Genomic DNA, 115,343 nt, shown 5'->3' with positions numbered 1-115,343 from the left:
GCTTCAGATGGAAGTCTGAAGTTCGGCATTGGAAACAAACCTCTATCCGCTCTGTATTCATTGAGGTGCTCCGTTCTCCATTTACAGAAGTACTTTGCCGCTTCCCAATCGACTCCCACTACTGGGTAGTTGTCAAATGCAGGGTGTGACCAATAATACACCATCAACGGATCTCCCATGTGGTGTGTAAAATCACGTACCCATACCGTAGAATCGGGAACCAAATCAGCTGTCACAAAGCCCTCTGGCAATTCTGATTCTGATCCTTCTACGATCTCATCCACAAACTGTCTGTATTCGTTGTTGGTGATCTCAGTGTCGTCCATGTAGAATGGACCGATCGTCACTTGTTTGTTGAAGTTGATCTGCGTAGCAGCCACATCTTGATCCGCTTGTCCCATATGGAACGTCCCTGGAGGGATCGAAACCATACCAAACGGCCTGACCATTTCCCAACCTTCACGGCCCATAGAGCCTACCAGTTCTCCTCGATCATCATAACCGTCACCTCCGCCTCCAAACATGTTGGCCAGACTACACCCTTGGCCTGTAATCAACACACTCAGTAAAAGCAGACATGACACAATTTTACTTGTACCTATTTTATTCATAACACGAAAATATTATATCCACACTTTTAACATAACAAGTATACACAAAATATATTGCATAGTTCAAACCATAAATATAATGTTTCCAAAAATGGAAACACGATTTACAGCCTTTAAAATTATACTTTTATTTAGAAAATAAAAATCAATACTTGCGATCACAATGTTAAGCCGAAAAAAGCTCTTTTAAAACCTAAACCTTGGGGTTCTGATGATTTTTTTTGTTCGAGAATTGAGAGTTGGCAAATTGTATCGCACAAAAAGCTCGTGCGAAGTGGCCTGCTTGTACTCTTGGTTAAGCACCGTATAATCAAACGCATAGCCTACACTTAGGCTTTTGTCTTGAAGAAAAGAGCAACCTAGCATAAAAGTAACCGCCTCGAAATCACGATAGGACAAACCTACCCAAAGCTTCTCTTGATAGACCGCACGAGCACTCACATCATAACTATGCCCGTCTATGTTGGTTTTCACAAGCAACGCTGGCACTAACATCACGTCTTGAGAAAAACGGTAATTCAAACTAGCGTACAAGCTATAAACCATTCGCTGCGGATCCTCTGCAGCCAAGCCATCTACTCCATAATCAAACGCAGGGGTAATCAAATGATCTACGCCCAATGCAACGACATAATCATTGGTGGAATAAGCTATCCCCCCGGCTAAGTCAGGCTTGAACTGAGACTCCGTCCCGAGTTGGTTGAAATTTGTCGGGTCATCGGGATCTACCGCGACCAACGCTGTAAAGTCCAATCTCCGATTAACCAAAGTCGGTCTCAGCCCAAAACTCACCCGTCCTCTCGGCATATCATAGTGATAGGCTAGAGACAGCTGCACATAGACGTCCTGGCGTGGGCCCAACTCATCATAGATGAAGGTCCCTCCTATTCCTAATGCTGTATCTTTGATACGCAGGAGGGATGAATAATTGAGAAACTGTGTCGTAGGAGCTCCTCCTTCATTCTCAAAAGAGGTCTCATAACCTGTCCATTGGTTTCGACTGATGAGCGAAACACTAGAGACCCCATCCATAGTCGTCAAAGCTGGACTAGCATAGTAAGGGTTGAACATGAAATGGCTGAAAACCGGATCTTGCTGTCCAGATGCGGAATGGACGCAGAAACATATTGACAGAAGCAATAAAATCCGATTTGGCATGACAAAAAGTTAAAACAAAGAATGAAAAGTAATTATAAGAAAAAACAGCTACAATTTCTTCTTTGTTTTAGCTTTTGCGAATGAATGTCTTAGGCCTTCTTCACCGCCTTGATATAGAGCTCTATTGCTCCTGTCATAGAAGGTGCATTCGGCAAAGGCGCTTCAATATCCAAAATCAAATCTGCGTCATGCACGGCCTTTGCAGTCGTGGGACCAAATGCCGCGATACGTGTATCCTCTTGTTTGAAGTCAGGGAAATTGACCAATAGTGAATTAATTCCAGAAGGACTAAAGAAAGCAATGATATCATACTTGACATCATCTAGATCTGATAGATCACTAGCAACAGTTTTGTAGATGATCGCTTCAGAATACGTATAACCTCCTTCTTCGAGAAAACTTGGAATGTCGTCTTTTCTAATATTGGAGCATGGGAAGATAAACTTCTCATTCTTGTGCTTTTTCAAAATCTCAATCAAGTCACCTGCTGTACGCTCTCCAGTAAAAATCTTTCTCTTACGAATCACGATATACTTTTGGAGATAGTTGGCCGTCTGCTCAGAAATACAGAAGTACTTCATGTCAGAAGGAATCTCAACTTTGCTCTCTGTGGCCAACCTAAAGAAATGATCTACGGCATTTCTACTCGTGAAAATCACCGCCGTATGGCCTAGGATGTCAATTTTTTGTTTTCTAAACTCCTTGATGTCGACTGGGTCGATCTGGATAAAGGGCCTAAAATCAATTTTCAAGTTGTACTTTTCTGCCAGCGCGACATAAGGGGACTTGTCGTCCGAAGGCTTAGGTTGCGACACCAGTATACTTTCTACTTTCTTTAATCTAGCCTTGTTTTCTGTCAATAATTCTTCACTCATTCCTATGACCTTTTGTGAACTATTTATTTACCTAAAAGAGTTTTTACGAAAATAATCAGTGGGATAATTTCTGAGCTGCAAAGGTAGGAAATTAAATGTAGTTTTCGAAAACTATAGTGGTTATTTAAAACCAAATACATCAATACCAGCCTCGTAACCAACAGGCTCAACACCCCCCACTGAAACACCTCAAACAGATACAGCGAAACTGAGTACGAAGAAACAAACAAAAGAATACTCCCTAAAAAACTAAAAAAAGCAATCAAGAGAGACAGTCGGAAATAAGCAAAGAAGTGAACCTCACTGTACTTTTGAAAATTGAACACCCGGGTCAAAACTTCGATCAATGGAGCCTTGAGCAAAATCGCTACAAATGCTCCCCCAGACGCATATACCCCGGCCATGACCGCTGACGCACTGGACAGTTCTATCCCCCATACGGTCGAAGTGGCATATGCCGGAAATTTCAACAAAACATTGATCATCGTACCTCCCACAAACAGCGCATAAAGCAACATAAATCCAATGTTGACCAAAGAGAATGGCGACTGAGAAGCGATCAGTTCAAACCTCTGCCGTACCGCAAATGCTCGACCAATAGAAAAGTACTCTCGAAAAGATCGATACAAAGACGTCCTAAAAATGACCATCATCGCAAAAATCAAAAGCGAACTTAGGATCATCACGTCTCCGTTTTTTCTCGTACCACGTGTCCAATAGTGCATCAAGCCCTCCCCTTCAAAAAGCAAGTGCTCCGCCCTACGCACCACTTGTGTCTGAACCTGTGCCGCTTGCCACTGCTGGCTAAACAGTCCTACACGTATACGAGGCGAACGGTAGGCCTCCTTCAAACTATCTATGGACCAAAACAAAGAATCAGAATCAGCAGTCACATGAACCAATTGCCCCTGTATGAATAGAGAGTATCCCTCAGGGCAAACCAACAATAGTTCGCTACCTTGGTAGTCATTCAAATCCAAGACTACTGCTACAGCATGACTCTCCGAAGTACTCAAATAGGGTATCCATTGCTCCAACTTTTCGTCGTAGCTCTTCCAAGAATACTTCAGGTCTTCTACAACGTGCAGGGTCTTTTGCGCCCAAGCCGCTTGCCCTATTAGCAGCAGTAATCCCACAAAAAAGAAGGAAACTAAATTACGCATGGTTATGCTTCTTGCGTCTGCGAACCAAAAACTCCAGCACCACGCTGAAAATCACAGCAAAAACTCCTAAGCATACGAGCAATACGGAGTTGCCAAGGAAAGAATAATACCTCAACATAAGTATCACTACGAGGTTGAGAATGCCCAAAAACACCACAGTCTGCGTGTGAGAAAGCCCCAAGTCACCCAAGTAATGGTGGATATGGTTGCGATCAGGCATGAAAGGAGAAACACCGTTGTACACACGAATTAGAAACACCCGGACCGTATCGAATATCGGCACAAAAAGTATCCCAATGGTCAATGCCGGTGCAGCTTGTACAGTATTCATCTCGATAAAATGAATCGCCAGTATCGATATAATAAACCCACTGACCAATGCCCCCGTGTCACCCATAAAAACCTTGGCCTCTCCCAGATTGTACCGTAGAAACCCCACCATACCTCCTGCCAAAGCAAACGCGACAAAGGCATATCCCCTGACTCCATACAGGAAGAAATACACGCCAAAAGTTAAGCAAATAATTACAACGATTGTTCCTGCCAAACCATTGACACCATCGATAAGATTGACTGCATTGGTCACGCAGAGGATGACCAAAAAAGTAAAGGCGTAACTGATCCCTACATCCAAATCATACACCCCGAAAAGGCCTTGAAAACTCGTGATACGGATATCGGCATAAAACAGCACGATGCCTGCGGCCAGTACTTGTACAAAAAATTTCTTGAATACCGACACCCCATTGATGTCATCCTTGACCCCTACAAAAAATATGATCAAACTCCCTGCGAGCAATTGTTGCACACCCATCGTCATCTCTCCAAAAATAGCTACTCCAGTCATGAAGCCCGCAAAAACACCTAACCCTCCCAATCGCGGCGTGTTGATATCATGGTGCTTTCTAAAATCAGGTTCATCCAAGATCCGTTTGCTATGTGCTACGCTGATGATGGTCGGGATCGAAAACATGGACAATAGAAGTGCCCAAAAGAAAATAAGTAGTGATTCAATCATATACTGGATTTGGCTGTCAAAGTAAGTGAATTAAAACATGGTTTTCAAAATAAAGCGGTATATCCAAAATGGATTTTGGAGGAATCAAATGAAAAGCTTTGGTTTTGACGCTTACCCAAGCCATACAATATCAAAAAATCACCCCCTGCCGTATTGAACTGCATCCCTACACCGACCCCTGAGGGACGATCCGAATAGGACCCGTTGACGATATCATAGCCCAAAAAACCCTGATCATAAAATGCAACGAGATACGACTGGTCCTCCAAATAAAAACGCCATTCCAAATTCGTATAAGCATAGTGAGACGCATAAAAGTCATTCTCATTGAAACCACGAATGGATCGCAAACCTCCAAGGCGGTAGAGGTCGTTGAGGTAGAGCCAGTCACTCTCCAACCAGCCTGCACTCAGCCCTGCATACAACACGGAGCGCTTCCTTACTTTTTGATACAGTGCCAGCTTGCTCGTCAGACTGTACTGTGTAGCCTCTGCCTGTGAGACGCTGTCCTGATCGATGCGTTTGTAGCCTACCTGGCTCGTGACAGACAGTGCCACCCCTTGCTTCGGTCTGCGACGATTATCCAGTTTCCAAAATTGCCCCGCCAATCCGTAGTAATCAATTCTGAAATCACCGCTCTGTCCACTCTCATCATTCAGTTCATTGCCCAGTTCGTTTTCATAACTCACACGAAGCTTGCTATGCCCTGTCGGGTAGTAATCAAAGGCAACTTGCAAACTTCGATTCGAAAACAAAGTATCCTGCTTGATTTGGTCATAAGCCAAATACAAGTCCAATGGAGAACCAAACAGCGCTGGGCTCAGATAATTGGCCGTCAAGAACTGCGAGTTTTGTGTATACTTTTCCCAATGAAACTCGAATTGCTTGGCAGACTGAAACAGGTTTTTTATACTCAAGTTGATTTCTCCCGTCACCTCTATCTTGTTGGTCTCATCATTGGCAGGCACAAAACCAATGATGCCATCAAAATGATTCACTTTCTCTGGCTTGAGCTCCAATTCTATTTTGGAGCGGCGCAACTGAAACGTGCTGCGAACATCAACCAGCGTCACGGCGGGCAAATTCTCGATACGTGCCGCGATGCTCTGCACCTGCTGCTCGCTGTAGTAGCGGTCGTATGCCAAGCCTAGGTACCTACTCAAAAAGCGTGCTTTGAGCACTCCTCCTGGAGTCACAGTCAACGAATCAAACCGAATCAACATCCCTGGATCCACCCGCAACCTCACATACAACTCATCTCCATCTAGCCCTGCAGAATCCACCGCCACAGAAGCAAAGGGATATCCGTTGTTTTCGTAGTGCTCCAATACAGCCTCCATACGATCCTGCACCTGATCTATACTGCGCTCATGGCGAAAAAACCGCTTCTGTTCTTCGATAGCCACTTCGGTACCTTGCTCCACAAAATCAAAACAAATCTTGTCATACACTCCTCCAGTGTAATAATACAACGCGACCGTGTCCTTACCATAGCTGAGACTATCCAACCCCGACAACCAAAACCCCTCTCCTCTCAATCGATCCACAATCTCCCGAGACAGCGGTACTACCTCAGCAGAATCAACCGACAGCTCATGCACAGCAAAACGCTCCGGCAATCCATGCGTTTCCACGGTGTAGCGCTGGGCCAACCCCAACTTTGGGACGAAAAGCAACACCAAGGCGATTCTATAATAGATTTGTCTATACTTTAGCATTCTGGTTCCAAACTGCACGTCTTTGAGTGGCATTTATATTCATATCCCGTATTGCAAACAAGCCTGCTACTATTGCGACTTCCACTTCTCTACGCGACTGCAAAATACGCAGCAAATGGTAGATGCCTTGGTCTCAGAGCTAAAACTGCGCAAAGATTATCTCACCGACCCCCTCATCCACACTTTGTATTTTGGGGGAGGAACCCCCTCGATACTTGACACTTCTCAGCTCAAGACCATCGTCGATGCGGTGCGGACACACTTTGTCCTCGACCCAGAAGCTGAACTGACCCTAGAGGCCAACCCGGACGATCTCACGCCCGACAAACTGCGGGCACTCCAAGGGATCGGCATCAACCGACTAAGCATAGGCATCCAGTCATTTGATGATCAAATACTCCGCTCCTTCAACCGGTCTCACGACCGAAACCAAGCCCTAGAGGCTGTCCGTCACGCACAGGAGATCGGCTTGACCAACTTGAGTATTGACCTGATTTTCGGCGTGCCTGATCAAAGCTTGGCCATGCTGTCCCATGATCTAGATACCGCCCTATCGTTGGGCACTCCTCATGTCTCCATCTATGGCCTCACGATCGAAGAAGACACGGTATTTGGACGGTGGCACAAACAAAACAAACTGACCCCCATCGACGAAGAATTGGCCAGACAGCACCTCATCCACATCATGGATCGTCTCCAATCGGCAGGCTACCAACAATACGAAATCTCCAATTTTGCGAAGGCCAATCATCAATCCAAGCACAACTCCTCGTATTGGTTTGGCACGCACTATCTAGGCATAGGGCCTGCTGCACATTCGTACAATGGCCACAGCCGACAGTACAACATCGCCCACAACATCAAATACATCCAAGGCGTAGAGGAGCAGTCTCTGAACTATGAGCTCGAGCAACTCAGTCCGACAGACAAAATCACCGAAACCATCCTGACCCAACTCCGAACCGCTCAGGGAGTAAACCTCGCTCAACTCAGAGCCGAGCACGACTATGATGTGACTCAAGTCAAAAACAAGCTCCTCACCCAATTGGTAGAGGAAAAACTCGTCCTCCTCCAAAACGACCGACTCCTACTCACCCACCAGGGCAAATTGCTGTGTGATTCGATCACAGAAGGGTTGATTCCCTAGTGATTTCTGATTTGACTTCTCGTAATTCGATAAATTCAGATTTAAATCATTAAAATTGTGTCAGCCTAAACCTGTACAGCGCTATGAATCAAGACGAGAAAAAAGCATTCATGCTCTTAAAATCCCTCATCTTCCACTACCATGGATTGGATGAGGACGAAGAGAAGCTTCTCCATGAGGCAGCAGATGAGCTGTCAGCGCATGATGAGCTGCTATGGGCCAATGCCTTCATTGCCGAGGATTTCATGTCTGCCTTCGAACGCTCACGAGAGCTGCTGGGCAAGACCATCGGCAAACTTCCCTCCGAACAAAAAGTTTCGTATTTGTTTTCTGTCTGGGAAGACAACAACAAAAAAGGCTACCTCACGGAAATGGAAGCCACCGCTATGCTCAACCTCGCCAATGACTGGGGCATCCGCGCAGAACTCATGGACAAGGTGCGAGAGGCATAGGTCTCCCTACCCATTCACTTGGCCTAGACACACTGACATTTAGAAAAGTTGGATCACAGATCCTATGATAGTGCTTCGACTTTACAAAAGTCGAACAGCAGGGACTACAAGTGATCGTCAAATCAAACACGTGTGATCGGCGGTCCAAACACGTGTGTTTGAAGCTCGAAACACGTGTATTTAATCGATCAAACACACGTGTTTAAAAAGGGAGTACTAAAAACTGCCTCCAGGCTTTGCAAACGGCACTTTCAACAGAGGCTCTGTGCGGCATACAGCAAGCCCTCAGGTGCTCACATTTTGTCCTTGACCTACCAACTGAAGCATCAAAAAAGGCAGACATTTTGTCTGCGTGTAGTACGCCCCAGGTGCCAGCATATAGCTCATGTCTTAGCAATCCCACAGTTGGATATACTCTATCTCCAATAGTCCTTTCCTGCTGTATAATCTATTGTACTGCTGTTTAGATATTCCTGTCACTAACGAAAGAAGTCTCGACACGTGGTGCCGAGACTTCTTTACAAAACTCATACATAGGTGCTCTTGCTATTGCTTGATCACACGATGTGTCGAGAATGACTTTCCTTCGTAGACTTTGAGCAAATACACTCCTACTGGCATGTGACTAAAGTCGATCGTTGCCTGCGTACCGTTGATTGTCTGCTCTAGCAGACGTACTCCCGTCAAACTATACACTTCCACACGATCAGCTTGGAGTGATTCAACCATCAAGTTGCTAGATACAGGATTTGGATACATCTCGAAACTTATCGCAGGATCTTCGGTTTTCAACACCAATTCTCCACGACTAATCATGAAAAACTGACTCATAGAAGCGCCTCCTAGATCTGTAGCCGTGGCGGTAAACTCTAAGTTAGCAATCCCACTAAAATCCATATCTTCCAGTGCTGTCACTTGTCCTTGGTCATCCACACTCAGTTCAAACCATGCATTGGTAATCACTATCGTGTGTGCATCATCTATATCCTCATCTTCTACCTCAATCTGTCCTATGACCGTATTGGCCTTGATAATTGACGCAGTAGGCTCTACACTTGACGTAAACGTGATACTGGTTGGCGCCTCATTGACATCTAATATATCCAATGAAACAGCCGTTTCGAGTATGTTGCCGTCTTCGTCTGTCAATCGCACAAAAGCGAATGCTACATTCTGTGTTTCGTAACTGAAAGGCGTCACCAAGTATAAATCATTGCCCTCGATCCTAAACGCGGAATTGTTGCTGCCAAACTGATCACTCTCTATGAACTCGTAGCTGTACTGGTCTCCTACATCAGGGTCCGTCACCACAAAGCTCCCTATCCAATCGCCTGCCTCTAAGTCTTCGTCAAAACTATCCGTGTCAAAAGACAAGGCGGTAGGCGCTTCGTTGACATTGAGCACATCAATGTAGATATATTCAGTATTAAAGCTTCCGTCCTGGTCCGTCACGCGAACTGATATGCCATAACTATCCTGCGTTTCATAATCTGGAGCGACAATCTTCAATTCATTCCCTTCTATCACAAATGGGCTATCCACCGTTCGTATTTCGAAAGTGTGCGTATCTCCTAGATCATCATCCAAAGCAGTCAAAGTACCTACACTTACCGTTTCGCCCGTCAGTGACTCATACACCTCCGTACTAGAAAGTATGATTCCTGATGGGATATCATTGGCATCTTCGACACTCAACACAAACGCCTTTTCTATGGAGAGCCCATCAGCATCCGTTGCTTTCAAATACACATTGGCCGTGGTCTCTGTCTCAAAGTCAAAATAACTCTGAGTATACAAGTAACCATTGGCGATAGTGAAGCGGCTATTGCTCGCATCGTTGACTCCATCACCAGCCACCAATTCAAAAGTATGTGCACGTCCATCCATAGGGTCTTCTGCATACAAACTTCCTACTCGCTGAGAGTAATCATTTTCCACAAGGGTCGTATTGGATAGCAGAATATCTATAGGCTCGATTTTCAATCCTTGGACAGCCACTACTTCATTGCTATACACGACATCAAAAACTCCTGAATATCCTAAACCAACATAAGCTTGATCTCCTACGCTAAAGGCGATGGGTCTATTTCTCACTCCTCCCATTTCCAATAGATCACCGAGGTTCTCTACTTCGTTGGTCACTGGGTCATAGGACACCAAATTCGATTTGCTACCGTAGGCGATGTACCCTTTGCCAAAGCTTGTAAATGTAGCCGCATAATTGGCGCTGAGGTTGAGGCCATCCGCAAAGATCTTCTCTGTCCATAGTTCCGTCGTAGGGTCAAATTCTTGGATATCGCTCAACTGGAAGCTAAAGCTATCGAAGTACGACCCTCCTCCTACGTATGCCTTGTCATCGATGACAAAAGCAAAGGCTCCTCGGCGTTTGTCAGCTCCCCAATCGGTCAACTGTGTCCAGCTATCTGTCGAGGGCGTATACTTCCAAAAATCCGACTGTTCGTCGGTCTCACTCATGCCTGTACCTATGTATCCACTGCTACCAATAGAGAAGGCTACCGCATCGGTCCGAGCTCCACCATCAAAATCACCCAGCTGTGTCCAAGTATCAGTGGTAGGGTCATAGACATAGAAATCAGCCAAGTAGGTCCCCGACTCGTCACGGCCTGTACCTACATACACCTTGTCATCAATCACGAACGATACCGCTGCACTACGAGCTGCTCCAGGGAAATCCGCCAATGGCACAGTGATTTCTCCCAATTGGTCTGTCTTCCAAAAATCCTGGAAATAAGAGTCCTCGTTGTACCCTAGCCCAAAGTAAGCCACGTCTCCTGCCGATGCAGCCACTGCACCTGCCCTACCTTCGCTCAGCGGGGACTCATAAACCTTGACATTGTCAATGGCCATTCCTTCATTGGAATAGTAGTTATAGACATAAAAACGAACTTGGAAAGTCGAAGAATACTCTTGTCCATTGGACTGCAAAAAGTCAGAGAGTGTAAGTCCACTCACATCTACCCATTCTTCACTTCCTAGACGATAGTCGTACCAATCATATATTTCGATCCAATCCTCAGACTCACTTCCTCTCACATAGACACTACTCCCTGAATACAGATAAGAATCAAGATCTGAGAACCTAAAGTCCAACAACAAGTCATCAGTAGTCACCGAACGGTCGCTCAAGTCCAATGTCAAAATAGCGTCTTTTCCATTTCCCTGATACTGTGTCTGATTGACCCATAGTGATTGAGAACTGTTTTCTCCATATACCCCTATGGACAAGCGGGTATTAGGCGAAGAGCTAAGGAAACTCCAGCCCTCTAAGCCTGCAAGACTACCCCACTGCGCGCCCACATAATCCACAGGCTCCACTTCTTCGAAATCCGCAACATAGGGCAATCCTTGCGTATATACCGATTGCCTTAGCGTTTCGTTGCGTACGGTATCATTGAGAAAGTTGGTATCCTCATCCACCGCACTAAACACCGTCAATACATAGGAGCCCTCCGTAGAAAAATCAAACCCAGCAGTGAAGGTATACTCTCCTGTCTCCCCCGTAGCGACCGCTGCGGTCGCTGTCTCCGTCACAACTTGTCGTCCCTCAGGACCATCCAGCCAAGCCGTCAATGGAACACTAGTCTCCGTCTCTACTCCTACATTGATATACTCAATAGTTATGGTTTCGCTATCGGTCAACGAAGCAGAATACGAAGGAATAGTCACGGCCACAGTACGAACATCATGAGTAGGCCGGAGATAGACCTTGACATCATCCAAACGGAAATTATCACTCGCGTAATCTTCCCTTTCACCGAAGCGAATTTGGAAGGTCGATGTGAAATCCTGTCCATGTGCTTGCAAACTATCACTTATCGCCAAGTTTAAAACCTCAGACCATACATTGTTTGAAGGATGATATGTATACCAGTTGTACATCGCGATCCACTCGCTGCTGGCATCTCCTCTGACAAACACTCTGTTGTTCTCATAGTTGGCCGGAGAATAGACCGAGTAACTAAAATCCAACAATATCTCATCTGTAGCTACTGAGTAGCTGCTCAAATCCATGGTGAGAAAAGCATCGTTCGTCACAAAATCCCCCTCGAGACTACGGGACAGCTCCAGTGCTTGCCCTTCGCTGTTGGTAAACGATCCAATTTCCAAAAGACCTCCTTCTATATCCGAGACATAACTCCATCCTTCAAGCCCCTCCAGCATGCCTTGCTGATCATAGTAAGAGACAGGTGTCACATCCTCAAAATCCATCGAATATGGCAAGCCACTGCTATAAGTGGATTGCTGAATCGTAGCAGCACGAACCGTATCGTTGATAGCCAATAGGTCACCCGTCAATGTACCAAATGCCGTACCTTCATAGCGTCCTGCTTCCGAAAAGTCAAACCCTGTGACAAAACTGTAGGTCAAAGTGTCTCCCGTCACCAACGAGACGGTAGCTGTCGCGCTCACCTCCTGTCGACCAGACGGTCCATCCACCCATGCGGTCAAAGGAATACTCGTTTCCGTATTCGTTCCAAAGTTTACAAATTTGACACTCACTGTCTCTTGATCTGTCAACACAGGAGACGCTTGAGGCAAAATCATCTCCACCGCTACCAACTCATGGGCAGGTCGCTCATAGACACGTATATCGTCTATGAATAAGGATCGTGAATTATAAGTGTCCCTCTCTCCAAAACGGAGCTGAAAAGTAGAAGAAAAATCTTGCCCATGAACCTCTAAAGAATCGGTAATCAGCAAGGTACTCACATCTATCCATTCATAATTGCTAGCACTATTTTCAAACCAATTATAAAACTCAATCCATTCATCCGATTCTGATCCACGTATGTAAACTCTATTTGCAAAATAGTTGTCCGAATAAAGTTTAGAGAATCTAAAATCAAGAAAAATATCATCGGAAGCCACCGCATATGCACTCATATCCATCGTGATGTCCGCAAAATTAGATGTCACCAATGAGGTTTCTCGAAACAGTTTCAAAGATTGGGTCGCGTTGCCTCCATACTGACCAATAGACAACCTGCCTGCCTCAGTTTGTGGTTCATAGCTCCAGCCATCCAAACCAACAAGCTCTCCTTGCTTACCCATGTAAACCGTGTCTTGTATTGCCTCAAAATCCACAACATAAGGCAATCCTCCTGTATACTGAGAACGCTTCATTGTTTCGCTTCTCAAAGTATCATTGGATGGAATCAAATCTGTGGTCAAACCACTGAACACTGTCACTTCATATACCCCCAGAGCATCCAGGTCTATGGCAGTATTGAACGTATAACTCAAAGTGTCATTCGTTGCCCAAGACCCTGTAGCCGTCTCGCTCACAGTCTGACGACCATCCGGACCATCTATCCAAGCCACCAACGGAATACTTGTTTCGGTGGTCGATCCTTGATTGATGATGTGCGCCGTGATACTCTCTGTCTTCGTCAACAAAGCGGAAGCCTCTGGTATATCTAACTGCACCGTGCGCAAATCGTGTGCTTCACGCAAGTAGACTCTCAAATCATCCAAACGGAAGGCGTCTGTATTGAAATATCCTCTCTCTCCAAACCGAAGTTGGAAGCTCGCCGAGAAGTCCTGACCATGAGCTACCAAACTATCTGATATCGCCTGTCCACTGACATTCACCCACTCGTTATCTGCTCCCCCATTGGCGTACCAGTCATAGAGTACAACCCACTCACTTGACTCATCCCCTCGAACAAATATCTGATTCTCGTCATAGTCCGAAGCATTTCGCTGAGAATACCTAAAATCCATCAAGACATCATCTGTCGTAGCGGATAACGTACTCAAATCCATCGTCAAGACCGCATTGTTGGAGGCAATAGGATAACTGGAACTTCTAGAGAGTCCCAGTACTCGACCATCGTTGTTAATCGTTGGCCCCAATACCACGCGACCATTGGCCCCATCGTTGGTATAACTCCATCCTTCCAAACCATAGAGTTCTCCTTGATTGACAAAATAAGCAGTGTCTACCAAACTCTCAAAGTCCACCGCATAAGGCAGTTGTCCCCTATACACCGATGGCTTCATCATTGTACTTCGAAGCGTATCATTCTCTTGCATCGGATCTCCCGTCAATACACTAAATACAGCCACTTCATAGTTGCCCCCTACGGAAAAATCTAATGCCGTTGCAAACGCATAAGTCACGGTATCTCCAGTCGCCCAAGATCCAGTAGCTGATTCGCTCACCTCTTGTCGGCCATTCGGCCCGTCTACCCAAACCGTCAAGGGAATACTCGTTTCGGTGGTCGCTCCTCGATTGACATACTCGACAGTCACTGTCTCACTAGCGGTCAACTGAGAAGAGCTCGCGGGCAACGCTATCGATACAGCATCCACTTCATGGGCAGGGCGCTCGTAGACCCTCAAATCATCCAAACGAAAAGCATCACTCGCATAATACTCTCTCTCTCCAAATCTAATTTGAAAACTAGAAGAAAAATCTTGACCATTGGACACCAAACTGTCGGCTATAGCGAGACCTTCTACATTCACCCAAACCGAAGTGTTCGCTCTATTTGCATACCAATCATATAATAACACCCAGTCATCTGACTCACTCCCTCGAATGTACACTCTATTCTCATCATAGTTCGATGGGTTATATTGTGAAAACTGAAAATCAAGGAGAATATCATCCACAGAGGCACTGTGCCCACTCAAATCCATCGTCAACACGGCATAGTTTGTAGTATAATCCCCATTAACAGAACGAGCTAGCTCCATAGCTCTGGTGCTATTATTCGTAAATGTCCCCAGCTTCAATTGACCATTGGGCGCACTGGTTTCAAAACTCCAACCTTGCAAACCAACCAACTCGCCTTGGTCTCTAGTATATACAGCATCGGATACGTCTTCAAAATCCGCCACATAGGGCAGCCCTCCACTGTATACCGATTTTTTGGTCGTTTTACTGCGTAGCGTATCGTTGCTTTGAATCAAATCACCTGTCAACGTACTGAATACCGTCACCTCATAGTTACCCACTGCCGAAAAATCTAATGCCGTTGCAAACGCATAGGTCAAAGTCTCTTCAGTCGCCCAAGATCCAACAGCTGATTCGCTCACCTCTTGCCGGCCATTGGGCCCGTCTACCCAAACCGTCAAGGGAATACTCGTTTCGGTGGTTGCTCCTCGATTGACATACTCGACAGTCACTGTCTCGCTACTGGTCAACTGAGAAGATGATGCTGGTATCGTCAAACTGACAGAAGACACCTCATGTGCCGAACGCTCGTAGACTCTGACATCATCCAAACGAAAAGCATCACTCGCATAGTCCTCCTTTTCTCCAAAACGAATTTGAAAAGAAGACGAAAACTCTTGACCATTGGCTACCAAAGCACCTGTGATGGACAGTACTTCTGCCTGTATCCATTCGTTTTCTGCCCCTTGATTAGCATACCAGTTGTACAGCTCAATCCACTCGCTAGACTCATCCCCACGTACATGTATTCTATTTTCAGCATAGTTTGAAGAACTGTACTTTGAAAATCGAAAATCTAATAATACATCATCCGTTGCTACGGCTTTGTCACTCATGTCCAAGGTCAACACCGCAGAATTACTTACAAACTCTCCGTCAATATGTCTAGAAAGCTCCAAAGCACGGTCAGTATTGTTTGCAAATACACCAATACCCAAACTTCCATTTTCATGAGTCGAGTTAAAACTCCATCCTGGCAATCCATCAATCTCTCCTTGATCACTTGTATATGTGACGGTCAATAAATCATTGAAATCTGTAGAATACGGCAGCCCTCCACTGTATACCGATTTTTTGGTCGTTTTACTGCGTAGCGTATCGTTGCTTTGAATCAAATCACCTGTCAACGTACTGAATACCGTCACCTCATAGTTGCCCACTGCCGAAAAATCTAATGCCGTTGCAAACGCATAGGTCATAGTCTCTTCAGTCGCCCAAGATCCAACAGCTGATTCGCTCACCTCTTGCCGGCCATTCGGCCCGTCTACCCAAACCGTCAAGGGAATACTCGTTTCGGTGGTTGCTCCCAAATTGATATAGTTGACCGTGACACTCTCGCTACTGGTCAACTGAGAAGATGATGCTGGTATCGTCAAACTGACAGAAGACACCTCATGTGCCGAACGCTCGTAGACTCTGACATCATCCAAACGAAATGCATCACTCGCATAGTCCTCCCTTTCTCCAAAACGAATTTGAACAGAAGACGAAAACTCTTGACCATTGGCTACCAAAGCACCTGTGATGGACAGTGCTTCTGCCTGTATCCATTCGTTATCTGCCCCTTGATTAGCATACCAGTTGTACAGCTCAATCCATTCGCTAGACTCATCCCCACGTACATGTATTCTATTTTCAGCATAGTTTGAAGAACTGTACTTTGAAAATCGAAAATCTAATAATACATCATCCGTTGCTACGGCTTTGTCACTCATGTCCAAGGTCAACACCGCAGAATTACTTACAAACTCTCCGTCAATATGTCTAGAAAGCTCCAAAGCACGGTCAGTATTGTTTGCAAATACACCAATACCCAAACTTCCATTTTCATGAGTCGAGTTAAAACTCCATCCTGGCAATCCATCAATCTCTCCTTGATCACTTGTATATGTGACGGTCAATAAATCATTGAAATCTGTAGAATACGGCAGCCCACTCGTATAGACGGCCCTTTTGATTACGCGAATGCTCGCGGTATCATTGTCAAGGCGAAGATCTCCCTCTAGGGTGGAAAAAACAGTGATGTCATAATTCCCCACTTCTGAAAATCCCATCTCAGAAGTAAAAGTATGAGCCAATATCCCTTCATTTACCAACGAAGTGCTCACCGTTTCACTGAATTCCTCACGACCACTTGGGCCATCAACCCATACTGTCAATGGGATACTGGTTTCAGTTGTACTACCTCGGTTTCTAAGATTGACCGTGATACTCTCATCTTGCAACACGGCAGACGGGTCAATTGCGTCAATCGAGTAGACTTCCAATTCGTGCTCTTCGGGTCCTACCACTTCGAAATAATCCAACTCTCCACCTACTCTAGTGACGCTCACATCCGAGTCCAGTACAAATCGAAATCTCACGTCAGCCTCACCAGCCAATGCTGAAATTGCATAGGTGACAGCCGTCACGTTCACCCCACTGCCTGTCCAGGAGCTAGAAGAAACGTATTCTAAATCTTCCTCTACTATTCTAGTATACGTGGTCCCCCCGTCAATACTGCTTTCCAACCAGCTTCTATCCCAACCACTCTCAAGGTCAAACGTCAACCCAAATTTTAATATCATATTGGTCATCACCCCAGACAAGTCTAAACTTGGAGATTCCAAATAAGATAACTCATCGTTGTTGTAATTGCCAGACAAGTTTGTCGCCCAGCCTGTCTTCCCTGAAGCCATAACCCCCCACTCCCAACTACTGGCAGTTCCTGAGGCGACCCATCCTCCATCGTCGGTATTGAAATCCTCCGAATAAGGAAAAGTCTGGCTATATGCCGACCATGAAGTAGAAAGGAAGAAAAGAAAACAGAATAAGTACCTCACTCCGCTAGTGACGGTACCCTCGGTGGTTAGTGTAAAACTACGTGACATAAACTCGAATTTATATGCTTAGATAAAATTGATATTCTTGAATAAAAAGGATGGGTCGTGACAAACGATCTCCCCATGACTATTCCTGGGGTTCGATGAGATACGTACGACCAAGAGACTACTTGGCGTTTTCTTTGAGACAAACCTCTCGCCATACCCCCGAATACAAGCATAGAGAAGGCATGCAGATAATCGGTGTGTCTTTCTATGACTGTGGATAGTACCACGGTCATACCGTAATTGCGGATTTGACCCAACGCGCAAAACAATGATGGACTTGATGAAATTTGACTGAATACCTCAGCACTTGGCCCTATGACTCGGGAACACGCCAAAAGTATTCTTGACTGAAAGTCAACGCCTAGTACGAGGCAAAACGTACATACAATTACAAATACATCCTTTAATAGGATCTTCATAGCCATTGAGAGGTTGGTTATACAAGCATCACATGTACAGGTGGACACTCATATCTTGCTCCCCTTGGTAGGAGAGTCGTAAATAGAACGGCAAATAAATACATTCCAAAATAAATATCACATACCTGGAACTCCTTTTATTTCGAAATAACAAAAAGGTAATCTACTGAATACGAAAGGACTCCGTCTACAAACTCATCCTCTCTTTAAACTTCGAGGCTTGTCGGCGGCTCACTTCTACTTTGTCTCCGCCACGAAGCTCGACCATGAGCCCTCCGTTGAACCAGGGTTCGATCTTCTCTACCCAACTAAGGTTGATGATGTGTTTGCGGCTGGCCCGAAAGAAAGCCTTGTCGTCCAATTTCTCATCGAGAGCATTGAGAGATTTGTGAATCATGGGACGCACAGTATCGAAATACACTTTGATGTAGTTGCCATCCGACTCGAAGTAGCGGATTGTCTCCAATTTGACAAACCAGCACTTCTCTCCGTCCTTGACGAACACCTGATCAGCATAGGACAGTTGCCCTCCTGTTGGAGCCAATGCTCGAGCTTCTTTGTGTTTTTGATCGAGGAGCTTTTGCACCACACGTGCGAGTCGTTCGGGATCGATGGGTTTGAGCAGGTAGTCAAAAGCGTTGACTTCAAATGCCTTGATGGCGTACTGATCATATGCCGTCGTAAAAACAACCAACGGTGCCCGATCTAGCTCAGCCAACAGATCAAACCCAGTCTTTTCAGGCATCTGAATATCCAAGAAGATCAACTCAGGGTTTTCCCGGTCGATCACTTCAAGTGCTTCGTCCACATTGGCCGCTTCTCCTACGATCTCTATCTCACTGTGTGCTTGCAAGAGAGAGTTCAGTTCCTTCCTCGCCAATCTCTCATCATCTATCACGACTGCTTTCATGGTCAATATTCTTTTGGTATTATAATTTCTGTCAATACAACCTGTTTGTCTTCATTCTCAATCCGAAACTGTGCCCGGTCTCCATAGATCAATTTCAGTCTTTCTCTCGAGTTTTGCAAACCGCGCCCATGGCCCTCTGCGGGGGATTCATCGATACGGTAGACACCGTCGTTGCGAATTTGCAAAATTAATCGCTCTCCCTCATAGTAGGATTTCAATCCTATCTTTCCTCCATTTTTCAGCTTGGACACCCCATGTTTGACCCCATTTTCCACCAAGGTCTGCACAAGCATCGGGGGGATTTTATTCGCGAGCGTTTCATCAGCCATCTCGAGGACAATCTCCAACCGCTCCTCAAAACGGATGCTCTCTAATCCGAGATAGGCCCGTACGGTTTCCATCTCGTCTTCCAGTGTGACCAGCTTGAGCTTCTCAGCAGTGAGTGTGTTTCGAAAAATGCTCGACAATTGGGTGATCGCCATTTTGGACTTGATTGGATCTTCGTCTACCAAGGCCTTGATGCTATTGAGCGCATTGAATATAAAATGTGGGTTGAGCTGAGAACGCAAGTGCTGCAACTCTGCCTCTCTAATCACCGCTTCATATTGCAAAGACTTGTTGTACTGTTCGAAATATTGATAGGTAAAGTAAATCAAGGCCCACAAAAAATACATAGCCGCTGGACCCAGCACACCAAAAAGGACATTGACTGTACGCATCTCGACCGACCATACCACTGTACCCATCAGGTAGGAGACAAACAAAAGCAACAAATGATTGACAAGCCCTAGGAGCAAGTTGCTCAGCAAGACAATAGGGACCAGCTTGACAATCGAATACTGCATCCAGCCTCGACGCTTGATCACCGTACGAAGAAGGTGCGACGACAAGATGTAGAAGAAGATTTGCCAAAATTCTATCAGAAACTCAGCCAGCGTAAAGCGCCCACGCTGAATGAAGTATATGGCGTAATTGAATAAACCATAAAACGACCAACCCAGAATTTGGCACAACCAATATATCGTCCGCTTAGTCATGCCGCCAAGGTAAGTCAATTCGGAGAAATGCTGTAGAGATTGTTTTTACTTTTTGACCAACGGTCACACCATACCTCTCCTCGCTCTTCCTTTCAATGAATATGAATTTTTTGTCCTAAGACTCCTTCTGTAAACAAATGTATCCGAAAGGTGTCTTCCACACTCATTTTTTGCCCAGCTTGAGAGGCAAAATACAATACGCTCCCTGAAATGCCCAAACCCAATACACTCCACAGCGCCCATGGGTTGACATCAAGCATCAGTTGTACACAACCATAAATCAATGCAAAAAGGAACAACATACCTATTGCCGAATAGGCAAAAGCAAAGATCGTCCAGACGGAAGGTTTGGGACCGTAGTGCCCACGAATTGTAGTCTGACCGTATTCCTCTTCGAAAGTCAGCCCCAAGTGTGGAGACCAAAAATGCTGCTCCGCTGCAGGCATCATCACGCTGATGGTATGATGAGCAAATACGACTTGACAAGGGCTAGTGACTGCTTGCTTGGCTTCCTCAAAACGCGTACGAATCTCGGCGATACTCAAATCACTCTTGACATGAAACCTCGGACGTATACGGATACTGGTCATCGTGTGTATTTGCCTTGACAAGATGAAGATAAAGCATTTTTGACTACAGCCAAAAACTAAAGGCCGAGCGCATCCGGCTTGGACTTGAGACCATAGATATCCCCAACCCAACTGTACACCCAACCAAATGTCGCACAAGAAATGTGAATAAAAGAGATATGTGCATTGTTGCCCAATACGGACATGTTGAAGATCTCAAAAACAAAAACCAGAGACCACAAAAACCACTTTTTACTGCTATGATAGGAGAGCCCCCCGATGATTGCGAAGATACCAACCGATCCTCCCATCCAGGTTCTCGAAAATCCACTCGTCACAAACTCTGCCTCTGGGAAATAATACAAAAGTATGTTGAAAAGTGACCCCGTATACAACCCAATAAAAAGGTAGGAGGCAAAATAAATTTTGATGGTATTCCAAGTCCCATGCTGTGCCTCATAAGACTGTACGGGAAAGAAAAAACCAAAAATCATCACAAACAAGATGTGCTGAATATCGTTGTGAAACCATGCTGTGGTAAAACAGGTCATCATAAAATGTCCAAACCGCTCTGTGAAATGCCCCATCCACATCGTCATCTCACACATGAACTGTATCTCCCATGGCCCATCACAATGTCTCCGTGCCGCGAAACCAAAGACTCCAAGTAGTATCCAGACTATGATCAAATAAACAATGCTGAATTTGCGAGACCACAACCACTCCTTCATAGAAGTCATCTTGTTGCCGTACTTATCCGTCCACGGCCACTGATAGGGCACCCAATGCTTGTTGTATTTTTCTTCCCTCTTTTCTTGTACTTCCACTACACGTTATTTGTCCCAAAGCGCTGACTTCAGGGTTGATTGATAAAACGACGAAACGGTCACATGCCAATTCATCTAATTATTTTCAGACTACCGTCAACCAACGCCTTCCGAGAATCCACAAGCTTTGATTGACTGATGCGCTGCAAAACAAGTCAATTTGTTAAGAATCAGATAGCTCGATCTTCAAAAACTTAGAGGTATAACAATTATTTAACGCGACAACTTCCTCAGGTGTACCGCTTGCTACAATCTGTCCTCCACCGACTCCTCCTTCTGGGCCCAAGTCAATCAGATGATCGGATACTTTGATCACATCGAGGTTGTGCTCGATGATCATCACCGTATTCCCTTTGTCTACTAGGATATTCAAAACGTCGAGTAGCAGTTTGATGTCCTGAAAATGAAGCCCTGTCGTCGGTTCATCCAACACATAAAAAGTCTTCCCAGTATCCTTTTTGGACAATTCGGTCGCAAGTTTCACACGCTGGGCCTCTCCTCCCGAGAGCGTGGTGGCATGCTGCCCCAACGTCAAATAGCCGAGACCTACATCCTTGAGTGTCTTGATTTTTCGCACGACTTTGGGTTGAAACTCGAAAAAATCCACTGCCTGCTCTACGGTCATATCCAGCACATCGGCGATCGACTTGCCTTTGAATCGCACTTCCAAAGTCTCCCGATTGTAGCGCTTGCCTTTGCAGGTCTCACAGGGAACATGTACATCTGGCAGAAAATCCATCTCTACCACTTTCATCCCAGCTCCTTCGCAAGTTTCGCATCGTCCTCCTTTGACATTGAACGAAAACCGACCCGGCTTGTACCCACGTATCTTCGCTTCAGGCAACTGTGTATACAAGCTGCGGATGTCCGAAAAAACGCCCGTATAGGTCGCTGGATTAGAACGAGGTGTCCGCCCGATAGGCGACTGATCTACCTCGATGATTTTGTCAATGTGCTCGATTCCTTCGATGGATTCATAGGGTAGCGGTTCTTTCTTGGATCGATAAAACTTGTGATTGAGAATCGGTACGAAAGTCTCATGAATCAACGACGATTTACCGCTCCCCGACACCCCTGTCACGGCGATCATTTTGCCTAGAGGCAATTCAACGGTTACGTTTTTGAGGTTGTGACCGGTCGCACCTGTCAGGCGAATGGCTTGTCCGTTACCTTCTCGTCGCTGTGCAGGCACTTCGATCTTCAACTGGCCATTGAGGTAGCCTGCAGTCATCGTATTGTTTTTGACAAACTCCTCCGGTGTACCTTGTGCCACGATCTGCCCACCATGCCTCCCTGCACCTGGTCCGATATCGATGATGTAATCGGCATCTAGCATCATGTCTTTGTCATGCTCCACGACGATCACGGTGTTGCCCAGATCTCGCAAGTCTTGTAGTGCCTTGATGAGTTTGACATTGTCCCGCTGATGCAGTCCGATACTCGGTTCGTCGAGGATGTACAATACCCCTACGAGCTGCGTCCCAATTTGAGTCGCCAAACGAATACGTTGAGCTTCTCCTCCAGACAAGGTTCGCAGCGGTCGATTCAGTTCTAGGTAACTGAGCCCTACATCAAGCAAAAAGCCCAAACGCTTGCGAATCTCCTTGAGTATCTCTGCAGCGATGATATTTTGACGATCCGTCAAGCGATCCTCTATCCCTACAAACCATTCTTGGAGGCTTTCGATATTCATGGAAGCGAGCTCCGAGATGTTCCTTTCGTCAATTTTAAAATGCAGCGATTCCTTCTTGAGCCGTGCCCCCTTGCACGACGGACATTCACTCGTAGAGGTGAAATCCTTGATCCATTTCTGGATTTTGTCCGTACCACTCTCCTTTTGCTTTTCGAGAAAATGTATGATCCCTTCAAACTTGGTATTCCAGTCTGTCCCTGGGTATTTTTTGGAACTCACGGCTACAGGTTCGTCCGCGCCATACAGCAACACCTCGATCGCCTCTCGCTTCATGTCCTTGATCGGGGTGGTGAGCTTGTATTTGTACTCTTTGAGAATGGCTTCTATTTTCTTGAAAATCCAGATGTCGCGAAAATCCCCCAAAGGAGCCAACCCTCCTCGACTGATGCTCAACGTGGGATCGGGGATGATGTTGACCTCTTCGATCTTGTCGATGTGCCCCAAGCCGTTGCATTCTGGACAGGCTCCATACGGCGAATTGAACGAAAACATATTCGGAGCAGGGTCATCATAGGCCAACCCTGATTTGGCATCCATCAGATGTTTAGAAAAATGGTGATCTTGCATCTGTTCGTCGAGGACCATCATGATCCCCTTGCCGTGATGGATGGCTGACTTGATGGAGGCCTGGATGCGTGGACGATCCTTGTCACGGACCATGAGACGATCTATGACGATCTCGATATCGTGGGTCTTGTAGCGATCAACCTGCATCTTGGGAGTCAGGTCGATGATTTCCCCGTCTATCCGTACTTTGGCAAACCCCATCTTGGCAATCTGCACAAACAGTTCTCGGTAGTGCCCTTTACGCCCTTTGACAACTGGTGCCAAAAGCATGATTTTTTGCCCGTCAAAGTTCGACAGTACATGATGGAGAATTTGCTCTTCGGTTTGCTTCTCCATCTTCTCCCCCGTAAGGTAAGAATAGGCAATCCCCGCTCGAGCGTAGAGCAATCGCATGAAATCATAGACCTCTGTCACCGTACCCACGGTAGATCGTGGATTCTTAGAAGTGGTCTTTTGCTCTATAGATATCACTGGGGATAGCCCGTTGATTTTGTCTACATCAGGACGCTCCATATCCCCAAGAAAACTCCTCGCATAGGCCGAAAAGCTCTCCATGTACCGCCGCTGTCCCTCAGCGTAGATCGTGTCGAAAGCCAAAGACGACTTCCCACTTCCGCTGATTCCTGTGATCACCACCAGTTGATCCCTTTTGAACCGTACGTCTATGTTTTTGAGGTTGTGCTCTCGCGCACCATAGACCTCCAGATACTCCGTATGCTCTATCGCCTCTATGCCTTCTTTCTTTGTGCTTTCGTTTACCTGCATGTTTACTCGCTTAGTACCTTGACGGTAAATTCTTGTCCTTGTTTGATGGTCAGTTTGTAATCTCGAATCCAAGGGTTCAACTTTTTAAGTTGGTAGTAGGTCATGTCTTGCCCTTGGGCAAAATCATTCCAATCTGCCACGGATGTAGTCAGTACCGTATCTTTCGACTTAGGGAGACGATATCCATCCTTTACGTTGAAGCGAAACACCTCTGGATTTTCCAATAAATTCTTGAGCGCAATGATGCGAAACACATAACGCGCTGGCTCCTCACTCACAATCATGTCGTAGTAGCTTTCCGCTTTCTGCTTGCTCAAAACCTGAGAAGTAGCCCGCATACCCATGTTGTATGATGCAGCCACAATCGTCCAATCTCCGAATCGCTCGTATGATTTTTTCAGATATTTAGTCGCCGCAACAGTTGATTTGACCGGGTCATAGCGTTCGTCTACTTCGCTACTGACAATCAACCCAAAGTCCTTAGCCGTCCCCGATAGAAACTGCCAAAACCCCACTGCATTGGACGGAGAGACGACATTTTTCAACCCACTCTCTGCCACCGCAAGGTATTTGAAGTCGGTGGGCACCTCGTGTACCGCGAGGATAGAATCCAACACAGGCAACCACTTTTCTGCACGCTTCATCAGGATGATAGCATTGGAGTGCCAGAAGGCATTGACCTGTACCTCTCGATCCAACCGCTCGGCCACATCCTCACGATCCATTGGTACAACCTCTCCTGCAAACGTGATGGCCTCTGGCAAATCATAGCCTGTGATGGTTCCATTGCCGTTGTTGAATGAAGCCTCCACTTCAGTCGGTGCTACTACAGCAGCTTCTGTCTCGACTACAGCGCGAGCTGGTTTCAATAGATATATAAGCCCTCCTCCTATCACCAATCCCAGCAACAAATACCTGATTTCTTTGGGCATAGGTTAAAACAAAAAATTGGGTGATAAGTTGTACTTATTGTAAAACTCATCGATCACATCTACGGCTTGCGTAGCATCATCTACTAGGTGAAACAAATCCAAATCCTCTGCGCTGATGTTGCCAAACTTTTCCAACATCACAGATTTGATCCAATCGATCAACCCAGACCAAAACTCCGTCCCTACTAGCACGATCGGAAACTTACCGATCTTCTCAGTCTGGATCAATGTCAATGCCTCAAAAAGCTCGTCCAATGTCCCAAAACCTCCAGGCATCACGATGAAACCCTGCGAGTAGCGTACAAACATGACCTTGCGGACAAAGAAGTAGTCGAAATTGATAAATTTATCCTGGTCGATATATATGTTGCCATTCTGCTCAAAAGGAAGGTCAATATTGAGACCTACAGATTTGCCAGATTCACTCTTGGCTCCTTTGTTTCCAGCCTCCATGATCCCTGGGCCTCCACCTGTGATCACACCATAGCCATGCCGGACGAGCTTCGCTCCGATTTCTTCGGCGATCTTGTAGTACTTGTTTTCAGGTGAGGTACGTGCAGATCCAAACACCGAGACACAGGGCCCGATACGCGCAAGTTTCTCAAAGCCCTCGACCATCTCAGACATCACCTTGAAGATGACCCAAGAGTCAATACTTTTTATTTCATTCCAATCTTTCTTTTTGAAGGCTCTACGGATTTTTTTTTCCGTGTCTTCACTTATGGGTTCTTCTGTCATATGAATAGACTTTTTAGGTTATTACTTTCGGTAATGGCGCGCAAATTTACACATTAAAGCGATCAAGGTAGTGGCTCAGCCTAGAATATCCATGACCGCCGCTTGGGCTCGGTCATATTTGAATTGGAATCCACTCCCTATGACCTTTTGATTGTCTATGCGATGTCCTGACAATACGATTTCGGCCATTTCCCCGAGTAGGAGCTTCAATACAAAAGCGGGAACATTGGGCAACCAAAGAGGTCGACGGATCGCTTGAGCAATAAGCTGAGTCAGCTCGGCATTGGTCACGGGGTTGGGTCCGACGGCATTGTATGCCCCATGAGTCTGATCATCCAGCATGAAGTGCTCAATCATCGCCGACAGATCCTCTATATGAATCCAATTGCAAACCTGCTGACCGCTACCGAGTGGCGCACCGACAAGCCACCAAACAGGCTGTGCCATCTTTTCTAGTGCTCCTCCACGCTCTGCCAGGACCATTCCGATTCGTGGCTTGACCACTCGTACTCCGAGCTTCACTATTTTATCGGCTTCTTTTTCCCAATCGACTGTGACCTTCGCCAAAAAATCAGAACCCGAAGCATCCCCCTCTTTGGACCAGTGCTCAAAGGACTCATAGCCATAATACCCAATCGCAGAAGCAGAAATAAAGACCTTGGGCCTATTAGCCAACTGCGCCAATTGATCATGAAGGAAACGCGTCGAATCGATACGACTGTTGTAAATCACCTCCTTGCGTTTGGCCGTCCACTTGCTGTCAGCTACTCCTGCACCAGCCAAATGAATGACTGCCTCAACCCCCTCCAAAGCGCCCGCTTCGAGATAGCCATTTTGAATATCCCACTCGTAAACTACTGCCGTTAGACTCTTGAATTTTTTTCGACTCAACAGCCTGACTTCATGCCCTTTAGACACCAGCAAAGCCGTTAGATGAGATGCAACCAAACCATTGCCACCCGTAATGAGTATTATCATAGGAAAATCTGTTTTATCGACTTAATACAATATTAAATCTCTAACGAGATACATTATTAAAGTTATTCACTATTTTAGGAATTAGTCCAAATCAAAATCTAGTTAATGAATTTTTCTTTAGAGTCATATCAGCAGCTAGTCATCCTTAGTTTAGGATTTGCAGTGATTTGTATCGCCGCTACGCGCATTGCCCCGATCTTTCAGAAGATCAACCTACCGGTCATCACTGGCTTTTTAGCTACTGGAGTATTGGCTGGTCCCTACATATTGAACTTGGTCCCCAAAGAGTCAGCACATCAGCTCAACTTCATCAACGAAATCGCTTTAGCTTTCATTGCTTTCGCGGCTGGATCCGAACTGTATCTCCGCGAACTCCGCTCCCGCATTCGCAGCATCAAATGGAACACCTTCAGCCAATTGGCATTCACCTTTGTATTTGGCGGTCTTTCGGTCTTCTTTTTGTCCGACCTCATTCCATTCGTCAAAGACGTGGATTTCAACACCAAACTAAGCATCTCTCTACTGTGCGGAGCGATCTTCGTGGCTAGGTCTCCCACAAGCGCCATTGCAATCATCAACGAATTGCGCGCCAAAGGCCCTTTGACTCAAACCGTCCTAGGGGTCACTGTCCTGACTGACTTCTTCGTCATCATACTGTTCGCCGTGTGTATGTCATTTGCCGTGAGTCTCTCGGGTGGAGATCGATTCAACTATCTCAGTATCATTCTACTGCTCATCGAGATTGCAGCATCTTTGGGGATTGGTCTGCTGCTCGGCAAGCTGCTCAATATCATCATTTCTATTCGGATCAGACGCTATGCCAAATCAGTCATCGTGGTGGCTCTCGGCTATTCGGTCTACATCCTCAAAGCCTACCTTGCCGAATGGTCAGAGCCATTTTTGGCACATGGCTTCACGATTGAGCCTCTGATCATTTGCATCATTGCGAGTTTTTATGTGGCCAACTATACCAAGAACCGCCCCGAATTCCTCTCGCTACTGGACAAGACTTTCCCTCTCATCTATGCGGCATTTTTCACACTCACAGGTGCTTCTCTCTCACTCTATGCCCTGCTAGACGCCTCGCTCGTTGCCTTACTCTTCTTCTTTGTACGCGTCCTATCAATCATCGCCGGCAACTACTTCGGAGGGATCATGTCAGAGGACCCTTGGCCTCAAATCCACGTGGGTTGGATGCCCTACATCACTCAGGCGGGAGTCGCCCTAGGCTTGACTGCAGTCGTCTCCTCAGCCTTTCCTTCGTTTGGGCCAGATTTTGCCGCATTCGTCATAGCCATCGTCGTGATCAATGAGATCGTAGGACCTCCGCTCTTCAAATACGCCATCACCAAAGCGGGTGAAAACCGAAACAAAGGCTCCTTCAAATTTGACGGAGTGCGAGATGCCATCATTTTTGGATTCGAATCCCAAAGTGTGTCTCTAGCCCTACAACTCATCAACAACGGGTGGAAAGTACAAATCGCTACACGCAAAAAACCAGGCAGTATCGAAGAACCTGATGGCATCACCATGCGCTACATCAATCAACTCGACCTGGAGACACTCAAACTCATGCATGCCGACAAAACAGAAGCCATCGTCTGCCTGATGTCGGATCGACGTAACCTGGAAGCCTGCGAACTCGCCTACAAACATTTTGGCACACCAGATATGATTGTCCGCTTAGGAGAGCGCTCTTACTATGACAAGTTCCTCGCGTTGGGTGCACGAGTAGTCGACCCTTCTACGGCCATTGTCAGCCTATTGGATCATTTCGTCCGCTCTCCTCAGGCTACTTCTCTCTTGCTCGGGATGCAGCCAGGACAGGACACCCGAGACATGGAGTTGCTCGATCCAAGCCTGCATGGGATTACGCTACGCGACTTGAGATTGCCGTCTGATGTACTGATCCTATCGATTCATCGTGGAGGGCAGATGATCATCTCTCATGGTTTTACTCGGTTGCGAGTCGGTGATGTGGTGACCTTCGTCGGGTCTACCGAAAGCCTGAATGCCATGCAGCTCAAATTTGATCACTACTAACCCATGTGAGGGAATAGAGTGAAAAAGAATCAGCTAAAGTCTTCATCTCTTGAAATCAGAAAAGCCAAGAATCAAACGGAATGCACTTAATCCTTGGCTTTGTAATGTTGCTACTCAGAAGAATGTGCTTACTCCTCGTAAGCCCAATCAATACCTGTTTTCATGTCTTTGAGCACGATGCCTTGGGTTTTGAGACTACTACGTAAAGCATCCACTTTGTCGTAGTTCTTTTCCTCTTTGGCTACCGCATACTCTTGGATCAAAATATCCATCAACCCCTCTATGTCTACATTGGACTCCTCTTTGAGACCGAGGACTTCGAGGACAAACGTCTCATAGGTCATCTTCATCCTTTCGTAGGTTTCCTCGCCGATTTCCTCTATGGTCAGGTTTTGTGTCTGTAGATTGTTGATTTTCTTGAGCAGGTTGAACAAGTGCCCAATCGTCAGTGCCGTATTGAAGTCATCATTCATCGCACGATAGCAATTGTCACAAATCTGGTTGATCTGCTGAATCGCCTTTTCGTTTGGTTCCGCCTCTACACCTGTGCCCTTTAGTTTTCTCAAAGTCTTGAGCCCATTGATCAATTTTCGATACCCCTTGTGAGCCGCGAGCAAGGCATCATTGGAGAAGTCCAATGTACTCGCATAGTGCGACTGCAACATGAAGAAGCGCACCGTCATAGGGCTGTAAGGTCGCTCCAAGAGCTCATGGTCACCACTAAACAGCTCGTGAGGAAGGAAGGAATTGTTGAGGGACTTGCTCATCTTCTGTCCATTGACTGTCAGCATGTTGGTATGCAGCCAATATTTCACAGGGTCTTGCTCATGTGCGCCGATGGACTGTGCCATTTCGCACTCGTGATGTGGAAATTTCAAATCCATTCCTCCTCCATGAATATCAAAGGATTTTCCGAGGTATTTGGTCCCCATCACGGTACACTCTAGGTGCCACCCAGGGAAGCCTTCACCCCATGGCGAATTCCAGCGCATGATGTGATCCGTTCCTTCGGCGGACTTCCATAGCGCAAAATCTACGGAATTCCTTTTCTCATCCTGCCCATCGAGGGCACGAGTATTGGAGAGTAGCTCCTCGATCTTTCTACCAGATAGTTTGCCATAGTCATGGTCTACTTGATAGGCATTGACATCAAAGTAGACCGAGCCATTGACCTCATAAGCGAGGCCTTTTTCTAGCAGTACCTGGATCAACTCGATTTGCTCCAAGATATGACCTGTCGCGCTCGGCTCGATACTCGGAGCGAGTGCATTGAACTGCTCCATGACCAAATGAAAATCCTGTGTGTAGCGCTGTACGACCTCCATCGGCTCGATATTTTCCAGTTTGGCCTTTTTTCCAATCTTGTCCTCCCCTGAGTCTGCGTCATTGACCAAGTGCCCCACATCGGTGATGTTGCGCACATAGCGCACCTTGTAGCCCAAGTGCATCAAATAGCGATAGATCACATCAAAACTGACGAAGGTACGAACATTGCCCAAGTGTACATCGCTGTACACGGTCGGCCCACACACATACATCCCTACAAAAGGGGCATGCAACGGTTCGAATAATTCTTTTTTTCCAGAAAGGGAATTGTTGATTCTTAGGTCCTTGAGCATTGAAAAGGTTTTACGAAAAAATTGAATGTGCAAAATTGCTTATACGAAAGCAATGAAAAAAGTTATCGGTCATCAAATTCTTACATTCACTGCTTTCTGCCACAAGCGAGCGGATCACTGCTTCTGCCACATGATCAAATGTCTTGAGCCAACATCTATTTTTCAATTGGCCTTGAATTCGAATTAACTCTCCTCTATATGTAGCAATTCGACTGCTTTCTATTTATAATTGGATTTCGAAATGCATCAAGCCTTCATGAAGAAACTAGTTGTCCTAATGGTATTTGCCTCTCTATCGCTGAGCGTATGTGCTCAGACCGATGGCAACTATGAGTACAGCAAAGAATTCATCTGGGGGATCAACAAAAACACCAACGGCGGTCTCATCGGAGGGTTCATCATGCGCTGGTCCAGTGCACGAGGAGAAAAGAAATTTCGAAGCATCGGTTTTGAAGCGATGAATGTCAAAAACCCCAGAGAAACACGCATCTCCAACGGACAAAGCCAATTCATCTACGGCAAGTCCCACTATCTCTATGCCATCCGAGCCCAGTATGGATTTGATCACTTACTGTTCAAAAAAGCACCTCATCAAGGGGTGCAAATCAACTTCAACTATTCGATAGGACCTACCCTCGGTGTGATCGCCCCCTACTACCTCGAAAGCACGGACGGCAACAGCTACCCTTTTAGCTACCAAAAATTCCCGACCTGGAACACTGTCGCTCGAACAGGATATCTCTTTGAGGGACTGAGTGAGTCTTCATTGACCTTTGGGATCAATGCCCGCGCAGGGCTCAAGTTTGAAATGGGCGCCTTCAAAAGCAACGTGACTGGATTTGAAATCGGCGCATTGGTGGAGGGCTTTACCCAAAAAATAGAACTCATGCCCAATGAAAAGGACCAGGCGTTGTTCCTTTCAGCCTACTTGACGATTTTCTACGGAAGAAGAAAGTAAAGTCCAATCCAGACAAGCATGTATTATGAAAATATACGTTTAGTGTGTTTCTTTGCACAAAGGAACCATTATGATTGAATTACCGGTAGTCGAAGTAGAGAAGGCAAAAAAAAGACAGAAACCTGATTGGTTGAGGGTCAAATTGCCTGTAGGTCAAGCGTACGCCAATGTGCGCAAGATTGTAGACGAAAACAAACTCCACACCATTTGCGAAAGCGGTAATTGTCCCAACATGGGCGAGTGCTGGGGAGAAGGTACTGCGACCTTTATGATCCTTGGCAATGTTTGTACCCGTAGCTGTACCTTCTGTGCAGTCGCTACTGGCCGACCCCCAGAGTACGACGAAAAAGAACCCCTCCGTGTCGCAGAAGCCATCCATACGATGGGTGTCAAACATGCCGTATTGACCTCCGTCAACCGGGACGAACTCAAAGACCGTGGGGCCGAAATCTGGTACCAAACCGTCGTAGAAACCAAAAGACTCTCCCCCAACACCACCATCGAGACTCTCATCCCTGACACCAAAGGCAAATGGGATGCTCTCTACCGAATGATCGATGGAGGACAAGAGGTCGTCTCTCACAACATGGAAACTGTCGAAAGACTCTACCGAAGAGTGAGACCACAAGCGAAATACCAACGCAGTTTGGATCAAATCAAATTGACCAACGAGTACGGCAAGCGTACCAAAAGTGGCATCATGCTCGGACTCGGTGAAACCGAAGACGAAGTATACAAAGCCATGGATGACTTGGTCGCTCACGGACTACATATCTTGACTCTAGGTCAATACCTACAGCCTACCAAGATGCATATCGAAGTGGCCGAGTTTATACACCCCGATCAGTTTGACAAATACAGAGAAGAAGGATTGAAACGTGGGTTGAAATATGTGGAATCTGGACCACTCGTCCGATCATCCTACCATGCCGAACGTCACGTCAACGTGCCTATCTGATCACTCGAATGTTTTCTTTGGCGATGAACGAAAGCCTCTCCAGATGACCTGTTTCGTACAGTTCATCTAGGTTTTCGACGGCCACTGTACTGTCTGAGGTCTGGTAGTTGATATAATCTTGAAAAAGGATACCGAGGATTTTTTGTCGATGAACAGCTTGCCTAAAGCGCGTCCCTGTCCCGTTTTCTCCCTGATAAGAATACCCCAAAAAATCCACTGTATGCTTGTCCTCATGCACCCAAAACACGAAAGTGTCATGGTGATGATCCACCCCTCTCTTTTCGTATAGCACCTTGACTTTGTAGTACATCTGCCCATTCACAATGTTCTTGCCCACATACTCTTTGCTTAGACTTGGAGCATTGATCCCATAGGGGAGTTGAAAAAACGACACGACTGATTCGATCTCATGCTCAACCTCTCGTTCCTCTTCTTGAGTCACCGTGACAATCTCCCCATTGAGCTCTCGCCTAAACACACTGTCCCTGCTCACGTGATCTGTCACCATACCTAGGGAGTCGTCTACATACGTTCGAGCATACTCGTTGAGCCCCTTGCGGTGATCGATCGTGAAATGTTTTTTTCGAAAATCAAACTCCACCAGGTACTTGTCAAACCCAGAAGCTCCATGTGCTTTGATCGCAGCATCCAAAATCTCCTGCGGAGATTGGTGATCGATACAAGATGTACAAAGGAGCAAGGCTAAAATAACGGTCAATGATTTCATGTGTGGCATACGATTGTCTGGTCAAACGAACGAATGCAAAATAAGTTTATCCGATGACCTCTCCACATACCTGCGCGAAAATTACAGCATCAATTTGTGAGCCAACTCTCGGTAAGATGCTCCCACTGGGATCATCTCTTCGCCTACTTTCACTCGATTGCCTTCGAGGTGCTGTACATGATGTTTGTTGACAATGAATGACTTATGTACCCGAATGAATCCTTGCTTTTGCAACAAGCTCTCGATGGACTTGAGAGATTCGAGTGCGATGATCTTCCGCTTGCCTTCGAGGTGGTAGGTCACGTACTCCCTCAACCCCTCGATATATAGAATAGAACCGATCTTTACCTTGTGCAGCTTATGGTCTGCTTTGATGACCATATACTCCTCCGTGATCGATGCTGGAGTATACACTGTCCCTGCTTGACGCAACCGGATGAGGTCTATGGCCTTGTTGATCGCTGACAAAAACCGATCCAGTGGGAAGGGCTTCAAAAGGTAATCCACCACATCCAACTCGTACCCCACCAGCGCATACTCTTGATAGGCCGTCGTAAAAATCGTCACAGGCTTTTTGCTCAAGCTCTTGAGCAAATCCACTCCTGTCAAATCCGGCATCTGTATGTCCAACAACAACACATCCACATCGGTCTCATTCATTTTGGACATGGCTTCCATGGAATTTTTGCACGTGCCGACCAACTCTAGGTGCGGCACTTTCTCGACATAGCTCGCCAACAAAGCACGAGCAGGCTGCTCGTCATCGACGATGAGACATTTATACTTTTGATCAGACATTGAGTTCCAATTTGATTTCGAATATCCCCTTGGAGTCATTGACATACAAGTCATAGTGCACACCATAGACCAACTGCAAACGGCGCTCGACATTCTTCATCCCGATACCGGGGGTCTTATCCTTGGCACCTTCTCGATCCGACAGGCTATTCTTACAATGAAATGTAATTTTGCTGCCCCGGGTTGCTAGGTTCACCTCGATAAATGCCTCTTTGGACTCTGCCAAGTTGCCATGCTTGAAGCTGTTTTCAACAAATGGCAGCAGCAGCATCGGAGCTATCATCAACTGCCCATCGACCCCCTCTGCTTTGAAACTTACCTGATTGATATGGCCCTCTTCCTTGAGGCACTGTAATCTGATGTAATGCTCGATATAGGCCACCTCCTTGTCCAGCGGCACCATCGCATGATCAGAATCGTAAATCGTATAGCGGAGGATCTCCGAGAGCTGCTGGATCGCTTGTGGAGCCAAATCCGACTTGACCGATGCGAGATAGTAGAGGTTGTTGAGAGTATTGAACAAAAAATGCGGATTGATCTGCGACTTGAGCAGTTTGGACTCAGCCTCTAAAGATTCATTGCGCAACTTGAGCATCTCTTCATCTTTCTTTTTCTTGCTCCGCACGTTGAAATAAATCGCGGAGATAAACAACGCCAAAAAAGAGGATATCGTCAACCCAATCACCCTCGGGTGCAGTACAGGTTTGTTTTTTCGGTCAAAACGCTGCAACGGTGGCGGTTTCCTATCCATCTCTCGGCCCATAGGGGTGTCAAACCTCTTCTCACTGAATTTGTCAAAAGACGGATGAGGGCCAAAATCCCCCATCACGCTGGTCCTCTGGACTCCATACATGAGCAGTGCCAGAACGAACACCAACTGCATCACATACAATACCACACGCTTCTGCTCCAGAAACTTGGGCATCAAGTAGTCTGCATTCAAGTAAAAAATAAAAGCATGAACCGCCGCTATCAATGACGCACGCTCTACCGCTACAGTCAACTCTTCAAAGGAGTAAATGGTCAACACGAGGATGTTGACATAAGCAACCCACACTAAAATGTGCAGAAATATGGAGCGGTCTATTTTCATGTTTACTTCTATCAACTACAATTTTAACCCCTTAGATACGACTTTCGTCCGTTTTTCAACCAACAAAACATCACCCTCTACATACACTTCTTTTTTTTCAACCTACCCCGTCGCAGCACACTGATTGAACGAGTCCGCACACTGATTGAAATATCACTGCGGTTGGTTGAATATCTTTTCTAAAACAAAAGATATTCATTTCTATTGAGCATGGATAGAGTCAGCAGCAGTTTTTGAGGATGTCCTGTACAAAACACCAAGTATACGGGGGCACTTGTATGGCGCCTCAAAACGCTTCGTGATAAAACTCTAATTGGTTAGTCAGTTTAAGTACGTCTCTTGGAGGAGATTACTTAAAATCTAATTGGGTGAGTTCAGACGGATCTCACCCAATTTTCATTTCTGGCTTAGCATTCCCATCATTCTCCCCTAATATTGTGCTCAGATCACAGTGCACATGAAAGAAGAAACACCCCTCGTCAGCATCATCATGGCGGTCAAAGACACCGCTCCCTACCTCCACGCCTGCATCGACTCGATCATCGCCCAGACCTACCCCCACTGGGAACTCATAGCCGTCAACGACCACAGCACAGACGATACCCCCGCGATACTACAAGCCTACGCAGCACAAGACAGCCGCATCCGTGTATTCGATAGCGACAGACCCAAGCTGATCCCCACCCTCCAAGTCGCATACGCTCAGGCCAAAGGCTCGCTGATCAACCGCATGGACTCGGACGACAAGATGCCCGACTACAAACTGGACGTACTCGTCCAAGAATGGAACAAATACGGCAAGGGGCACGTCATCGGCGGGGGCACGGAGCACTTCGTAGACGAGGGAGAAGTCGGAGATGGTTTTCGTCGCTACGAAATCTGGCTCAACGATATCGCCCGTCGCTCTGCGCACTACGAAGAGATCTACAAAGAATGTGTGATCCCCTCCCACTCCTGGATCATCCACCGCGACGACTTTGATCACGTGGGGGCATTTGACCCGATCGTCTACCCAGAGGACTATGACCTGTGTTTTCGCTTCTACCGTGCCAAACTCAAAGTCATCGGGATCGATGTGGTACTCCACCACTGGCGAGACCGCTCCAACCGCATCTCACGGACATGGGACGAGTACAAAGACAACCGCTACTTCGACCTCAAGACCCGCTACTTCTACGAACTAGACAGAGACACGTCACGTCCACTCGTGCTCTGGGGGGCAGGACGCAACGGCAAGGACATGGCCAAGATATTGATCCAAAATCAGGACACTTTTCACTGGGTGTGTGACAATGAACGCAAGATCGGCAAGGACGTCTACGAGGTGCGCATGGAGCACTACGACGTGATCCCCTCCCTCGACAATCCCCAAATTATGATCGTCGTATCTTCGCCTGACGGCAAAAAAGAAATCAAGGAGACATTGAACGCTTGGGGCAAAAAACCAGTGAAGGACTATTGGTTTTTTGCTTGACCGGTCTGGTCACGTAGACAAAGCATAGTTGCTCTATCAGCAAGACTCGATCGAGAATCCCAGCTCAGCAAAAACCCTCCTTACAAGGCTTGAAGGCGGTTTTCATCCCTCCTTTTTCGATCACGTGTGTTTGCTCGATCAAACACACGTGTTCCGAGCCCCAAACACACGTGATTGGAAGGTCGAACACACGTGATTGGAAGACCGAACACACGTGTTTGTTTTGAGGGCTATTTGATGTCGCTTTATGAGGTGCTTTGAGATCGTAAATCTAGAGAGGAAATTCACTTCCTATCCCCTTCAGCAATCCAATCTACTAATCACACAATCTCTAGAATCAAGGCTAGCCTATCATGACATCTCGACGGTAGGAGAGGTACCATGATAGATGTCGAGAATGGCAGATCGAACAAAGTGCCCTCGTCATTTCGACAGAGCATGATTGTCCCATGGGCAAGCACGCGACGAGAAATCTCGCTCGGCTAGCACTGCACTTTCCAATCCACTCTGCCACCAGAGCATGAGACTCCTCGTCGTAGCGCAGGACTCACGTCCCATCTACTCTCTCGGAGTGACGGTGGTATTTTCGGACTGTGATGAAAAGATTATTCTAACGCATCGAACAAATCCTTCCACTCAGGGTTCATTTCGTTGACTAAAGCATCCTTCTTTTCTCTGCGGTATTTCTTGATTTGTTTTTCGCGAGCGATGGCCTCCTCTATGCTATGAAAGCCCTCGAAATAGACCAGTTTAAAGGCATTGTACCGAGCGGTAAAGCTCTTGGGATAAAGCTTGCCTTTGTGCTTCTGTACCCGAGCAATCAGATTTGATGTCACACCTATGTACAGTACAGTGTGGCGCGAATTGGTCATAAAATAAACTGCCCCTCCATGAATCATCCATGAAAGATATCGAGAATGGCAGATCGAACAAAGTACCCTCGTCATTTCGACAGAGCATGATTGTCCCATGGGCAAGCACGCGACGATAAATCTCGCTCGGATAGCACTGCACTTTCCAATCCACTCTGCCAACAGAGCATGAGACTCCTCGTCGTAGCGCAGGACTCACGCCCTCTCTACTCTGTCAGAGTGACGGTGATTTTTGGGGGCTTACTAGGATATTGAGGAAGGGAATTACTTATCCCGAAACTCCTAGCCCCTTCAACAATCCAATCTACTAATCATACAATCTCTAGAATCAAGGCTAGCCTATCATGTCATCTCGACGGCAGGAGAGATTTATGTGCGTTACCCCCAAATTACTTATGCATTAACATGCGTTAAAAGCATATTATACAGGAGCCAAATTTCTAGAAGAAACCCTATATTTGTCCTCCCGTATTCGAATGATTGATTAAGATGCTTCCCCTTCCACAGTTGCATTCAATCATTGTTTTTATTAGAAAATTTTACTGGATTTGAAGACTAGCCAATGTCCCTCAGTAAGGGACGTAAAGTATCTACTATTGCCCATACATTGGTGGATGGTTGATCTATTGTGCTAAACAAATTTATACTCAACATAACTATGAGAATTTCATTCTTTTCTTTCTTCAGGCATACAATCAGCCTGATTTGTTTTATCTGCTTGACATCAAGCGCTCTGTTTGCTCAGTGTCCCACTAAAAACGATTTGGCCAATGGGGGTGTTTTTAGTGGGGACTGCACGGTAAACGTCGGTGATGAAATAGAGATTACCGGTGCGGTAATTTGGACGAGCGGAAGGCTGACCATCAATGGAGGTGACGGAGATGTGATTATTGAGAATAATGGCAGCATCACCATCCAAGACGGGGCAACACTGGATCTGGATGACGGAGATCTTTATATAGAAGATGGAGGCACGCTCACCGTAGAGTCCGGCGGTGCGGTAGAGGTTCTTGACAATGGTCGCGACATTTTTGTGTCTGGTGATTTAGAATTGGAAGCTGGCTCTTCTATGGAGGTAGCCGACTTTGCCTACATAGAAGATACTGGCGATGTATCGATATCTGGGGACTTTGTGACAGGTGATGATATAGAAATAGACGGAGGGAGAGTCGTAGTAAAGAATGGCGGCAGCCTAGAATCTGGAGACAACATCGATGTATATGGCGATGGTGTACTCAGGATTGACGAGGGAGGCAGTGCCGATGCAAATAGAGATTTGAGCAATAATGATGGAAACGATAACGAGGACAATGATGACGGGGCACAGGCCACCATCATTGTCAATGGTACACTGACAGTAGCTGACGATGTAGTCATAGAGGATACTGACCCCTCAAGCATTTTGACAGGTTCGGGGACCATCACCGTGGAGAATGATTTTACAGATGAGGAAAATGGGGAATTCTCAAATTGTGACGGAAGTGGGGGGGCCTGCGAAGCAGAAGAGCCAGCCTATACCTGTGGCGAAGGCACAGCATGTACGCCGAGTGGATGCCCTACAGCGGCTGAATTGGAGGCCGGTGGCGTATTTTGCGGCAATTGTACGATAGACGATGATATTTCTATAGAAAACGATGTCTGCTGGGTCAGTGGCAATCTAGTGATAGAAGACGGAGATCTCAATATAGTCGATGAAGCCACGTTGACCGTCGTAGGAGGCTCTATCGCCATAGAGGACGGAGATGTGGAAGTGCAGGAGGGCACGCTACTGGTACTGTCAGGGGCGATCTTCGAAGTAGACGAAGAATTGGTAGTAGATGCAGATGGCAAGGTAGACATCAGCGGGACTGTAACTACCGGCAGCAACGGTGGCACAGGGGTAGAAATAGATGAAGGAACAGTCGTCGTGAGGGATGGCGGCACGCTTACATCTGGGCAAGACATAGACATGTCAGATGGAGCCGTATTGGTCGTACAAGAGGGCGGCACTGTCAACATCATCAACGGAGGAGACCTAGAAAATGACGGGCCTGCCACGGTGATAGTAGACGGTACCCTCAATGTAGATGATGATGTCGACTTTGAGAGTTCTGATCCTGGCAGCACCATCACTGGTACAGGTACCATCAACGTAGATGGCGATTTTGATGACGGAGATGGAGGGACATTTTCAGGTTGTGCTGGAGGGGACACTTGCGAGGCGGTAGCAGACGATAGTTGTGACGAGTCCACCGTATGCACCGAAAATAGCTGTCCTATCAACGAAAACGACCTGAGTAATGGAGGCACCTTTTGTGGAGATTGCTATCTCGACATAGGCAATACAGTCAGAATAGAAGCAGATGTCTGCTGGGTGAGTGGCACCCTTACGCTGGATGGAGATGGACAAGATGGAGAGTTTGATCTAGAGACGGGAGTGACGTTTACAGTAGTGGGCGGCACAGTCATAGTAGAAGATGGCGGTGCAGATGTGATGACGGGATCTACCCTTACTATCCTGGATGGAGGCACATTTGTCATAGATGATGAGCTCAGAATAGATGAGGCTGGTACTGTCATAGTAAATGGAGTGCTCGAAGTGGGCAACAACATTGATATCGGAGAGACTTCCTCTGGTTCTCTGATCGTAGACGGTGGACAAATAGACACGGAATCTATTGACAATGACACCCCAGGAAACCTGGATGATTTGCCTGACAATGTGGTCATCGAAAATGGAGGAGCTATCAATACGACCGAGGGGTCACTTCCAGTAGATTGGGTTTCTTTTACCGCATCACTTGATAATGATGAAAAAGATGTGCTACTCAAGTGGCGTACGGGCTCTGAGATTTCAAACGATGGTTTCTATGTTGAAAAGAGCATAGACGGACAAAATTTTGAGGAGATCGGATTTGTAAAAGGCAATGGAAATATCAATATCGCCAGCAGCTATCAATTTGTCGACTCTGATTTTGGGAATTCTGCCTACTATAGGTTGAAACAAGTAGACTTTGATGGGAAGTATGATTTTAGTCCGACTGTCCACGTGACCAAATCCAAAACAACAACCCTTCTAAAGCGCCTAAATTTTTATCCCAACCCATCCAGTCAGGAAATTGCAATCGATGGTTTGCCAGAAGGGCTGTATAGTGTTTTGCTTGTTGATATCACAGGCAGCCTTTTGCTTCAGCTATCAGGTGTATCACCCCAGCAAGCCCTGATGCAAATCAATGACGTTTTGAGCAATCACCACTCGGGTACGTTTGTGGTAAAATTCGTGAACCCTGGCTATTCTAGTTTTGGTACGATTATAAGACATTAAGAAATCTCTCTCCCTGTATCATGTGTCCCTGTGGACATTTGATACAGGGACTTACCTTTTGAGGTGACGATAGTTTACCCTTGCCCCATCAGGTACCACCCCCAAAAGAACAGATTGAGAAAAAGCGCCGAGATCAGGTTCAGATGCATCGTGCGTTGGTAGTTGGCCTGGGAGGGGTCTTTTCTGACCTTGAGGTACCAGCTGAAAAAATAAGCCATGACAGGGAGTAGACTCACCTGAAAGGCTACCGCGATCCTCCAATCGAAGTAGAGATAGAAGTAGGCCAGAAAGCCCATATTCGAAAAGAAGAAAAACACGCCAGTGAAGTGGAAGGTACCTCGCCTGCCTAACATGAGGCTAATCGTACGGTCTCCACGCTTCGCATCCTCCTCGTGCTGATAGACCTGCGTCATGGGGTAGCTGCCCATCAGTAGCAGTGAACTCAGTACCGCAGGCACTTGCCACTCCCAGCGTCCCAATGCTACCAAATCCACCTGACAAAGCCCCACCACGACCATCATAAATGTGAAGTATCCCTGAAAAATACCTGTTGCCAACCAGCCAACGATCGGCATAGCTTTGAGACGAATAGACGGATGACTGTAGGCTTTGGACACCAGCCCATACATCAGGAGCATCACCACAAACCTCCACGACAACAAAGCCCCAAGTATCATCGCCAGCCCATCCATAGCTACCGCCCACCAATACAACTCCAGACTGGTTTTGGGAGGGGTCTTGAGTCCACCAATACTCCCTTCGTCCTTGTCAAAATAAGAATTGTAACCATTGCTAGCAGGATAAAGCAACAGGTGCAACACCACAAAAACAAGTACCACCGGCTGCCATGCATTCACTCCCGTCACTGCCAACGCAAAAGCGAAAACCGGCATCAAAAAGAATGAAAAGGGGAAACGAAGATGTAAAAATGTAGATTTGGTCATTTTTGGAAATTACACACTTATATGTCAAGTGAAAATAGTGAAAGGCATAAATAATAATTATTTTCCATCCCCTAACTGTATTGGCAATGCAGTTCACAGTTTTTCACAAACCCCAACAAATGAGCGCATACATCACCTCCATAGGCACAGCCAACCCAGACAACAAATACAAACAAGAAGACATTGCCAACTTCATGTGTGCCAATCTACCCCTCAGTGAGGATGAGCAACGCAAACTCCGAATGCTCTACCGTGCCACAGGGATCTCCGAACGCTATTCTGTCCTCGATGACTACAAGCATCACAACGGAAATTTCAAGTTTTTTGAAAACACGCCAGACCTCCAACCCTTCCCGAGCACGAGTACCCGCATGAAGCTCTACCGTCAACAAGCCGTCCCGCTCTCCATCTCAGCCATCACCAATTGCCTCAACGGGCACAAGCTCTCTTCCTTCACACACTTGATCACTGTCAGCTGCACAGGGATGTATGCCCCTGGGCTCGATGTAGACCTCATCAAAACACTCAACCTCAGCCCAAACATCAACCGCACCAGCATCAACTTCATGGGTTGCTATGCCGCCATGAATGCCCTCGGTCTAGCCAAACTCATCTGTGGTAGCCAAGAAGCCAAAGTCCTCATCGTCTGTGTAGAACTCTGTACCATCCATCTCCAGTCCAACCACAACGAAGACAATCTACTGGCTCATAGCTTGTTTTCGGATGGTGCAGCAGCAGTCGTCGTACAATCCGAGCCTCAAAAGCATGCACTACAGATCGTCTCCAACTCTAGCCAGCTCGCCATCAGCGGCAAAAACGACATGGCTTGGCATATTGGAGATTTTGGATTCGAAATGGCACTCACCTCCTATGTACCCGATATCATCAAAAGCGGCATCCACGAGCTCACTACTCAGCTCCTCGCACAAACCAACCTCGACCTCTCACAGATCGACACCTACGCCATCCACCCTGGTGGCAAAAAAATACTAGAAGCCATCGAGCATGAGCTCGGACTGAGCAAAACAGACAATAGACACGCCTACGATGTGCTCAGGTACTATGGCAACATGTCTTCACCGACCATTCTATTTGTCCTGCAGCGCGTACTCCAAGAACAGCAAACCGGTCAAAACATACTCTCTTTCGCCTTTGGCCCTGGACTCACCATGGAAAGCATCTTATTCAAGTCGCATTGATATGTTCAGATTTCTCAAGCAGCGATCACAACAAGAAGAATTGATGGACGATTTTGCCTGTCAAGGAGAGGTCGTACACCAAACGCTACGCGAGCTCCACAGTATCAACACCTACCTCGGAGGCACGGCACTTTCTCTTCGCGGTATCCATACACTCACACAGCTCAAACCCAAGCTAGCCTATAGTCTCGTCGATCTAGGCTGTGGTGGAGGAGATACGCTCAAAGTCATCGAAGGATGGTCCCACAAAAAAAAGCTCCCCATGACCTTGACAGGTATAGATGCCAACCCACACATCATCACCTACGCCAAACAAAATACGGTGAACCATTCAGACATCCATTTCGAGGCATTGGATGTCTTTGGCGAAGAGTTCCAGTCACAGAGTTATGATATCGCACATTGCAGCTTGTTTTTGCACCACTTCCGTGAAAAGGAACTTGTCAACCTCCTGCGCCGACTCTACGAGCAAGTCTCCACTGGCATAGTCATCAACGACCTTCACCGTCACCCTATCTCCTACTACTTCACCAAATGGCTACTCACCGCATGGTCTCGCTCCGAAATGGTACGCTACGACAGTGTGCTCTCAGTCGCCCGATCGTTCACTCGCCGAGAGCTCAAAAACTGCCTTCAGCAAGCCGAGATCAGCAATTACACATTAAAATGGAAATGGGCATTTCGATGGGAAGTGATCATTTGGAAGGAGTAATAGCTTACTTTACAAACTCATCGTGAGTCGTCACAGTATTCTCAATCGCAGAACTACCCTTTGTTTCTTGCTAGGACAAAGTGTTTAGCAAAACAGCTTGGTTTGAAATAGCTTGGGCGACTCCCTTTAGTTCCACTAGCGGTCGATGAGCCTTCGGCAAAGCTTTTAAAACACGCTTAGTTTCTACATCAGAATATGAAGGAAACGCATCTATAGAGCACTTCATAGGTGAAGATTTCTCGATTTTCTTTACATAGCTACCTTCCTCAGGCAAAAGGGTTTGCGTTTTTACCTAAGGGTTACTCCCTGATCCAGTCTACTTTTTTGTCGATAGGTTTGCGCTTGCTGGTTGGCCATTTGTCTTTGGCGGGCATGCCGATGTATAAGAACCCTAAAAGCAGATCCTTTTTTCCTAGGCCAAAGAAAGGCTTGGCCTCTTCGAGGAATGTCACACCGCCTGTCGACCAATAGCAACCTATCCCATGTGCAGTCGCAGTGAGATGCATATTTTGTACCGCGGCAGCTACCGCACAAATTTCCTCCACCTTACGGATGGACTTGTTGCGTTTCATACCGATCGCGATGACATGCGAACACTCCAAAGGTTTGTTTCGGAGCTTCTTGATTTTGTCCTTGTCTACTTTCTTTCCCTCGGCTTTTTCGACCGCTGCTACCTGTAGATCCCCTAGTGTTTTCAACCCCTCGTCACAAAACACCTTGAATCGCCAAGGCTCTGTCTTTTTATAGGTCGGTGCCCAATTCGCATTTTCGAGCATCTCGGCGATGACCTCATCAGACACACGCTCACCCGAGTACTGCTTGGGGAATATGGACCTCCTGTTTTGAAGCAATTTGCTTACCTCCACTGCATCGAATTTCATAAGACTCCTTTTTAATGTTGAACCAGTTCGGCCGTCAGTTCTTCGTGTACGCTATCCACGGGAATAGCCATACGATCCAGCCTAGCCACATAGACCTGCGAGAGCGAGTCAAACTCCGCTCTGTGCAGAGAATCGATTGGCTCAGATGGCGGCAAATCCACTTTGAGAGCGTCTACCTGTACGCCGTTCTTCCAAAAACGATAGCACAAATGTGGGCCAGTCGCTAGACCCGTAGACCCTACAAAACCGATGGTTTCCCCACGCTTGACTTTCTTGCCAGGTCTCATTCCTGTGGCGATTTTAGACATATGGAGGTACTGCGTCGAGATATTGCCATTGTGCTTGATCTTGACGTAGTTTCCGTTGTTGGACTTGTATCTCGCTTCGGTCACTGTCCCGTCTGCCGCCGCAAAGATCGGCGTACCGCGTGGAGCAGCATAGTCCGTACCGAGATGTGCTTTGAAGCGCTTCTGCACCGGATGATACCTACGCCCCGAGTAGCGCGAACTAATCCGCGTGAAAGTCAAAGGAGCCTTGAGAAACTCTCGACGTAGACTTTCCCCTTTCGGGTCAAAATAATCCTGCCCATCACCTTGATCAAAATAAATACCATAGTAGGGCTCATTGATGTGATTGAAATACGCAGCTTTGATTTTGCCAGATCCGATGTATTCGTCATCCACATAGCGCTCATCATAGATGATTTTGTAGTGATCTCCTTTTTGCACCCCAAAGAAATCCACTTGCCAACCAAACACTTCTGCCAAGTTGTTGACCAAGTCCACGTCCCCTCCTTGATTGAGCATATCGATATAGAGAGAGGTCTGAATATCCCCTGCGAGTTCTTTCTCAACATAGCGAATCTCACGCGAACTCTGATAGATCCCTACGGAATCTCTCAGTTCAAATACAACAAAATCTATTGCATTGGGCTTGTAGATAAAATGTGTCGCTTGCTTGATACTGTCTCCGGAGTACAATACGGTATAGGGCTTGCGCACCCCGAACTTCCGTACATCAAATACTGATTTGGAGTTTTTGGCTGCTTCATTGATCTTCTCATAGGGCACGTTGTATGCCGTGAGGATATCTGCCAGCGTCTCATTGCGCTGGATCTGCCCCTCAAAGACATGCAAAGAATCAATCACAATCCCATAATAGTAGTTGGGCACATAGACGGGAGCCGCTACCGTCACGGTATCCTCCACGATCACTTGCTCCACCTGATCTTGGTCTTGCTCTAGTATAAAAAAATGTACTCCTATCAATGCTACCGCCAGTACGCCGACCGACAGTATTCTTTTTCGTCCCTTCTTTTTCGCCATCTAATGTTGTGCTGCTACTTGGTCACTTGCCCAAAGGCCAGCTTCCCTCGATCTAAAAACTCTACAAAACTAGCAACATTTAAGTCATAGGCTTTGGCAGGAATCAATAATTCACCATTTGTATCCAAGATAACATAATATGGCTGAGCGTTGTTATTGAATCTACTGATCTGAAAATCAGCATTTTTCTTACCTATCGTCTTCTTCATCTTGCCATCGTAGCTCGACTTGACCCATTCGGACTCAGGCAGATCTGTCTTGTCATCGACATACAACGCCAACATTACAAAATCCTCATTGAGACGCTGGAGCACTTGTGGGTCGGACCACACACGGGCTTCCATTTCACGACAGTTGACACAGCCATGCCCAGTAAAATCAATAAATACTGGCTTGTTTTGCTGTTTGGCGCATGCCAATGCTTGGTCGTAATCAAAGTAACCTTGTATCCCGTGTGGGAAATGCAAATCATCTGCATACTTGGGCACTTCACAAATCGTACTTTCGACGGGCCCACTCGCGACCGCACTCAAGTTGAAATCCTGCGAACTCTGTGGTGGCAAATACCCCGCCAAGGCCTTGAGTGGAGCACCAAACATCCCCGGAATCAGATAGACAACAAAGGAAAAGGTAGCGATAGCCAATACTAAACCACCGATAGACGTCTTATCTGACGGTGAGTCGTGGGGAAAACGAATCTTGCCTAATAAATAAAACCCGAGTATCGCGAAAATCACAATCCAGATGGCCAAGTAGACTTCTCTATCTAGAATATGCCAGTGATACGCCTGGTCGGCAATACTGAGAAATTTGAAGGCAAACGCCAGCTCTAGCAAACCAAGAACGACCTTGACACTATTCAACCAACCTCCAGACTTAGGCAGGTTGTTGAGCAAACTCGGAAACAAAGCAAAAACAGTGAATGGCAAAGCGAAAGCAAGAGAAAAAGCGAACATTCCCAAGATAGGTTTGAGAATCTGCCCCCCCGCTGACTCGACCAATATCGTACCGACGAGTGGTCCAGTACAAGAAAAAGACACCACTACTAGGGTAAAGGCCATGAAGAAAATGCCGATCAAACCGCCTTTGTCAGATTGCTTGTCGATGTTGTTCACAAATTTGTTGGGCAAGGTAATCTCAAATAGTCCCAAAAAGGAAAGAGCAAACAAAACAAAGACTGCAAAAAAGATCACATTGGGAATCCAGTTGGTGGCAAGTTCATTGGCCGTCTCGGCTCCCATAAATGGCGCAATCACCGAACCGATGACAGTATAGATCAAGATGATCGATAGTCCATAAAACACGCCCTTCCACTTGGCACCAGAGCCCCCTGTAAAAAAAGACACTGTCATCGGGATCATCGGAAACACACACGGCGTAAAAATAGCAGCCAATCCAGCCAAAAATGCGGCAATCATAAAACCCCAGAGACTATAAGGATCATTGCTACTGCGCTGCGAAAGCAAGCCCTCCTTAACCTCTGAGTCTGGAGATTTTGATTCAGTAGTTGTAGCTACCTCGACTATGGTTTTCGACCCGAGCAGAGGGGCAAAATCAAAATCATCTTCAAAGGGAATGCATTTTCCGTCCACATCCGTACAGACCTGATACGAATAACTACCCGTCACTACTGGATTCTCCTCCACCACTTTGATGGTCTGTTTAAACTGTGCCGTTTTCTTAAAATAAGTATACTCCCCTTCCCAAAGGGAGTCGTATTTCTTTTGGGGATTTACTGGAACGAGCTCTCCGACCAGCTCATAACTCATGTCTGGCTCAAACTCGAAAGTTGTCACCATCGGGCCCAAATCAGGATCAAAATCGGAGGAATAGAGATACCATTGATCGTCGATTTTCACCTCGAAAATCAAATCCACTTCTTGGCCTATGGCAGGCTCAGAAACAGAAATGTCCAAAGACCACTTGGCAGGCTTGAGTATCTGCGCGAGTCCTTGGACACTTTGTAATAATAATATTGTAAATGTAAATGCGATTAATTTCTTCATAATTAGTGATTGCTAACTCAGCCTACTAATCGCAAATTAGGAGAAAAAGTTTCCCCAATGGAAATTATATTCCGAAAGCTGCTTTCACTTGGTCTACATAATCCAGCTTCTCCCAAGTGAAAGTTTCTACTTCTTGCTCAATCGCTCCTGCTGGGCTATTGAACGCGACTGTTTTCACCTCTGGGGTTCTACCCATATGACCATAGGCTGCCGTCTCCGAATAGATCGGGTTCATCAGCTTAAGACGCTTGATCAGAGCTGCAGGCTTCATGTCAAATATCTCTGAAATCTTCGCTGCGATCTGGCCATCATTGAGGTCTACTTTCGCACTACCATAGGTATTGACAAAAATACCCATCGGCTCAGCCACACCGATCGCATACGATACCTGTACCAGTATCTCATCCGCTACACCAGCAGCTACGAGGTTTTTGGCAATGTGACGAGTCGCGTAGGCCGCTGATCGATCCACTTTCGAGGGATCCTTTCCTGAGAAAGCTCCTCCACCATGTGCACCTTTTCCTCCGTAGGTATCGACGATGATTTTTCGTCCTGTCAATCCTGTGTCACCATGAGGTCCACCGATCACAAATTTTCCTGTCGGGTTGATGTGGTATTTGATATCATCGTTGAACAACGCTGCGATCTCAGGCTTCAACCTCGCAATCACACGTGGTATCAAGATTCCAACGATATCCTTTTTGATTTTGTCCAACATCTCAGCCTCTCCCGCAAAATCATCGTGCTGTGTAGACACTACGATCGCATCGATTCGCACGGGCTTATTGTCATCACTGTATTCGATGGTCACTTGAGATTTAGCATCTGGTCTGAGGTAACCTATTTCTTTGTTTTCTCTTCTTAGCAAGGCCAACTCTTGCAACAGCATGTGCGAAAGATCCAAGGCCAACGGCATGTAGTTTTCCGTTTCACTCGTCGCATACCCAAACATCATACCTTGATCTCCTGCTCCTTGCTCCTCTTCGCTTGCTCGCTCTACTCCTTGATTGATATCTGGAGACTGCTCATGAATCGCAGAAATCACCCCACAACTATTGCCGTCAAACTGGTACTCGCCCTTAGTGTATCCGATTTTGTTGATGACGTCTCTGGCCACTTGCTGTACATCGACGTACGAGTTGGTCTTCACTTCGCCACTCAACACCGTCAAGCCAGTAGTTACTAAAGTTTCACATGCTACTTTTGACTGATTGTCAAAAGCCAAAAAATGATCTAAAAGAGAGTCCGAAATCTGATCGGCTACTTTATCTGGGTGTCCTTCAGACACTGACTCAGATGTAAATAAATATGGCATACTAAAATAATTTTCTTGATTAGGTTCGCAAATTAAGTCAATTGATGAGAATAAAAGTCAGGAGTAAATCGAAAAAATAGTTGGAACCTTATGAAGGTCAATCTTTTCTCTTTTCCACTCCTTGATTTTGAGGGTTCGAATATATTGTTCTGGCCCTGTGATTCCTTTGGCGACACATAGTAGTGTCTCTCCACTACATGCCTGTAGCAGTTCTCCAAACAGTTTCTGATTCCGGTACGGTGTATCCATGAATATCTGTGTCTGCCGCTGCTGTATGGCCGCACGCTCCATTTCCTGAATTTTCATTCTCAAATCCTTCTTGTCTATGGGGATATATCCGTGAAACACAAAAGACTGGCCACTAAACCCAGACGCCATCAAAGCCAACAAAATAGAAGACGGACCCGTCAGCGGTACTACTTCGATACCCATCAGGTGCGCCACTGCCACAGCCTCTGCTCCAGGGTCTGCCACTCCCGGACAGCCGGATTCGGACATCACCCCCACATCCTTGCCCTGAGCTACAGCTTCTAGATACTTCTGAATGATCGGTCGTTTGGTCTTTTTATCAAGCACCTCAAACTGCAATTCCTCGATTACCAACCCCAATTTTAATTTACTAATGTACCTACGTGCAGTCCGTACATTTTCTACTAAAAAATAGTCCAACCTCTGAATTACCTCTTTGATCTGTGGGGAAAGCACCTTATCCTCAGTATCATCAGCGATGACTGTCGGAATCAAATATAATTTCCCTCTCATCCTATAAAGTTCATCACCTTGTTGTAAAAATCGTCTGGTTGCTCGGCATGTAGCCAGTGACCCGCGTTCGCCACGGTCTCCAACTCCGCATGAGGAAAAATCTCCTCAATTTCACTCCAATCCTCGTCCAAAATATAATTCGAATTGCCTCCTCGCACAAACAAAGTCTCTGTCTCGATTGGCAAATGGTGACTTAGCGCCTCACCTACCTTCTCAATCTGCTCACTGAGTACAGGTAGGTTCATTTTCCAAGAAAACCCTTCTCCCGACCGCTGTATATTCTTCATCAGAAACGTTCGTGTACCCAAATCGGGGACATACTGCTGGAGCACCTCTTCGGCCTGCTGTCTGGATTCTAAGGCAGAAATCGGCACGGCAGATAGTCCTTCCAGTATCTTCTGATGGTGAGGTGGATATGATTTGGGACCAATGTCCGCCACGATCAACTTGTCCACCTTGTCGGGATAAAATGCCGTGTACTGCATCACGGTCTTGCCTCCCATCGAATGCCCAAGTAGAATCGGATTCTCGATCTCAAGCTCCTCGATAAAATACTCTAAGTCCTCCACCATTTTCTCATAGCCCCATTCCTCCGAATGAAACGATTTACCATGGTTACGCTGATCAATCAGATATACCTGAAAATTCTCCGCAAACCGCTTTCCCAAAGTCAACCAATTGTCCAAAGAACCCAAAAACCCATGTATAATGATCAAGGGCTGTCCCTCTCCAAGCACCTTATAATTCAACAAATCCATTATTTCAACTGTTTTAGGTACATCTGAATTGTATTTTCCAAGCCCAAATATAAGGCATCACACACGAGTGCATGCCCAATCGACACTTCGTCCAAGTATGGCAACTGTTCTTTCAAAAACCGAAGATTATCCAAATCTAGGTCATGGCCTGCATTGACCCCTAAGCCCAGTTGATTGGCCAATTGCCCCGCCTGTGCATAAGCCGCTACTGCGGCTACTTTGTCTTGATGATAGCCAGACGCATAAGGCTCCGTGTACAGTTCCACTCGGTCTGTCCCTACCTTGGCCGCTCCTTCGATTATCTGTTCCGATGGATCTACAAAGATCGATACCCTGACCCCATAAGATTTGATTTGTGCGACGACTTCCTTCAAAAAAGACTCCCGAGCCACCGTGTCCCAGCCTGCATTGGAGGTAATAGCCTCCGGGGGATCGGGCACTAGAGTCGCCTGCGCTGGACGTACCTCCTCAATGAATCGCAAATAGCGAGCATCAGGGTACCCTTCGATATTGAATTCAGTCGTACAGACTTGACTGATCTGATAGACATCATCTGTAGAGATATGTCTCTCATCCGGCCTAGGGTGTACCGTGATCCCTTGTGCACCGAAGCGCTCACAGTCCTTGACAACTTGCACCAAATTGGGGTTATTCGCCCCACGTGCATTTCTAATTGTCGCAATTTTATTTACGTTAACACTGAGTTTTGTCATAAGAATCTAATGAGCTAAAGTATATTGAGCCGCGAATTGGCTTAGAACTGTTTCTAATTAATTTTGCCACAAAATTACACATTTTAAGAGATTAAAAACCATAAATCATGAGCCTCAAGGATCAAATCAATGCCGACATCAAAGCAGCCATGTTGGCCAAAGAAAAGGAAAAACTAACCGCCCTCAGAGCGATCAAATCAATGATCCTTTTGGCAGAAACCGAAAAAGGTGCTCAAGAAGAAATAAACGAAGATGCTGAGATGAAGCTTTTGATGAAAGCTGCCAAACAAAGAAAGGACTCTATAGATCTATTTAGAGAGCAAGGAAGAGATGATCTAGCAGACAAGGAGCAAGGCGAGCTGGATGTCATCAGCCAATACCTCCCTCAGCAATTGTCAGAAGACGAGCTTAAGATTGAACTACAAAAAGTCATCGAGCAAGTCGGAGCTGCAGGCCCTCAAGACATGGGCAAAGTGATGGGAGCAGCGTCCAAAGCACTCGCTGGTCGAGCAGACGGCAAAACGATTTCTACAGTTGTCAAGTCACTATTGAGTTAATACATTGAACGTCATCGATATAGTCATACTGGTCTTTTTATTGGTCGGCGCAGTGACCGGTTTTCGCAAAGGCCTACTGATGGAGATCATATCCATTGCGGCATTTTTCGTAGCGATATTCTTAGGTATCAAATTACTCGACTGGGGCATTATGGTCCTTGCTGACCATATTCATGGCTATGACAACTTATTGCCGATTATTTCATTCACCATCATCTTTGTGGTGATCATGATTGGCCTGCACCTGATTGGCAAAACAGTCAAAAAACTGCTAGATCTAACGCTATTGGGTAGCCTAGACGATATCGCTGGCAGCCTATTGGGGATTGTCAAATGGGCCTTGTTCATCAGTATAGTTTTCTGGATCTACCATTCTTTTGGCGGAACCCTAGATTCAGACCTGACAAAAACCAGTTTTTTGTTTGAACCAATATCATCCTTCGCTCCAGGATTATTTAGTTTATTTTCGGGGCTGTTTCCGTATTTTTTGGAGTTCTTTGAGCACTCCGAAGAATTCATAAATCAACAAGATGTTAATGTGTGATTCATCGGAAATTAATATATTATAGATATAATTATAGAAATTTTGTATTTGCGATATGCTTGAGGTATCAAATTTAAAAGAAGAAGGAGAGTTTCGGTTTATTGAAGAGGGAGAAGGCAAGGTTATGCTACTACTCCATGGATTGTTTGGTGCATTGAGCAACTGGGAATCGGTCGTAGACAAGTTTTCCAAAGACTATAAAATCATCATTCCGATGCTCCCAATCTATGAATTGCCCGTGAGAGAGGCGGGGTTAGGAAAACTCATCGAATACCTTGAAGGTTTCATCGCCTACAAAGGTCTAGACAATTTTGATCTGATGGGCAACTCACTTGGAGGACATATGGCACTCATGTATGTCCTCAAGCACCCTGACAAAGTAGATCGATTGATTTTGACGGGAAGCTCTGGGTTATTCGAGAACGCCATGGGAAGCTCCTTCCCCAAACGAGGCAATTACGATTTCATCAAGCAAAAGGTTGAATACACCTTTTATGACCCGAAAACTGCCACTAAAGAATATGTGGATGAAATCTTCAACACCATGCAAAGCATGCCTATGTGCCTTAGGATCGTAGGGATTGCAAAATCCGCACAAAGAAATAATTTGGCCCATGAACTGCACAAAATCAAAAATGATACGTTATTGATTTGGGGATTGAACGATACGATCACTCCTCCACGTGTCGGACATGAGTTCAATAGGCTGCTCACAAACTCTACATTACGGTTCATTGACAAGTGTTGTCATGCACCAATGATGGAGCGACCAGATGCTTACAACGACATCCTTGAAGACTTTTTGAATCAACGAAAGAGCGCATGATAGCACGAGATTTGATAAACTACACCATACCACCTCTAAAGCCTACAGATAAAATAAAGAAGGCCAGAAACTGGATGAATGAATTTCACATTCATGAGTTGCCAGTCGTGGATCAGGGTGAGTTTATTGGAATCTTCAATGAAGACTTACTCTTCGATCATGTAGAAGGAGCACAGCGTATCGAAGAATTCCATATGCTCAGTGCCCACCTTTATGTAGACCAAAATGAGCACTACTATGAAGTACTCAAAAAGGCTTACGAATCCAGTTCCAACTTAGTGGCCGTACTCAATGAAGAAAAGAAATACATCGGGTGCATTACAGTTCAAGATGTAGTCGAAGCATTCTCCAAAATGTCTGCCATCAATAGCCCTGGTACTATTCTCGTCATCTCCATGAACATGATCGATTACTCCATGTCAGAGATTGGTAGAATCGTAGAATCTGAAGGTGGGAAAATCCTCAGTAGCTTCATCGAAAACACGGACGAAAGCGGAGCGATTCGCCTGACACTCAAACTAAACCTACAAAACGGGTCTCACATCATCTCTGCCCTCCAGCGATTTGGCTATCAAATCAGTTCTATCTACGGCAAAGGAGAAGAAGATAAATTCGAAAAAGAACGGCTCGACACCTTATTGAGATACCTCAAAGTCTAAGGCCAAACCCCATCTAACTCATGCGCATCGCCCTACACGGTAGAATAAACAGAGAGGACTCTCTCGCATACCTCGATCAAATCATCGAAGAAATCGAAGCAAATCACTCCGAGGTAGTCATCACACCAGAGCTATTGCACTCAGCCCACAAGCACTTTACTTGCAAAAAACCCGAGGTTATAGAATCGAAAGCAGATTTGTCGAGTGTCGATTACTTTTTCAGTTTAGGAGGTGACGGGACCCTCCTCGAGACGGTCTCGAAAGTCGGCAGTCTCGAAACCCCTATCCTTGGCATCAACTTGGGCAAACTTGGGTTTCTTGCAACTATCAACAAGAAAGATATCAAACCTGCTTTAGGGCGTTTTTTTGCCAAAGAATTTTCATTTGACGAACGGATGTTGATCCACCTCGATAGCAACCATTCTATATTCAACGGGCAGAATTTTGCACTCAACGAAGTAGCTATACTCAAGCGAGACACTTCGTCGATGATCATCGTCCATTGCTATATCGATGGCGAATTCGTCAATACCTACTGGGCAGATGGACTGATGGTATCCACTCCCACTGGCTCCACGGGCTACTCCCTGAGTGCAGGCGGACCATTGGTTCTGCCTCAATCAGATAGTTTTATCATCACACCTGTAAGTCCACACAATCTCAACGTCCGCCCTTTGATCGTATCAGGGTCGAGCATTATTTCCTTCGAAATCGAAGGAAAAGGAAGATCATTCCTGACTTCACTCGACTCTAGATCATACAAAGTGGACAACTCCATTAGTCTCTCCGTACGGAAAGAATCCTTCTGTGCCAAGCTCATCAAACTGAAAGGGTATAACTTTTTCGACACCTTGAGACAGAAACTTAATTGGGGTCTAGATATTAGGAATTAGAATAAATATGAAATATATATGTGTTTAATTTACAGCGCATTTATATAGTTTTGTGGTTACGGGTCGTTTGAATAAATAATGAGAAATAGCATAACACTTACAATTTTGTTTGCTCTGGTTGCTCTATGTGCAACAGATAGTATCGCACAGAGGCGAAACCAATACGGATACAAGAGGTCTACAAGCAAAAAATACTCAAAATACAAAGGAGGAAAAGTCGGATACTCAGGTGTCGGCAATCCAAAGTACTATACCATTGGTGCAAGCATCAATATGAACAACTACTTTGGAGACATTTCTAAATCGAGCTCTAAGCTCAGCTCCAATTACAAGTTCATCCCTGACGGGTTTGGCATCACTGCCTCCAAGGTTCTTTATCCTGGCATATATGCTAGAGCAGGCTTCAACTATGGCAACATCAAAGCCTCAGACTATTCTACAGGCAACAGCAATCCTGGAAACAGTGATGAAGAAAGAAGTGACTATGGCCGTTGGCAAAGAAACTATCACTTCAAAAACACTATCACAGAACTTTCGGCAGGCTTTGAGGTGGACTTGATTCCAAGCAATGGTGGGGCACGAAACCGATTTCCTATCAACCCCTATTTGTTTGTTGGGGCGGCAGTATTTCATCACGCACCCAAAGCAAAAGCGCCAGGTGCCACCTACGATTCTGATGGAGATGGCGTAGCAGACGCAGCAGTAGATCAAGCAGGCAATGTACTGGACGTCAAACCAGGTGAATGGATAGATCTACAAAAACTAGGAACAGAAGGACAGTACTCTGACTCTCTCGATTTGAAACCCTACAGCAAATTTCAATTTGCAATCCCACTTGGGCTTGGAGTCAAAGTCAAACTGGCAAGAAGTTGGGATTTACAGTTTGAAGTTGGGTTTAGATACTTATTTACAGATTATCTAGATGACATAGGTGGTGATTATGCTGATCTCGATGATTTTGGAGACGATTATTTGGCTAGAGCCATGTCCGAAAGAGGAGCAGAAACCAAAGCCATGATGGAAGGCAAAGACCGAAATATCTCAGGCATCACAGGTCAACAAAACGTACAGCTCAATACTGCAGACCTAAGTGGATGGACTGGTGGCAACTCATATACCCACGGCTACAACTATGTGGCTGGACAGGATCGTGCCAGCTCCAAATACAAAGACTTTTTGGTGACCACCCAAATTAGATTGGTGTACATTCTAGACAAAAAAGGTGCTTCGAGAGGTAAATTCAGATAATAAACCTGAACTCATTTTAGCTTCGCTATATGAAACATAAAATATTGCCGATTCTGTCGGCATTTCTTTTTTTAGGCCATTTGGCAACTGCACAACGCTCCGAAATCGGATTAGGAGTCGGAGCGATGAGCTATGCTGGTGACCTATACCGAGGCTACAACATCCTACAGCAAAATGCAGGAGTAGAGGCACACTACCGAATCAACTATGACAAAGACGTCAGTTTTCGATTCTCTCTACTATATGGTCAAATCAGCGGCAATGACGACCGCCCGTTTGATGCACTAGGAGAAGCTAGGCAAGCTAGCTTTAGTAGACAGATCCTGGAAGGAAGCGCAGTGATGGAGTTTCATTTCTTAGACTACAAAAACCCTAAATCAATGATCAAATGGTCTCCATATCTCTTTGGCGGAGTTGGGGTGATCAAACTATTCAACATCAATGGAGAAGACATCAGTGGGATACAACCTGTCATCCCCTTCGGTGCAGGTGTCAAGCATCTCCTCGGTAGAAAATTCAGCATTGGTCTTGAGTTCGGTGCACGAAAAACCTTCACAGACCTTCTGGACGGCATCTCTGACAATGAACCCTATGAAAAACTCACCTTTCAATTTGGGAACCCCGAAGACAAAGATTGGTATTATTTTGTTGGACTCTCCTTTTCATATGTCATCTTCAAGACTCAATGCACCTACAAGTACACGCCTAATAAAACACTATACCGCTAAGGAAAACTGATCGTAGTGTTCGTTTTCCGCAAAAAAAAGAACAACTTTGCGGGTTATAAATAGAGATTAGGCCACAAGATTTGGCATGAAAGAGAAGATCAATTCAACGAATATACCTCAGCACGTAGCAGTAATCATGGACGGCAATGGTCGATGGGCCAAGCAACGTGGCGCAGCACGCCTCTTTGGTCACAAAAATGCGATCAAAGCTGTTCGAGAGACTGTAGAAGGATGTGCAGAAATAGGCGTAGGACGACTCACTTTATATGCCTTTTCAACCGAAAACTGGAACCGACCAAAAATCGAAGTAGATGGACTCATGAACCTTCTGGTATCGACCATCAAAAAGGAAATCCCTACTTTGATGAAAAACAATATCCGATTGCAACCTCTAGGAGACATTTCGCATTTACCGAAAGAAGCTCAAGAAAATCTCCAGTACGGCATAGAGCAAACTGGCAAGAATGAGGGCATGGTTCTCTCACTCGCCTTGAACTATAGTGGGCGATGGGAAATCGGAGAGAGTGTAAAACAATTGGTCAAAGATTTAGAAGAGAAGAAATTAGCCTACGATGATGTCAATAATGCATTCATCGGCGATTATATCAGTAAACATACTGTACCTGACGTGGAACTAATGATCAGAACAAGCGGAGAGCATAGGATAAGCAACTTTTTGCTTTGGCAAATGGCCTACGCTGAACTGTACTTTACTGACAAACTTTGGCCTGACTTTAGAAAAAACGATCTTTTTGAAGCCGTCATTGATTTTCAAAACAGGGAGAGGAGATACGGTAAAATCAGTGAGCAACTAACGAATTAATAAACGGCAGGAGAGTCGGCGATATACAATGAGATTAAGTTTATTATTAGTATTTCTTATCACATACACCTGTGCTTTGGGGCAGATTAGATATGGGAGCCAAGGCAGATTAAACAATTCTTCTAGCAATACCCCTCGCATCAACTACTCCAACCCTCAGGAGTACACCATCGCCGAAATCAAGGTAGAAGGGGCTGAGTACCTCGACCACATTGCCCTTACATCGATCTCCGGCCTCAAAGTAGGTGACAAAGTCAAAATACCTGGTGACGACATCACTCAAGCGATCAAAAAACTCTGGAAGCAAGGACTCATCGGCAATGTCGAAATCTATGCCAGCAAAATTGAAGGCAGCAACATCTACCTCACCATCGAATTGACCGAAAGGCCCAGACTCAGTCGATTCAACTTTCATGGCGTAACCAAAAGCCAAGAGTCAGATCTGAAAGAAAAAATCAACCTCATCAGAGGCCGTGTGATGACCGATGCAATCATCAAAAACAGTGAACTATCCGTCAAGAAATACTTCTACGAAAAAGGCTATCTCAACACGGAAGTAGACATTCGCTACAGCCAAGACACCATCATCAACAACAGTGTTCAGCTCGATCTATACATCACCAAAAACCGTAAGGTAAAAATCAGAAACGTTAATTTTGTAGGCAATGAGACCTTCACAGACATGAAGCTCAAAAGTAAAATGAAAGGCACAGGTGAACGTCCAAGATTCAAAATTGTTGGAGCAACGGTCGCAGTAGCTCTCAATGCACTCAAGCCTAAGAGCAAGAAAAAAGTCATCAAAAGTCCTCAGGACAGCGCCATACAAAACATTTCACGTCCCGCCATGGAAATCATCATGGAAAATGTGAAACTCAATGTCTTCAAATCTTCAAAATACGTGAAAGAAAAGTACGAAGAAGACAAAGAAGCATTGATCGCCTTTTACAACTCCAAAGGGTTTAGAGACGCCTACATCGAAGAGGACTCTATCGTCACAATCGACGAAAACTCCGTAGACATAGACATTAGAATCAACCCTGGCCAGAGGTACTATTTCAGAGAGATTACCTGGACAGGGAATTTCATCCACGACGATCAGACCTTGAACCAAATACTCGGAGTAGAACGAGGAGACATATACAACATGGAGTCTCTTGACAAACGGCTCAACTACAACCCGAACGGGCCTGACATTAGCTCTCTGTATATGGACAATGGCTACCTGTTTTTCAGTGTCAACCCTGTAGAAATCAAAATAGAAGGCGATTCCATCGATGTGGAAATGCGCATATACGAAGGAGCGCAAGCTACTATTCGCAAAGTTTATGTCACTGGAAACGACCGTACCAATGATCACGTCATCATGCGTGAACTACGAACACTCCCAGGCCAGAAGTTTAGCCGCGCTGAACTGATCAGAACGCAACGTGAATTGTCGCAGCTCGGATACTTTAACCCTGAAACTGTCACTCCAAACCCAATACCAAACCCTGCTGATGAGACAGTCGATATCGAATGGTCACTCGAAGAGCGACCAAGTGATCAGATAGAACTATCAGGTGGATGGGGAGGCTCTTTTGGGTTCGTTGGTACACTTGGCTTGACTTTCAACAACTTTTCGTTGAGAAACTTGACGCACTTAGACAAATGGAGACCCCTACCCGTCGGTGATGGTCAAAAACTATCACTAAGACTACAAGCAAATGGTCGCCAATTCCAAAGTTATTCTGTGAGTTTCTCAGAACCATGGCTAGGAGGCAAGAAACCCATGTCGTTTGGCGTGAGCTACAACTACTCTGTACAGAGAAGTTTGGCACTCAATAGAAAAGACATCATAGGTTCTATGCAGGTGACAGGAGTCACGGTCAGCCTAGGTCAAAGACTAAAATGGCCTGATGATTACTTCACACTCAGCAATGCTGTATCTTTTACCAACTATAACCTATACCGATTTGGAGGTAGTCTAGGGTTTGACAACAGTACAGGGGTAGCAAATAGCTTTACATTCAAAACAACCATCTCTCGAAATAGCATTGACAACCCTATGTATCCTCGTACCGGTTCGTCCATTACGTTGAGTTTGGCCCTCACGCCTCCATACTCCCTGTTCAATGACTTAGATTATGAAACAGCATCCAACAACGACCGCTACAAGTGGGTAGAGTACCACAAATGGATGTTTGATGCCAAGTACTACCTACAGATTGCTGGAGATTTGGTACTTGAAGCAAGAGCTCACCTCGGGTACTTGGGCGCTTATCAAAGCGATGTAGGAGTAGGGCCATTTGAACGATTCCAACTTGGAGGAGATGGGTTGACAGGATCTAACTTCCTACTAGGCAATGATGTCATCGGACTCAGAGGGTACGACAACAACTCCATCACGCCGACAGAAGTCGTCAATGGCAACCAAATCACTGGTGGTACTCTATTCAACAAATATGTGTTTGAGCTCCGCTACCCTGTATCACTAAACCCATCCGCTACCATCTATGTACTTGGGTTTGCCGAAGCTGGAAACAACTGGCTCAACTTCAATGAATACAACCCCAACAACCTATACAAATCGGCTGGAGCAGGTGTAAGAATATTTATGCCGGCCTTTGGGCTACTTGGTATCGATTGGGGGTATGGATTTGATCCAGATCCAGGTGCACCAAACGCAGGACCGAGTGGTGGACAAATTCACTTCTCAATCGGTCAAACGTTGAGATAGAATAAAAACCAAGAATGGACAAATCATTAGCAAACAATGGACTAATTTTAGCACCTATTATGCGCGAAATGAAGAACGTAGTTAGTTTCGGTTCGATTCTTGTTATCATTCTACTGCTTCAGGCAAATAGTCTGAGTGCTCAGAAATTTGGATATGTAGATACTAACTATATCTTGGGTCAAATGCCTGAGTACAAAGAGGCCAACAGCGAGATTGACAAATTGTCAAAATCGTGGGAAGCTGAGATACAAGAGATGTACAAGGAAATTCAAACCTTGGAAGTTGAACTGAAAGCGGAAGAAGTCCTGCTGACCAAAGAAATGAAAGACGATCGATACAAAGAAATTGATCGAAAATGGAATGAAGTAAAAGAGTATCAAAATAAGATTTTTGGTTTTGAAGGACTATTTTTCTTGAAGAAAAAAGAACTCATCAAGCCCGTACAAGATCAACTCTTTGATGCGGTAGACAAAGTAGCAAAACAACAACGCCTGCAGATTGTCTTTGACAAATCAGGTGACTTGGTAATGATATACACAGACCCCGTGCACGACTATACAGACTATGTATTGGAAGAGCTCGGACTGGGAGATAAAAACGATGTAATAAGTAATAACTAATTAGGATAGAAATATGAAAATCAAATCATTAATCGTAGTATTGGTAATGGTGGCTGGTGCTCTTAGCGTACAAGCTCAGGGAACGTTTAAGTTTGGGTATACGAATGTAGAGTACATATTGAGCCAAATGCCAGAAGCAAAGCAAGTGGATTCGGAATACAAAACATACGAAGCTCAGTTGCAAAATCAGTTGCAATCAAAAGGCCAGGAATTCCAAACCAAATTGCAAGAGTATCAGCAAGGAGCTGCTACAATGACTGATATCATGAGAGCAGACAAAGAGTCTGAACTACAAAATCTACAAGCTCGATTGGAAAACTTTCAAAAAGACGCTCAGGTTTCTCTACAGAAAAAACAAAGTGACCTATACGCGCCATTGTTTGAAAAAATAGGCAACGCAATCAAAGCGGTCAGAACTGAAGGCGGATATGACGCAATCTTCAGTACGGGCGTACCAGGTGTAGACATCTTGCTCGATGCAGACGAAAAATTCGACGTCTCTAATCTTGTATTCAAGAAATTGGGTATCACTCCTCCAGCAGGAAACTAAGAAAATACTCTAGGAGAGTTCAAGCCTTGTTCATTGATTTGAGCAAGGCTTTTTTTATAAAATAATACCAAGGAGCAACCCGACAATAATCAACACAGGGGTAGGGATTTTGGTAAATAGCAGGATCAAGAATGTAGAAACCATGATACCTACATTAAGATAGCTCTCCGAGACAGGCAAAGAAGCATCATACAGTGGTAATGACAGCAACAAAGCTGCTGCTAAAATCATCCCCGCACTGACAGCATTGATTCCGTTGAGTGAGGCCTTGACAATTCTAAACTTCTTGAGCTCATCCCAAAAACGAATCACAAAGAAAATCAAAAAAGCCCCTGGTAAAAAGACTCCAACCGCCGAAAGAAATCCCCCCAAATACTGTCCAAACGTACCGTATTCACGCATAGATACAGACCCCACAAACCCAGCAAAAGAAAAAACTGGCCCGGGAACAGCTTGCACCAATGCATAACCAGACAAAAACTCCTCTGAAGTCAAATACTCCTTGAATTCAACAAATTCAGTATAAAGGAAAGGGACCAACACTTGCCCTCCACCAAAGATCAAACTCCCTATTCGGTAAAAATTCTCGAACAAATCTATCCCTCGCCAATGCGTAACAGCCCCAATACTTGCCGCAGCGATCAGCACTCCTCCCCAAAGAAAAAAGTTAGCCCACTGAATCTTAATTCTATTTTTCTCTTCTCTTTCATGTCTCTTGTAATCAAAAGCGGTAATCGCCCCTCCTATCAAAATCAACACAGGGAACACATAGGGAGTACGAAACAAGAAACTGGCAATCGCCGACATCACCATAAGCACCACTGCAAGTCTAGTTTGGATTACTTTTCGGATGATGATATAGGCCGAAAATGAAACTATCCCTACCGCCATTGGCTGGATGTATCGTGTAAAGTCCAATGAGATGTTATATTCTTCCAACGAAGTAATCATAACTCCTGCAGTAGACATCACCAAAAAGGCTGGAATAATCCATACTAAAAGAGTCAAATAGGCGAGATTGGGACCTCCAACCTTGAAGCCTATGGCTGTCAAAGTCTGTGTAGATGTAGGTCCTGGCAAAAACTGACACAACGCGTGCAATTCCAAGAACTCCTTTTCACTTAAGTATCCTCGCTTATTGACGAGCATATCTAGCATCATGGCAAAGTGTGCTTGGGGGCCTCCAAAAGCTGTCACAGCCAATATGATGACATCTCGGAGAAAGATGTAATACCTGACCTTCTTGAATGTCATTTTTTCAAACCAATCTCAGCCAAACGCTGGTGTAAAAACTCTCCAGCGGTCATGTCATCGTAGTGTTTGGGGTTCTGCTCATTGACACAACTCTCCAAACAAGTCAAATCCATCTCCGCACGAGGATGCATAAAAAAAGGAATAGAATACCGTGACGTCTTCATAAGTTCACGAGGTGGGTTGACCACTCGATGAATCGTAGACTTCAACTTATCATTGGTCAATCTCGCCAACATATCTCCTACGTTCACGACGATCTGATCTGGCAATGCAGTGATCGGAATCCAAGCACCATCTCGCCTCTTGACCTGCAAACCATCTGCACTCGCTCCCATCAATAGTGTAATGAGGTTGATATCTCCATGCTCTGCCGCACGAACCGCATCCGCTGGAATATCGTCCGGATTCTCTATTGGAAAATAATGTATCGGTCTCAAGATACTGTTGCCATTGTGGACTCGACTCTCAAAATACTTCTCTTCCAATCCAAGGTACAAGGCAATCGCTTGCAACATCTTTTTACCTGTCGCCTCCAAGGTCTTATACGCCTCCGAAGCAACCGCTTCAAACCCATCTATTTCACTTGGCCAGATATTGTCTGGGTATAGTTCCTTGATTGGATCTTCATCTTCGACGATCTGCCCTACATGATAAAATTCTTTCAAATCGCCTGTCTTACGGCCTTTGGCATGCTCTTTTCCTTTACCTACATACCCTCGCTGACCAAACAGCTCTGGGATTTCGTATTTCTCTTTGACGGATACAGGAAGACTATAAAACTCTTCGATCGTTGAGTAAAGATTCTTTACCAAGGCGTCCGAAAGTCCATGGTTTTTGATTGCCACAAATCCAATGTGATTGTAGGCATGTCCCAACTCTTCCACAAATTTTTGCTTACTCTCCGGATTGCCGGACACAAAATCTGCCAAATCCAAGGATGGCACTTCATCATATAGGTATTCGCTCATATCAATTGGGTTGTATTTGTACCAACAGCCTATTCCGAAGAGTCTCCTCTCCAAACGAACTATTGAGGGGTCAAATTAATATATCTCCGTCAAAGTAGAAAGACTACCGAAACAATTGACTCAGGATAGCCAAGGATTTCAATTCATTGAATCCTTCGATATGGTGTGTATAATAGTTGATCATATAGCTCAAGCAATCCTTGCGCAATTTATTTTCTATGGTTTTGTGCTCGTCAAGATTGCAGGCGTTCATTGTCAAAATAGTCTCGTAAATCAAATCAAAATTTGTATTGACCTTTTGCAAAATATTGTCCTGCTGCAATTCCTTTTTTTGATGAATACCAAAACCAATAAAATGGGTCAAATGCACCAACAAATAAACATGAAGACTCTCATAACCTTCCTTTCTCTGATCCAGCTCCAAGACGAAGTGACACAAAAACTCAAAAACGACACCTCTCTCATCTTCTTCCTTGAGAACCTTGGACAGAAGCTCCGTAACGAACAATGCCATCGCTGACTTTTTCACCTCAAAAGGGATGCTGGTGAACGTAGCAGCACATTTATACTCCGAAATTCGCTGCAATTGATCTGACTTATTCTCCTTGTGGTAGACGACCATGTCCAAGAGAGTCAAAGGTTGCAACAGGGCCAAGCCCTTTTTGGAACGCTGGCTTCTAACACCGTTGATGATGTAAGATTGCAGACCAAACTCCGAGGTATATACACGTGCAATGATCGAACTCTCCTTGTACTTGATATAATTGAGAACAATCCCTTTGGTCTTGTGCAACATTATTTGATCACAGCTACTTTTCCTACAAAAGTTTCTTCACCTTGTGCTGCTGTACTAAACACCAAGTACACCCCTGAATCCACGCGTCTCCCTGTATAATCCCGTATGTCCCAAGATGCAGCCCCTCCATAACCTTGAATCTCCCTCACCAATCGACCTGACACTGTAGTGATTTTGAGCAATGCATCAGAAGCCAAACCGCGAAAACCTACCATCCCTACAAAGTCCGGTAGTACGGGATTGGGATATATATCGACAGACTCATGGCTATATCCTGCCACAGTAGCATCCGAGCGAAAAGACACCATGCCCCGCTCCGTCGCAAAAAACACCTCTCCGGTCTCATCATGGATGGCTATATCCAAAACCACATTAGATGGTAAAGGGCTATTTTCTTGTGTATAGTTTACCACGACATCATTGGTATTGGCATCCATCAGCCAAGCTCCATTGGCAGTACCTACCCATTTGCGATTGCCTCCATCTATCGCTATGCTGTATACCACTTTGTCTTCAAACAATGCCGCTCCATCCAAAGTAGGCAGTACAACCTCTACCTGCGAACTCATCGTGACATCGTAAATGTATGGGAAATAGGCCAGCCCATTGTCTGTTGCTACCCACATTTCCTGACTTGCCGTTAGCGCCAAGTCATGGATGACATTGCTCGGTAAAGACGAATTGCTTCGAGAAAAATATCTGCTACCCACCGTCTCAGTATCTACCACCAGCAATCCACTCTCCAGTGGCATCCACAGTTGATCATACGCATCCACCATTAAGTCCGTCGGATAATCTGTTGCTACTATACCAAAATTGTACGAGTCAAAACTGCCATCCACAGCTCTCTTCAGCAAAGGGTATGCGCTCTGGTTCGCTATCCAGAGGTTATCCTCAGCATCCCATGCCAATCCCGTCACCAAGACATTGCCTGCAGCATCGGCAGACAGGGGGCTATTGGTCTCGTCGTAGCGCACCCCAGTGGACCAGTCCAACAAGCCTCCTCCGAAAGAAGCAACATACGTTTCCTCTCCTTGACTCGTGACATCTGTGATATTCGTCATGTCCATGATCTCACCTGGCTCCACATCACCCCAATACCCATCAAGAAATTCACTGTATCCTTCAGCGTTGTTGTACGGTGAATGGCTCACGTCCAAATTCGGGAAGGCCAGCACTGCGTCCTCGCTATAAGTCAGCGCATAGGTATCGTTGGTACAAGGCCCACTTGGCACAAAACGCTTGGTTATATCTCCAGAATACTCACTCAACCCGAGCAACCCATCTGCAGTCCATACTGCTCCAGATTTTGCCAACAGCCCATCCCGAGGTTGATCCTTTGCATCCATCACCCCAACCCATTCTTGCTGAGCATTGACTCGGTATATGCCTTGATCGCTCACTACCACCAGCCCCTCCTCAAAACCCCGAATTTTCGAGAATGTCAAGCCAGATACTGCCTGAGGTACTACTCCCCAATGGTCCCCCAATACATAAAGCGTATTTTCCGTCGCAGCGTAAACATGATCGTTGTACAGAGTAATCGACAATACATCCTTTCCATGTACCGCTTCGTCCTCATTTCTGTCCCAATTGTTGAAATCCTGCAAATTATCTCCATTTGTGAGGCTACCCGTCAATATCCCCTCTGGAGTAGCGAGGTACATCTGTCCGTCAAAAACTACAGACCCATACACAGCCAATACCCCTCCCATCTGTCCAAGGTTACGATACGAACTACGAATCAACCCTGACTCAGGCTCCAACACCAAAAGGCCCAAACTTGTAGCCAAGTTTATCTCCCCTTCGTAAAAAGAAATATCATTGATTCGCTTCTCTTCTACCAAGTCGCTTTCCAAAAGCAGACGATTGTTTGTAATCCCAGAATCATCAATCCAATCGACATTGCCATTGTCATAACCCAGCACGAGGCGTTCTGTTGCCGAGTCAAACCGCATCGCAGTGACACTCACATCACTGAGACCATCCACTTTGCTCAATTTATTGAGGCTACCGTCTTCTAAGTCATAGTATATCAACCCATTGAGGTATGAAGCGAAAATCTTGTCCCCAACCTGCTCTACCAAACGGGCCTCGGTATAGCTATAATGTGTGCGCCAGGTTCCCATCTGGATGAGTGACTGAGCCGACACGTCCAAGCCCCACAGCAAACCAACTATCAAAATGGCTCTTCTCATGTTTGATTACTCTTTTTCATAGGGTCAAAATCCTCATAAAAGCACTTGCGACACCTCGCCTCATAGGCATCTTGCTCTCCAAGCATGACCTTTTGTTTGGCATCTGACAGGCGAAACGAAAAGGAGGCCACCCCCCCACACTTCATACATACAGCACGTACTTTCGTCACATACTCCGCGACTCCCATCAATCTCGGTATGGGACCGAAGGGCTCTCCTTCGAAATCCATGTCCAAACCTGCGATGACGACACGCTTGCCTGCATTGGCAAGTTTGCGTACTACAGCCACCAAATCCATATCGAAAAACTGTGCCTCGTCAATACCAATCACGTCGCTGTTGCCTGCGAGGAGCAGGATATCATGTGCAAACTGCACCGGAGTAGAACGTATGGAGTTTTCATTGTGAGAGACTACATCCGTAGCATGATAGCGCGTATCGACTGCCGGTTTGAAAATCTCTACTTTTTGCTTTGCGATCAACGCTCGGTTGAGCCGTCGGATGAGCTCCTCCGTCTTGCCCGAAAACATCGATCCACAGATCACTTCTACCCAGCCTAGGGGTTTACTTTTATGATCAATGCCTGGTTCTATAAACATATCGCTCAATCCGAATAGTGAAGATGCATAAACTTATTTTGATCGGCAACTCTCAATTCCACATCTCCGTGTACAGTACATTGACAGGCCAATCGTTCATTTTCTTCCAATCGATTCGAATGTAGGAATTTGATCTCAGCAGCGGATCGCTCGGACAGATACTCTCCTCCTGCCACTACAATCGCCTTACAAGTCGTGCATCGCCCCTTTCCCCCACATGCAAACATCCAATCCACTTGGTTTTTGTGTATGATTTCCAAAAGGTTTTGACGCGCATCACTTGTGAAAATTTCCTTGTTGTGGAGGTTTTGTATAACGATTTTCGGCATATTCTATAACTTTACAAAAGAAGCAATTATTATGCACGGTAGCAAATTAAATCAACAAGCCAAACAGAAGTACATCACCACGTATAGCCAGATTATTCTCGATGAGTTTTTTGACAAAAACGAAGGGATATCGGGTCAACAAATCATATCGTTGACTCCAATCAAACAGGTGAATTTTTTCGTCCTAAAAGTACTCTTTGAAGAATGGCAAGAAGAAACCAAGAAGTTCAAAAGCCCATATTTTGACTACAAGAATGAGGAAGTCAATACCGCCCTCAAAACCTTGGTCAATACCCTTTCTAAAAACATCTTTATCCAAAAGGAGGATTTCAAATCCCTCTTGGAACGAGCTGTCAGTGAAACGCTAGAGTTTCTCTATACTCCTGATCAATACCTCCTCCAAGAAACCCAAAAAGCCACGAGCAGTGAGCTCATCAAAGAGCTAAAGACCACTGGGAAATACATCAAACTGCACAAAGGTCTCTTTGACTCTATCTTGATCAACCTAGAAAACGGTATGTCTACGGATAAACCTGTCGTAGAGAGTGTGATCAAAAACGCAACGGAAAGTTACAACGAAGACACGGCAGAAAAAGAAGAAATTGAAAACCTCTTCAACTTGACCTCCCTGCTCGACATAGTAGAAAAAGAAAGCCCGGCAATCGTAGAAACTGCCCAAACCGAAGAGCCAGAAATAAACTTCTTTGACACTCTCGAAGCATTGCCTGAAGAAAAAACTGAGGATACACTCTCTGTACCCGAACCCATGACTCCTCCGTCATCGAGTGCATTCGCGGAAGAAGATGACGAGCCACAAAAACCTGTAGAAGAATCGTTTGAGCAAGAATTTGAACCCGAATCACCCCCCACTCCAACTCCTCTCTCTTCAGAGCCAGAACCTAAGAACCCAAAGAAGGAGACTACTGTATCCAATCTCAATCAAAAGTTTGCAGGGGAAGACATCCTAACCCTCAACCAACGCTATGAAGCGTCTGAAAAAGAAACAATTGCGTCCTCTCACGAGTCAAAACCCACCTCAGAATTAGCAAGTTCGATCAGCATCAATCAACGATACCTTTTCGTCAAAGACCTCTTCGAGGGGAATGAAAAGGATTTTGAGAAAGCACTCTATCAAATGGAAGCGAGCAAATCGTTTGATGCTTCCGTAGAACTCCTCGTGCAAAGCTATGCCAAAAAGTACGCTTGGGACATGAACTCGGAAGAGGTCAAAGAATTGCTCAAAGTCATTTTCAAGAGGTTTAGATGATCAGCGCGTCAGTACTTGCATGCGCTTGGAATCCAAAGCCAATAAGATAAATAGCAAGGTCGTGAATGACCATAGGGACGAGCCTCCATAGCTGAAAAAAGGCAATGGAATACCAATCACTGGAAAAAGACCAATTGTCATGGCAATGTTGACCGAAAAGTGAAAGAATATCACAGACAATACTCCATACCCGTAGATTCTTGCAAATCGTGTTTTTTGGCGCTCGGCAATGATGGATATACGTATTAGCAAAAACACAAACAGCCCAATCATCACCAAACTCCCCAGCCACCCATGCTCTTCCCCCAAAGTACAGAATATAAAATCCGTGCTTTGCTCTGGGACAAAATCAAACTTGGTTTGGGTCCCTTCTAGAAATCCTTTGCCAAAAAATCCCCCCGAACCAATCGCTATTTTAGACTGGGTCACATTCCATCCTGCACCCAATGGGTCAGCATCAGGGTTGATCAACGAAATCACTCGACTCCTTTGATGCGGCTTCAAGACGTTTTTCATAAGAAAATCCACACTAGTCACTGTCGAAAAAATAGCAAAAGCAACCAGTACAACCACCAATATACGTCTAGGGTGCTTGACAGATGCTCCGATGACTACCAAACAAACCACTCCCGAAAATATAAAAATGGCCGTCTTGCTCACCAACAGTGTCAAAACAAACAAAACCACCAACCCGATCCCTACGATAAAATAAATCGGCGAAATCCCCTCTCGAAAAAGCACAATAGCAAATGCGGCAAAAACCATGGCAGACCCAGTATCCCCTTGCAAAACAATCAATGCCATGGGAACAAACATAATGGCTACAGCAATCAACTGCGTCTTTACGTTTTCCATCTTGGTATGGATATCCCCCAGGTACTTAGCCAATGCCAATGCGGTCGCAAACTTGGTGAATTCGGAAGGTTGAAAACGAAAACTACCCAACTGAAACCACGAAGTAGATCCAGCAACCTCTCTCCCAAACAGCAAGACCGCTATCAGCAAGAAAATCATCGCACCATAAATGATATAAGCAAACGAATCAAAAAATTTGTAATCCAAACTCATCACACCGATGATCAGTACGATAGAAGTGGCAATCCAAATCAACTGCTTACCAGGGTTGTAAGCAAGTGAAAACATATCGGAGGCCAATTCTTCATCATACACTGCTGCATAGATATTGATCCAGCCCATGAAGATCATAGCAAAATACGTCAGGACCACTGTCCAATCGATTCGATCTAATATACTATCTCCTCTCACCCTGCAAAATCTCCTTTCAGTACGTAATCTTCTAACCATTGACGCGTCACCTCACCTCTGAGGTAAGACTCTATCAGCAAACTCGAAATGGACGCTGCTGCACGCCCTCCCCAGCCTGCATTTTCTACATAAACTGAGATGGCAATTTTCGGTTGTTCGCGAGGCGCAAATGCCATAAATGTCGAGTGATCTTCACCATGCGGATTTTGAACCGTACCTGTCTTACCACAAATTTCGATGTCTCGAATAATCGCTCGGCCTGCTGTACCACTTAGCGCGTCTTGCATTCCTTGGATTACCACCGGAAAATGCTCCGCACTGATTCCCGTATCAATTTTTTTCTTGTATTTAGGGTCCAAGTAGCCAGTACTCCCCACTTCTTTGACAATATGCGGTATATAGTAATGTCCCTTATTGGCCATGATGGCTGCCAAATTGGCCATCTGTATCGGGTTGAGCAAAGTCTCCCCTTGACCGATACTGAGTGAACTGAGATTGGATACCTTCCATCTCCCTGTTCCATAGATTCTGTTGTATAGTTTGGGGTCTGGCACTTGCCCAGACTTCTCACTAGGCAGGTCGATCCCTAGAGGTTGACCGAGACCAAAACGATGCATTCTTTCACTCCAATTTTGGAGGCCAATAGGAGCTTGTTCAAACTGGCTCAACTCAGGGTTTTGATTGATGATCCGCCGAAATAGCTTCAAGAAATAGTTGTTGGACGAAAACATGATCGCTTTCCTTACATCGTAATACCCAGGAGGAGCATGATCTCCTATCAAGCTATTGTCACAATACACTTGTTCTTTGGCGGTAATGACTCCCTCCTCCAGTCCAATCAGTGCTTGGACAATTTTAAAAATAGACCCAGGAGGATACATCGCCATTAGAGGTCTATTAAACAAGGGCTTCAAACTATCCTGAGTCAGTGCTCTGTAGTTCACACTAAACTCTCGACCACTCAGCACACTCGGCTGATAAGAAGGTGCTGAGACAAAGGCCAATATTTCACCTGTAGAGGGTTCGATCGCCACTACACTGCCAATTTTTCCCTCCATCAAACGTTCGGCATATCGCTGCAATTCCAAATCAATCGACAACACCAGATCCTCCCCTGGAACAGAAAGCGTATCCAACTTTCCATCCTTGAAGGAACCCTGATCTACCCCTCTAACGTTGACCATTTTGTACCGTACTCCACGCTTGCCTCGCAAAGTCTTCTCATAGGATGATTCCAGACCAGTAATCCCAAGATAGTCGCCCGATCGATAATAATTTGTCGTATCTGCATTGAGCTGACGCTGATTGATTTCTCCGATGTAGCCCAATACATTCCCCAAGTTTTCGTAATCATAGCCCCGTATAGTCCTCGCCTTGGGATAAAATCCTCTGACATCCACCAACTGATCCTCGATGGAGGCAAACCACTCGTTGGAAATCTGCTTGACAAACTGGGAAGGCTGTATATAAGAATAGCGTTTCGCTTTATTGAGCTGAGCCTCTAGCTCCTCTCGGGTCAAATCAAAAAGTTGGCAAAAAGCCAAGGTATCTGGAATCCTCACTTCTTTTGGGATGACCATCAAATCAAAAATCGGTTCATTGTGAACGATCAACTTTTTGTTTCTATCATAGACCAACCCTCGGTAGGGATAATCCACCTCCTTGTGAATGATGTTATTTTCCGCAGCTGCTTTATAGTTTTCGTCTATAATTTGAATAAAAAACAACTTGACAAGAAATACCAATCCCATCAATATTACGATCAATCTGATGATATGTCTACGCTCATCATTCATGCCTATTTTACCTTTTTGTAAAACAAGAACTGTATGATCAACACCATCGCAAGTGTAAACAGTGAACTATAAAATGCTGTACTGAGCGTATGCCAAAACAAGGTGAACCCAGCCGCTTCCACAAAAAACACCACTAGGCTATGGAGCAATATCAACGGGTAAGCATACATCAAAAACCACCTCAAACCAAGTAGCCTCAAGTTGATCTTAGCACCGACATCATAGCCCCCACTAGGAGTCATCACGTAGGCCCAGTGCATCTTGGCATATACAAATGCCACACATGCTGCAGCGTGCATACCCATGGTGTTGTAAAACATGTCCACGACCATACCCACAACAAAAGCCAACACCAACTGCAAAATAGCTGCTGTCTCAATAGGAATCAATAGCAAAATCATCACATAGGCGAAACAAAAAGCGGTATCAAACAGCACCATGTTTTGAAACAAGACAACCTGCCCTAACAAAAGCAGCACCACTCCCAATATCCCCTCGAAAATTTTAAATCTGCCCATCTTCTTGATTGGTAACGAAGGTTAGTGAATCTATTTCTAATTTGTCAGGCAAGCTCATAAGGTACACATGCTTGAGCCTATAAAAGTCCGTCGACAATTTGAGCTGAGCTTCATAAAAAGTGCCTGCATCATCCAAGTGCACTTCACTGACGACCCCCACCAATTCTCCTTCAGGGAAAATCGAATTGTAGCCAGACGTCTTGATCGAATCCCCGATAGATAAGTGTATGTGTCTAGGGAAATACTCAATATCTGCATACAAAGGGTCCTCTCCCCGCCACATCACTGTACAAAGCCCTCCTGACTTGGCATGCTTGGACGACACAAGTGATCGACTGTGCAAAAGGGAAACGATCGTGGCATAGTGATCCGATACATATTTGACTTGCCCCACAACTCCATCCGGTCCCAGTACGCCCATTTTTTCTGTGACACCATCTGTCCTACCCTTGTTGATGGTAAGGTAGTTGTTTCTCAAAAAAACCGAATTGTCAATCACTCGTGCAGACAATCCTGTCGCAACCATACTGGTATCCACCACAGTCATAATGACTGAGTCTGGCACATCCATATCCAGCACCAATTGTCTGAGACGTGCATTCTCTTGTGCAAGCAAGTCGTTTTTTTCTGCCAACGAAAAATAATCCTTGACCTCACTTGACCTGTTCAATACAGCCCCAGCGACCTGATTGGATGTGGTGAAATACTTGGCATTGTGGTAGCTGTTGCTCCTGACAATCACCCAAAAGCAGATTCCTTCCAAGAAAATGAACACCAAAAGTGTCCTGTACTTGAACAGAAACTGAAGCAGACGATTCATGTACTATTGCATTAAAACTGCCTTGAATGCTTCGATGTTCTTCAAAGCCTCACCTGTACCGCGTACCACGGCCTTGAGCGGGTCCTCTGCGATATGAATGGGGAGTTTGGTCTTCAATCCGAGGCGTTTGTCCAGACCTCTGAGCAAGGCTCCTCCACCTGTGAGGTAGATGCCATTGTCATAGATATCTGCGGACAATTCTGGTGGAGCTATCTCCAACGCCTTGAGTACAGCTTCTTCGATTTTGGAAACGGACTTGTCGATAGCAAACGCTACTTCTGAATAGGATAATTTGATGACTTTTGGAATTCCTGTCATCAAATCTCTACCTCGAATATCAAAATCTTCTGGTCCCTCGTCGAGCTCTGTCAATGCAGAGCCAACATTGATTTTTACTTTTTCCGCTGTGCGTTCTCCGATGAGGAGATTGTGTTGACGTCTCATGTAGTCCAAGATGTCTTTATTGAAAGCATCTCCTGCTACACGGATAGATTGATCACAAACGATCCCCGACAAAGCAATCACTGCAATCTCAGTCGTCCCTCCTCCAATATCAACGATCATACTGCCAATAGGCCTCTCAATATCGATACCAATACCTATCGCCGCAGCGATTGGCTCATGGATCATATACACCTCTTTGGCTCCAGCATGCTCGCAAGAGTCTCTGACGGCTCTTTTCTCTACTTCGGTGATACCCGATGGGATACATACAATCATCCGATGTGAGACAGGAAAGAGTCTTCTCTTTTCCTTATCTATCATCTTGATCATCCCGCGTATCATGGATTCAGCAGCTTGAAAATCCGCAATTACTCCGTCCTTGAGTGGACGAATGGTGCGTATACTTTCGTGGGTCTTTTCGTGCATCTGCATCGCCTCTCTACCTATGGCGAGCACTTTGTTTTTGGCTTTGTCAATCGCAATGATAGACGGTTCATCTACGACTACTTTGTCCTTGCATATAATCAAAGTGTTAGCGGTACCAAGGTCAATGGCAATGTCGCTAGAAAACATATCAAAAAGTCCCATACTGTTGTTTACTCAATTTTTCTAGTTGAATGGAAGTTCACAAATTACGCACAAATAAACTTCCAATCAACATTATTCTAATACGAATATTTTTTTAGCGGATATTAATGCTTAAAGTGCCTTGTACCTGTCATCACCATCGCCATGTCGTGCTCATCACAGTAATCAATCGAGAGTTGGTCTTTGATCGATCCTCCTGGCTGAATCACCGCAGTGATTCCTGCTTTGTCTGCAAATTCGACACAGTCAGGAAAAGGGAAGAATGCATCTGAAGCCATCACTGCCCCCTTTAGATCCATCCCAAAACTTTCTGCCTTTTCTACAGCTTGATTGAGTGCATCAACCCGTGAAGTCTGACCTGTGCCACTAGAAAGCATCATGTCCTTGTTGGCAAATACGACCGTATTGGACTTGGTATGTTTACACACTTTCGATGCAAACAACATCGCTTCTATTTCCTCGAACGTTGGAGCCTTTTTGGTCACGGTCTTGAGATCCTCTGCGACATCAGTTTTGAGGTCAGCGTCTTGCATGATCACCCCATTGAGCAATGTTTTGAATTGCTTCTTGACGATAGTCACCGGCTTGATTTTCAAGATGACTCTGTTCTTTTTGGACTGCAGTAGCGCCAAAGCTTCCGTATCGTATGCTGGCGCGATCAACACTTCGCAAAAGAGTTTGTTGATTTCTTCAGCAGCCTCTAGGTCTATTTTTTCGTTGGTCACGAGCACACCACCAAACGCAGAGACATTGTCCGAAGACAAAGCTCTCAAATACGCTTCTTTGACACTGCCTCCTTTGGCCACTCCGCACGCATTGGTATGCTTGATGATAGCGAATGCGGTCTCGCCTTCAAATTCTCGGATCAGACTTACCGCAGCATCTACATCCACTAGATTATTGTACGACAACTCCTTTCCATTGAGTTTGTCAAACAGTGCGTCAAGATCACCAAAGAAAGCACCCTCTTGATGAGGATTCTCTCCGTATCTCAATGGTGTCGCACTACGGATACTTTGCTTGAACACATTCTCTTGACCACCTTGGTTGAAGTAATTGAAAATCGCACTATCATAATGCGAAGAGATGTCAAATGCTTTGGTAGCAAATCTCTTGCGCTGCTCGAGTGTAGTCTCGCCCTTTTGCTCCGAGAGCATCTCTACAGTCTCGCCGTATTGCTCCATAGATGAGACGATCAACACGTCGTTGAAGTTTTTGGCCGCTCCACGAATCAAAGAGATGCCTCCAATGTCTATTTTTTCGATGATGTCTGCTTCGGGTGCTCCACTAGCTACGGTCGCTTCGAACGGGTACAGATCTACGACTACCAAATCAATATCAGGAATACTATGTTGGGCTTTTTCCTGTTGGTCACTTTCATTGTCTCTGCGATTGAGGATGCCGCCAAAGATCTTGGGATGCAGGGTCTTTACTCTACCTGAGAAAATGGATGGGTAATCCGTAATCTCCTCAACTGGTGTCACTGGGATACCTAAATCCTCGATGAATTTTTGTGTGCCCCCAGTGGAATAAAGTTGAACATCATTGTCTGCCAGTACTTTTACTAGCTGATCCAAGTTGTCTTTGTGAAAGACTGAAATAAGTGCTGATTTAATTTTCTTAGAACCCATATTCTCCTCTTAAAAATAAGCTGCAAAGCTACTTATTTAATTGAGAGAAAACAGGATTAGAAAGTAAAGATTGGTTCGCTCAATACCCCAAAACAAAACCCTCTATGGTTTGAGGAAAATACTGGTATTCTAAGCGATGAATCTTTTGAGCGAGGCTTTCTGGGCTTTCGCCTGCTTCCAGCGCAACTTTTTCTTGTCGAAGTACCCGACCATTGTCATAGACCTCATCCACAAGGTGGATCGTGATTCCACTCTCGGCCTCTTGATTTGCAACTACCGCTTGATGGACTTTGTCTCCGTACATCCCTTTACCTCCGTAGCTAGGCAAAAGTGCTGGGTGAATGTTGATGATTTTTTCGCGATACGCGTCAATCAAATAGCTAGGTACAAGCCATAGAAAGCCTGCCAGTACGATAAAATCCACCTCTCTCGCTCGAAGCAACTCCAATACGCCCTCACTCTGGTAAAATGCCTCTCGGCTGAAAACATGTGTGGGAATGTCAAACTTTTTGGCACGTTCCAGCACATAAGCCTGGGGCTTATTGGACAAAATCATATCCACCTCGACCTGATCACTATCGGCAAAATGCGTGGCAATCTGTTCTGCATTGGTGCCACTGCCTGATGCGAAAATGGCTATCTTCACTTTACTCATCTCAAATATTTAGGATTACCATACTGAATATGCCTGCAACAATAAGCCACTTACAATAATTACTCAAACGGCTGTAAGCAATTTTTGTATCTGCCCGTACCAAAAGAAGCAGAAAGTGCAAATAAGGCAAGGCCAGTATAAGGAAATACCCCGTCATTTTCAGACTATCTAAACGATACAAGAAATAGTTGAGTGCTACAAAAAAACCAACCATCAACACATATAATACATATTTGGTGCGGCGCACACCTATGGCTATAGGCAAAGTCACCCCGCCAAAACTGGCATCTCCATCCTTGTCCTCTATGTCTTTGATGATCTCACGTATCAGTGTGATACCAAAAGCAAAAAAAGCATAGACAACCAATAGCAAGTCGTAATGCCCATAATACACCCCTAGAATCAACAGTGTCGACCCTGTCAGCAATGCCACGACGAGATTGCCTACAAACGGCAACCTCTTCAATTGATTGGAATACCACCAGAGCAAAAACGCACAGATCAGATTGACCACCCCAACTTGCCACGACACCATGAGTCCAAGTCCTATCCCTAGAGCATTGAGAGTTTGGTGTGCCAGCATGACCGGTCGACGTTTGATATTTCTACCCACGATGACTTTCGAAGGTTTGTTGATCAAGTCGATCTTGATGTCATAATAATCGTTGATATAATATCCGCTTGCCGCTATGACTACTGTAGAAAGCACCAAAGCAAAGAGCTTGCCATCTAGGGCAATCGAGACATACTCCGAAGGATGTCCCACAATGAACAGGGCCGACAAATATTGGGTGCTAGCAATGATGACGAGGTTGTTGACCCTGCTAAGTTTGAGCGCATCGACAAACAACCTAAGATAAGCTCTCAGCTGCATAGTCATTCGTTACATTTTGCCCCAATCTTCTCTCAAATCACTCAGCGTGATTGATCTCTGCTCGACGATGGTAGTATCCGTACCTACCTCTATCGAATTGGACTTCCACCCAGCATGCTCCCTAGAGAAGACGACTGATTTGAGGTCAACCCCATCCTTGATCAATGAATAAGCTACTAACAACACGTCTGCATTGGTCACCGAATCACCCACATAAATAGCATTGGTCCCATGTGAACTCCTCAGTGGAGATGGTCGCTCGTGAATGTAAAATCCAAACTTGGCCAAATCGTATACGCTATTGCCGTCCTTGTTTTTGACGTAATACCGAATGATCGTTTTCTTACTTGGCGTGTCGTAGTGAGGTGCTCGTGCGACGATTTTGGCAAGAAACAGAGAGTCCTCTTTCACCGAACGGCGTATACCAATCTCTGGTACTTCCTCCATCTCCCTGTCAAACGTCACATCAGGGTCTTCGATTTCTTCACCAATGATCACAATCCGGCGCGGTTCTTCTCCTACCCCTGACTCACTCTCTATGATGACTTTGTCCAAACCGCCAGAGCCACCACTCCCCAAATGACTAGACAATAGATGCATCACTACAATAACCAAGGCAACCATAGCGACTGCCACTAGGGGGTTCAATGGACTCTGAGATTCTTCTGACATCTGTTTCAATGGTTACGGTTGTTTACTGATTATTTAAAACCCTTTACCGCAAATCATGCTTGGATTCTAAGCGCTTTTGTACTCCATAAAATTAACGGTTCGCCTAAGATTGTGCAAAAGCAACTACGATTGCTAGAATTTTTTATATTTTTGGGCACGCCAAACTTTTTTGAGCGAGGCTAAATTAAAAAGAACTGGTTGATTACAATTATAGAACTTAACAAAATCCAAATGAAACAACTCTTACTCTTACTTATAATTTGCGCAAGCACCTTGACTACCTACGGACAAGAGATGTCAAGTTTTACAGATGAAAGAGACGGCAAGGTCTACAAATCTGTCACGGTACAGATAGAATTGGAAGGCGGGATATTCATCGAAAGGGAGTGGATGGCTGAGAACCTCAACTTTGAGATGGAAAATTCGGTATGCTACAAAGACTACCCTGCCTACTGCGGAAAATACGGTAGGCTCTACAACTGGGTAGATGCCAAGACAGCCTGCCCTAATGGATGGCACCTCTCTACCCAACTCGAATGGCAAGAGCTCATGATCGGTTTTGGTGGGTACAAAAAAGCTGGAAAAGAACTCAAAGAAGGAGGCAGTAGCAACCTCAACATCATGATGGCCGGTTTCTCCAACGTCGCAGGGCAATTTAGCGACATAGGAAAAACAGCGCACCTATGGGATGCAGAATTAGGAGACAAAAGAACTGCTGGACTGATCTCTCTTTACGGAGATTACGACGAAGTCTCTCATGACGTGATCAGCGCTCAAAACATGAACAGCTGCCGCTGCGTCAAAGATTACTAAAAAAACTCTGGCGCCAAGTAGTTAGGATATATTTTCATGTGGTGCTTTTTGACTTTCTCAAAGAGCACCCTTCTAAATTCCATCACGTTCTGCTTTTCTACAGCAGAGATAAACAGATTCGTCGTACTCTTAGATGTCGTATCAATCCCGGAAGTAAAGTCAAATGCTTCTTCTCCTTCTGGCGCAGACAAACGATCAATCTTGTTGTACACGACGATCATCTCTTTGTCTGCCACTCCTAGTTCTGCCAAGGTGTCGTTGACCACAGTCATCTGTTCCTCAAAAGAAGGGTGAGAAATATCCACCACGTGCAACAAAATATCGGCTTCTCTCACTTCGTCTAGAGTAGACTTGAAGGACTCGATCAAATTGTGGGGCAACTTGCGAATAAACCCAACCGTATCGGACAACAAAAAAGGGACCGTATTGAGTACGACCTTGCGCACAGTAGAATCTACCGTAGCAAAAAGCTCATCCTTGGCATAAATATCCTCCTTGGAAAGGAGTTTCATAATCGTAGATTTGCCCACGTTGGTATATCCTACCAATGCCACTCTCACAACATTGCTTCTAGACTTTCTTCTGGTGGCCCCTTGCAAATCGATCTTGGCCAGTTTCTTTTTGAGTACGGCGATTTGATCACGAATCATACGTCTATCCGTCTCGATCTCCTTTTCTCCAGCGCCACCACGCGTCCCAGTCCCACCACGCTGACGCTCCAGGTGAGTCCACATTCTCGTCAATCGCGGCATCAAGTACTGGTAGCGTGCCAATTCCACCTGGGTCTTGGCCTGTGCGGTTTGTGCTCGCTTGAGAAATATGTCTAAGATCAGTAAACTGCGGTCATAAATCTTGACATTGAGATCACGCTCTAAGTTGCGCAACTGAGAAGGAGACAAGTCATCATCAAAAATCACTGTATCGATCTCCTTATCTATGACATAGGCCTGAATCTCTTCTAGCTTTCCCTTGCCTACAAAGGTGCGAATGTCTGGTTTTTCTAGCCTCTGCACAAAAGACTTGTACGTTTCAATCCCAAGCGTGCTCGCCAAAAACTCCAGTTCATCCAGATACTCTTGTGTCTTTTCGTCCGATTGCTTTTGCTCGGAGAGTGCCACTAGAACTGCCTTTTCTGTTTCCTTAGCCGTTAGATAATAATCCCCCATATTCTGATTTTTTGGCAAAATTCATCAATTATCTCGATTTAGTATAGTTTTACATCAAATCCTTCTACAAAAGGCCGTATGAGAATAGCCATTGCAATCAATACTTCGTGGAACATCTACAATTTCAGAGCAGGCCTCATCCGCGCCCTTCTTGACCAAAAGCATGAAGTCATCGCTATAGCTCCCCGGGACGAGTACTCTCAAAAACTCATCGACATGGGCTGCTCCTTCTACCCCGTAGAAATCAGTGGCACAGGCACGAACCCTTTTGCTGACTTCAAGCTATTCCTTACACTCAAACGTCTCTACAGTGATATTCGACCCGACATCATCTATCAATACACCGTCAAACCCAACATCTACGGCTCCTTCGCAGCACGTACACTAGGCATCCCTGTTATCAACAATGTCAGTGGTCTTGGCACCGTTTTTTTGAACAAGGGAATAGCCCCTAAAATTGCCAAGAAACTATACAAATGGTCCTTCAGGAAAGTCAACCTAATATTCTTTCAGAATGGTGACGACCAACGAGACTTCCTCAACCAAGTCCCACTGCCTGAGGTCCGCTCTGAGGTCATCCCTGGATCTGGGATCAACTTAGAGCACTTTCGTGCAAAGCATACCCTATCCACTCCCCCTTGTCGATTTCTGATGATCTCACGCTTGATTCTAGACAAAGGCATTCTCGAATACCTAGATGCGGCACGAGCCATCCGAAAACAATATCCACAGACGGAGTTTCAACTGCTCGGTCAACTTGATGAAAACCACGCTCGTGGTCTCAAGAAAGAGCTCCTCGATACCTACATCAACGACGGGTCCATCCAATATCTTGGTACAGATGACGCGGTACAAACCCACATCGATCTGGCCACATGCGTCGTCCTGCCCTCCTACCGAGAAGGAACTCCAAAAACACTCCTCGAAGCAGCAGCCATGAGCCGACCAATTATCACTACCGATGCCCCAGGATGCCGAGAAGTGGTCCTAGATGGTCAAAATGGGTACCTCTGCCAGGTCAAAAGCAGTACGGATCTCCAGCATAAAATCAGAAAAATCATCGACATGAACCCAACAGACCTACAGAAGATGGGGACTTGTGGCAGACTAATGGTGGAAAAGAAATTTGACGAACAAATCATCATTCAAAAGTATATCTCTGAGACACACAAGATTCTCGATTAGAAAGTATTGGAAACAGCCTTTCTGATTTATCTTACCCCTTATTTGTTGGATCAAGTTGCATTTTTTAAACTTGCCATAAATCGTACGAAGTGTATAAATATTTGGATCAAAGGTTACTTATTCTTCTACTTGCCTTCTTTTGCTCATGTCGAGCATACAAGCAAGACATCATGTTCAAGCTAAATAAAGAGTTTTCGAAAAGCGACCTCTCTACGGCTGTCATGCAAGCAGAGAAAAACTACGCCATCCAGATCGACGACTACCTCAGTATCGAGGTATATACCAATCAAGGGGAGCGCATCATTGATCCCAATCACGAATTGCAACAGGGCATGAATACAACCCAGCGCCGCGCCGAAGAAAATTTCACCTACCTCGTCAAAGAAGACGGCACGGTCAAATTTCCAATTATTGGACAAATCAAACTCGATAGCCTGACACTGGATCAAGCCGAATCACTACTAGAAGAGAAATACGACGCATACTACAAAGGAGCCTTCGTCAAGCTCACCTATAGCAACAAACGCGTCATTGTACTTGGAGCAATGGGTGGTCAACTCATTCCACTGCTCAACGAAAACATGAGCTTGGTCGAAATCCTCGCCATTGCTGGAGGACTCGACATGGGAGCCAAAGCGCAAAACATCAAAATCATTCGTGGCAACCTAGGCAACCCTGAGGTCTTTCAGATCAACTTGAGTACAGTCAGTGGCATGAGGGATTCGATGATCACCATGGAACCTGGTGACATTGTCTACGTCGAACCTTGGAGACGCCCTTGGCTAGAAAGTATCAAAGATATCGCCCCTGTATTGAGCCTTTTGAGCAGCACACTTGCCCTCGTGCTTGTCCTACAAAATCTATAAACATTGAACCTAGAAACAAATCATATTCGCCCAATACATGGAGGTCAAAACCACAACCAATCTGAAGGTGACCCCTTGAGCAATATTGATTTTGATAAACTCAACCAAGTCTTCATCAAAAATTTGCCTTGGATCATCCTGATCTTAATTCTATTCAATGCAGGCACGTTTCTGTACCTCAGATACACCAAACCAATCTATAGCTCTGAGTCCATCCTCAAACTAGACATCAAAAGCGATGCAGGTATACTTGGGATTCAGAACCCTATGGAACAAGATATCAAGGGACTCTCTGGAGAGATCGAAATTCTCAAATCTCGTCTTTTTGCAAGCCAAGTCGTCGATGCTGTAGGAATGAACGTCTCCTACTTTCATCCTGGAAGGAGTCATCTCTATGACGAACGCTACGGCAATTCACCGTTTATCGTGGATGTACAAGTCTCAGACCCATCAATCCTCAATCGTCGAATTGATGTGGAAATCCTAAGTGACGACCACTTTGTCATGGATTTTGAACTCCACGGCACCAGCCATCGCACAAGGTATCCTTTCGGAAAAAAAATAAACACGGCATTTGGAGAACTCATAGTCTCCAAAACGATCTTCTTCAAAGAACAACAAAACCTGATTGATTTCTACTTTGTGATCAATAGCCGTGAAGCACTCATCGATTATTTCCAACAAAATATCATTGTAGAGCCTATCAACTTCAACGCCAACACCATCAAGATAGCACTCGCCGACCCCAATAAATACAAAGCAAGAAGTTTGGTGCAGGCGATCGACACCATCTATCTCAATTATACCAAAGCGGCCAAAAATCAAGCCGTCGAACAAAAGATATCATTTCTCGAAACGCAGATGTATAAGTCTCAAATCGAACTAGAGCAATTCGAGGATTACTTCGAGAAGTTCACCATCAAAAACCGAACAACTGACCTCTCTCAAGACCTCAATTACACCATCCGTCTCCTCAATCAACTCGACTCACAACGCTTCAACATCCGCACGCAAATCGCCGCAGTTGAACTAGCCAACAAACAGCTGGGCGAAGGAACCCCCATCACTACGCTCGGTCTCCCCAAGCCCTTTCTAGAAATGCTCGCAGAGTACAACGAACTAAAAAACGAAAGACTCCTCAAGCTTGACACCTACAATGAAAACACCCAAATCATCAAGCAACTCAACAGCCGTATCGATCTATCGCAAAAAGCCGTCCATGACCGGCTCGTTTCCTACCAAGAAAACTTGGTCACGAGCCAAGAAGAGTTGAGCAAAAAAAGAAAGATATTGGAAAGTAATTTTGCCGAATTACCATCCATGGGCACCTCATACAACAAAAACAGAAGACTCTACTCTCTACAAGAAGAGTTCTATTTTTCTCTCATCCAAAGCAAAATAGAACTAGAGATCGCAAGAGCAGGTACAGTCACCAATTTTGTCGTATTGTCTCCAGCCTCTATGCCTGACGCCCCTATAAAACCACAAAAAATCCTCATCTACGGAGCAGGGTTTATGGCTGGACTCATCATCAGTTTCTTCTTTGTAGCAATCTCCTACCTGCTCGATGACAAAATCTCCAACTCCAAAGAGCTCGAACGACTACTCATGGCGCCCCTCCTCGGGGTAATCCCAAAATACAAAGCAGAAAAACTACAGACTACTCGCTTGGTCGTATCCACCAACCCCAAATCCTCCATGAGTGAGGCACTGCGCTCCGTCCGCACCAATATGGAATTCATGGCTTCTGGAAATGGCCGAAAACTTATTTCCATCACCTCTACTGTCAGTGGCGAAGGCAAGACTTTCATAGCAGTCAATCTAGGGGCAATCTTTGCCTACTCCGGGCTCAAAGTAGTCGTCATAGACCTAGACATGCGCAAGCCCAAAGTCCATCTCGCCTTTGGCACAGAACAAACCAACAAAGGCGTCAGTACCATACTCATTGACAAAAACACAATCGACGAATGTGTCAACAATTCAGAAGTAAAAAACCTATCCTACATCAGTGCAGGTCCCACACCTCCTAACCCATCAGAATTGATCATGGGCGAAAAATTCAACCACTTTCTCGAAGAGCTCAAGGAGAAATTTGATATCGTCCTACTCGACACACCTCCCGTAGGTCTCGTCACTGATGGAATCTTAGTCATGAAGAAAACCGATCTCCCCATCTATGTCGTACGGGCAGAATACTCCAAAAAGTCCTACCTCAAATCGGTACACAACCTCATCACCAACAACCGATTCGATAACCTATCTGTCATCTTCAACTCCGTCAACCAACAAGGGCGCTACGGATACGGAGGCTATGGCTCAGGCTACTACGAAGACGAGGTCCCTGCCAAGAGATCCTGGCTCGACAAACTATTAGGCAAAAAGGCATAATGTTCGGGCTGTTTCAACAAAAAAGAACGTTCAGCCCTCTCACGGTTGATCTCCACTCGCACCTCATCCCTGGCATAGATGATGGAGTCAAGACGTGGGAAGAGTCTCTCGAAATCATCCGTGGCCTAAGTGCTCTTGGCATCAAAAAACTAATCACCACGCCTCATATCCTCTCGGACTATTACCCCAACACCCCCACCATCATACGAGAAGGTGTCGCCACCCTACGTCAAAAAATCACCGAAGAAAACCTCGACATGGAGGTACAGGCAGGCGCCGAATACTATGTCGACGACTCATTCGTAGAACAGCTCGATACGAACCAAGAGCTACTCACCTTTGCAGGAAACCACATCTTGTTGGAGACGGCTTTCATGAACAAACCCATGCAGCTTGAAGACGTGTTTTTCAAACTCAAGGCCAAAGGCCTACAACCTATATTTGCGCATCCTGAGCGATACAGCTACATTCAGCAAGACCCTGCACTCATACTCAAGTTTCGTGACATGGGAGTGCTACAACAGGTCAATGCTTCCTCCTTTACGGGTCATTATTCATATGAGGCCAAACAAACCGCTCAATACCTCATCGCTCAACAATGGGTCGATTTTGTCGGGTCAGACATACACAACCTGCGACATCTTGAAGTATACAAAAAGGCACTTCAAACTAAATCTTTTCAAAAAGCGGGGCAACTTTCGCTACGCAATAACTCATTATAACCCAAAGCATAGATAAATACTTTTGAAAACCCATAATTTCAAAATTCACCTATCTTTGCCAGTCGAAAATTAAAACGGCTTTAATACAAGCAAATGAAGAAAAAAGTGACCCTCGCCTTCGCGGCATTCGCATTACTCCTAAATCTAAGTTTTGAATCCTCCGCTCAATTGAGTGAAGAAGTAGTCAAAAAAACACCGGAATTGCCCGGCGAAATCGTACTGGATTTTGGATTCAACATGCTCACTGGCAAGCCTGACTACTGGAACCAAGTGCACTGGTGGAGGTCCAAGTCTGTTGCTCTTTATTTCATCAAGCCATTTGACCTCAGCAAGAAAGTTGAGTTTCGACCTGGTATAGGAGTTAGTCTCGAAAAAATTGGTTCTAAAAACGGCAACTTTTTGGGAGAGATGTACGAAGACGTCGACGATGATTGGGATTACAAAAAAGGGCAGTATGCTATCAACTATATAGAGATCCCTCTTGAGATGAGGTTCAACTTCATGGGCAATGACAAAAAAAGCAGCCCATACATTGGCCTAGGAGGGATGTTTGCCTACATTTTTGACTCTCACACCAAAGTCAAATACTCCGAGTCAGGAGACACCCGAAAAATCAAAGAAAAAGGTGATCTAGGTATGACAGATCTAAGAATTGGTCTTCAAGCTCGTATCGGTATGGGTAGTGTCAATGTGTTCTACAAGTACTACATGACTCCTATGTTTACCGACAAAGGACCTGTAGACACCCAAGACATCATGTATTCGACGGTTGGTATCTCAATCTCAGGTCTCTAAGCAAACCAATACAAAGCAGAAAAGCATATCAGCAACCCAATGACAAAACCTGCCAATACTTCGGCAGGTCGATGAGCATTGACTTGCAAGCGAGCGGTCATCACCAGTCCGGCAAGCACTACCACCGCCAATAGAGGGTAGATCAGTTCGCTCCCTGGCACTCTGTAACACAGCGCCAGCAGGTATCCGCACATCCCACTCATCCCTGCGGCATGAATACTGATCTTGAACCAAGACGTAACCACTGTCAAAACTAAAATCAAGACAGTCGTCGAAATAAATATCGTCGCAACCAAGTCATTGACCCCTACCTTGTAAATAAAGAGGTAAGTCGTCATCCCAAAAAACAAAGCGATAAAGGTGAATGGTACCAATCGCTCCTCTCGCTTGTCCATACGCAGGCTACTGATCGAGCCAGACACTCGCAATATCGATATACTAATCATCGGAATGATGAATGTCGTAATGAACAAAAACGGCAAAGACATCGCAGACAGAGGCTGTATCAATTGTGGAGAAAACAGAAACAGTATACAAAAGGTCATCGTCGGCACGAGCAACGGATGAAAAACTTGAGAAATCACTTGTCCAAAACTAACCTTCACTACAACTCCTTTCGTAATCTCGCCACGGGCAAGTTCAATTGTTCTCTATACTTTGCCACAGTTCTCCTCGCGATATTGTAGCCTTCTGCCTTGAGCAGCTTCTCCAACTTATCATCAGAGAGAGGTTTCGACTTGTCTTCGTCTTCAATGAATTTCCTCAGCTTTTCTTTGACCTCCCTGCTACTCACATCCTCTCCTGAATCCGTCGATATCCCTTCTGAGAAGAAGTACTTCAAAGGAAAAATCCCAAACTCCGTCTGAATGGCCTTGCTATTGGCTACTCTCGAAATCGTCGAAATATCCATCCCTATGATCTCAGCAATATCCTTCAGAATCATCGGTTTCAATTTGGTCTCATCACCATCCAAGAAGTAATCGTACTGGTACTTGATGATCGCATTCATAGTATTGAGCAAAGTCTGCTGACGTTGCTTCACTGCGTCAATAAACCACTTAGCAGCATCCAATTTTTGCTTGACGAAAGACACGGTCTCCTTCAGTTTCTTGTCCTTTTTATCACTCTTGTGGTAAGACTGAAACATGTCCGAGTACGAAGGACTCACTCTTAATTCAGGAGCATTCTTGGAGTTGAGTGTCAGTTCCAGTTTGCCATCGTCATTCGTCAAAATAAAGTCCGGCAGGAGATACTGAACCCTGACCAACCCATCTGTGGTTCCTCCGGGCTTCGGGTTGAGCTTGGTGATCGTGTGGATTGCCTCTTTGAGCTGCTCCTCATCAACTCCTAGCTTCTTTTCGATCTTGTCATAGTGCTTTTTGGTAAACTCCTCAAAGCATTGTGAAACAATTTTCTGTGCCAAGTCTACCTCGGCTCCATGGTTTTCTTTCTTATCCAGCTGGATGCACAAGCATTCTTTGAGTGAGCGAGCCGCGATCCCTGGAGGATCAAAAGACTGGATTTTGTACAGTACCGCCTCGACCTCATCTAGACTAGTTTCTATGTTTTGTGAGAATGCGAGATCATTCATGATAGCCTCTAGGTCTCTCCGAATGTAGCCATCCGCCTCTATACTACCAATAAGTTGGCGCCCGATGATTTCCTGTGTCTCGTCGAGCTTGAGAAAGCCCAACTGATCGATGAGCTGCTCTTGAAGGGAACTCCCAGAAGAGATCGGCATGTCGCGTTCTTCCTCGTTGTAGTTGCCATCCCCTTGCATTTTGTATCCCGCATAATCATCTTCATTGAGATAATCATCGACGTTCAGCTCGTCATTGGAAGTATCCTCTTTGCTCACCTCCTCACTTGTGCTTTCCTCAGACGACTCCTCTCTGCCCTCTTCGAGTGCGGGGTTCACCTCTAGCTCCTCCTTTATTCGCGCTTCCAACTCTGCTGTAGGCACCTGTAGCAATTTGATGAACTGTATCTGCTGCGGCGAAAGCTTCTGACCGAGGGATTGAATTAATCCGAGTTTCTGCATGAATATTTTGATAAATTAAACTTCACCAAATTTATTCTTTTTCAGAATAAAAGATGTGATGCCGCCAGAATTTGAACAAATGATTTTACGCACCAAGAACACTGCGCTACAAATCCATGTTAAAGAATCCAAAATCTACTTCACTAGCATGTCCTTGAGCTGCTGATCCAAAAGACGTATCCCCTCGTCGAACCCTACTGGGTCATAGCCCAACACGTCCTTGGCCTTGTCCAATATAAAACCCGTCTTAGGGGGACGCTTCGCTGGCTGTGAAAACATACTGCCATCGACTTTGGTAATGAGAGACTTATCCAGATCGAAGTAGTCACAGGTCTTCATAGCCATCTCATAAGGAGTCAATAGATCCTTGCCCGAAATATTAAAAACACCCTTGGCTCGATGTTTGGCTGCCAAATAACACCCCATCGCCAAATCTTCTGCCAAAGTCGGTGTCCGCCACTGATCATCTACTATTTTGAGCTCCTTGCCTTGGGTAAGGCTATCTCTGACCCACAAGATGATGTTGGATCGGCTCATGCCTGGAGTGACTCCATAGACTAGTACCGTACGCAAGATTGCCCAATCTCCTTTACTAGCTTTCACAATTTTTTCGGCTGCCAACTTGCTCTCTCCGTAGTAACTGACAGGGTTGGGTTCGTCACTTTCCACATAAGGGCCTCCCTCGCCATCGAAGATAAAATCCGTCGACAAATGCACTAAAAATGCACCCGTCACCTGCGCTGCATCTACAAGGTGCTGTACAGCATCCACATTGAGGCGATCACAAGCTTCGCGCTCAGTCTCGCATTGATCGACATTGGTCATCGCTGCTGTATGAATGATCACATCTGGAGTATGCCTAGACACTACCTCCATCACTTGGTCACGAACACGGATATCCATCTGATCGTATACAAACTCCTGCTCCATATACCCCAGTCTACTCTGAGTATGAGAAGTCGCAATGACCGTCTCTCCTTGGTCCAATAGCAATTGGACAAGTTTCTGACCGAGCAATCCATTCGCCCCAGTAATTAAAATTTTCATAGTAGATTTCTTTAGGTTGTGGTTTTGTAGGTTATTCGATTGTAAACTTAGAGAATTATTTTTCTATCTTCATTTTTGCAAAGCATTGATCTATTCGAAAAACCATATCCTCTGACAAACACTCTCTCTTCATGATGATAAACCAAACACCCCTCTCCCTCAAACCAAGCAAAACCCCTCTCCAATCCAGGTCACTTATGCTTTTGATCCTGACCCTCTTGATATCCACGATGGTCGAGGCTCAGTCATATGAACAAGAAGTGCTTGCTTTTCAGCAAAAACTCAATAGCGAATACAAAGATCCGAGCGAGTCCCCGCTCTCTAAAAAGGAGATCAGGAAATTTGACGGGCATGAATTCTTTCCTATTGACAAGGAGTTTCGAGTAGAAGCGAAATTCGTCCAAAACACCACTCCCCTCAGTATTGAAATGAAAACCTCGTCTAGTCGTCTCTCCGCGTACGACAAATATGGTACAGTGACTTTTGAACTGGAAGGGCAAGCTATCGAACTCACACTGTACCAAAGTCATCGCCTGCGGGTCATGGAAAAGTACAAAGACTACCTCTTTTTGCCGTTTACAGACCTGACCAATGGTGACGACTCCTATGGAGGCGGTCGCTACATTGACTTGAGTATACCTACAGGAGAACACATCATCATCGATTTCAACATGGCCTACAACCCCTACTGTGCTTATGCAGCAGGTTATTCGTGCCCCATTCCTCCAGCCGAAAACGACATCCCACTTCGAATCACGGCGGGAATCAAAACCCCCAAACACTAAACCAGTCGCCACCCATGCGCAAAGCAAAGCTCAGCGAGCCACAAATCACACAATACCTAGCAAGGATTCGTTCGCCACGAAACCAATCTCTATCTATCAACTATCTCAGACAGCTGCATCTCAATCACCTGCTCAACATTCCCTTCGAAAACCTCGATATCGGAATGCGCCAAGAGATCCTCTTGGACCCAAAACGATTATTCGACAAGATCGTCCTCCGGCGGAGGGGAGGCTTCTGTTATGAACTCAACGGCTTGTTTTACCAACTACTACAATCACTGGGCTTTGACGTACAGATGATAGCCGCTCGTGTCTACGACAAGACAGGCAGCCTTGGCCCAGCCCTAGATCACATGGCCCTGCTCGTCCATCTCAACCACAACGCCTATCTCTGTGACGTAGGTTTTGGTGACTCCTTTAGCTCCCCCAAAATCATGTATCCTGGAGAGATCCAAATGGACCTCAATCGCTACTTTAGAATAGACAAAGACGCAGATGGGCACTATACCCTATCCATGTCCGAGGATTCCGTCCTATTCGAAACGAAATACCTTTTTTCAAAAAAAGAATATCAATTGGTTGAATTCATTGACATGTGCCAGTACCATCAAAGCAGTCCCAAATCACATTTCACAAAAGGAAATGTCATCACACAAGCCCTCCCTACAGGACGCGTCACTCTCAGTGACACCAAGTTGGTGAGGCATCATCTCGGTGAACGCAGCGAGCAAAACATCCTCAACTCTGATGAGTTCTGCGTATTGCTCAATCAACATTTTGGGATAGTATGGGAGCGCAACCTTTCCTAAATCAATACAAGCTCTAGCTCCCCATTCTCCTCTAGCGTAGCGCCTGATACAACACTTCGACCGGATGAAGAGCGAGCTTTCCCGTCCCGTCTTTGATCTGATGACGACAGCTCGTACCCGGCGCAGCGATAATCGTCTCATCCTCTGCCTCCCGTACTGCGGGGAAAAGCACCAATTCTCCGATTTTCATCGAAGTGTCAAAGTGATCCGTCTCGTACCCAAACGATCCCGCCATACCACAGCATCCTGACTGAATCATCTCCACTTCGTAGTTTTCCGGAATAGACAAAGTCTCCTTGAGCGTCATGACAGACGATAGTGCCTTTTGGTGACAGTGCCCATGTACTTTGAGCTTCTTTTTCTCCATAGAAAAGAGCCCCTTGTCGATGTTTCCTCGCCTAAACTCTCGGGTGATAAACTCCTCGATCGTAAGACATGCATCTGCAATGTCTTGTGCTTTCCCTTTGAGCTCCACATCACACAAGTCAGGGTACTCGTCTCTTAGGGTCAGAATAGTCGAGGGTTCGATCCCCACCAGTGGACATTCTGTACTTACCTTGCCATGAAGCAAATGTACGTTCTTGTTGGCAACCTTCTTGGCCTTCCTTACCATCCCCTTTGAGATCAATGCACGGCCCGACTGATCGTGCTCTACTTCCATCACCTTGAAGCCCAATTCATCCAGAAGCTGGATAGCCGTGACACCAATTTCTGCATCGAGGTAGTTGGTAAACTCATCAAAGAACAGGTACAGAGCCTTGTCCGACTTCTGACTCTTAAGTTTAGTTTTGTTCCTCTTGTACCACGACTTCATCGTTAGCTTTGGCATCAGCGGCATGGAGCGCTCCTGATGTACTCCCATGATGCGCTTGCCGATTGTCCCAGTCACTGAGTTTTTGAATACCGCATTGTACGCCCATGGAGCGAGAGCAGCCATCTTCATGCTGAGCGCATATTCTCCCATCATACGCTTGGCTAGAGGCATCCCGTTGGCATCATAATATTGCTGCTCAAATTCCGCCTTGAGACGTGCCATATCTACATTGGACGGGCATTCAGACTTACAGCCTTTGCAGGATAGACACAGGTCCATCACTTCTTTGATCTGCTCACTATCAAACTTGTTGATTTTGTCCGAATGAGTCAGTACCTCTCTCAGGATATTGGCTCGCGCCCGTGTCGTATCTTTCTCGTTTCGAGTGGCCATAAAACTCGGACACATCGTCCCCCCACTGCCCGCAGATTTGCGACAATCGCCCGACCCGTTGCACAGCTCTGCAGAACGCAACACCCCCTGGTTTCTATCCCAATTGAAGTAAGTCTTGATCTCTGGATCTGGCTGATTCGGCTCATAGCGTAAAAATTCATCCATCTTTGCCGTCTCAGTGATTTTCCCTGGGTTAAAAATCGACTTGGGGTCCCACGCCTTCTTGATTTCTTTGATCAACGCATAGTTCTTCTCTCCTATTTGCTCCTTGATAAACTCCCCTCTGAGTCGTCCATCACCGTGCTCACCGCTGAGAGAGCCTTTGTACTTTTTGACCAATCGGGAAATTTCTTCAGCCACCACACGAAACATGCGATGCCCCTCTTCTGTCTTCATGTTCAGTACTGGTCGCAAGTGCAATTCACCCGACCCGGCATGCGCATAATGTACACAACTCAGGTTGTATTTTTCCAAGGTCTCATTGAACTCTCGAATGTACTCTGGCAAATCTTGCACATCAACGGCCGTATCTTCGATCACCGGTTGAGCTTTGGCATCCCCAGGGATGTTGGCCAATAGCCCGAGCCCTGCTTTTCTGAGTGTCCATATTTTTCCGATGTCTCCTCCTTTTAGCACCGGATAATGATAGCCTAAGCCCTCTTTCTTCAGTTCGGCGATCATCGCTTCACACTTCTGATTCAACGCACCATCACTCTCTGCCGCTAGTTCCACCACGAGTATCGCCCCTGGGTCTCCTTGCACAAAGAATCTATTCTTTTGCTGCTCAATATTCTCTTTGGTACACTGCAAAATGATGTCATCGATCAACTCACTAGCATGTGGTTCATACTTCAGCCCGACAAGATTGGCCAATAGCGACTCATGAATACTCTCGCAGTGGATACACACCAAGGCCTTGTCTTTGGGAGGCATGGCCCCTGCGTGTACTTTGAGTTCTGTGATGAACATCAATGTCCCTTCGGATCCCGCAATCAATTTGCAAAAGTTGAATGCCTCACCTGAAGGTTCGAAAGGCTGATTGATCGCCAGTAGATCTACTGCATACCCTGTGTTTCGCCGTGGGATACTTGGTTTAGGAAATTCCTTGGCAATCTCCGTCCTCACTTCGGCTGGTTGCAACAGCTCATTGACACGCCGATAGATAGAGCCCTCGAGAGTATCTTCTTCCATCTTAGACTCAAAATCCTGCAGGCTCATCTCTCCAAACGTCACCTCACTGCCATCTGACAAAAAGCCACTGACCTCCAACAAATGATCCCGAGCACTGCCATAGACCACAGAATTGGACCCGCAGGAGTTGTTGCCAACCATTCCTCCTATCATTGCACGATTGGCGGTCGAGGTCTCTGGTCCATAAAACATACCAAACGGCTTGAGGTGTCGATTGAGGTCATCACGAATCACCCCAGGCTGCACGCGGACCCAATTCTCCTCCACATTGACTTCCACTACTTCATGAAAATGCTTGGACACATCCACTACGATCCCGTTGCCTACAACCTGTCCTGCCAGAGAGGTTCCTGCTGTACGTGGAATCAAGGACGTCTCGTGCTCGTTGGCAAATTGAATCAAAAGTCTCAGGTCCTCCTTGTCCACAGGCATAGCCACCGCCAACGGCAATTCGCGATACGCCGAAGCATCCGTGGCATAGAGTGTACGTAGTGTTTCATCCAAAAACAAATCCCCTTTAAGCTGTTGTGCCAGCAATAGCAGTGCATTCTTCATGGTCGCAAAAATATGCTTTTAGCCCGAATCTCAACATTCTAAGCCTCCACAAAAATACACAGTCACGTCGATTTCAATTTTCCATAACTCTCCCCGCCCTATTCGATAGATAATTCTGAGAACCAACAGAGATAAAGATCATTTCACATGACTGTACTGGAAGGTTCAAGCATTTATTGTTAGCTTTAAAATTCAAGTCACACTTATATGAAAAGCAGCATTTCTATTCTACTTCTCCTCATGGTAACGATCAGTCTATGGGCTCAATGTCCCGAAGGACAATCAGACGGAGAGAACCTAGTCAAAAACTCAGATTTTTGTAAAGGGAACCAAGAGTTCCAGTCAGACTATCAGTACACCCGAGAGCCAGGAGGAGAATCCCTACTCCTCGGCGGGAGCTATGCCACAGTCACCAACCCACAATATGCACTCGGTCTATATCCTGCATGCAGAGACCACAGCTCCAACGGCGGCATCATGCTCGTATACAACGGGTCAGAGTCCCCCAATGACAATGCATGGAGTCAAACCGTCACTGACATCAGCCCAAACACTACCTACACTTTTAGTTTTTGGGTGGCTCCCTTGCTACGCTACTCTCCTGCGATCTTGGAGGTATATATCAATGACAAGGCAGAGGGAAAAAAGTTAGAACTAGATAGTGTCCTCTGTGAGTGGAGAAAATACACAGTCACTTGGAAATCGAGAAACAATACGGAAGTCAAACTAGCCATCCGAAACGTCAACACCGAATGCATCTCTGCGCACTTTGCTCTTGATGATGTCACATTCACAGCTTGCGAAGCAACCAACCTGAGTCACGAACTCTCCAATGCCCGAGAAGGACAAATTTTCCAGCTCAACAACATCTATTTCGAAACGGCCAAATACGTACTCAAACCCGCTTCTTACGAAGAACTAGACATGCTTTTGGAATTTTTGTGGCAACACCCCAAAGCCGAAATCGAAATCGCTGGGCATACGGACAATGTTGGCTCGCAAACCAACAATCAAATTCTCTCTGAAAACAGGGCCAAAGCTGTCGCCATGTATCTGGAAGACAAAGGGATTAAAAAATACCGCTTCACCGCAAAAGGATACGGAGAAGATGCCCCGATAGAAAGCAATACAACATCCGAAGGGAGGCAAAAGAATAGGAGAGTAGAGTTTAAAATATTAAAACTTTAGGTTCCTTTGTACATCTATAATATAGGATTTAAACTAACTAAAAAACTATGAAACAGATCAAATTGATTTTATCCGCGTTGCTCGTGATTCTCGTCATGGCTTCCAATGCACAGGCGCAAGCCACATTAAAGCAAATCATCAAAAAAGGCGAACTCCGCGTGGGCATAACCGGCAACCAGCCTCCATTTTCGATGAAATCAAAAAGCGGCAACTACATCGGGTATGAAATAGATCTAGCGACCATGCTTGCGCAGTCTCTCAACGTAGAGCTCAAGCTCGTCTTGATGGACTTCAACGATCTGATTCCTGCCTTGGAAGACGGAGAGGTTGACTTGGTCATGTCTGGGATGACTATCACCCCCGAGCGAAACATGCGTGTCGCTTTCGTAGGCCCATACATGGTCTCTGGAAAATCCATTTTGACCAAGTCCAAATTGCTATCTAAATCGGAATCTACCGAAGACATCAATATGAACCCCAAGATGCGCATCGCTGTACTCGCAGGCTCTACCAGCGAAATCTTCGCGAAAGCCTACATGACCAATGCAGACATCGCTCCTGTCAGCAGCTATGACGAAGCAATCGACATGCTACGCAACGACGTAGTGAAAGCCGTAGTAGCAGACTACCCGTTTACCTTGGTCTCTGCACTGAAGTATGGACACGAAGGCATCGTCTCCCTCGAAGAGCCACTGACCATCGAACCTATCGGTGCTGCTCTACCACAAGGCGACCCGTTGTTTCTAAACTTGGTACAGAACTACATGAACTCACTTCAACTTGCAGGCATCTTCGAAGAGCTCAACCAAAAATGGTTGGAGAACGGAATGTGGTTGCTACAAGTAGAATAAGCCTCTACAGACATCATCCACAAGCAAGCTATCAGTATTTCTATTGGTAGCTTGCTTTGTTTCAACCTCTCCTCATTCCATGAAAAAAGACGTCACACATCTCAAAAAATGGCAACAAAAAATCCATGAAGTCATCTTTGGATACGAGACGACCATGGGCAAACTTTTTGATGTGATCCTGCTGGTCATCATCCTCGCCAGTATCGTCGAAGTGATGCTAGAGAGCATCCACGAGATCGATGCAAAGTACGATCATGAGCTCAAGATTGTCGAATGGATTTTCACCCTTCTCTTTTCGTTAGAGTACATCGCGAGGATTGTCTCCTCACCCCAACCCATCAAGTACATCTTTAGTTTCATGGGTATCATCGACTTGCTCTCCTTGATTCCCACCTACCTCGGTATTTTCATCGACGGGACACGTGCACTTTCTGTGATTCGTGCAATTCGACTGATTCGAGTCTTTCGGGTATTGAAATTGACGCACTTTATGGGAGGAGCAGAGCAGCTCGGTTCCGCACTCTACAACAGCCGACACAAAATCATTGTTTTCCTCGGCACTGTGCTCTGTATCGTAGTGATCATCGGCACCATGATGTATATGATCGAAGGGGGACAAAACGGCTTCACGAGTATCCCCAAAAGTATCTACTGGTCGATCGTCACCATCACCACGGTAGGCTATGGCGACATAGCCCCTGTGACTCTCATGGGACAAACCCTGGCTTCCGCACTGATGATCATCGGCTATGCCATCCTAGCTGTACCGACAGGCATCGTCACCAATGAAATGATCCGTGGGGAGAAAAAAAGAAATGCTCTCACTTGCATACATTGTGGCACCAACAACCTGCCAACTCAATCCAACTACTGCCTCAACTGTGGCAATCATTTGTCTAGAAATAATATCCAAAGTTGATATTGAACCGGGTATGCCACTCTGCATCGGCATCCCCTACACTCAATGCACTCGTCCAGTCTGGACCTAGCCATGGATGGTTCTTGCCCATCGCCCAATCCACATAACTGTACATTTTGCCCATATTGACACCTACGCCTAGCACATTCATCACGGAATCCGAATAACCCTGCTCTGTCTTGTCTATATAGCCAAAATCATTGTAAAAATCCAAGGATGCGATAGGTCCCCACTCCAACGGCAAGCTATACATGAAGCCTATCGTATAGGATCTAGCCGCACTGGCCACCTCGTACTCCGCGCCATAGGCCGACATATAAACATAGTTGCTCTCTGGTCCTTTCGGCGACATGTGAAAATAGGTGGCTTGCAACTTGACATCAAATCGCCCAAAACGGCCGTGTACATGCAGTGCTCCTGCCGAATGTGTCCCTAGATCCCCTGTGGCTACTTCTTCGAGCTGTCCCAACTCCATGGAAGCACCCCATTCGATATTGGCCACTGTGTAGGTTAGCTTGAGGTTACCTTGGTTGACTTCATTTTGCGTCCCCGTGATGTCATAAGAATAACGTGAAAAATTGTCTGCAGGCATCTCGCTGTTCTTGTAAAACGCCGCTGCAAAGCCCCACTTATCCTTTTGATAAACATACTTGAGCCCCATGTCATAATCATCCTCTAGCCCGACGTAGTAATTGATATTGAAGAACCAGTTGTTGGAAGCATAGGTTTGGATACCAAATGGCACCTGATGTATCCCCACCAATACTTGAGAGTAATCATCAAACTGATACCCCATGTAAGCATGATGGATCAATATCCCTCCATAGGCCTGACTGTAAAAGCGAATTTGACCCGATGCGATGACATTTTTGTAATTGGCATCCACATCAAAGCGCACCATATCGTAAGCCAATTCTCCCCCGGTCTTCTTGTTCTGGTCCACCCAAGATTTGACAAAATAATTGGCACGAATCGCTCCACCAATCTTCAGTTCATAGTCCTTCTTGTCCTGTCCAAACAACGTGAGTGAGACAAGAAAAAAAGGTAATAGTAGCGTTTTTTTCATCCGTCCTAAAAGTAGAATATAAGCAAGGTGATTAACATCCAAGCAAACAACAACACGGGCCAATAGGATATCTTGACCAAAAGGTTGTCCTCATAATGTAAGAACTTGTACTTGTCCGTTTTGGTAAATGTCACCACGTTGATTGCCAACAAAGCCATGATCACGTACATCGTCAGATAAAACGTCTCAATATAAGTCAACTCAGGCGTAGTAAGCCTTCTTCTCAAATCGATATGAGCCACCAACAGCACAAAGAAAAAACCTGCACAACTCTGTACCACTCCCATCATGCTCACTCCAGATTTATCTTCCTTGTTGTTGGTCGTGCTATAAAAAATTAAGAATATCATCGAAGACACCACCAAGATCGGAATGATATTGGTCACCATCACGTTGAGCAATCTGCGTTTCAGACTGACGCTGAAATTCATGATGGGGTAGGAGTTGAGTCCAGAGTATTTCTTGTGGCCAAATCGTTTGTTAAAATTGACAATATCGAAAGAAAACCGCGATGCGATGAGTTCAAAATCCCTAAAGTAAATTTCCTGATTGATCCCTGGCATGCTGTACGGCGACAGCTCCATGTACTCGTCCACATCTGGTACCAAGATGATCCCCGAGTCCACATCCGGATACATGACTTCTATGTTGATGTCTTGTGCATCAAAGGGGTATTTCGAGTAGTCCAAGGGCATTTTGATGTTTAATCGAAAATTCCAAGTGTGCCTATCGTACTTCTTGGTCCTTTTCACCCCGGTCTTCTCGATTTTTTTGAGTCCAGTCAGCGCCTCTTGTGGAAACCTAAACCCAGGCTCATAAAACCTACTCAACTGCTTGGGCCATTTTTGCCAAAGTTCGCCACGAATACTAATCGTATATGCATCTAGAAACTGAAATTCCTCCAAGAAAATACCAGTTTCTACAGGGATAAAATTACTAAGCCCCAATTGCCTATTCTTATGGCTTTCCTTTCTGATAAAAGACTCCAACTGCGTCCGTCCTTCGATGACGATTTCTTTGCCTTTTGTATTCGCAAAGTTCATCTTGAAATTGATGCTCCACATCACGACAATATTGATGACAATCAATAGTGACAAAACAATCGACGACAACCATAGCTTTTTCGCCGTACTATGATCGATTTTCATCAAAATCAAAAACAGCATGAAAAGCAGCACGGAAGTACTCAAACATATCCATACGATTTTTTGCTGTAATTTGTAAGGGTTGCCCAATAGCTCCGCCGTATTGAACACTATGATGGGCTTCCACCCCGAGTGCTCAATCGTAGAAAAAAACGCATACCCCCCAAGGCCTGAATCACGAGTAAAAGACAAATACCCACTGTGCTGCTCAAGTACACTATCAATATCTTCATCGATGGAGAGCTCCTCAGCGATATCCTCTATCGTCTGCTCGAGTATGTACTCAGGAAATGGGTGAGCGATGAATCGTCCTTTGGTCGATACCAGCATCCCAGTGCCCGCTTTGAGTAGCACCAGTGAATCAATCTTATTGTCGATTTTTTTCAAATCCAAAGTCATCGAAACTACTCCTCTCGGCCTAGGGTTTCCCTTGGCATAAAAAGGCACTCCATAATCTGCTACCACCAAGTTGGCAGCTGTTGCCATGTATGGCTGTGTCCAATTTGGACCAGCCTTGACCAAAGGATCTACAAACCATTCGTTGGACACAACAGAATCTATGGTGTAATCGTACCGGTCTTGAAGAGTTATGAGGTGTCCCTTTTTTTTATCATAAAAGGGTGCGAACAACTCCGTCTCTTCATCAAACCCATATTTGTCATAGGCTACCGTCACTCCTTGGAGGTAATAATTCGTTCGGCTTTCTCTAGTCACCAACTCCTCTACTTCTTCCTTGGTCAATTCTTGAGAAGCCAAAATTTCGACAATCTCGTTGGCACGTGCCACGATATCTCCCAAGACTTCATCCAACTCAGATTTGACCTCTTCAATGGCTTCCGTCCCTTCTCTCATACTTACCTCTTTGCGATTGGAGGTATAGGTGTGATAATCGTAGACGAAGTAAAGAGTCAACAATAGAAAAAAACCCGCAACAGGTATTAAGTACTTCTTCTGGACAAACTTCATATTATTCTAGTTGTAAAAAGTAGCCAACGAAATGATCAACCACGACCCCAACAATAGAGGCCAGTAAGCCAATTTGACAATCAAGTTGTCTTCGTATTGCAATATCCTGTTGTCCTTGGTTTGTGCAAATGCCACGACATTGACTGCCAACAAACCAATCATGATGTACATCGTGAAATAAAAGGTCTCCATGTAGGAGATTTCTGGTGTAGACAATCTTCTCCTCAAATCAATATGCGCCACGAGTAGCACGAAGAAAAAACCCGCACAACTCTGTACCACTCCCATCATGCTTACGCCCGTATTGCTATCCTTACGCTTCGAGTTACTATAGAAAATCAAAAAGATCATCGAAGCTACCACAAAGATCGGGATGATGTTGATCACAAAAGCATTGAGGAATCTACGTTTGAGCTGCACGTTAAACTCCATCACAGGGTACTCCTCATCCCCGTTGTACATGGTGTTGCCAAATACGGTCTGATAATTCAGCCTCTCAAAAGAGAAAAACGTGGATTGCAGCTCTGCCTTTGGGAAATATATCTCCTTGTTGATCCCAGGGTAGGCGGACGGGTTCAGTACCTTGTATCCTTCCAAATCAGGAATCAGCCAAATGTTGGATTGAAAATCCGGGTAAGCCAGCTCAATATTAACATCCCGCGAATCAAAGGGGTACTTGTTGTACTTTAGGGCCAACTTGATCGTCGTGCTAAACTGCCAGAGGTAATAATTTTCCCCCATTTCCTCATTGGCAATTTTCGAAATCAAAGTCTTCTTTGTTCCCCAAATCGGAGACTCCTGAACGAATTGAAAATCCGGAACAAACTCCTCATCTAAGCCCATAGGCCACTTCTGCCATACACGCCCCTTGACACTCAAACTATAAGAATCCCTAATAGCCATCTCCTCGATAAACACCCCCGTATTGATCGTCATGTATGGATCATAGCCCAATTGCAAAAGGCGCGTATTTTCGTCTAGTACATAGCGAAACAACTCCGTTTGATTCATAATTTTGACCGAGTGATTCTGTTCTGCAGCATAGCCCTTCTTAATATTGAGCCACCAGATAACTCCTATGTTGGCGAGGATCAGCACGGCTGTGAGAGAAGACATGATCCATAGCTTTCTATTGGTCGTGGTAGAGATTCGAATCAGTACCGCTACCCATCCCAAGATGAGCAAGGTGGTCGCCAAGGCAATGTTTACAATTTTATTACCCATCTTGACAGGGCTGCCGAGCAGGTCATTGGTTGCAAAGACCACCATACATTTCCACTGGGTCGAAGGAATCGTCTGAAAAAACAAATAAGAATCTGTATTGGTATAGATACTCTTGTATTCCATATACCCCTCCTTCTCACCAAGGATACGGTCTGAGGTTTCTTTGATATCAAACGCTTCGCCGATATCTTGCAGACTGACATTGAGAATGAATTTCGGTGTAGGGTGTGCGATGATGGTTCCTTGTTTGGAAGCCAAAAACGAGTACCCTGTCGTACCTATCGAGATAGAATTGAGCGCATCCTTTAGGCTTTCAAGTGCGATAGTCAACGTCACCGTCCCTTTCACCACCCTCTCCCCGTCGACAGTCGCATAGATGGGTACACCATAGTCTGATACGATCTGCTGTGCTCCTTGCGCAAAATAGGGTTCTGACCAAGCGGGCTTTTGAGATTCGACGACTTTCGTATACCATAGTGCCGTATTCAATGTAGAGTCTGTATAGTTGTAGACATCCGCAATGTCTATCAACGAACGTTGACGCTTGTCATAGTACGGAGCAAATAGCTCCAACGAATCGTCAAACATATACGGTTGATATGCCACGGTGATCCCGAGGATGAAGTCAAACTGCTGACTTTCTGCTTCGATCACCCCAATCAGCTGATCCCTAGTCAGGTCATAGGTCTCCAATACTTCCCCTAATTCATGTGTGACTTTGATGACGTCTTGCAACACTGAGTCCAATGCCAACGTAATGTGCTCATTGGATTCAAATCCAATTTTCACACTGGCCTCCTCTCTACTTTGCGTATACAAGTAGAGGTCTGCAACCAACCAAGAAACAAGAATGAGAGAAAATACCGCTACGAGGATGTAAGTACTTCTTTGAAAGATAACGTTAGACATTGGCCGCTGTTGATTGAAAATGACTGTGCAAATTGCTGTCCTCTCCACCCAAACTTAAATGCTCGATAATCTGTGAGGACAAGGTTTTGCCTTGAATTTAAAACTAATAATTCAAATTTACAGTTATGTATTTCAAGATTCAGCCACTGGAAGCAACTAAAATATGGTCACGGTAAAAATTAATATGATAATTTTACCCCCCATCTGAAGATCAAGAGATCAGTATATGACACGAAACAAGACATTCATACTCCTCGTCATCCTACTCTCGGTAGTAGGCCTATGGTCGTTTTCGAATGACGACAGGTATTTCACAATGGTCAAAAACATTGACATCTTCTCGTCACTCTATGGGGAGGTCAATACCTACTATGTCGATGAAATCAACCCCAATACCTTGATCAAAACCAGCATAGACGCCATGTTGGAAAAACTAGACCCTTATACCGTCTACATACCCGAAGACGACATTGAGGATTTTCGTACCAATGCTACTGGGCAATATGGTGGAATCGGAATACTTTCGAATAAAATCAAAGACCGACACCTTATTCTCAATCTCTACGATGACTCTCCCGCTCAACTCACAGGACTCAAGATTGGAGATGAAATCATCAGCATCAACAACCGAAACATCAAAGGAATGAGTGATGACGAACTAGGCAAACTCATCAAAGGACAATCGGGTACGCACTTGACAGTTGGGGTTCTGCGTAACAACACTGAGCGCCTAGTCTATGAAGTAGACCGCCAAAGAATCACCATACCCAACATCGCCTACAAGACAATGCTGGATGAAAACATCGGCTACTTCAAACTGACGGAGTTTACTCGCAATGCCTCCGAAGACGTAGAGCAAGCAGTCCGTGACCTCAAAACGCAAGGGGCTACAGGTCTGGTTTTTGACCTCAGAGACAACCCTGGCGGGCTACTCAACGAAGCAGTTGAAATTTGTAACCTGTTCGTACCCAAGGGGTCAGATATCGTCGAGACTCGTGGCAAAACGCAGGCGCAAAGTCTCTCCTATCAAGCAAAAAAAGAAGCATTGGATCTCGAAATCCCTATTGCCGTACTGATCAACGAGGGGAGTGCCTCCGCTTCAGAGATTGTGTCAGGAGTGATGCAGGATTATGATCGAGGCATCATCGTTGGACAAAAATCCTTCGGCAAAGGTCTCGTCCAAGTCACGCGCCCACTATCCTACAACTCCCAACTCAAAGTCACTACCGCCAAATACTACATCCCAAGTGGGCGGTGCATCCAAGCTCTGGACTACCTCCATAAATCTGCAGACGGGCAAGCACAAGAAATTCCAGATTCTCTGAAAGAGGCATTTTTTACAACCAACAACCGAGTGGTATACGATGGAGGAGGAGTGGACCCAGACATCAAGATTACACCCAAGAAAGTCTCGGCCTATACCACCAACCTCACAACGGCAGGCTTGATATTTGACTATGCTACCAAATACTACTATTCACATGCCAGCCTGTCCTCTCCCACTGATTTTGAGCTCAGTGATAGCGAATACGCAGCATTCTCCAAATGGGTCAATGATCAACACTTCGAAACAACCTCCAACATCGAGGATGCCGTGGAGCTACTCAGTGAAGCAGCAAACGAAGACAAGGTCTATGCTCAACTCAGTACGGAGATCTCAGCCATCAGTACGGAGATCAAAAAACTTAAGGCCAACGGTTTGACCAATTTCAAAGCAGAAATCAAACGTAGGCTGGAACTCGAGATCATCCGAAGATACTACCTCAATGCTGGCCTGCTCGAAGCAACCTTACATAGTGATTCGGATGTCGTGACAGCCATGGAAACCCTCCATGACCCCAACAAATACAAGCAATTATTGAATAAATAGTCCCTCCAAATCCCATATATTGCGGGCTACTATTCTGCTGTATATGAAAGAATCTTTGGATCATGTAGTCCTACACTTCAGCAAAGACTCCTTGCTCTTGCTCAACATTTGCTTAGCCATCATCATGTTTGGCGTAGCGTTGGAATTGAAGTTTCAAAGCTTCAAACTACTCTTCAAAACACCTAAACCCATACTCATCGGGCTTTTGGCACAGCTCTTATTGTTGCCCGGACTGACCTATCTATTGGTAGTGATCACTCAACCCTCCCCCAGCATGGCACTCGGCATGATGCTCGTCGCTGCGTGTCCTGGAGGCAACGTCTCCAACTTCTACAGCTCCCTATCCAATGCCAACGTGGCCCTATCTGTCAGTTTGACAGCCATTACCTCTTTGGTCTCCTTCATCGTCACACCATTGAGCTTTACTTTTTGGGCTGGCCTCTACAACCCTACTGCAAATATCTTGGAGCAAGTACGACTTGATCTCGGAGAAGTCATCGTCACAGTCATCATCATTTTGGTGATTCCATTGATAGCTGGAATGACCTTTCGAAAGAAATACCCCCTCACCACCCAAAAAATCTACAAGCCAATCAAAAAACTCTCCATCGTACTGTTTGGTGGTTTCGTCATCTTTGCGCTCAAGGCCAACTTCGAATACTTCTTGGATTACATTTTCAACATTCTCTTCATCGTGCTTGCACACAATCTGATCGCATTAGCCACAGGCTACTCCTCAGCGAGACTCGGACGTCTCTCCGAGAAAAATTGCCGATCCATTACCATCGAGACGGGTATCCAAAACTCTGGACTCGCGCTAGTCATCATCTTCGAATACTTCAATGGACTAGGAGGTATGGCACTCATCGCTGCATGGTGGGGTGTATGGCATTTGATCTCTGGCGCGGTGATTTCATGGATATGGTCTCGCAAACCCGTTCAGGATGAGGGACTTTCGACAAGCTAATCACAAGATATCATAACAATTTTGAGAGTTTATCATTATACTTGTATCTACAGTTCAAGCTAAAAAGACGTGAAGACTGAATTCATCTGGTACAACCCCGCAGAAAAAGAATACCAATTCGGTAACAAGCAAGACTACATTGCCATCATCAAGAATAGCAATCAGTCTGAGAACTTTGTCATACTCGATAGCTTTGCAGACATCAATCATTCTTTTCGCGAAAAACTAATCTCTAGGTTACGATTCCTCAATTCGGTCCGTAGAAGTGACATCTTTGAGTTCATCTAGTCTGATCCCTCTTTTCCCCCACGAATAACCCCATTCATCTACAGATCTGGAGCACTAATCTACACTTCGGGTGCGTTGGTAGAACCGTCTTGTTTTTTCGGCCAATGGTCGAGGCTACCCCTCTATCGATCGAAGTATTTTTTACCCCTCATCATCTCCATCTATACTTGTACAAGCAAACATAATTTGTGTTTGTAGGCTTTCGAGCCACCTGACAAGATCCCCAGCTATTTGAACAGGAATGAACCAGGTAGTATGAATGAAACGAAGCACTTCCCTCACAGGAAGTGCTTTTTTTATTTGTTCATCAGAGAAGCAGCCTCCTTGGCAAAGTAAGTCAAGATGATTTTGGCTCCTGCACGTTTCATGCTCAGTAGCGACTCCATCATCGCCTGATCTCCGTCTATCCATCCCTTTTGTGCAGCGGCCTTTAGCATAGAGTACTCTCCTGACACATTGTATGCAGCGATCGGCAAATCAAAATTGTCTCGAAGCAATTTGATCACATCTAGATATGCCAAAGCAGGCTTGACCATCAAAAAATCAGCCCCTTCCTCTTCGTCCAACTCCGCCTCGATCATCGCTTCACGCAAATTTGCAGGGTCCATTTGGTAGGTTTTTTTATCTCCAGACTTGGGTGCTGAATCCAATGCATCTCTGAAAGGACCATAAAATGCACTCGCATACTTGGCCGTATAGGCCATGATTGACGTATGCTCAAAGCCATTGTCATCGAGTAAATCTCGAATATATTCGACACGTCCATCCATCATATCCGAGGGCCCAATGATGTCAATACCTGTTTCGGCTTGCGCCAAAGCCATAGACCCCAGTATCTCCAAAGACTCGTCGTTGAGGATCTCTCCGTCTTCATCTACCACGCCATCGTGACCATCCGTCGAATACGGGTCCATCGCCACATCTGTCATGATGCAAGCCTCCGGAAACTCATTCTTGATTTCTTCGAGTGCCTTGAGGTAAAAAAAATCTGGCTCGTAACTCTGACTAGCTTCCTTGTCTTTGTACTTGGCGTCTACAACAGGAAACACGTCAAATGCTTTTACTCCCAGATTCATGCACTCTTCGATCTCACGCTTCATGTGATCCAAGGACAATCGGTATATACCCGGCATAGAGTCAACTTCTACCTTTTTATTTTTGCCCTCGAGCAAAAACAAGGGTTGCATAAAATCCTTGGTTGACAATCTAGTTTCCTCTATCATTCCACGGATGACAGGAGATTTCCGGTTTCTTCTGGGTCTTCTTAGCATCAATCTATTTTTTTAGGCAAAAATATACAGAACCGAAAGATAACACCCCCCACTCCCAAACAATCCGCCAAACTGATCGTCCTCCGATCGACTATTGACAAGATTCCACCAGTCACAAAGCCTCTTTTACACGATTTTTCATTACCTTATAATAGATTAATCAAGAAAGACACATTCGGGGGAATGAAAAAGAAGCTGATCATACTGTCGTTGATGCTATTGCTGGTCCTTATAGCCAGAGTTCCTCTCCATGCCCAACAAATGGGCTTTGACCTTCCTGAGGGCACAAAAAAAATCCGCATCAACTTCGAAGTGCACAACAACCTCATCGTGCTACCGATCACCATCAATCACTTCATTCACACCAAATTCATCCTGGACACGGGTGTACAGTACCCCATCATCACCGAAAAAACACTCGCAGACCTCCTCGGCCTCAACTACATGCGACGCATCATCGTCCAAGGACCAGGAGAACAAGACTCCATCTCCGCCCTCGTCGCTACGGATGTCAGCCTCCTACTCCCCAATGGTGTCCACTCTGGAGACAACCAAGCCCTGCTCGTCCTAGAGGAGGACTACCTCAACCTCCGAGAGACCATGGGGGTAGAAATATACGGAATCATCGGGTACGACCTGTTCAGTCGATTCATCATCGAAATCAACTACGATGAAAACTACCTCGTACTCCATGAGCCCAAAAGGTTCAAAGCGAGAAAAAGATACAAAAAAATGGACATGACCGTCTACAACACCAAACCCTACGTCAACATCAAGGTCGAAAACAAACAAGGAGAAACCAGTAGACTCAACCTAATGATCGATACAGGAGCCAGCCACTCTCTACTCATCGACAACCCTGACGATCGATCCATTCTCCCCAGCACCAGCGTATCCTCCGTCATCGGTCGTGGCATAGGTGGTGACATAGAAGGGCACCTCGGTAGGGTCAGCAATGTCAAGGTGGGCAAATATGATTTTGATAATGCAATAGTCAGCTTCCCAATAGCTGGGGACTATGGCGCATCCATCAAAAGAGGCAGTCGACAAGGAACCATGGGTAGCGAGTTTCTATCCCGCTTCAATGTCATCTTTGACTACTTCTCTGGCACACTATACCTCAAAAAAAGCAAACACTACGCTCGTGAATTTGAGTATGACATGAGTGGTATGACGCTGATGGCGCACGGGACGAGTTTCAATAAGTTTAGAGTCAACGCTGTTCGTCACAATTCTCCTGCCTACCATGCTGGCGTCAAAGTCGGTGACATTATCGAATCCATCAACGGGTTTGATTTTCAAGACCTCATGCTATCAGGTGCGACCACCATGCTCCGACATAAAGAGGGCAAGAAAATAACCCTCCGAATCATCCGTGGAGAAGAGGATTTCAAAACCTCCTTCAAGCTCGAACGCTACATTTGATTCGGCGAAAATTCTCGATATACTTTTCCATCAAATTTTCCCATTTCAACAATACAAGCAATAAAACCGCCCAACTGGGCTTCTGATCAGAAAAACATCATCCAATCAAAATAGCGAAAATTTTATTTGATCTACTTTTGGCCAAATTATTTTGAAAGATATGCCAGACCAGGATCGCACCATATACACTCCCCAAAACCATATCCGAATTGTCACTGCCGCGTCGCTCTTCGACGGTCACGATGCAGCCATCAACATCATGCGTCGGATCATCCAGTCCACGGGAGTAGAAGTCATTCATCTGGGACACAATCGATCAGTCGATGAAATCGTCAATTGTGCCATCCAAGAAGACGTTCAAGCCATCGCTATTACCTCTTATCAAGGGGGGCATGTCGAATACTTCAAATACATGTATGACCTCTTGCGAGAAAAAGGAAGGCCCGAGATCAAGCTATTTGGTGGAGGTGGCGGCACGATATTACCCGCAGAAGTCCGCGAACTACATGACTATGGCATCAGCCGCATCTACTCTCCAGACGACGGACGGTCGATGGGACTTCAAGGAATGATCAATGACATGATCAAAGCCTGTGATTTTGCCATCGGAAACCCTCTCAATGGAGAGGTTGATCGACTCATGAGACGTGATATATTGGACGTGAGTCGCCTCATCACTGCCGTCGAGAATTTTCCAGAATTGGCACAAAACACCATCCCGCAGATACAAGCTGCCGCAAAACAATCTTCCGCTCCTGTACTAGGTATCACAGGAACAGGAGGCGCTGGCAAATCCTCGTTGGTCGATGAGCTCGTCCGAAGGTTCTTGATGGATTCTGACGACAAAACTATCGCTATCATCTCCGTCGACCCTTCCAAACGCAAAACTGGAGGCGCACTACTCGGGGACCGTATCCGAATGAACGCCATCGATCATCCCCGTGTCTACATGCGTTCACTCGCAACTCGCCAATCCAACCTCGCCCTATCCAAATACGTGCAAGAGGCCGTCAACATCGTCAAAGCTGCAGGCTTTGACCTCATCATCCTAGAAACGAGTGGTATTGGTCAGTCGGATACAGAGATCACCGACCACTCTGACCTCTCTCTCTATGTCATGACCCCAGAGTATGGCGCAGCTACACAGTTGGAAAAAATAGACATGCTGGATTTTGCAGATATCATCGCTCTCAACAAGTTTGACAAACGGGGCGCTCTCGATGCACTTCGAGACATCAAAAAACAATACCAGCGCAACCACCAACTTTGGGATACGCCCCACGAACAACTGCCCGTCTTTGGGACAATCGCTTCTCAATTCAACGACCCTGGGATGAACGCACTCTACGTGACCTTGATGCAAACCATCTCTGCCCGAAGCGGCTTGGACTTTCGTCCAAAGCTCAAACTCACACAAGGGACCTCCGAAAAAATCTACATCATCCCTCCCAAGCGCGTACGTTACCTCTCCGAAATCTCAGACAGCATACGTGAGTATGACCGATGGGTAGACCGGCAGAGTGCTATTGCTCAAAACCTCTACAGCATCCACAACACACAAATGCTGGGTGACGAATCATTGCACAACGAGCTAAGCAATCTGTATGAAAAAACAGCACTAGGTTTTGACCCTAGAAACCAGAAACTCATCGAAGAATGGCCAGAAAAGAAAGCCAACTACGCTGCAGACCACTACATCTACCACGTCCGTGGAAAAGAGATCAAAGTAGAAACCAAAACGGAAACACTCTCCCATAGTCGCATCCCCAAAGTGTCCCTGCCTCGCTACCAAGCCTGGGGCGATATACTGAAATGGTCACTGCAAGAAAATGTACCAGGAGAATTCCCCTTTACCTCTGGGGTATTTCCCTTCAAACGTCAGGGAGAAGACCCGACGCGAATGTTTGCCGGAGAAGGGGGACCAGAGCGAACCAACCGGCGCTTTCACTACGTCTCAAAGGGACTGCCAGCCGCACGGTTGTCCACGGCCTTTGACTCAGTCACACTCTATGGGGCAGACCCTGCCATCCGACCCGACATCTACGGCAAGATCGGCAATTCTGGCGTCAATGTCTGCTGTCTCGACGATGCGAAGAAACTCTATTCGGGTTTTGACTTGACCGCTCCCACGACCTCTGTATCCATGACCATCAACGGCCCAGCTGCGACGATCTGTGCCTTCTTCATGAATGCCGCAATCGATCAACAATGTGAACTCTACATCCGCGAAAAAGGCCTCCAAGCCGAAACCGAAAAGAAAATAGCAGCAAACTACGTAGACAAGCCACGACCAAGCTATCAAGGCCCACTCCCTGAGGGTAATGATGGGCTAGGCCTCATGCTCCTCGGAGTAACTGGAGATCAAGTACTCCCTGCAGACGTCTACGCAAAGATCAAAGCGGACACACTACACAAGATCCGAGGTACCGTCCAAGCGGACATCCTCAAAGAAGATCAAGCACAAAATACCTGTATATTCTCAACCGAATTCTCGCTACGCGTGATGGGAGATGTGCAGCAGTACTTTATCGACCAAAACATCCGCAACTTCTACTCTGTATCCATCTCTGGCTATCACATCGCCGAGGCGGGAGCCAACCCCATCACACAACTGGCACTGACGCTATCCAACGGCTTCACTTTTGTGGAATACTATGTATCTCGGGGCATGGATATCAACGATTTTGCTCCCAACCTATCGTTCTTTTTCTCCAACGGGATCGACCCTGAATATGCGGTCATAGGACGGGTCGCTCGACGCATTTGGGCGAAAGCCATGAAACTAAAATACAATGCCGACGAACGATCTCAAAAACTGAAGTACCACATCCAGACCAGTGGAAGGTCTCTGCACGCACAAGAGATTGACTTCAACGACATCCGAACGACATTGCAAGCTCTATATGCGCTCTATGACAACTGCAATTCGCTACACACCAATGCTTATGATGAAGCGATCACTACCCCGACCGAGGCCTCAGTCCGACGAGCCATGGCCATCCAGCTCATCATCAACCGCGAACTCGGGCTCGCCAAAAACGAAAATCCACTGCAGGGATCATTCATCATCGAAGAATTGACAGACTTGGTAGAAGAAGCCGTCTTGGCAGAATTTGATCGAATCACTGACCGAGGTGGCGTACTCGGTGCAATGGAAACCATGTATCAACGGAGCAAAATCCAAGAGGAAAGTCTACACTACGAGCACCTCAAACACTCCGGGGAATATCCAATCATCGGAGTAAATACTTTCCTCTCCTCTCAAGGCTCTCCTACAGTCACTCCTGGCGAAGTAATCCGTGCCACCCCGGAAGAAAAACAATACCAAATCCAAATGCTTGAAAACTTGCACCAACACAAATCCGAAATATCTACAGCCAGCTTGCAAAAACTCCAAGAAGTCGCCATCCAAAACGACAACCTCTACGAAATACTAATGGAAACTGTCAAACACTGTTCGCTCGGTCAGATCACGGATGCACTCTACAAAGTAGGAGGGCAGTACCGACGAAACATGTAGAATAGACCTTCCTACGAAAAAGGAGTAGGAAGGCGAAACCTACCAAAAATCACGCGCCTTTTTTCCATCTAAGCCTAGGATTCGTTCTATTTGCGCCCATCACACTGTCAATCGAACGTTGACAGCTCAATCAAGAAAACGATTCCTAACATGAAAAAGTACGATATATACGGCATAGGAAATGCCCTAGTGGATTTAGTATTCGAAGTAGAGGAGAAATTCCTCACCGACAATCAAGTCGAAAAAGGACTGATGACTCTCGTCGAAGAAGATCGACAAAAAGAACTCATTAGCCAAATCGACGTGAGCGAAAACATGATGAAAGGCGGTGGATCAGCAGCCAATACAGTCGTAGCGGCCAGTCAATTCGGTGGATCGTCCTACTACTCCTGCAAAGTATCCAACGATGAATTCGGGACTTTCTACCTCAAAGATTTGGCCGCCAATGGAGTCGATACCAAACTCACCGAAACGACCGCTCCTGCGGGGATCACTGGTCGATGCCTCGTGATGACCACTCCAGATGCTGAGCGCACGATGAATACTTTCCTCGGCATCACTTCGGATTTTTCTGTCGATGAGATTGACGAAGAAGCCATCAAAAATTCAACATACATCTACTCAGAAGGCTACCTAGTGCCCTCTCAATCAGGAAGAGATGCCATGAAAAAAGGCATGGAAATCGCTCGTGCCAACGGAGTGAAAGTCTCGTTGTCTTTTTCAGACCCAAGTATGGTCAAGTTTTTCAACGATGAAATGAAAGAAGTGGTAGGTGACGGAGTAGACCTGCTGTTTTGCAACGAAGAAGAAGCCATGCTGTATACTGCTACAGACAACCTCCTCGATGCCCGCGAAGCATTGAAAGCCATCGCAAAGAAGTTCGTGATCACATTGGGGCAAAATGGCGCAATGATTTTTGATGGAGACACCTTCGTGGATATCGAGCCTTACAAAGTTGAAGCCATAGACACCAACGGGGCAGGCGACATGTTTGCGGGTGCTTTCTTGTATGGCATCACGCATGGGCACAGTTTTGCCGAGTCAGGTAAGTTGGCCAGTCTAGCTGCCTCTAAAGTTGTGTCCCAATTTGGACCGAGACTAGAGACGGCTCAGGCCCAAGAAGTTTTGAAACACTTGATTTGAGAAACACAGGAGGCAAGAAGGAAGGTTTTTCTTGATTCTTGCCTCTTGATTCTTTAGGTCAACCGCTCACATAATTGTTGCTTCGAAGTTTAAACTGATATCATATATTTGTTCGAAATGATATTGGATCACGGTCATCATGACTGCAGAATTAAACTATAACAGATGAAACGATTATTAACCATGCTATTTCTCGCGCTCGGTGTGACTGCACTGGCGCAAAAGAAAATAACCGTAGAGGACTTTACTGAAAAGGGGACGTTCAGACAAGACTACCTCTCCAGTCTCAACTGGATGAACAATGGGCTGTACTACTCCGCCCTGGAGAACAACCAAATCCTCCGCTACAACGTCACCACAGGAGCCTCTGACTCAGTGATCATCGACGGCAATACCCTCAACATCAAAATTTCAGATTACGAATTCAGTAGAGACGAATCCAAAGTCCTTCTTTTGACTGAGAAATCCTCCATCTATCGTCGCTCATACACGGCAGAGTATTTCGTCTACTCGTTCGAAGGTAAAAACCTCCAAAAACTATCCGAAAAAGGGCGCCAATCCTACGCGACCTTCTCTCCGGACAATTCGATGGTAGCCTTCGTACGAGACAACAACCTGTTTTATGTCAAATTGGTCAACATGTCCGAATACGCCATCACCGATGACGGTGAGTTTGGCAGCATCATCAACGGTAGCACCGATTGGGTATACGAAGAAGAGCTCTACTTGACCAAGGCATTCAACTGGTCTCCAGACAGCAAGAAAATCTCGTTCTTCCGCTTTGACGAGAGCCAAGTCAAAGAATACAATCTACAATATTGGGACAATGGAGCAATCTACCCACGTGACTACCGGTACAAGTACCCCAAAGCAGGCGAAGACAATGCGGTCGTAGAGGTGTATATCCACCAGCTCGAAAGCAACAAGAACATAAAAGTAAAAACTGGAGAAGAGACCAACGTCTACTTCCCCAAAATGCAATGGACCCAAAACGCCAACACCCTGTCGCTCATGAAGCTCAACAGGCTGCAAAACCGTCTCGACATCTACCACGTAGATGCTCAATCTGGCGACATGAGTTTGATCCTAACAGACAAATCAAAGACCTACCTCGATGTGACTTATGCACACGAGCTTATCTATCTCAACAACGGCACGCAGTTTCTCTACTCGACCGAACGTGACGGCTACAAGCACTACTACCTCCACCGCATCGATGGACAAATGATCAACCCGATCACCAAAGGCAACTGGGAAGCGGAGACCTTCGTAGGGCTAGATCAGTCCTCCAAAAAACCTGTCCTATACTACCTCTCTACCGAAGGGTCGTCAATGGAACGTCACTTCTACAAGGTGGACTTGAGAGGTAAAGGCAAAACTAAGCTGAGTACAAAAGCTGGCATGAACAGTGTCGACATGAGCAAGGATTTCAAATACTACATCTCTTTCAACCACTCGGCAACTAGCCCACGTGAAATCACGCTGGTTTCTACCAAAAACAACAAACTGATCAAAGTACTCAAAGACAGCAAAAAACTGAAAGAGACTGTTGCAGCGTACGGTTTGAGTGAAAAAATCTACTTCCAAATCGATGGAGCAGACAGCAATCAACTCAACGCCTACATGCTACAGCCTGCAAACATGGATAGCACCAAGCAGTACCCCGTACTGATCTATCAGTACAGTGGTCCTGGCTCACAAAACGTAACCAACGGATGGTCTGGGGGACATTATTACTACCACCAGATGCTCGTCCAAAATGGGTACATCGTCGTATGTGTAGACACGCGTGGCACAGGTGGTCGTGGCGAGCGATTCAAGAAAATGACCTATATGAACCTCGGCAAGATGGAAGTTCAAGATCTAGTCGCCAGTGCCAAATACCTCGGCAAGATGAAATTCGTAGATGCAGAGCGCATCGGCCTATGGGGCTGGAGCTATGGAGGACACATGTCCTCTCTCTCCATGATGACTGGAGGAGGTGTCTTCAAGGCCGGTATCGCAGTAGCCCCTGTGACCAACTGGAGATTTTATGACACGATCTACACGGAGCGCTACATGAGGACTCCACAAGAAAACCCAGAAGGCTATGACAGCAATTCACCCAACACCTACGCACAGCAGCTGGAGGGCAACTTCCTACTCATCCACGGCACAGGAGATGACAATGTCCACTTTCAAAATGCCGTAGCACTGCAAGAGAAATTGATTCAAGCCAACAAACAATTTGATTCGTTTTACTATCCAGACAAAGCACACAGCTTGTATGGTGGCAAAACCAGAACACACTTATATACCATGATGGCCAACTGGATCATGGAGAATTTGTAGAATATATCCTACATTTGTAGTGCGAAAGCAATCCTTTGAAAGTCAAAGGATTGCTTTTTTTGTAGTACTCCAATGGATAGAAAATTTTTCATCATAGCCAACCCCTATGCTGGCGAGGGCCGTGCCCAGTCTGCACTCATGCAGCTCAAAAAGAGCTTGGATCAAAAGGGTTTTTATTATGCCCTATTTATCACTCCCAAAAGCGAAAACCTCTATGAATTCATCGAGGAGAATGTGTTC

92 protein-coding genes (2 of these 92 cut by a window edge) are annotated in these 115,343 nt (G+C 45.6%); 40 read left to right on the top strand and 52 right to left on the bottom strand.

Annotation, left to right across the window (positions count from 1 at the left end; all coding sequences use genetic code 11):
* From BFP72_RS18765 to BFP72_RS18740, 6 genes are all read right to left on the bottom strand, one after another.
* Positions 1–611, bottom strand: partial view of an SUMF1/EgtB/PvdO family nonheme iron enzyme gene (locus tag BFP72_RS18765; protein ID WP_099600612.1) — the 5' portion only. 445 nt of this gene lie to the left of the window's left edge; the window shows 611 of its 1,056 coding nt (coding positions 1–611); the start codon lies at positions 609–611; the stop codon falls past the left edge of the window.
* A 186-nt stretch (positions 612–797) separates the two neighbouring features.
* Positions 798–1,769: a type IX secretion system membrane protein PorP/SprF gene (locus BFP72_RS18760; protein WP_099600611.1), complete on the bottom strand. Its 972-nt coding sequence runs from the start codon at positions 1,767–1,769 to the stop codon at positions 798–800.
* Between the two features lie 89 nt (positions 1,770–1,858).
* Positions 1,859–2,644, bottom strand: a complete 786-nt coding sequence (locus tag BFP72_RS18755; protein WP_099600610.1) for a uroporphyrinogen-III synthase — start codon at positions 2,642–2,644, stop codon at positions 1,859–1,861.
* 23 nt (positions 2,645–2,667) lie between these two features.
* Positions 2,668–3,807 carry a DUF4271 domain-containing protein gene (locus BFP72_RS18750; RefSeq protein ID WP_099600609.1) on the bottom strand — a complete coding sequence of 380 codons (1,140 nt, stop codon included), beginning with the start codon at positions 3,805–3,807 and terminating at the stop codon, positions 2,668–2,670.
* Complete coding sequence (locus BFP72_RS18745) at positions 3,800–4,825, bottom strand: glycosyltransferase family 4 protein (RefSeq protein ID WP_255397259.1); 1,026 nt, start codon at positions 4,823–4,825, stop codon at positions 3,800–3,802. Before BFP72_RS18745 ends, BFP72_RS18750 begins: the two co-directional genes overlap by 8 nt.
* A gap of 44 nt (positions 4,826–4,869) precedes the next feature.
* Complete coding sequence (locus BFP72_RS18740) at positions 4,870–6,543, bottom strand: BamA/TamA family outer membrane protein (RefSeq protein WP_099600608.1); 1,674 nt, start codon at positions 6,541–6,543, stop codon at positions 4,870–4,872.
* A gap of 22 nt (positions 6,544–6,565) precedes the next feature.
* On the opposite strand from BFP72_RS18740, the gene hemW reads away from it, so the two are divergent.
* Together hemW and BFP72_RS18730 are read left to right on the top strand one after the other, a co-directional pair.
* The gene (gene hemW, locus BFP72_RS18735; protein ID WP_158233464.1) at positions 6,566–7,690 is read left to right on the top strand and encodes a radical SAM family heme chaperone HemW; all 1,125 of its coding nucleotides are present in this window, start codon (positions 6,566–6,568) and stop codon (positions 7,688–7,690) included.
* Between the two features lie 83 nt (positions 7,691–7,773).
* The gene (locus tag BFP72_RS18730; RefSeq protein WP_099600606.1) at positions 7,774–8,142 is read left to right on the top strand and encodes a hypothetical protein; all 369 of its coding nucleotides are present in this window, start codon (positions 7,774–7,776) and stop codon (positions 8,140–8,142) included.
* 546 nt (positions 8,143–8,688) lie between these two features.
* Here BFP72_RS18730 and BFP72_RS18725 read toward each other — a convergent pair.
* From BFP72_RS18725 to BFP72_RS18685, 9 genes are all read right to left on the bottom strand, one after another.
* Positions 8,689–17,715 carry a T9SS type A sorting domain-containing protein gene (locus BFP72_RS18725; protein WP_099600605.1) on the bottom strand — a complete coding sequence of 3,009 codons (9,027 nt, stop codon included), beginning with the start codon at positions 17,713–17,715 and terminating at the stop codon, positions 8,689–8,691.
* A gap of 606 nt (positions 17,716–18,321) precedes the next feature.
* Positions 18,322–19,044 carry a LytTR family DNA-binding domain-containing protein gene (locus BFP72_RS18720; protein WP_099600604.1) on the bottom strand — a complete coding sequence of 241 codons (723 nt, stop codon included), beginning with the start codon at positions 19,042–19,044 and terminating at the stop codon, positions 18,322–18,324.
* 2 nt (positions 19,045–19,046) lie between these two features.
* A complete protein-coding gene (locus tag BFP72_RS18715; RefSeq protein ID WP_099600603.1) occupies positions 19,047–20,081 on the bottom strand; it encodes a sensor histidine kinase in 1,035 nt (344 codons plus the stop codon).
* A gap of 92 nt (positions 20,082–20,173) precedes the next feature.
* Positions 20,174–20,692 (bottom strand): hypothetical protein, encoded by a 519-nt coding sequence (locus BFP72_RS18710; RefSeq protein ID WP_143520133.1) that lies wholly within the window; start codon positions 20,690–20,692, stop codon positions 20,174–20,176.
* A 35-nt stretch (positions 20,693–20,727) separates the two neighbouring features.
* Complete coding sequence (locus tag BFP72_RS18705; protein ID WP_099600601.1) at positions 20,728–21,477, bottom strand: rhomboid family intramembrane serine protease; 750 nt, start codon at positions 21,475–21,477, stop codon at positions 20,728–20,730.
* A 163-nt stretch (positions 21,478–21,640) separates the two neighbouring features.
* On the bottom strand, positions 21,641–24,502 hold the full coding sequence (gene uvrA / locus BFP72_RS18700; protein ID WP_099600600.1) for an excinuclease ABC subunit UvrA: 2,862 nt from the start codon (positions 24,500–24,502) through the stop codon (positions 21,641–21,643).
* 2 nt (positions 24,503–24,504) lie between these two features.
* Positions 24,505–25,434, bottom strand: a complete 930-nt coding sequence (locus tag BFP72_RS18695; RefSeq protein WP_099600599.1) for a lytic transglycosylase domain-containing protein — start codon at positions 25,432–25,434, stop codon at positions 24,505–24,507.
* Positions 25,435–25,437: 3 nt separating this feature from the next.
* Complete coding sequence (locus BFP72_RS18690) at positions 25,438–26,172, bottom strand: TIGR00730 family Rossman fold protein (protein ID WP_099600598.1); 735 nt, start codon at positions 26,170–26,172, stop codon at positions 25,438–25,440.
* A gap of 75 nt (positions 26,173–26,247) precedes the next feature.
* A complete protein-coding gene (locus BFP72_RS18685) occupies positions 26,248–27,150 on the bottom strand; it encodes a TIGR01777 family oxidoreductase (protein ID WP_099600597.1) in 903 nt (300 codons plus the stop codon).
* Positions 27,151–27,255: 105 nt separating this feature from the next.
* On the opposite strand from BFP72_RS18685, the gene BFP72_RS18680 reads away from it, so the two are divergent.
* The gene (locus BFP72_RS18680; RefSeq protein ID WP_099600596.1) at positions 27,256–29,193 is read left to right on the top strand and encodes a cation:proton antiporter; all 1,938 of its coding nucleotides are present in this window, start codon (positions 27,256–27,258) and stop codon (positions 29,191–29,193) included.
* A gap of 128 nt (positions 29,194–29,321) precedes the next feature.
* Here the strand turns inward: BFP72_RS18680 and cysS are convergent, their stop codons facing one another.
* On the bottom strand, positions 29,322–30,812 hold the full coding sequence (gene cysS / locus BFP72_RS18675) for a cysteine--tRNA ligase (RefSeq protein ID WP_099600595.1): 1,491 nt from the start codon (positions 30,810–30,812) through the stop codon (positions 29,322–29,324).
* A 256-nt stretch (positions 30,813–31,068) separates the two neighbouring features.
* On the opposite strand from cysS, the gene BFP72_RS18670 reads away from it, so the two are divergent.
* Positions 31,069–31,770, top strand: a complete 702-nt coding sequence (locus BFP72_RS18670) for a hypothetical protein (RefSeq protein ID WP_255397258.1) — start codon at positions 31,069–31,071, stop codon at positions 31,768–31,770.
* Between the two features lie 70 nt (positions 31,771–31,840).
* Complete coding sequence (gene lipA / locus BFP72_RS18665) at positions 31,841–32,728, top strand: lipoyl synthase (RefSeq protein WP_099600594.1); 888 nt, start codon at positions 31,841–31,843, stop codon at positions 32,726–32,728.
* Here lipA and BFP72_RS18660 read toward each other — a convergent pair.
* The 3 genes from BFP72_RS18660 to BFP72_RS18650 all read right to left on the bottom strand — a co-directional run bounded on the left by BFP72_RS18660 (position 32,721) and on the right by BFP72_RS18650 (position 35,346).
* Entirely contained in the window at positions 32,721–33,455 is a 735-nt protein-coding gene (locus BFP72_RS18660) for a DUF6503 family protein (protein ID WP_099600593.1), read from the bottom strand. The genes lipA and BFP72_RS18660 overlap by 8 nt on opposite strands.
* Before the next feature lie 81 nt (positions 33,456–33,536).
* The gene (locus BFP72_RS18655; RefSeq protein ID WP_099600592.1) at positions 33,537–34,253 is read right to left on the bottom strand and encodes a LytTR family DNA-binding domain-containing protein; all 717 of its coding nucleotides are present in this window, start codon (positions 34,251–34,253) and stop codon (positions 33,537–33,539) included.
* The gene (locus BFP72_RS18650) at positions 34,246–35,346 is read right to left on the bottom strand and encodes a sensor histidine kinase (RefSeq protein WP_099600591.1); all 1,101 of its coding nucleotides are present in this window, start codon (positions 35,344–35,346) and stop codon (positions 34,246–34,248) included. Before BFP72_RS18650 ends, BFP72_RS18655 begins: the two co-directional genes overlap by 8 nt.
* Before the next feature lie 457 nt (positions 35,347–35,803).
* Between BFP72_RS18650 and BFP72_RS18645 the strand changes: the two genes are divergently transcribed.
* Positions 35,804–36,820 (top strand): glycosyltransferase, encoded by a 1,017-nt coding sequence (locus BFP72_RS18645; RefSeq protein ID WP_099600590.1) that lies wholly within the window; start codon positions 35,804–35,806, stop codon positions 36,818–36,820.
* Between the two features lie 605 nt (positions 36,821–37,425).
* Here the strand turns inward: BFP72_RS18645 and BFP72_RS18640 are convergent.
* Positions 37,426–37,719, bottom strand: coding sequence for a GIY-YIG nuclease family protein (locus BFP72_RS18640; RefSeq protein WP_099600589.1), 294 nt, complete (start codon positions 37,717–37,719; stop codon positions 37,426–37,428).
* Positions 37,720–38,410: 691 nt separating this feature from the next.
* On the opposite strand from BFP72_RS18640, the gene BFP72_RS18635 reads away from it, so the two are divergent.
* Complete coding sequence (locus BFP72_RS18635; RefSeq protein WP_143520132.1) at positions 38,411–40,996, top strand: hypothetical protein; 2,586 nt, start codon at positions 38,411–38,413, stop codon at positions 40,994–40,996.
* A 74-nt stretch (positions 40,997–41,070) separates the two neighbouring features.
* On the opposite strand, the gene BFP72_RS18630 is transcribed toward BFP72_RS18635, so the two are convergent.
* Positions 41,071–41,889 (bottom strand): UbiA family prenyltransferase, encoded by an 819-nt coding sequence (locus BFP72_RS18630; RefSeq protein ID WP_255397256.1) that lies wholly within the window; start codon positions 41,887–41,889, stop codon positions 41,071–41,073.
* Positions 41,890–42,059: 170 nt separating this feature from the next.
* On the opposite strand from BFP72_RS18630, the gene BFP72_RS18625 reads away from it, so the two are divergent.
* Entirely contained in the window at positions 42,060–43,139 is a 1,080-nt protein-coding gene (locus BFP72_RS18625) for a type III polyketide synthase (protein ID WP_099600844.1), read from the top strand.
* Between the two features lies 1 nt (position 43,140).
* On the top strand, positions 43,141–43,851 hold the full coding sequence (locus BFP72_RS18620) for a methyltransferase domain-containing protein (RefSeq protein WP_099600586.1): 711 nt from the start codon (positions 43,141–43,143) through the stop codon (positions 43,849–43,851).
* A gap of 299 nt (positions 43,852–44,150) precedes the next feature.
* On the opposite strand, the gene BFP72_RS18615 is transcribed toward BFP72_RS18620, so the two are convergent.
* The 7 genes from BFP72_RS18615 to BFP72_RS18585 all read right to left on the bottom strand — a co-directional run bounded on the left by BFP72_RS18615 (position 44,151) and on the right by BFP72_RS18585 (position 51,611).
* Positions 44,151–44,732: a nitroreductase gene (locus tag BFP72_RS18615; protein WP_099600585.1), complete on the bottom strand. Its 582-nt coding sequence runs from the start codon at positions 44,730–44,732 to the stop codon at positions 44,151–44,153.
* Between the two features lie 11 nt (positions 44,733–44,743).
* Positions 44,744–46,057, bottom strand: coding sequence for a peptidoglycan DD-metalloendopeptidase family protein (locus BFP72_RS18610; RefSeq protein WP_099600584.1), 1,314 nt, complete (start codon positions 46,055–46,057; stop codon positions 44,744–44,746).
* Between the two features lie 14 nt (positions 46,058–46,071).
* Positions 46,072–48,063 carry a thioredoxin family protein gene (locus BFP72_RS18605; protein WP_099600583.1) on the bottom strand — a complete coding sequence of 664 codons (1,992 nt, stop codon included), beginning with the start codon at positions 48,061–48,063 and terminating at the stop codon, positions 46,072–46,074.
* Positions 48,064–48,127: 64 nt separating this feature from the next.
* On the bottom strand, positions 48,128–49,378 hold the full coding sequence (gene metK, locus BFP72_RS18600) for a methionine adenosyltransferase (protein WP_099600582.1): 1,251 nt from the start codon (positions 49,376–49,378) through the stop codon (positions 48,128–48,130).
* Positions 49,379–49,435: 57 nt separating this feature from the next.
* Positions 49,436–50,140, bottom strand: coding sequence for an SAM-dependent methyltransferase (locus BFP72_RS18595; protein ID WP_099600581.1), 705 nt, complete (start codon positions 50,138–50,140; stop codon positions 49,436–49,438).
* Entirely contained in the window at positions 50,137–50,898 is a 762-nt protein-coding gene (locus tag BFP72_RS18590) for an alpha/beta fold hydrolase (protein WP_099600580.1), read from the bottom strand. The genes BFP72_RS18595 and BFP72_RS18590 overlap by 4 nt, the downstream gene beginning before the upstream one ends.
* The gene (locus BFP72_RS18585; protein WP_099600579.1) at positions 50,898–51,611 is read right to left on the bottom strand and encodes a pyridoxine 5'-phosphate synthase; all 714 of its coding nucleotides are present in this window, start codon (positions 51,609–51,611) and stop codon (positions 50,898–50,900) included. Before BFP72_RS18585 ends, BFP72_RS18590 begins: the two co-directional genes overlap by 1 nt.
* Positions 51,612–51,718: 107 nt before the next feature.
* On the opposite strand from BFP72_RS18585, the gene BFP72_RS18580 reads away from it, so the two are divergent.
* The 11 genes from BFP72_RS18580 (at position 51,719) to BFP72_RS18530 (ending at position 61,775) form a co-directional block, all read left to right on the top strand.
* Positions 51,719–52,168, top strand: coding sequence for a GatB/YqeY domain-containing protein (locus tag BFP72_RS18580; RefSeq protein ID WP_099600578.1), 450 nt, complete (start codon positions 51,719–51,721; stop codon positions 52,166–52,168).
* Between the two features lie 4 nt (positions 52,169–52,172).
* Positions 52,173–52,712: a CvpA family protein gene (locus BFP72_RS18575; protein ID WP_099600577.1), complete on the top strand. Its 540-nt coding sequence runs from the start codon at positions 52,173–52,175 to the stop codon at positions 52,710–52,712.
* A gap of 55 nt (positions 52,713–52,767) precedes the next feature.
* Complete coding sequence (locus BFP72_RS18570; RefSeq protein ID WP_099600576.1) at positions 52,768–53,538, top strand: alpha/beta fold hydrolase; 771 nt, start codon at positions 52,768–52,770, stop codon at positions 53,536–53,538.
* Positions 53,535–54,197, top strand: a complete 663-nt coding sequence (locus BFP72_RS18565; RefSeq protein WP_099600575.1) for a CBS domain-containing protein — start codon at positions 53,535–53,537, stop codon at positions 54,195–54,197. Before BFP72_RS18570 ends, BFP72_RS18565 begins: the two co-directional genes overlap by 4 nt.
* Before the next feature lie 20 nt (positions 54,198–54,217).
* Positions 54,218–55,090, top strand: coding sequence for an NAD kinase (locus tag BFP72_RS18560; RefSeq protein WP_099600574.1), 873 nt, complete (start codon positions 54,218–54,220; stop codon positions 55,088–55,090).
* A 78-nt stretch (positions 55,091–55,168) separates the two neighbouring features.
* Complete coding sequence (locus BFP72_RS18555) at positions 55,169–56,338, top strand: DUF6089 family protein (protein WP_143520131.1); 1,170 nt, start codon at positions 55,169–55,171, stop codon at positions 56,336–56,338.
* A 29-nt stretch (positions 56,339–56,367) separates the two neighbouring features.
* Positions 56,368–57,066: a DUF6089 family protein gene (locus tag BFP72_RS18550; RefSeq protein ID WP_143520130.1), complete on the top strand. Its 699-nt coding sequence runs from the start codon at positions 56,368–56,370 to the stop codon at positions 57,064–57,066.
* An 85-nt stretch (positions 57,067–57,151) separates the two neighbouring features.
* Positions 57,152–57,889 carry an isoprenyl transferase gene (locus BFP72_RS18545; RefSeq protein ID WP_099600571.1) on the top strand — a complete coding sequence of 246 codons (738 nt, stop codon included), beginning with the start codon at positions 57,152–57,154 and terminating at the stop codon, positions 57,887–57,889.
* A 76-nt stretch (positions 57,890–57,965) separates the two neighbouring features.
* On the top strand, positions 57,966–60,605 hold the full coding sequence (locus BFP72_RS18540; protein WP_255397255.1) for an outer membrane protein assembly factor: 2,640 nt from the start codon (positions 57,966–57,968) through the stop codon (positions 60,603–60,605).
* Between the two features lie 68 nt (positions 60,606–60,673).
* Positions 60,674–61,225 carry an OmpH family outer membrane protein gene (locus BFP72_RS18535; RefSeq protein WP_099600569.1) on the top strand — a complete coding sequence of 184 codons (552 nt, stop codon included), beginning with the start codon at positions 60,674–60,676 and terminating at the stop codon, positions 61,223–61,225.
* Positions 61,226–61,238: 13 nt separating this feature from the next.
* Positions 61,239–61,775: an OmpH family outer membrane protein gene (locus tag BFP72_RS18530; RefSeq protein ID WP_099600568.1), complete on the top strand. Its 537-nt coding sequence runs from the start codon at positions 61,239–61,241 to the stop codon at positions 61,773–61,775.
* A gap of 54 nt (positions 61,776–61,829) precedes the next feature.
* Here BFP72_RS18530 and chrA read toward each other — a convergent pair whose 3' ends face one another.
* The 6 genes from chrA to BFP72_RS18500 form a co-directional block, all read right to left on the bottom strand.
* Positions 61,830–63,029, bottom strand: a complete 1,200-nt coding sequence (chrA, locus tag BFP72_RS18525) for a chromate efflux transporter (RefSeq protein ID WP_099600567.1) — start codon at positions 63,027–63,029, stop codon at positions 61,830–61,832.
* Positions 63,026–63,997 (bottom strand): isopenicillin N synthase family oxygenase, encoded by a 972-nt coding sequence (locus tag BFP72_RS18520; protein ID WP_099600566.1) that lies wholly within the window; start codon positions 63,995–63,997, stop codon positions 63,026–63,028. The genes chrA and BFP72_RS18520 overlap by 4 nt, the downstream gene beginning before the upstream one ends.
* Before the next feature lie 103 nt (positions 63,998–64,100).
* Positions 64,101–64,793, bottom strand: a complete 693-nt coding sequence (gene recO / locus BFP72_RS18515; RefSeq protein ID WP_099600565.1) for a DNA repair protein RecO — start codon at positions 64,791–64,793, stop codon at positions 64,101–64,103.
* Entirely contained in the window at positions 64,793–66,991 is a 2,199-nt protein-coding gene (locus BFP72_RS18510) for a hypothetical protein (RefSeq protein WP_099600564.1), read from the bottom strand. Before BFP72_RS18510 ends, recO begins: the two co-directional genes overlap by 1 nt.
* A complete protein-coding gene (locus BFP72_RS18505; RefSeq protein WP_099600563.1) occupies positions 66,988–67,590 on the bottom strand; it encodes a thymidine kinase in 603 nt (200 codons plus the stop codon). Before BFP72_RS18505 ends, BFP72_RS18510 begins: the two co-directional genes overlap by 4 nt.
* 5 nt (positions 67,591–67,595) lie before the next feature.
* Complete coding sequence (locus BFP72_RS18500) at positions 67,596–67,919, bottom strand: 2Fe-2S iron-sulfur cluster-binding protein (RefSeq protein ID WP_099600562.1); 324 nt, start codon at positions 67,917–67,919, stop codon at positions 67,596–67,598.
* Between the two features lie 31 nt (positions 67,920–67,950).
* Between BFP72_RS18500 and BFP72_RS18495 the strand changes: the two genes are divergently transcribed.
* Positions 67,951–69,186, top strand: coding sequence for a hypothetical protein (locus BFP72_RS18495; RefSeq protein WP_099600561.1), 1,236 nt, complete (start codon positions 67,951–67,953; stop codon positions 69,184–69,186).
* On the opposite strand, the gene rodA is transcribed toward BFP72_RS18495, so the two are convergent.
* From rodA to BFP72_RS18450, 9 genes are all read right to left on the bottom strand, one after another.
* On the bottom strand, positions 69,187–70,452 hold the full coding sequence (gene rodA / locus BFP72_RS18490) for a rod shape-determining protein RodA (protein ID WP_255397254.1): 1,266 nt from the start codon (positions 70,450–70,452) through the stop codon (positions 69,187–69,189).
* The gene (locus BFP72_RS18485) at positions 70,449–72,248 is read right to left on the bottom strand and encodes a penicillin-binding transpeptidase domain-containing protein (RefSeq protein WP_099600559.1); all 1,800 of its coding nucleotides are present in this window, start codon (positions 72,246–72,248) and stop codon (positions 70,449–70,451) included. The genes rodA and BFP72_RS18485 overlap by 4 nt, the downstream gene beginning before the upstream one ends.
* Before the next feature lie 2 nt (positions 72,249–72,250).
* The gene (locus BFP72_RS18480; RefSeq protein ID WP_099600558.1) at positions 72,251–72,766 is read right to left on the bottom strand and encodes a Rod shape-determining protein MreD; all 516 of its coding nucleotides are present in this window, start codon (positions 72,764–72,766) and stop codon (positions 72,251–72,253) included.
* Positions 72,753–73,586, bottom strand: a complete 834-nt coding sequence (gene mreC / locus BFP72_RS18475) for a rod shape-determining protein MreC (protein ID WP_099600557.1) — start codon at positions 73,584–73,586, stop codon at positions 72,753–72,755. Before mreC ends, BFP72_RS18480 begins: the two co-directional genes overlap by 14 nt.
* A gap of 3 nt (positions 73,587–73,589) precedes the next feature.
* Complete coding sequence (locus BFP72_RS18470; protein ID WP_099600556.1) at positions 73,590–74,618, bottom strand: rod shape-determining protein; 1,029 nt, start codon at positions 74,616–74,618, stop codon at positions 73,590–73,592.
* Between the two features lie 104 nt (positions 74,619–74,722).
* Positions 74,723–76,249 (bottom strand): bifunctional phosphoribosylaminoimidazolecarboxamide formyltransferase/IMP cyclohydrolase, encoded by a 1,527-nt coding sequence (gene purH, locus BFP72_RS18465; RefSeq protein ID WP_099600555.1) that lies wholly within the window; start codon positions 76,247–76,249, stop codon positions 74,723–74,725.
* 79 nt (positions 76,250–76,328) lie between these two features.
* Positions 76,329–76,904, bottom strand: coding sequence for a phosphoribosylglycinamide formyltransferase (locus BFP72_RS18460; RefSeq protein WP_099600554.1), 576 nt, complete (start codon positions 76,902–76,904; stop codon positions 76,329–76,331).
* 1 nt (position 76,905) lies between these two features.
* Positions 76,906–77,784, bottom strand: a complete 879-nt coding sequence (locus tag BFP72_RS18455; RefSeq protein ID WP_099600553.1) for a geranylgeranylglycerol-phosphate geranylgeranyltransferase — start codon at positions 77,782–77,784, stop codon at positions 76,906–76,908.
* A 3-nt stretch (positions 77,785–77,787) separates the two neighbouring features.
* Positions 77,788–78,450, bottom strand: coding sequence for a hypothetical protein (locus tag BFP72_RS18450; protein ID WP_099600552.1), 663 nt, complete (start codon positions 78,448–78,450; stop codon positions 77,788–77,790).
* Positions 78,451–78,681: 231 nt separating this feature from the next.
* Here BFP72_RS18450 and BFP72_RS18445 point away from each other — a divergent pair, with 231 nt between their 5' ends.
* Entirely contained in the window at positions 78,682–79,263 is a 582-nt protein-coding gene (locus BFP72_RS18445) for an FISUMP domain-containing protein (RefSeq protein WP_099600551.1), read from the top strand.
* On the opposite strand, the gene hflX is transcribed toward BFP72_RS18445, so the two are convergent.
* Positions 79,260–80,429, bottom strand: a complete 1,170-nt coding sequence (hflX, locus tag BFP72_RS18440) for a GTPase HflX (protein WP_099600550.1) — start codon at positions 80,427–80,429, stop codon at positions 79,260–79,262. The genes BFP72_RS18445 and hflX overlap by 4 nt on opposite strands.
* A 78-nt stretch (positions 80,430–80,507) precedes the next feature.
* Between hflX and BFP72_RS18435 the strand changes: the two genes are divergently transcribed.
* The 5 genes from BFP72_RS18435 (at position 80,508) to BFP72_RS18415 (ending at position 86,385) form a co-directional block, all read left to right on the top strand.
* Positions 80,508–81,614 carry a glycosyltransferase family 4 protein gene (locus tag BFP72_RS18435; protein WP_099600549.1) on the top strand — a complete coding sequence of 369 codons (1,107 nt, stop codon included), beginning with the start codon at positions 80,508–80,510 and terminating at the stop codon, positions 81,612–81,614.
* 170 nt (positions 81,615–81,784) lie between these two features.
* A complete protein-coding gene (locus tag BFP72_RS18430) occupies positions 81,785–82,480 on the top strand; it encodes a polysaccharide biosynthesis/export family protein (RefSeq protein WP_099600548.1) in 696 nt (231 codons plus the stop codon).
* Between the two features lie 3 nt (positions 82,481–82,483).
* Entirely contained in the window at positions 82,484–84,868 is a 2,385-nt protein-coding gene (locus tag BFP72_RS18425) for a tyrosine-protein kinase (RefSeq protein ID WP_099600547.1), read from the top strand.
* A complete protein-coding gene (locus BFP72_RS18420; RefSeq protein WP_099600546.1) occupies positions 84,868–85,590 on the top strand; it encodes a tyrosine-protein phosphatase in 723 nt (240 codons plus the stop codon). The genes BFP72_RS18425 and BFP72_RS18420 overlap by 1 nt, the downstream gene beginning before the upstream one ends.
* A 93-nt stretch (positions 85,591–85,683) precedes the next feature.
* Positions 85,684–86,385 (top strand): outer membrane beta-barrel protein, encoded by a 702-nt coding sequence (locus BFP72_RS18415; RefSeq protein WP_099600545.1) that lies wholly within the window; start codon positions 85,684–85,686, stop codon positions 86,383–86,385.
* On the opposite strand, the gene BFP72_RS18410 is transcribed toward BFP72_RS18415, so the two are convergent.
* From BFP72_RS18410 to BFP72_RS18400, 3 genes are all read right to left on the bottom strand, one after another.
* On the bottom strand, positions 86,382–86,990 hold the full coding sequence (locus tag BFP72_RS18410) for a phosphatase PAP2 family protein (protein ID WP_099600544.1): 609 nt from the start codon (positions 86,988–86,990) through the stop codon (positions 86,382–86,384). The two genes, BFP72_RS18415 and BFP72_RS18410, sit on opposite strands and share 4 nt — an antisense overlap.
* Positions 86,990–88,426, bottom strand: coding sequence for an RNA polymerase factor sigma-54 (rpoN, locus tag BFP72_RS18405; RefSeq protein ID WP_099600543.1), 1,437 nt, complete (start codon positions 88,424–88,426; stop codon positions 86,990–86,992). Before rpoN ends, BFP72_RS18410 begins: the two co-directional genes overlap by 1 nt.
* Positions 88,427–88,561: 135 nt before the next feature.
* The gene (locus tag BFP72_RS18400; protein WP_099600542.1) at positions 88,562–89,473 is read right to left on the bottom strand and encodes an SDR family oxidoreductase; all 912 of its coding nucleotides are present in this window, start codon (positions 89,471–89,473) and stop codon (positions 88,562–88,564) included.
* Between the two features lie 131 nt (positions 89,474–89,604).
* On the opposite strand from BFP72_RS18400, the gene BFP72_RS18395 reads away from it, so the two are divergent.
* Complete coding sequence (locus tag BFP72_RS18395) at positions 89,605–90,258, top strand: DUF1684 domain-containing protein (protein ID WP_255397253.1); 654 nt, start codon at positions 89,605–89,607, stop codon at positions 90,256–90,258.
* Between the two features lie 14 nt (positions 90,259–90,272).
* Positions 90,273–91,067 carry an arylamine N-acetyltransferase gene (locus tag BFP72_RS18390; RefSeq protein WP_099600540.1) on the top strand — a complete coding sequence of 265 codons (795 nt, stop codon included), beginning with the start codon at positions 90,273–90,275 and terminating at the stop codon, positions 91,065–91,067.
* Positions 91,068–91,098: 31 nt separating this feature from the next.
* Here BFP72_RS18390 and BFP72_RS18385 read toward each other — a convergent pair whose 3' ends face one another.
* Entirely contained in the window at positions 91,099–94,020 is a 2,922-nt protein-coding gene (locus tag BFP72_RS18385) for an FAD-binding and (Fe-S)-binding domain-containing protein (RefSeq protein ID WP_099600539.1), read from the bottom strand.
* A 207-nt stretch (positions 94,021–94,227) separates the two neighbouring features.
* Between BFP72_RS18385 and BFP72_RS18380 the strand changes: the two genes are divergently transcribed.
* The 3 genes from BFP72_RS18380 (at position 94,228) to BFP72_RS18370 (ending at position 96,978) form a co-directional block, all read left to right on the top strand.
* Positions 94,228–95,208, top strand: coding sequence for an OmpA family protein (locus BFP72_RS18380; protein WP_099600538.1), 981 nt, complete (start codon positions 94,228–94,230; stop codon positions 95,206–95,208).
* A gap of 47 nt (positions 95,209–95,255) precedes the next feature.
* Positions 95,256–96,059 carry a transporter substrate-binding domain-containing protein gene (locus BFP72_RS18375; RefSeq protein WP_099600537.1) on the top strand — a complete coding sequence of 268 codons (804 nt, stop codon included), beginning with the start codon at positions 95,256–95,258 and terminating at the stop codon, positions 96,057–96,059.
* Between the two features lie 79 nt (positions 96,060–96,138).
* On the top strand, positions 96,139–96,978 hold the full coding sequence (locus tag BFP72_RS18370) for an ion transporter (RefSeq protein WP_099600536.1): 840 nt from the start codon (positions 96,139–96,141) through the stop codon (positions 96,976–96,978).
* Here BFP72_RS18370 and BFP72_RS18365 read toward each other — a convergent pair.
* From BFP72_RS18365 to BFP72_RS18355, 3 genes are read right to left on the bottom strand one after another with little or no spacing between them, the layout of a single operon-like run.
* Positions 96,956–98,044: a porin gene (locus tag BFP72_RS18365; protein WP_099600535.1), complete on the bottom strand. Its 1,089-nt coding sequence runs from the start codon at positions 98,042–98,044 to the stop codon at positions 96,956–96,958. The genes BFP72_RS18370 and BFP72_RS18365 overlap by 23 nt on opposite strands.
* Before the next feature lie 5 nt (positions 98,045–98,049).
* On the bottom strand, positions 98,050–100,155 hold the full coding sequence (locus tag BFP72_RS18360; protein WP_099600534.1) for a hypothetical protein: 2,106 nt from the start codon (positions 100,153–100,155) through the stop codon (positions 98,050–98,052).
* Between the two features lie 6 nt (positions 100,156–100,161).
* Entirely contained in the window at positions 100,162–102,288 is a 2,127-nt protein-coding gene (locus BFP72_RS18355) for a cache domain-containing protein (RefSeq protein WP_099600533.1), read from the bottom strand.
* Between the two features lie 226 nt (positions 102,289–102,514).
* Between BFP72_RS18355 and BFP72_RS18350 the strand changes: the two genes are divergently transcribed.
* From BFP72_RS18350 to BFP72_RS18340, 3 genes are all read left to right on the top strand, one after another.
* Positions 102,515–104,158, top strand: a complete 1,644-nt coding sequence (locus BFP72_RS18350) for a S41 family peptidase (RefSeq protein ID WP_099600532.1) — start codon at positions 102,515–102,517, stop codon at positions 104,156–104,158.
* 43 nt (positions 104,159–104,201) lie between these two features.
* On the top strand, positions 104,202–105,125 hold the full coding sequence (locus BFP72_RS18345) for a bile acid:sodium symporter family protein (protein ID WP_099600531.1): 924 nt from the start codon (positions 104,202–104,204) through the stop codon (positions 105,123–105,125).
* A 69-nt stretch (positions 105,126–105,194) separates the two neighbouring features.
* Positions 105,195–105,413 (top strand): hypothetical protein, encoded by a 219-nt coding sequence (locus BFP72_RS18340; protein WP_099600530.1) that lies wholly within the window; start codon positions 105,195–105,197, stop codon positions 105,411–105,413.
* Between the two features lie 296 nt (positions 105,414–105,709).
* Here BFP72_RS18340 and hemB read toward each other — a convergent pair whose 3' ends face one another.
* The gene (gene hemB, locus BFP72_RS18335; RefSeq protein ID WP_099600529.1) at positions 105,710–106,684 is read right to left on the bottom strand and encodes a porphobilinogen synthase; all 975 of its coding nucleotides are present in this window, start codon (positions 106,682–106,684) and stop codon (positions 105,710–105,712) included.
* A gap of 183 nt (positions 106,685–106,867) precedes the next feature.
* On the opposite strand from hemB, the gene BFP72_RS18330 reads away from it, so the two are divergent.
* From BFP72_RS18330 to BFP72_RS18310, 5 genes are all read left to right on the top strand, one after another.
* Positions 106,868–108,109 (top strand): aspartyl protease family protein, encoded by a 1,242-nt coding sequence (locus tag BFP72_RS18330; protein ID WP_099600528.1) that lies wholly within the window; start codon positions 106,868–106,870, stop codon positions 108,107–108,109.
* 160 nt (positions 108,110–108,269) lie between these two features.
* Positions 108,270–111,629, top strand: a complete 3,360-nt coding sequence (locus BFP72_RS18325) for a methylmalonyl-CoA mutase family protein (protein ID WP_099600527.1) — start codon at positions 108,270–108,272, stop codon at positions 111,627–111,629.
* A gap of 150 nt (positions 111,630–111,779) precedes the next feature.
* Entirely contained in the window at positions 111,780–112,772 is a 993-nt protein-coding gene (locus tag BFP72_RS18320; protein WP_099600526.1) for an adenosine kinase, read from the top strand.
* Between the two features lie 165 nt (positions 112,773–112,937).
* Positions 112,938–115,103 (top strand): S9 family peptidase, encoded by a 2,166-nt coding sequence (locus tag BFP72_RS18315; protein ID WP_099600525.1) that lies wholly within the window; start codon positions 112,938–112,940, stop codon positions 115,101–115,103.
* Between the two features lie 72 nt (positions 115,104–115,175).
* A protein-coding gene (locus BFP72_RS18310) for a diacylglycerol kinase family protein (protein WP_099600524.1) crosses the window boundary here: on the top strand, positions 115,176–115,343 show its beginning. The gene runs 714 nt beyond the window's last position; only the first 168 of its 882 coding nucleotides appear in the window; it begins with the start codon at positions 115,176–115,178; its stop codon lies beyond the right edge, outside the window.

Origin of the sequence: Reichenbachiella sp. 5M10 (assembly GCF_002742335.1) — a bacterium.
Lineage (GTDB): Bacteria > Bacteroidota > Bacteroidia > Cytophagales > Cyclobacteriaceae > Reichenbachiella.
The sequence above is the reverse complement of the archived record's forward strand: the minus strand, read 5'-3'. Positions and strand labels throughout refer to the sequence as shown.

Excerpts from the sequence above, each read along its gene's own strand:
- BFP72_RS18535 (WP_099600569.1), top strand. The coding sequence starts at position 60,674 with ATGAAGAACGTAGTTAGTTTCGGTTCGATTCTTGTTATCATTCTACTG.
- BFP72_RS18570 (WP_099600576.1), top strand. The coding sequence starts at position 52,768 with ATGCTTGAGGTATCAAATTTAAAAGAAGAAGGAGAGTTTCGGTTTATT.
- BFP72_RS18500 (WP_099600562.1), bottom strand. The coding sequence starts at position 67,919 with ATGCCGAAAATCGTTATACAAAACCTCCACAACAAGGAAATTTTCACA.
- BFP72_RS18680 (WP_099600596.1), top strand. The coding sequence starts at position 27,256 with ATGAATTTTTCTTTAGAGTCATATCAGCAGCTAGTCATCCTTAGTTTA.
- cysS (WP_099600595.1), bottom strand. The coding sequence starts at position 30,812 with ATGCTCAAGGACCTAAGAATCAACAATTCCCTTTCTGGAAAAAAAGAA.
- BFP72_RS18370 (WP_099600536.1), top strand. The coding sequence starts at position 96,139 with ATGAAAAAAGACGTCACACATCTCAAAAAATGGCAACAAAAAATCCAT.
- BFP72_RS18415 (WP_099600545.1), top strand. The coding sequence starts at position 85,684 with ATGAAGAAAAAAGTGACCCTCGCCTTCGCGGCATTCGCATTACTCCTA.
- BFP72_RS18740 (WP_099600608.1), bottom strand. The coding sequence starts at position 6,543 with ATGCTAAAGTATAGACAAATCTATTATAGAATCGCCTTGGTGTTGCTT.
- BFP72_RS18345 (WP_099600531.1), top strand. The coding sequence starts at position 104,202 with ATGAAAGAATCTTTGGATCATGTAGTCCTACACTTCAGCAAAGACTCC.
- BFP72_RS18555 (WP_143520131.1), top strand. The coding sequence starts at position 55,169 with ATGAGAAATAGCATAACACTTACAATTTTGTTTGCTCTGGTTGCTCTA.
- BFP72_RS18315 (WP_099600525.1), top strand. The coding sequence starts at position 112,938 with ATGAAACGATTATTAACCATGCTATTTCTCGCGCTCGGTGTGACTGCA.
- BFP72_RS18615 (WP_099600585.1), bottom strand. The coding sequence starts at position 44,732 with ATGAAATTCGATGCAGTGGAGGTAAGCAAATTGCTTCAAAACAGGAGG.
- uvrA (WP_099600600.1), bottom strand. The coding sequence starts at position 24,502 with ATGCAGGTAAACGAAAGCACAAAGAAAGAAGGCATAGAGGCGATAGAG.
- BFP72_RS18670 (WP_255397258.1), top strand. The coding sequence starts at position 31,069 with ATGAAGAAACTAGTTGTCCTAATGGTATTTGCCTCTCTATCGCTGAGC.
- BFP72_RS18545 (WP_099600571.1), top strand. The coding sequence starts at position 57,152 with ATGAAAGAGAAGATCAATTCAACGAATATACCTCAGCACGTAGCAGTA.
- BFP72_RS18630 (WP_255397256.1), bottom strand. The coding sequence starts at position 41,889 with ATGCCGGTTTTCGCTTTTGCGTTGGCAGTGACGGGAGTGAATGCATGG.
- BFP72_RS18610 (WP_099600584.1), bottom strand. The coding sequence starts at position 46,057 with ATGGCGAAAAAGAAGGGACGAAAAAGAATACTGTCGGTCGGCGTACTG.
- BFP72_RS18380 (WP_099600538.1), top strand. The coding sequence starts at position 94,228 with ATGAAAAGCAGCATTTCTATTCTACTTCTCCTCATGGTAACGATCAGT.
- BFP72_RS18760 (WP_099600611.1), bottom strand. The coding sequence starts at position 1,769 with ATGCCAAATCGGATTTTATTGCTTCTGTCAATATGTTTCTGCGTCCAT.
- BFP72_RS18595 (WP_099600581.1), bottom strand. The coding sequence starts at position 50,140 with ATGAGAGGGAAATTATATTTGATTCCGACAGTCATCGCTGATGATACT.
- BFP72_RS18460 (WP_099600554.1), bottom strand. The coding sequence starts at position 76,904 with ATGAGTAAAGTGAAGATAGCCATTTTCGCATCAGGCAGTGGCACCAAT.
- BFP72_RS18495 (WP_099600561.1), top strand. The coding sequence starts at position 67,951 with ATGCACGGTAGCAAATTAAATCAACAAGCCAAACAGAAGTACATCACC.
- BFP72_RS18385 (WP_099600539.1), bottom strand. The coding sequence starts at position 94,020 with ATGAAGAATGCACTGCTATTGCTGGCACAACAGCTTAAAGGGGATTTG.
- BFP72_RS18725 (WP_099600605.1), bottom strand. The coding sequence starts at position 17,715 with ATGTCACGTAGTTTTACACTAACCACCGAGGGTACCGTCACTAGCGGA.
- BFP72_RS18365 (WP_099600535.1), bottom strand. The coding sequence starts at position 98,044 with ATGAAAAAAACGCTACTATTACCTTTTTTTCTTGTCTCACTCACGTTG.
- BFP72_RS18650 (WP_099600591.1), bottom strand. The coding sequence starts at position 35,346 with ATGAAAATAGACCGCTCCATATTTCTGCACATTTTAGTGTGGGTTGCT.
- BFP72_RS18720 (WP_099600604.1), bottom strand. The coding sequence starts at position 19,044 with ATGAAAGCAGTCGTGATAGATGATGAGAGATTGGCGAGGAAGGAACTG.
- BFP72_RS18590 (WP_099600580.1), bottom strand. The coding sequence starts at position 50,898 with ATGGATTTGTTGAATTATAAGGTGCTTGGAGAGGGACAGCCCTTGATC.
- BFP72_RS18690 (WP_099600598.1), bottom strand. The coding sequence starts at position 26,172 with ATGACAGAAGAACCCATAAGTGAAGACACGGAAAAAAAAATCCGTAGA.
- hflX (WP_099600550.1), bottom strand. The coding sequence starts at position 80,429 with ATGGGGGATTATTATCTAACGGCTAAGGAAACAGAAAAGGCAGTTCTA.
- BFP72_RS18470 (WP_099600556.1), bottom strand. The coding sequence starts at position 74,618 with ATGGGACTTTTTGATATGTTTTCTAGCGACATTGCCATTGACCTTGGT.
- BFP72_RS18455 (WP_099600553.1), bottom strand. The coding sequence starts at position 77,784 with ATGACTATGCAGCTGAGAGCTTATCTTAGGTTGTTTGTCGATGCGCTC.
- BFP72_RS18565 (WP_099600575.1), top strand. The coding sequence starts at position 53,535 with ATGATAGCACGAGATTTGATAAACTACACCATACCACCTCTAAAGCCT.
- rpoN (WP_099600543.1), bottom strand. The coding sequence starts at position 88,426 with ATGCAGAAACTCGGATTAATTCAATCCCTCGGTCAGAAGCTTTCGCCG.
- BFP72_RS18320 (WP_099600526.1), top strand. The coding sequence starts at position 111,780 with ATGAAAAAGTACGATATATACGGCATAGGAAATGCCCTAGTGGATTTA.
- BFP72_RS18445 (WP_099600551.1), top strand. The coding sequence starts at position 78,682 with ATGAAACAACTCTTACTCTTACTTATAATTTGCGCAAGCACCTTGACT.
- mreC (WP_099600557.1), bottom strand. The coding sequence starts at position 73,586 with ATGAATCGTCTGCTTCAGTTTCTGTTCAAGTACAGGACACTTTTGGTG.
- BFP72_RS18420 (WP_099600546.1), top strand. The coding sequence starts at position 84,868 with ATGTTCGGGCTGTTTCAACAAAAAAGAACGTTCAGCCCTCTCACGGTT.
- BFP72_RS18430 (WP_099600548.1), top strand. The coding sequence starts at position 81,785 with ATGTTCAAGCTAAATAAAGAGTTTTCGAAAAGCGACCTCTCTACGGCT.
- BFP72_RS18355 (WP_099600533.1), bottom strand. The coding sequence starts at position 102,288 with ATGTCTAACGTTATCTTTCAAAGAAGTACTTACATCCTCGTAGCGGTA.
- BFP72_RS18560 (WP_099600574.1), top strand. The coding sequence starts at position 54,218 with ATGCGCATCGCCCTACACGGTAGAATAAACAGAGAGGACTCTCTCGCA.
- BFP72_RS18640 (WP_099600589.1), bottom strand. The coding sequence starts at position 37,719 with ATGATTCATGGAGGGGCAGTTTATTTTATGACCAATTCGCGCCACACT.
- BFP72_RS18745 (WP_255397259.1), bottom strand. The coding sequence starts at position 4,825 with ATGATTGAATCACTACTTATTTTCTTTTGGGCACTTCTATTGTCCATG.
- BFP72_RS18660 (WP_099600593.1), bottom strand. The coding sequence starts at position 33,455 with ATGAAATCATTGACCGTTATTTTAGCCTTGCTCCTTTGTACATCTTGT.
- BFP72_RS18685 (WP_099600597.1), bottom strand. The coding sequence starts at position 27,150 with ATGATAATACTCATTACGGGTGGCAATGGTTTGGTTGCATCTCATCTA.
- hemB (WP_099600529.1), bottom strand. The coding sequence starts at position 106,684 with ATGCTAAGAAGACCCAGAAGAAACCGGAAATCTCCTGTCATCCGTGGA.
- metK (WP_099600582.1), bottom strand. The coding sequence starts at position 49,378 with ATGCCATATTTATTTACATCTGAGTCAGTGTCTGAAGGACACCCAGAT.
- chrA (WP_099600567.1), bottom strand. The coding sequence starts at position 63,029 with ATGACATTCAAGAAGGTCAGGTATTACATCTTTCTCCGAGATGTCATC.
- BFP72_RS18435 (WP_099600549.1), top strand. The coding sequence starts at position 80,508 with ATGAGAATAGCCATTGCAATCAATACTTCGTGGAACATCTACAATTTC.
- BFP72_RS18330 (WP_099600528.1), top strand. The coding sequence starts at position 106,868 with ATGAAAAAGAAGCTGATCATACTGTCGTTGATGCTATTGCTGGTCCTT.
- BFP72_RS18585 (WP_099600579.1), bottom strand. The coding sequence starts at position 51,611 with ATGACAAAACTCAGTGTTAACGTAAATAAAATTGCGACAATTAGAAAT.
- recO (WP_099600565.1), bottom strand. The coding sequence starts at position 64,793 with ATGTTGCACAAGACCAAAGGGATTGTTCTCAATTATATCAAGTACAAG.
- BFP72_RS18510 (WP_099600564.1), bottom strand. The coding sequence starts at position 66,991 with ATGAGAAGAGCCATTTTGATAGTTGGTTTGCTGTGGGGCTTGGACGTG.
- BFP72_RS18550 (WP_143520130.1), top strand. The coding sequence starts at position 56,368 with ATGAAACATAAAATATTGCCGATTCTGTCGGCATTTCTTTTTTTAGGC.
- BFP72_RS18450 (WP_099600552.1), bottom strand. The coding sequence starts at position 78,450 with ATGTCAGAAGAATCTCAGAGTCCATTGAACCCCCTAGTGGCAGTCGCT.
- BFP72_RS18485 (WP_099600559.1), bottom strand. The coding sequence starts at position 72,248 with ATGAATGATGAGCGTAGACATATCATCAGATTGATCGTAATATTGATG.
- BFP72_RS18605 (WP_099600583.1), bottom strand. The coding sequence starts at position 48,063 with ATGAAGAAATTAATCGCATTTACATTTACAATATTATTATTACAAAGT.
- BFP72_RS18390 (WP_099600540.1), top strand. The coding sequence starts at position 90,273 with ATGCGCAAAGCAAAGCTCAGCGAGCCACAAATCACACAATACCTAGCA.
- BFP72_RS18395 (WP_255397253.1), top strand. The coding sequence starts at position 89,605 with ATGATGATAAACCAAACACCCCTCTCCCTCAAACCAAGCAAAACCCCT.
- BFP72_RS18730 (WP_099600606.1), top strand. The coding sequence starts at position 7,774 with ATGAATCAAGACGAGAAAAAAGCATTCATGCTCTTAAAATCCCTCATC.
- BFP72_RS18580 (WP_099600578.1), top strand. The coding sequence starts at position 51,719 with ATGAGCCTCAAGGATCAAATCAATGCCGACATCAAAGCAGCCATGTTG.
- BFP72_RS18645 (WP_099600590.1), top strand. The coding sequence starts at position 35,804 with ATGAAAGAAGAAACACCCCTCGTCAGCATCATCATGGCGGTCAAAGAC.
- BFP72_RS18695 (WP_099600599.1), bottom strand. The coding sequence starts at position 25,434 with ATGCCCAAAGAAATCAGGTATTTGTTGCTGGGATTGGTGATAGGAGGA.
- BFP72_RS18655 (WP_099600592.1), bottom strand. The coding sequence starts at position 34,253 with ATGTCTGATCAAAAGTATAAATGTCTCATCGTCGATGACGAGCAGCCT.
- BFP72_RS18750 (WP_099600609.1), bottom strand. The coding sequence starts at position 3,807 with ATGCGTAATTTAGTTTCCTTCTTTTTTGTGGGATTACTGCTGCTAATA.
- BFP72_RS18530 (WP_099600568.1), top strand. The coding sequence starts at position 61,239 with ATGAAAATCAAATCATTAATCGTAGTATTGGTAATGGTGGCTGGTGCT.
- BFP72_RS18520 (WP_099600566.1), bottom strand. The coding sequence starts at position 63,997 with ATGAGCGAATACCTATATGATGAAGTGCCATCCTTGGATTTGGCAGAT.
- BFP72_RS18715 (WP_099600603.1), bottom strand. The coding sequence starts at position 20,081 with ATGACTAAGCGGACGATATATTGGTTGTGCCAAATTCTGGGTTGGTCG.
- BFP72_RS18400 (WP_099600542.1), bottom strand. The coding sequence starts at position 89,473 with ATGAAAATTTTAATTACTGGGGCGAATGGATTGCTCGGTCAGAAACTT.
- lipA (WP_099600594.1), top strand. The coding sequence starts at position 31,841 with ATGATTGAATTACCGGTAGTCGAAGTAGAGAAGGCAAAAAAAAGACAG.
- BFP72_RS18755 (WP_099600610.1), bottom strand. The coding sequence starts at position 2,644 with ATGAGTGAAGAATTATTGACAGAAAACAAGGCTAGATTAAAGAAAGTA.
- BFP72_RS18625 (WP_099600844.1), top strand. The coding sequence starts at position 42,060 with ATGAGCGCATACATCACCTCCATAGGCACAGCCAACCCAGACAACAAA.
- BFP72_RS18375 (WP_099600537.1), top strand. The coding sequence starts at position 95,256 with ATGAAACAGATCAAATTGATTTTATCCGCGTTGCTCGTGATTCTCGTC.
- BFP72_RS18350 (WP_099600532.1), top strand. The coding sequence starts at position 102,515 with ATGACACGAAACAAGACATTCATACTCCTCGTCATCCTACTCTCGGTA.
- BFP72_RS18480 (WP_099600558.1), bottom strand. The coding sequence starts at position 72,766 with ATGGGCAGATTTAAAATTTTCGAGGGGATATTGGGAGTGGTGCTGCTT.
- BFP72_RS18325 (WP_099600527.1), top strand. The coding sequence starts at position 108,270 with ATGCCAGACCAGGATCGCACCATATACACTCCCCAAAACCATATCCGA.
- BFP72_RS18360 (WP_099600534.1), bottom strand. The coding sequence starts at position 100,155 with ATGAAGTTTGTCCAGAAGAAGTACTTAATACCTGTTGCGGGTTTTTTT.
- BFP72_RS18620 (WP_099600586.1), top strand. The coding sequence starts at position 43,141 with ATGTTCAGATTTCTCAAGCAGCGATCACAACAAGAAGAATTGATGGAC.
- BFP72_RS18505 (WP_099600563.1), bottom strand. The coding sequence starts at position 67,590 with ATGTTTATAGAACCAGGCATTGATCATAAAAGTAAACCCCTAGGCTGG.
- purH (WP_099600555.1), bottom strand. The coding sequence starts at position 76,249 with ATGGGTTCTAAGAAAATTAAATCAGCACTTATTTCAGTCTTTCACAAA.